Below are 111,949 nucleotides of genomic sequence, written 5' to 3'. Positions count from 1 at the left end.
AGCTCCGTACCGATGGGTAGGGGTCGGACAGACGAAAGTTACCGGCGGTACAACATAGGCTTCGCCCGTGGCAGACGACGCAGAACCCCTGGCGGGCCCTCGCGAGTACCGCATGGCGGAGCTGGCCGGACTGGCCGGCATCACCGTGCGCACCCTGCGCTTCTACCGCGAACGCAAGCTGCTCGCGCCGCCGCGCCGCGAGGGCCGTATCGCCTGGTACGACGACCATCACCTGGCCCGACTGCGCACGATCGCGGCGCTCCTGGAGCGCGGCCACACGCTCAGCGGCATCGCGGAGCTGGCCGAGGCGCTCGACCACGGCCGCGACGTCGCCGATCTCCTGGGGATCGAGCCGACGGAGGAGGAGCCCGTCCGCCTCACCCCGGAGGAACTCGCCGCCCGCTTCGAGGGCCAGGTCACCACGGAGAACCTGGCGGCCGCCCTCGATCTCGGCTACCTGGGCACCGACGGCGACCGCATCGTCCACGTCAGCCGCCGCCTTCTCGACGTCTCCTCCGCCCTGGTCCGCGAGGGCATCCCGCTGGCCGAGGTCCTGGAAGCGGGCGCCCGCGTCCGCGAGCACGCCGACGCCCTCGCCGAACTCTTCGCCCAGCTCGTCCTCCGCCACGGCCCCGAGGAGGACATGGCCCGCCTGCGCCCGCTCGCCCGCAGCGTCGTGGAGGCGGAGGTCTCCCTGGCCCTGGACCGCCGGCTGCGCAAGCGCGACTAGATCGCCGACCGCGAGGCTCACTCCTTCGAGGTACTTTCCGGCAACTGTTCCTCAGAACGATGTTCGTGCTCCGAGAGTGAGATCGAAAAAGCCCCGGCGGCTGTGCGACCAGCCCCGGGGTGTGGCCGACCCTGCCTAGGAGCGTCGACGTGCCCAAGCGTAGCCCTCAAGTGACTCAGCCCTCCTTGTCCCGCCCTCGCCATGCCGGGCGACCAAGAGCCCTTGCCGCATTGCGTCTCAGCTGTCTGACCAGCGTGACGACCTCACCGGCCCGGCAGCGCACCGTCATCCGGCTCACCGCCGAACGGCTCGGCTTCGACCTGGTGGCCGAAGCGTCCGACCTCGGTGTCTCGGCTCGCCTGAGATCGCCGTTCGAGCGGCCCTCTCTCTCGCCGTGGCTGCTGATGCCCCAGGCGTTCGACGCGATCATGTGGTCCCACGTGGATCGTGCCGTGCGTTCCGTGGCTCACATGGTCGAGTTGGTGGCCTGGGGACGGAAACAGAGGCGGACGCTCATCTTCGGTCTGCCGGAAGCCGAGCTGCCTCTCGTCGTGACACCGCAGGCGGACAGTTCGACGATCCGACGGTGCATGGACCTCGCCGATGACGCCGAGAGGGAGGTCCGCACCATCTCCAACCGCCTCAGCAGCAGCCACGAAGCATTGCGGGCGGCAGGTCGCTACGGAGGCGGCCTGATCCCCTTCGGCTACCGAAAGGCACCGCACCCCTCGGGTAGCGGATGGTGCCTGATCCCCGACCCTGAGTCCGCCGTCGTCGTCCGCATGATCGTGGCCGATGTGCATGAGGGACATTCCCTGGTCAGCATCGCGCGCAGGCTGAACCACCTGGAGGTGCCGGTACCACGCGACCGCCACGCACAACTCCAGGGACGCTCAACGGGCGGACGCCGGCATGGACGGGATTTCGACCGGTTCCGATGGACGTCGGGCACCTTGTCGAAGGTGCTGCGCAGCCCATCGTTGTCGGGGCACCGAACCCATGGCGGGCAAACGGTTCGGGACGCATACGGCAACCCGGTACTCGCCGGTCGACCGTTGCTGTCCGAGGAGGAGTTCCAGGCCCTGCAGGACACCCTGGCGACCCGATCCAACGGCACTCGCCGACCCAGATCCCGGACGACCGCGCTCCTCACCGGCGTCGCGCATTGCGCAGGTTGCGAGGGGCGCATGTACTTCGCAGCACGCAAGGGGTATGCCTACGGTGACTACATGTGCCGCGCAACGGCACGCGGTGAAGTGTGCCCCGCCCCGGCTGGTATGCGCTCCGACTGGCTCGAGCAGTACACCGTCGACCGCTTTCACAAGGCCACGTCGACGAATGCGCCCGCATCCCGCGAACTGCTGCTCGCAAACGGCGTCCGTGTCACCGTCGGCAAGGGGCGCAGTGGTGGCGGCCCGGCACGGCTCCTCGCACCGGACATCTCACGTCTGACCTTTGCACTCGGCGAGGGCACCGGTCCGCGTCACATCTCGAAGACCACCGTCACGGGAGCGTGATCCGACCACCGCTCCTCATGACTGGCCGCTCGCTCCACCACTGCCTTGACGGCGCGGGCGGCCAGCGCAGGGGTCGCCACGGCGAGATCGATGCGCCATCCAGAATCGTTGTCGAAGGCCCGCCCCCGGTACGACCACCAGGTGTACGGCCCTTCGGCCTCCGGATGCAGGGTGCGTACGACGTCCACGTAGCCGCCGTCGGCCGGGTCCAGGACGCTGCCGAGCCATTCGCGCTCCTCCGGCAGGAAGCCGGAGTTCTTGGTGTTGCCGCGCCAGTTCTTCAGGTCGGTCTGCTGGTGGGCGATGTTCCAGTCGCCGCAGACGACGACCTCGCGCCCGTCGGCGGCGGCCCGCTCGCGCAGGTCCTTGAGGTGGGCGAGGAACTCACCCATGAAACGGACCTTCTCGTCCTGCCGCTCGGTGCCGACCTCCCCGGAGGGGAGATAGAGGGAGACGACGGTCACACCGGGCAGGTCGGCCTCGACATAGCGGCCGCTCGTGTCGAACTCGTCCGAACCGAAGCCGATGCGCACCCGGTCCGGTTCACGCCGGGTGTACAGGGAGACGCCCGCGCGCCCCTTGGCCGCCGCGGGGGCGTGCACGACATGCCAGCCGCCGGGCGCGCGCACCTCTTCCGGGAGCTGCTGCGGCTCCGCGCGCACCTCCTGCAGGCAGATCACGTCCGCCGAGGTCTGCGCGAGCCACTCCACGAAGCCCTTCTTCGCGGCGGCCCGCAGTCCGTTCACATTCACCGTGGTCACAGTCAGCACCCGGGCACGATACCGGCACACTGGACGGAGTCCCGATGCCCACCGCGTTCACCGCCTGCACGAATATACGATGCCTCACATGAATATACGCCCCGTTGCCTTCGACCACCCGGACGCCGTCAAGCTGAACGACGAGGTCCAGGCCGAGTACCAGCTGCGCTACGGCGACGGCGGCGACGCCACCGTCCTCGACACGGCCGACTTCGAACCGCCCAACGGCGTCTACCTGATCGCGTACGACGCGGCCGACCGCCCCGTGGCCACCGGCGGCTGGCGCAGCCAGGACGAGAACGGCGAGGGCAACGAGGACGGCGACGCCGAACTCAAGCGCATGTTCGTCGTCGAGGCGATGCGCGGCCGGGGCCTCGCCCGCCGGATGCTCACGGCGCTGGAGGACGACGCCCGCGCGGCCGGCCGGCTGCGGATGGTCCTGGAGACGGGCACCAAGCAGCCGGAGGCCATCGCCCTCTACACCTCCAGCGGCTACGCGCCGTGCACCAAGTTCGGCTACTACCGCCACTACGAGTCGAGCCGCTGCTACGCGAAGCCCCTGCGGGCGGATCAGTAGCCCGCATCCGCGCGGAGAAGCCGAACGCGGCGTTCCCGGACTGCGGCCGTCCGCCGACGGGCGGCCGTCTCCGGCGTCCGCGCGCCGCCGACCACGCGTCCGGCCCCAACTGCCGCCCCGGACCGGCCAGGTGGCCGCCCGCTCGCCTGCCACTCGGAGCGAACGACAGAGATCCCGGCGATCATCATGATCGCCGGGATCTCATCGTGCAGTGGACCTGAGGGGATTTGAACCCCTGGCCCCCTCGATGCGAACGAGGTGCGCTACCGGACTGCGCCACAGGCCCTTGCAACGAGTGAAACTCTAGCATCCTCGTCGGGGTGCTTGGAAATCCGTTCCCTGACTGGTCAGGACCCGGGTTCCGGCGGCGCCTCGCGCCGCCGTGGGGTCACTCGTTGGCCGCGCGCGGGCGCTCGCCTTCCTCGTACTGGTCGAACAGGGGCGTACGGCCACGCTCGCGCGCCCGGCGGGCGGAGGCGGCGCGACGGGCGTCCGTGCGGCCGTCCGCGGGCCTGTCGTCGGCCTCGGCGGCCGGCTCCTCCTCGGCCTCCGGCGCCACCGGCTTCGCCTCCTGCTCCGGGGCGACGGAACTGGACCGCGCGGAACTCCACGCGTCGGGTGCCCCGAGGTCCACGTCGGAGGTGGCACGCGGCGCGACCGGTGCGGTCACGTACGTCGGCAGGGGCACCGGCACCGGGTCCCAGCTGTCCCCGTGCCCGGGCCGCCGCTGCCGCTCGCGCTGCTGGTCGACCCACTCGGCGTGGTCGGTCTGCTCGACGAGGGCGCGCCGGTCGGCGGCGAGCGCGGACAGGCCGGGGTCGGTGTCGGCCGCTGGTCCCTCGTCCGGTTCGTCGCTCACGGCACCCGGGTCGAGGGGCGCGCGCCGCCTCGGCTGGCGCTCCCGCAACCGCTGCGCGGCGACCTCGGCCTGCCGCCGGTCCATCTGGTAGGCGAAGCGACGGCGCTCCTGCACCCGCAGATAGGCGATGTACCCGCTGAGCATGACGGCGGGGACACCCGGTGCCCAGAGGAACGCGAGTCCTCCGACGGCGGCGACGATCGCGCCCATCGTGAAGGCGATGAAGAGCATCACGGTGGTACGCCGACGGCGCGCGAGCACCTTCGAGCGCCGGGCGCGCGCCGCGGATGCCTGCGCGGAGGCGGAGGTCGTGCGCCGCGCCGCCGGAACCTGCTTGCGCGCGGGTTCGGAGGCCGACTTGGAGGCGGGACCGGAGGCCGCCTTGGGGGCGGGACCGGAGGCCGATGCGGATGCCGGGGCCGGGGTGGGGGCGGATGCCGGGGCGGGCACGCCGCCCGGCTGACGTGCCGGTGCGGACGGGGACTTGGCCGCCGGTGCGACCGCCTGGTCGCGCGCCGGTTCCTGACGCCCGGGCGCCTCCGGTTCCCGCTCCGTCCGGACGTCCGCCCGGACCTGACGGCGGGTCGGGGTCATGGCGAAGGCCCGGACGTCCACCGAGTCGGTGACGACGTCCGGTCCGTCGGCGTCCTGCTCCCCCTCCGAGGCGGAGCGCGCCCTTAGGTCCCTGGCGTACCGGCGCTCCATCCCCGCCCGTCCGGACAGCAGCCGGATGGCGGTGCTGAAGCGTTCCGTCGGACGGGCCTCGTTCAGCTCGTCCTGCCTACGGAGCCACATCGGCACCAAGTAGGCGGCCCAGGCCCCGACAATGACTGCGTAGATGAGGCCGCTGCTGCTCACGCCTCACACGGTAGAGGGGTTTGCGTGGGGCCATCTGCCAATTGCGCCGGTGTGTCGCACGATCCGGCTGATATTTCGAGCTTTTTTTGTGACCGATGCGATCAGCAGGCCGCCGAAGCCGGGAATTCAATGCCCCGAGACGGTCATCGAACGACAATTTCGAACATGTATTCAATTTTTCCCGGCACGGCGACGACTAGGCGGGATTCCCCGGGGTGTTCTGCGGATTCCGCGGGGAGCGGGCCCGCTGCCAGCGGGCGAGGAGCCCCTCGGGCACCTCTTCCGCGGTGAGGGCGTACACGAGGTGGTCGCGCCAGGCGCCGTCGATGTGGAGATAACGCGGCCGCAGCCCCTCCTCGCGGAATCCGAGTTTCTCCACGACCCGGCGGCTGGGCCGGTTCTCGGGGCGAATGCAGACCTCGATGCGGTGCAGACCGACGGTGCGGAAACAGTGGTCCACCACGAGCGCCACCGCGGTCGGCATCACCCCGCGGCCGGCCACGCCCTGGTCCACCCAGTAGCCGACGTGCCCCGAGCACATCGACCCCCAGGTGATCCCGGCGACCGTCAACTGCCCGACCAGCCGCCCCTGGTACTCGATGACGAACGGCAGCATCCGGCCCGAGTTCGCCTCGGACCGCAGATGGCGGACCATCTGCCGGTAGGTCGGCCGGTGCGCGATCGGCCCGCTGGGCGTGGGCGGCGGGATGGTCGCCTCCCAGGGGCGCAGCCAGTCCCGGTTGCGCCGGTTGACCTCGCGCCAGGGCCGCTGGTCGCGCAGCCTTATGGGCCGGAGGACGACATCGCCGTCCACCAGCACGACGGGCCAGGACGGGCTGTTCAGCTCGCACCCCCACTGCTCGGCCCGGGGTGGTCGCCGCCGCGGATCTGGTCGACGGCGTGCGCCAGCAGCGGTTCCAGGACGGCCAGGCCGTCCCGCACCCCGCCGGTGGACCCCGGAAGGTTGACGATCAGTGTCCGGCCCGCCACCCCGGCCAGTCCCCGGGAGAGCGCGGCGGTGGGCACCTTCTCCCGGCCGAACGCCCGGACGGCCTCGGCGATGCCCGGCACCTCGTAGTCGAGCACCGCGCGGGTGGCCTCGGGGGTGCGGTCGGTGGGCGAGACGCCGGTGCCGCCGGTGGTGACGACGACGTCGTACCCGGCCTCGACCCCCGCGCGCAGCGCGGCCGCCACGGGATCCCCGTCGGGGACGACCCGCGGTCCGTCCACGGTGAACCCGAAGCCCTCCAGACCGGCCGCGACCAGCGGGCCGCCCCGGTCCTCGTAGACCCCGGCGGCGGCGCGGTTGGAGGCGGTCACGACCAGCGCGCGGTACGGCGCGCGCGGCGCACCGGCGGCGGACGGCCCGGCGTTCACGCCCGGCTCCAGTCGCCGGACTTGCCGCCCGTCTTCTCCTCCACACGTACGTCCGTGATGACCGCTCCCTTGTCGACCGCCTTGACCATGTCGATCACGGTGAGCGCGGCGACGGAGACCGCGGTGAGGGCCTCCATCTCGACGCCTGTACGGTCCGTCGTCCTCACGGTGGCCGCGATCTCCACGGCGTCGTCCGCGACCGACAGATCCAGTTTCACACCCGAGACCGACAAGGGGTGGCACAGCGGGATCAGATCCGGGGTGCGTTTGGCGCCCATGATGCCCGCGATGCGCGCGGTGGCGAGCGCGTCGCCCTTGGGGACGCCCTCGCCGCGCAGCAGCTCGACCACGCGGGGCGAGACGAGGACCCGTCCGCTGGCGCGGGCGGTGCGCGCGGTCACGTCCTTGCCGGACACGTCGACCATACGGGCGGCGCCCGCGTCGTCGATGTGCGTCAGTCGGTCTGGTGCCAAGGGTCCGGGGGTCTCCCCCCGGAAGGGCTCAGTCATGCTGTGTGGCGCTCCCGGTCCGGGCCCGTCGCGGTGCGGCGCTGGGGCCTGCTGTGCGCGACACGGTACCGCCAAGCCGGCGCCCGCCACCGGGCAGGACCGCCGGTGGGCGGGTCCGCGTGCCCGCGTCAGCCGAGCAGGACGACCTCGACCTCGGTGCCGGGCTCGACCGACTCCACGTCCTCGGGTACGACGATCAGCGCGTCGGCGTGGGCCAGGGCCGCGATCAGGTGGGAGCCGGCGCCGCCGACGGCGGTCACCTCGCCGTCGGCGTACGTCCCGCGCAGGAACTGCCGGCGCCCCTTCGGCGAGCTCAGCGCCTTGTCCGACCGGAGGGTCGCCCTGGTGCGGGGCCGGTGGACGTCCTGGAGGCCCATCAGGGTGCGGACGGCGGGGCGGACGAACAGCTCGAAGGAGACGTACGACGACACGGGGTTGCCGGGCAGGGCCAGCAGCGGCGTGTGGTCGGGGCCGACGGAGCCGAAGCCCTGGGGCTTGCCGGGCTGCATGGCGAGCTTGCGGAACTCGACGCCGCCGCCCGCCTCGTCCTCGTCGCCGACGTGCGCCAGCGCCTCCTTGACGACGTCGTACGCCCCCACGCTCACCCCGCCGGTGGTGACCAGCAGGTCGGCGCGGACGAGCTGGTCCTCGATGGTGGAGCGGAGGGTGTCGGCGTCGTCGACGACGGCGCCCACCCGGTAGGCGATGGCGCCCGCGTCCCGGGCGGCGGCGGTGAGGGCGAAGCTGTTGGAGTCGTGGATCTGGCCGCTGCCCAGTTCCTCGCCGGGCTGGACGAGTTCGCTGCCGGTGGACATGACGACCACCCGCGGGCGCGGGCGCACGCGTACCGTGCCGCGGCCGATCGCGGCGAGCAGCGCGATCTGCGGCGGGCCGAGGACGGTGCCGGCCTCCAGCGCGCGGTCGCCCGCGCGGACGTCGCTGCCCTTCGCGCGCACATGCGCGCGTGCCTCCACCGGACGGTGCACGCGCACCTGCCCGGCGGCACCCTCGGGGGCGAGGCTGCGCGCCCGCATCCCGTCGACCGGTCCCCCGCCGAGCCCGCCGTCGGTCCACTCGACCGGGACGACGGCCTCGGCGCCGGGCGGCAGCGGGGCGCCGGTCATGATCCGGGCGGCCTGCCCGGGGCCGACCGGGGTGAGTTCCGCCGCGCCCGCCGCGACGTCCCCGACCACCTCCAGGGCGGCCGGGAACTCCTCGCTGGCGCCCGCCAGGTCCGCGACCCGTACCGCGTACCCGTCCATGGAGCTGTTGTCGAACGGGGGCAGCGAGAGCGGCACCATGACGTCGTCGACCAGGACGCAGCCCTGGGCGTCGAGGAGTTGCAGCTCGATGGGCTCCAGGGGGCGGACGGTGGTGAGGATGTCCTCCAGGTGCTCGTCCACCGACCACAGGCGGTCCTGGCCGGCGGGGCGGGTCGCGGCGCTGCTCAACTCTGCTGCATCTCCTCGGCTACGTAACTGCGAAGCCAGGTCCGGAAGTCCGGGCCCAGGTCTTCACGTTCGCACGCGAGTCTGACAATGGCACGCAGGTAGTCGCCACGGTCGCCGGTGTCATAGCGGCGGCCCCGGAAGACGACGCCGTGCACCGGGCCGCCGACCTTCTCGTCCTGGGCGAGCTGCTGGAGGGCGTCGGTGAGCTGGATCTCGCCGCCGCGGCCCGGCTCGGTGCGCCGCAGTATGTCGAAGACGTGCGGGTCGAGGACGTAGCGGCCGATGACCGCGTAGTTGGACGGGGCGTCCGCCGGGTCGGGCTTCTCGACCAGGCCGGTCACCTTGACGACGTCGCCGTCGGCGGTGGTCTCCACGGCCGCGCAGCCGTAGAGGTGGATCTGCTCGGGGGCGACCTCCATGAGCGCGATCACGCTGCCGCCGTGCCGCTCCTGGATCTCGATCATGCGCTGCAGCAGCGGGTCGCGGGGGTCGATCAGGTCGTCGCCGAGCAGGACGGCGAAGGGCTCGTGGCCCACGTGCGGGGCCGCGCACAGCACGGCGTGGCCGAGGCCCTTGGGGTCGCCCTGGCGCACGTAGTGCATGGTGGCCAGGTCGCTGGACTCCTGGACCTTGGCGAGCCGGCCGGCGTCGCCCTTCTTCTGAAGCGCCGACTCCAGCTCGTAGTTGCGGTCGAAGTGGTCCTCCAGAGGACGCTTGTTGCGTCCGGTGATCATGAGGACGTCGTCGAGCCCCGCCGACGCGGCCTCCTCGACCACGTACTGGATCGCGGGCTTGTCGACGACCGGCAGCATCTCCTTGGGAGTGGCCTTGGTGGCCGGCAGGAACCGGGTGCCGAGACCTGCTGCGGGGATGACAGCCTTGCTGATCCTGGGGTGCGACTGAGTCATGTCCGCAACCTTATCCGGTGCCTTTGTGAAGAATCTGAGGCTCCGGTTAATTGGCACTCATATGACCACATTGGAAAGGATGCGGGGACGACCTGTGCAACACAGTGAACCCGGGGGCGAGACTGACAAGCGAACGTTGCGGCGAGAATGCGCCGGGGTGAGGAACAGGTTGACGACGGATGTCGTCAGGGAGGCGGCCGACGCGCTGGCCGCGCACGCGCTGGAACTGCCCGAGGTGGCCCGGGCGCACACGGTGGCGGCCTACGTCTCCGTGGGGAGCGAGCCGGGCACGCTCCCGCTGCTGGACGCCCTGTTCACACGGGGGGTGCGCGTCCTGCTCCCCGCGCTCCTGCCCGACCACGACCTGGACTGGGGCGCGTACGCCGGGGAGGGCTCCCTCGCGCGCGTCCAACACGGCGGAAAAATGGCGCTGTTCGAACCCTGTGGTGAACGCCTGGGTCCGGACGCCGTGCTCGCCGCCGACGTCGTCCTGCTGCCGGGGCTCGCGGTGGACACCCGCGGGATGCGGCTGGGGCGCGGCGGAGGGTCGTACGACCGCGTGCTGGCCCGTCTGGAGCGCGCGGGCGCGCACCCCGCGCTCGTGGTGCTGCTGTACGACACGGAGGTCGTCGATCGCGTGCCCGCGGAGGCGCACGACCGGCCGGTCCAGGCGGTGGTGACGCCGTCGGGCGCCCGCCGGTTCGCGAGCTCCTGAGCCGCTCTCGCGCGGAACGGCCCTCCACGCGTGCGTGGAGGGCCGTTCCGGCGGTGTGTGCCGGTCCGCCTCAGGGCTTGAGGACGAGGGTGTCGCTGGTGCTGTCGTCGACCGCCTTGTCCGAGAACGACCAGGAGAGCAGCTCACCGTCGGCCCACTTGCCCGTCTGGTCGGTGTAGTGGGCGCTGAAGGCGTGGCCGGAGGCCCCGGTGAGGTTGATCCACTTGGATTTGTCGAGGTCGTCGAGGTTGACGACCATCCGCATGGAGGGGACCCAGACGACGCCGTAGCCGCCGGCCGCGTTCCAGCCCGTCGCGTTGACCGTGGCCTCGCCGCCGCTGAGCTTCCAGGGACCCCGGTTGAGGACGTACTGGATGATGCTCGGGCCGTCGGTGCCGAGGGTCTGGTTCTTCAGGAACAGGCGGTGCAGCCGGCCCCAGCTCCAGGTGTCGATGTCCTTGCCGAGCTTGGCGGTCAGCTCCCAGCGGGCGTCGACCATGGCGCGCCGGAACAGCTCGTTCATGTTGTCGGCCTTGTTGCGGTCGCCCGCTCCGGCCGGCGTCTTCCACCAGTCGCTGTTCGGCTGGTCCATGAGCGTGCGGACCACCTCGAACCAGCGGTCGCCGCCGTCCGGCTGGGCCTGGTCGGCGTCGCGCTCGCCGCACTCGCGCACCTTGGTGTCGTCGTCGACCGGGCCGGTGCTGTCGATCTTGTCGACCCACAGGCACTGGCCCTTGACCCGCAGCTCCTTGGGCAGCTTGTTGCCGAAGGCGAGCTTGAGGATGTTGCGCCAGACCGCGTTGAAGTAGGCGGCGGCCGCGGAGTCGGCGTCCTGGGTGTAGTCCCAGCCCTCCAGGAGCTTCTGCGCGTCCCGGACGTCCTTGTCGTCCAGGTTGATCTTCAGCAGCTTGGGCACCAGCAGCTTGGCGATCTCGCTGCTGTTGTCCGTCTGCATCTGGCGCATGTCGTCCGTGGAGATCTTGCCGCCGTCCTTGATCTTCGACTCGATCAGGTCGGTGATGCGCTGGCTGCGGGTGCCGTAGCCCCAGTCCGTGGTGAGCGTGTAGGGGTACTTGTCCTTGTCGATCACGGCCTGGTTGGCGGTGACGATGTAGCCGCGCTCCGGGTTGTACTCGTAGGGCAGCTCGTCCTGCTTGATGTACCCGGTCCACTTGTACTTGGGGTCCCAGCCCGGTGCCGGGATGGAGCCGTCGTCGGCCGAGGAGCGGGTGGGGATCTTGCCGGGCAGCGTGTAGCCGATGTCGTTCTTGGTGTCGGCGTAGATCAGGTTCTGCGAGGGCACGTCGAACTGGGCGGCCGCGGCGCGGAAGCTGTTCCAGTCGCTCGCCTTGTCGAGGGCGAAGACGGCGTCCATGGTGGTGCCCGCGTCCAGGGCGGTCCACTTCAGGGCGATGCCGTAGCCGTCGCCGCGGTCGGGTGCCGCGGTGTCGACGCTCGCCTTCTTGCCGACCTGGACGAGCTCGTCGTCGCGGTCGGACAGCAGGGGCATACCGTCGGCGGTCTGCCGTACGACGATCTTCTTCGAGGTGCCGCCGGCGACCTTGATGGTCTCCTCGCGGGTCGTGAAGGGCTTGGTCCTGCCGTTGTACAGGTAGCCGTCGCCGGAGAGCTTCTCCAGGTAGAGGTCGGTGACGTCGACACCGGAGTTGGTCATGCCCCAGGCGATGTCGCCGTTGTGGCCGATGACCACGCCGGGCATGCCCGCGAAGGTGTAGCCGGTGACGTCGTACTGGCACTTGCTGGAGACCGTGGTGCAGTGCAGGCCCATCTGGTACCAGACGGAGGGCAGCGAGGCCGACAGGTGCGGGTCGTTGGCGAGCAGCGGCTTGCCGGTGATGGTGTACTTGCCCCCGACGACCCAGGAGTTGGAGCCGATGCCCTGGCCGTTCACGCCGACGGCCGTGGGGACGTCGTCCAGGACGTTGTAGAGGCCCGCCAGCTGGCTCGTGAGCGCCGAACCGGTGGACGACGAGGTCGTGGTGGAGCTCGTGCCCGTGGAGGTCCCGGAGCCGCTCGTGGAGCCGCTCTGCTGGAACGTCTTGGTGAGCTCGTCGTACTGGCCCTCCTGGACGATCGCCTTGTTGCGGCTGTACGGGTAGTCGGGGTAGAGGTCCTTGATCTGCTGCGGGCCCAGGCGGCTGGTCATCAGGGCGCGGTCGATCTCGTCCTGCATGTTGCCGCGCAGGTCCCAGGCCATCGCCTTCAGCCAGGAGACCGAGTCGACGGGGGTCCACTGCTCGGGCTTGTAGTCGTTGGTGAACCCGAGGGCCGCGTACTCCAGGGAGATGTCCTTGCCGTCCTTGCCGGCGAGGTAGGCGTTGACCCCCTTGGAGTAGGCCTGGAGGTAGTTCTTCGTGGAGTCCGACAGTTTGGTGTCGTACTCCTCCTTGGCGACCCGGTCCCAGCCCAGCGTGCGCAGGAACTCGTCGTTCTTCACCTGGCCCTTGCCGAACATCTCCGACAGGCGCCCGGAGGTCATGTGCCGGCGCACGTCCATCTCGTAGAACCGGTCCTGCGCCTGGACGTAGCCCTGCGCCATGAACAGGTCCGCGTCGGTGGAGGCGTAGATCTGCGGGATCCCGTAGCCGTCCCGCTTCACGGTCACGGGTCCGGACAGGCCCTTGAGCGTGATCGAACCCTTGGTCTGCGGGAAGGACGCGCGGACCGTGCTGATCGACCAGTAGGCCCCGAAGGCGATGCCGCCGATGACGGCAAGGACCAGCACCAACACGACGAGTCGGGCTTTGCGCCCCTTCTTCCTGCCGGACTTGCCAGGCTTGTCACCCGATGTGGCGGTGGTGTTGGGGGGCATCGCTGTCCTTGCTGTCCTAACGCGAGCGGCAGGCGGGCTTGTGCATTTGACTGAGCGCTGGAGCAACCATAGGCGCAGGGCCCCACGGCACTTGACCCGGAGTGGGGAACCGGCGGGCACGGGCGTTCGATCTTGCCGCGCGAAGCGTCAAGAAAGCGTCAAGAGTTAGGTAAGGTAACGAAGTACTTGGGTGCGGCGTACCGCAACCTCGGGTCTGTGCACGTGAGCTTCCGCGCCGCCCGCGCGGGAGCCAAGGAAGGGAACCGCCACTGACCGTCCACCACCTCAACCAGCTCCTGCTCGTCTGCTCCGTGGTCCTGCTCGTGGCCGTCGCGGCCGTCCGGGTCTCCTCCCGCAGCGGGCTCCCCAGCCTGCTCGTGTACCTGGGGATCGGCGTCCTCATGGGCCAGGACGGCATCGGCGACATCCACTTCGACAACGCCGAACTGACCCAGCTCATCGGGTACGCGGCCCTGGTCGTGATCCTGGCCGAGGGCGGTCTCGGCACGAAGTGGAAGGAGGTCGAACCCGTCCTGGCGTCCGCCTCCGTGCTGGCCCTGGTCGGAGTCGGGGTGAGTGTCGGCGTCACCGCCGCGGGCGCGCACTACCTGGTGGGACTGGAATGGCGGCAGGCGCTCGTCATCGGGGCGGTGGTGTCCTCGACGGACGCGGCGGCGGTGTTCTCGGTGCTCCGGCGCATCCCGCTGCCCGCGCGGGTGACGGGCACCCTGGAGGCCGAGTCCGGCTTCAACGACGCCCCGGTGGTCATCCTGGTCGTCGCCTTCTCCACCGCGGGCCCGGTCCAGCACTGGTACGTCCTGATCGGCGAGATAGCGCTGGAGCTGGGCATCGGCATGGCCATGGGCCTCGCGGTCGGCTGGCTCGGCTCCTGGGGCCTCAGGCACGTCGCCCTGCCCGCCTCCGGCCTCTACCCGATCGCCGTGATGGCCATCGCGGTCACCGCGTACGCCGCCGGCGCGCTGGCGCACGGCAGCGGCTTCCTCGCCGTCTACCTCGCCTCCATGGTGCTCGGCAACGCCAAGCTGCCGCACTGGCCCGCCACCCGCGGCTTCGCCGAGGGGCTCGGCTGGATCGCCCAGATCGGCATGTTCGTCCTGCTCGGCCTGCTGGTCACCCCGCACGAGCTCGGTGACGACATCGTGCCCGCCCTGGTCATCGGCCTGGTGCTCACCATGGTGGCCCGTCCGCTGAGCGTGATCCTGAGCCTCGCGCCGTTCCGGGTGCCCTGGCCGGAGCAGACCCTGATGTCGTGGGCCGGGCTGCGCGGCGCCGTGCCCATCATCCTGGCGACGATCCCCATGGTGAACGGCGTCGACTCCACCCACCGGATCTTCAACATCGTCTTCGTCCTGGTCGTCGTCTACACGCTCGTCCAGGGGCCGACGCTGCCCTGGCTGGCCCGCAAGCTGCGGCTCGGCGAGGGCCCGGAGGCGGCCGACCTCGGCATCGAGTCCGCGCCCCTGGAGCGGCTGCGCGGGCACCTGCTGTCCGTCTCGATCCCCGAGGGCTCCCTGATGCACGGCGTCGAGGTCAACGAGCTGCGGCTGCCCGCCGGGGCCGCCGTCACCCTGGTCGTCCGCGAAGGAAAATCGTTTGTTCCGCTGCCCACGACGGTGCTGCGGCGCGGGGACGAACTCCTCGTCGTCGCCACCGACCCGGTGCGGGACGCGGCGGAGCGCCGGCTGCGCGCGGTCGGCCACGGCGGCAAGCTCGCCGGCTGGCTGGGCACGAACGGGACGACGGGCGTGCGTTGACGACGGGCGTGCGTTAAGGGCATGTTTCGGGCGGTTCACACCGCCGCCAATCCCAGGTGAACGCCCCTAGGGGTGCCCGTTTTCACAGGTGTACGAGACCTTCGGCCCTGTACGATGAATGCACCCTGATCGAACCAACTCTGCCTGACGCAGAGCTGGCGCGACCGTATGGCGGCCGGATCACTCCTCGCAGTGGACGCCGGTATCTACCGCAGTTCCGCGCAAGAGGACAGCTCTCGGCGCCCCCGCACGGGCGCGCTACCAGGCGGCAGAAAGGCACGGGCCGTGGCATCCACGGTCACCACCGAGCCGTCGAAGGACGACCCGGCGGCCCCGTCCCGCCCGGGCTACGGACAGCTGCTGCGCACCCGCGGCGCCTGGACGTTCCTGCTTCCCGGCTTCGCGGCGCGCCAGCCGTTCGCGATGCTCACCATCTCCATCGTGCTGCTCGTCCAGCACACGACCGGCTCCTACGGCGCCGCGGGCGCCGCCGCGGCCGTCACCGGCGTCTCCATGGCGCTCTTCGCGCCCTACAGCGGCCGCCTGGCCGACCGCCACGGGCAGCGCGCGGTGCTGATCCCCGGCATCCTCGTGCACACCCTGTCCGGGCTCGGCCTGACGGCGCTCGCGCTGGCGCACGCGCCCCTGTGGGCGCTGTTCGTCGCGGCCGTGCCGACCGGCGCCTCGGTGCCGCAGGTCGGCCCCATGGTGCGGGCCCGCTGGGGCGTGAAGCTCCAGGACTCGCCCCTGATGTCCACCGCCGCCGCCTTCGAGTCCGTCACCGACGAGCTCACCTTCGTCTTCGGCCCATTGCTCGCGACCGCCCTGTGCACCGCCGTGACCCCGGCCGCCGGCCTGGTCACCGAGGCCGCGCTGACCCTCTTCGGCGGCCTGCTGTTCGCCGCGCAGCGGGGCACCCAGCCGACGGTGACCGCCGCCGGCCACGCGCGCGTGCCGCACGCCTCCGCGCTCCGCGTCCCCGGCGTGCGCGTCCTGATCGCCGTCTTCCTGGGCATCGGGTCCGTCTTCGGCGGCATGCAGGTCTCGCTCGCGGCGTTCACCGAGTCGATCGGCGAGCCCGGCCTGAACGGCGTCCTGTACGGCACCTTCGCCGCGGGGAACATGCTCTCGGGCATCGTCTGCGGCGCGATCGCCTGGAAGGCCGCCCCGCACCGCCGTCTGGTCGTCGGCTACGCGGCGCTCGCGCTGACCGCGTCGGCGCTGTGGACGTCCCACTCCGTGCTCGTCCTCGCGGGCCTCGGCCTGCTGGTCGGCATGTGCATCGCGCCCGCGCTGATCACCGGCTACACGCTGGTCGAGGGCCTGGTCCCGGCCGGTTCCCGCACGGAGGCCTTCACCTGGCTGACCGGCGCGGTCGCGCTCGGCCAGGCGGCCGCGGTCACCGTCGCCGGACAACTGGAGGACCGGCTGTGGGGCGGCGCCGGATTCCTGGTGCCGATGGCCGGCACCCTGCTCGCCCTGGCGACCCTGCTGGCACTGCGATCCCGGCTCGTCACCCGGCCCCGGAACCGTACGGTCGCACGTGGCGTCGGTCACCGAGTGCCGGTGACGGTGGACTGATCCTCGGGAATACGTCACTATGGACCGTCGTTAGCACTCATCGAGTGAGAGTGCCAGGAGGAAGACAGTGCCGACCTACCAGTACCAGTGCACCGAGTGCGGCGAGGGCCTCGAGGCGGTGCAGAAGTTCACCGACGACGCCCTGACCGAGTGCCCCAACTGCGGTGGCCGCCTGAAGAAGGTGTTCTCCGCCGTAGGCATTGTCTTCAAGGGCTCGGGGTTCTACCGCAACGACAGCCGCGGCTCCTCGTCGAGCAGCAGCCCCGCGTCGAAGTCGCCGGGCTCCGGCTCGTCGAGCACGTCGTCCGAGTCGAAGTCGTCCGACACGAAGTCGTCGACCTCGTCCTCGTCGACGTCCTCTTCCTCGTCGGGCTCCACCAGCAGCTCCGCCGCCTGAGGCCCCTCCCCCTCGGATTCCCCCGGACCCCGCCGTCACCTGACGGCGGGGTCCGAGACGTTCCCCGGCCACCGCTCCTGGCCGCCACGGCGGCCAGCTAGGGTGCGAGGCATGGTGAACGCAGAGATCGGCGTAATCGGCGGCTCCGGCTTCTACTCGTTCCTCGACGACGTGACCGAGGTCCAGGTCGACACCCCCTACGGGCCGCCCAGCGACTCCCTCTTCCTCGGCGAGATCGCCGGCCGCCGGGTCGCGTTCCTCCCCCGCCACGGACGCGGCCACCATCTGCCGCCGCACCGCATCAACTACCGGGCCAACCTCTGGGCGCTGCGCTCCGTCGGCGTGCGCCAGGTGCTCGGCCCGTGCGCGGTGGGCGGTCTGCGCCCCGAGTACGGACCGGGCACCCTGCTCGTGCCGGACCAGCTGGTGGACCGTACGAAGTCCCGGGCGCAGTCCTACTTCGACGGGCTGCCGCTGCCCGACGGCACCGTGCCGAACGTGGTGCACGTGTCGCTGGCCGACCCCTACTGCCCCACCGGCCGGGCCGCCGCGCTGAAGGCGGCCCGCGGCCGGGACTGGGCGCCGGTGGACGGGGGCACGCTGGTCGTGATCGAGGGGCCGCGCTTCTCGACCCGTGCCGAATCCCTGTGGCATCAGGCGCAGGGCTGGTCCGTGGTGGGCATGACCGGCCACCCCGAGGCGGCGCTCGCCCGGGAACTGGAGCTCTGCTACGCGTCGTTGACCCTGGTCACGGACCTGGACGCGGGCGCCGAGACCGGCGAGGGCGTCTCGCACGACGAGGTGCTGCGGGTGTTCGCGGCCAACGTGGACCGGCTGCGGGGCGTGCTGTTCGACGCGGTGGCGGCCCTGCCGGAGAACACCGCCCGGGACTGCCTGTGCACGAGCGCGCTCGGCGGGATGGATCCGGGGTTCGCGCTGCTGTAACGCACCCCTCGCCGTAGCGCACGCACCCCTCGTCCGGGTGGCGGAGTTGTCCACAACCCGTGGGTAACCCACTGGCTCCGGCGGGTTCCGGCGCGCGGCCCCATCGTGGCACCGCAAGCCGATTCCTCGTCGCAGGTGGTGGTCCACATGTCCGTTCCCGCGTCCTCCCCGCCCTCCCCGCTCCCCCCGCTCTCCTCCCTCTCCTCCCTCTCCTCCCTCTCCTCGCGCTCCTCCGTCCCCTCCCCCGCCCTCCCGCCGACCCTTCGTGTCCCGCGCCCGCTGGGCACGGACGCCCCCGCCACCTGCGAGGTCCCGCACTTCGAGCCGGTGCGGGTGCGCGGCGGGCGGTATCTGCCGGGACGGCTGCTGCGGCACCGCGGACGGGCCCTGGCGGCCGGTCTGGCGGTCACGGCGGCGGCGCTGGTCGCGGCGGGACCCCGGGCCGCCACGGATCCCCCGCACGCCGCCGAGCGGCCCCGGGGCCATCCGGTCACCCAGCCGCCGCTACGACGCCACGCCCCGCCCGTGGACATGGTGACGGCGCCGGTGCGGATCGCGGACGCGGCCACCGTGCTGCTGCTGCGCCCCGGTGACCGGGTGGACGTCATCGCGGCCGGGGATCCGGCACGGGGCGGGGAGGCCCGGGTGCTCGCGCGCGGGGTCCGGGTCACGAAGCTGCCCCGGCCGGTGGACGGAGCCGCCGAGAGCGGGGCGCTGGTCGTGCTCTCGGTGCCGCGGGCCACGGCCGCGCGGCTGGTCGGTGCGAGCGCCACGGCGCGGCTGGCGGTGACGCTGTGCTGAACAACCTGGGGAGATTTCTCGGCCGAATGCTGTCAAGTCGCCCTTTCGAGCTACCGGGTTGGGCGCAATGGCCGCACGGTGACGTAGGTTGCGGAGCGTTTTGTTCCACACCCTGTGCACACAAGGAGAGTCCCCGAGGTGAGCGAGAAGAAGGAACCGAGCGTCTGGCAGGGCTTCAAGGCCTTCCTGATGCGCGGCAACGTCGTCGATCTGGCGGTCGCGGTGGTCATCGGCGCCGCCTTCACGAACATCGTCAACTCGGTGGTGAAGGGGCTCATCAACCCGCTGGTCGGGGCGATCGGCACGCAGAACCTCGACAGCTACAGCACGTGCATCAAGGAGCCGTGCACGCTGAACGCGGACGGCACCGTGAAGAACGGTGTCCAGATCATGTGGGGCTCGGTCCTGGGGGCCACGCTCTCCTTCGTGATCACCGCGGCGGTCGTGTACTTCCTGATGGTCCTGCCGATGGCGAAGTACCTGGCCCGGGTGGAGGCCCGCAGGAAGGCGAAGGAGGGCACGCACGAGGTCATCGAGGTGACCGAGCTGGAGGTGCTGAAGGAGATCCGCGACGCCCTGGTCGCGCAGCGCGGCAACGGCCACAACCAGCGCTAGCGGCGGCGCGGGCGGCTCAGAGGTGGTGGGGCGGCTTCTCGTCGAGGAAGCGCCTGAGGTCGGCGGCGGAGTCGGCCGCCGAGTCGCCCGACGGGCGGTCGCCCCAGCCGCGGTCCGTGTCGTCCGACGACTGCCGGTCCAGCGGGTCGTCGAAGATCAGCGCGGCCTTCGGGTCGCGCGGCTCGGGCTCGGGGGCGGTACTCATGCCTCAAGGGTACGGTCGGTACGGCCCCGGCCCGGCCGCGCCGCCTCCGCAGGCCTCGCCGCCCGCACAGGCCCCGCCGCCCGGCACGCTCCCGGGCGCTCCCGGGCGCTCCCGGGCGCTCCCGGGCAAGATATCGCCGCGTATTTCTGCTGTGCTGGGGGCATGACGTCGAGTTCCGCTCCGGCGCCCGCTCCCCAGGGCGCGCCCCAGCCCCACCGGCCGCTGCGCCGGCTCACCGCGCGTGGCCGCGAGGAGGCCCACCGCGTCTCCTCGCCGCTCGAACTCTTCTTCGACCTGTGTTTCGTGGTGGCCATCGCACAGGCGGGCTCGGAGCTGGTGCACGCCGTGGCGGCCGGCCACGCGGGCGAGGGCGTCCTGAACTACGCGATGATCTTCTTCGCCATCTGGTGGGCCTGGATGAACTTCACCTGGTTCGCCTCGGCGTACGACAACGACGACGTGCTCTACCGGGTCGTCACCCTGGTGCAGATCGCCGGCGTGCTGGTACTGGCCGCCGGAGTCTCGCGGGCCTTCGCCGACCACGACTACGCCCTGGTCCTGATCGGCTACGTGATCATGCGGATGGCGCTGGCCTCGCAGTGGCTGAGAGCCGCGCGCGGGGCCGGGGGGCCGGAGCGGATCATGGCGCTCCGGTACGCGGGCGGCGTGCTGCTGTGCCAGGTCGGCTGGCTCGGGCTGGTGGTGCTGCCGGAACACGCGCGTCCCTGGGTGTTCCTGGTGATGGCGATCGCCGAACTGTGCGTGCCGGTGTACGCGGAGAAGGACCACACCACCTCCTGGCACCCGCACCACATCGCCGAGCGCTTCGGGCTCTTCACCATCATCGTGCTCGGCGAGACGATCGCGGCGGCGACGGTCGCCGTGCGGTCGGCCGCGGCCGAGCACGACGCGCTGGGCGAGTTGCTGCCGATCGCGGCGGGCGGCCTGCTGATCGTCTTCTCCGCCTGGTGGATCTACTTCGTGGTGCCGATCCACGGCCATCTGCGCTCCAACAGGGAGTCGTTCCTGTGGGGTTACGGCCACTACTTCATCTTCGCGTCGGCGGCCTCGATCGGCGCGGGTCTGGAGGTGGCCGTCGAGGAGGCGGTCGGCAAGGCGCACATCTCGACGCAGGCCGCCTCGTTGGCCGTGACCCTGCCGACGGCGCTGTACCTGCTGACCGTGTGGGCGCTGCACTCGCGGCACTTCAAGGTCGGCGTCGCCCAGCAGCTGGTGCTGCCGGTCACCGCGGTGCTGGTGCTCTGCTGCACCTTCCTGGGCGGCTGGGCGGTGCTGGCGGCGGGCATCGTCTCCGCGCTGGCGGTGACGGCCGGGACGACCCTGACGGCGCGCACGGCCGCCCGCGAGCGCCCGGCGGACGCCCCCGCGGCCGCCTCCTGACCTGCCGGGAACCGCCTCCGGACCCCGCGGGCTGGGCCAGACTGGCCGTCATGACGGTTGACGCATTGACGGACGTGGCCGGGCTGCGCGTGGGACACGCCACCCGCAGCGGCGGGGGCTGGCTCACCGGTACGACGGTGGTCCTGCCGCCCGAGGAGGGCGCGGTCGCCGCCGTGGACGTGCGCGGCGGCGGTCCCGGCACCAAGGAGACCGACGCGCTGGATCCGCGGAACGTGGTGCGGCGGGCGCACGCGATCGTGCTCACCGGCGGCAGTGCCTACGGGCTCGACGCGGCGTCCGGCGTGATGGCCTGGCTGGAGGAACAGGGGCGCGGGGTGCGGGTCGGGGCCGGCCCGGCGCATGTCGTGCCCGTGGTGCCGGCCGCCTGCGTCTTCGACCTGGCCCGGGGCGGGGACTTCCGGGCCCGGCCGGACGCGGCGCTGGGGCGGGCGGCGGTGGAGGCGGCCGCGGCGAGCGCGCCCGGGGCGCGGGTGCGGGAAGGATGCGTGGGCGCCGGTACGGGTGCGGTGGCCGGCGGGCTGAAGGGCGGCGTCGGCAGCGCGAGCGTCGTACTGGACTCCGGGGTCACGGTGGGCGCGCTGGTGGTCGCCAACCCGGCCGGGGCGGTGCTGCAGCCCGAGACCGGCGCGCTGTACGGGGAGTTGTTCCAGGGAAGGGCGGAGTTCCCGGAGCCGCGGGTGCACGAGAGCGCGCGCCGGCGGCTCGCGGAGGCCGCCGCCAAGAACGCGCCGCCGCTGCTCAACACCACGCTCGCGGTGGTCGCCACCGACGCCGAACTCTCCAAGGCACAGGCGCAGAAGCTCGCCGGTACGGCGCACGACGGCATCGCCCGCGCCATCCGGCCGGTGCACCTGCTCAACGACGGGGACACGGTGTTCGCGCTGGCCACCGGCGCGCGGCCGCTGGACGAGCACCCGCTCGCGCTCAACGAGATCCTCGCGGCCGGCGCGGACCTGGTGACGCGCGCCATCGTGCGCGCCGTGCGGGCCGCCGAGCCGGTGGACGGACCGGGCGGGGTGTGGCCCTCGTACGAGGAGCTGTACGGGGCGTCTCAGGAGGAGCCGCACGGGGAGCGGTGACGGCGGCGCGGGTCGCGCCCGGAACCTTGCGCGTTCCTGTCGATTGTCCCGGTTCTGTCACGTGATGGCGTTCTCGGCCGTTCGGGGGAACCCCGCCCCGCACCGGAGCCCTCTTTCTCCACGACTCGGAGCGGATCACGCACATCACAAGGAACTGGAGCAGCCCGTGACAACGCCGGACATTGCAGCGCGGCGCGTACTGGGGGCCTGTGCCGCCCTGATGGTCGGCGCCCTCACCCTCACCGCCTGCGGTGGCAACGCCGACGCCAAGACCAACGACAGCAAGGGCGGCGGGCAGGACAGCGCCGCCAAGACGTCCACCGCGAAGATCGTGATCTCGGCGAAGGACGGCTCGACCGGCGCGTCCATCAACACGACCGGCGTGCAGGTCAGCGACGGCAAGCTGACCGACGTGAAGATGACCGTGTCGGGGTCGGGGCAGGCGGTCGAGGGCACCGTCTCGGCGGACGGCAGCGTCTGGAAGCCGAAGGAGCAGCTGGAGCGCGGCACGAAGTACGAGATATCGGCGACCGCCAAGGACTCCAAGGGGCTCACGGCGGCGGCCAACTCCATCTTCACCACGGTCAATTCGGCGAACAGCTACATCGGCACGTACACCCCGGACAACGGGACGACGGTCGGCGTGGGGATGCCGGTGTCGTTCAACTTCGACAAGGTCATCACCGACAAGAAGGCCGTGCAGTCGCACATCACGGTCACCTCCAGCAGCGGCCAGCAGGTCGTGGGCCACTGGTTCGGGGCGCAGCGCCTGGACTTCCGGCCGCAGGACTACTGGAAGGCCGGCTCCAAGGTCACGATGAAGATCGACCTGGACGGGGTCGAGGGCGCGAACGGCGTCTACGGGGTGCAGAAGAAGACGGTGTCGTTCACCGTCGGCCGTTCGCAGGTCTCCACGGTGGACGCGAACACGCAGACCATGACCGTGGTGCGGGACGGCAAGGTCCTCAAGTCGGTGCCGGTGTCCACGGGCAGCCCGCAGCACACGACGTACAACGGGCAGATGGTGATCTCGGAGAAGTTCACCCAGACCCGGATGAACAGCCAGACGGTGGGCCTCGGCGGGGAGTACGACATCCCGGACGTGCCGCACGCGATGCGCCTGACGACGTCGGGGACGTTCATCCACGGCAACTACTGGTACAACAAGTCCAACCCGCCGTTCGGGCAGCAGGGCACCAGCCACGGCTGCGTGGGCATGGCGGACGTGCAGGGCGCGCAGGGCGACACGACGGCCAAGTGGTTCTACGACAACTCCCTCATCGGGGACGTCGTGATCGTGAAGAACTCCCCCGACAAGACCGTGCAGCCGGACAACGGCCTCAACGGATGGAACCTGTCGTGGAGCGACTGGACCGCCGGAAGCGCCGTATGACCGGCCGCTTTTGACGGATCGTCGGGCCGCGCGGGAACTTTTCGCGCGGCCCGCGCGTTTTCCCGGCGTACGTTTTCTCGGTTCCCGGACATGATGTCCGACCGAGGGGCTACGGTATGCACCCACAAGGTGACATGCAGCAACGCCGGGAGAAACCTTGAGCGTTCCGTACGAGACGGCAGCGTACGAACCAGCCGAGTCGCCCGAGTCTCCGGAGGAGCACCTCGCGCGGCTCCTCGGCCGTGCCCTGAACTCCTTCGAGCTGCCGGACGAGGCCATAAGGCAGCTGGACTGCGCGCTGGCGCACGACAGTTCGCTGCACTCCGCGCACCACAGCGCGGGGCTGCACCGGGAGACGTACCGGCACACCTGGCTGCTGGCCGACGGCTCGGCGGTCACGCTGTGGGAGCTCGTGCACAACACCGCGCCGGGCAGCGACCCGCAGCACGAGGTGTACGTCGACGAGGAGGAGCTGCGGGCGGCGACCGCGCGGCTTCCGTTACCGCCGGACGCCCCGGACTTCGAGCTGCCGGTGCTGACGACCCTGGCGCCGGTCCTCGAGCCCCGCCATGTGTATGTGCCGGACGACTCGGCGGACCACGCGCGCAGGCTGCTGCGCCGCGCGGAGAACGCCGACCGGCCGGACGCGGAGACGGCCCAGGTGCTGACGACGGCGTTCGCGCACCAGATCACCCAGGCGTTCGGACGCCCGGGCCGGGCGGGACGGGCGGGGCGTGCGGGTCTGAGCTTCTCGCTCTACGAGCACGCGTTCCTGCTGCGGGACGGCCGGGAGCTGTCCCTGTGGGAGGTCGAGCACACGGCGACCCCGGACGGCCGCCACCGGTGCGAGGTGTACCCGACGGAGGACGCGGCCAGGGACGCGATGGAGCGGCGGGGCTAGAGAGCAGCGGGCGGGCCCGGAGAGGTCCGGCGGGCCTCAGCGGCCGCCGAGTCGGCGGACCAGGCCGGCGAAGGCGTCCTGTTCGGCCGGGGTCAGTTCGACGGACTCGCGGGGCGGACCGGCCTGCTCCTGGTGCGGGAGGACGGGGAGCACCCGGCCCGCGTGCCAGGCGAGGGCCGCGCGGCGGTTGCGGCGCAGCAGACGCGTCACGACGACCGCCCAGGCGACGGTCGCCAGGGTGAGCGCGGCCATGCCGATCAGCTGGAGGGTCGAGACGTGCGCAGGCATACGGCCCAGTACACACCACGGTCCGGGACTTTGGTCCCGGACCGTGACGTATCTCGCAGGTGCCGTGAACAACTCACAGCGCATCAAAGGGACAAGAGGGTCGCGGACGCTCAGGCCGCGACCGGCTGGCGGTCCTCCTTCGCGGCGGCGGCCGCACCGGGGGCGGTGCCGCCCGCAGCGGACTGCCCGGCCGGCTTGCGCAGGCCCTTCAGGACGACGACCAGGGCCGTGGTGACACAGACACCGGCGGCGATGGCGATCAGGTAGAGGAACGGGTTGCCGATCAGCGGGACCACGAAGATGCCGCCGTGCGGGGCGCGCAGGGTGGCGCCGAAGGCCATCGACAGGGCGCCGGTGACCGCGCCGCCGACCATCGAGGACGGGATGACGCGCAGCGGGTCGGCCGCGGCGAACGGGATGGCGCCCTCGGAGATGAAGGACGCGCCGAGCACCCAGGCGGCCTTGCCGTTCTCGCGCTCGGTCTGGGTGAAGAGCCTGCCGCGCACGGTGGTGGCCAGGGCCATCGCCAGCGGCGGGACCATGCCGGCCGCCATGACCGCCGCCATGATCTTCATCGCGGAGTCACTGGGGTTGGAGACCGCGATACCGGCGGTGGCGAAGGTGTACGCGACCTTGTTGACCGGGCCGCCGAGGTCGAAGCACATCATCAGGCCGAGCAGGGCGCCGAGCAGGATGGCGTTGGAGCCGGAGAGGCCGTTCAGCCAGTCGGTCATGCCCTTCTGGGCGGAGGCGATGGGCTTGCCGACCACGACGAACATCAGGAACCCGACGATCGCCGAGGAGATCAGCGGGATCACCACCACCGGCATGATGCCGCGCAGCGCCGCCGGGATGTTGATCTTCTGGATCCCCATCACCACGCCACCGGCCAGCAGACCGGCGACCAGGCCGCCGAGGAAGCCCGCGTTGATGGTGGAGGCGATCATGCCGCCCACGAAACCGGGGACCAGACCCGGCCGGTCCGCCATGCCGTAGGCGATGTAGCCCGCGAGGACCGGGACCAGGAAGCCGAAGGAGACGACACCGATCTGGAAGAGCAGCGCGGCCCAGCTGTCGCCCTGGGTCCACACGAAGTGGTCCATCACCGACGGTGCCTTGTTGACCTTGTAGCCGCCGATCGCGAAGCCGAGGGCGATCAGCAGACCGCCGGCCGCGACGAACGGGACCATGTAGCTGACGCCGGACATCAGCCACTTGCGCAGCTTGGTGCCGTAGCCCTCGCCGGCCTCACCGGCGCGTTCGACCGGCGTGGACGGCGCGGAACCGGACGTCACCTCGCCGCGGGCCGCCCGCTCCCGCACCTCGCCGATCAGCTCGGCGGGGCGGTTGATGCCCGCCTTCACGCCGACGTCGACGGTGGGCTTGCCGGCGAAGCGGTCCTTCTCGCGCACGGGTACGTCGTGCGCGAAGATCACGCCGTCCGCCGCCGCGATGATCTCGGGGTCGAGCCGGGTGAAGCCGGCCGAGCCCTGCGTCTCCACGACGAGCTCGACACCCGCCTCACGGCCCGCGTTCTCCAGGGACTCGGCCGCCATGTAGGTGTGGGCGATACCGGTCGGGCAGGAGGTGACGGCGACGATACGGAAGGGGCGCCCGCCCGCTTCCGAGCCCGCGTCCGAACTCGCGCCCGCGCCCGCGCCCACGTCCGTGCTCGTGCGGCTCGTGCTGGCCGCTGCGGTGCCGGCGGAGGCCGCCGCCGGCGCCGCAGCGGTGTTCTGGGAGGCGCTCACGGCGCCCTCGGCCGCAGGAGTCTCGGGCGTCGCCGCCGCCTCGTCTCCTCGGATCAGCGCCGCCGCCGTCTCCGCGTCGCCCGCCGACCGCAGCGCGTCCGTGAACTCGCTGTTCATCAGCTGGCGGGCCAGGGCGGAGAGGATCGTGAGGTGGGCGTCGTCGGCGCCGGCCGGGGCCGCGATCAGGAAGATCAGGTCGGCGGGGCCGTCCGGGGCGCCGAAGTCGATGCCGGCGGCGCTGCGCCCGAAGGCGAGCGTCGGCTCGGTGACATGGGCGCTGCGGCAGTGCGGGATGCCGATGCCGCCGTCGAGGCCGGTGGGCATCTGGGCTTCGCGGGCGGCCACGTCGGCGAGGAAGCCCTCCAGGTCGGTCACCCGGCCCAGGCTCACCATGCGCTCGGCGAGGGCGCGCGCCGCCGCTTCTTTGGAGTCGGCGGACAGGTCGAGATCGACCAGGTCCGCGGTGATCATGTCGCTCATCGCGGGCTCCTATGCACGCGTATCGCCCGGGGTGTGGGGTGGGCGGGGGTGGGGACGGGGGTGCCGTGGGGGGCGGGGTGGGAGACGGGGCCGGGGAAGCCCCGCCTCCCGGGGACGGCGGGGCGGCTCAGGGTGCCCCGACGGCCCGTGTGCGCGGCGAGTAACGAGGGACCTCGCCGCTCCTGGGCCGGTTGTCGGCGGGCGGCGCCGGGGAGGAGCGCGGCCGCCTGAAGGGTCGTTTCTGCGTTCATGACACCGGCTCCGTCAGTTCGCGGTCGACGGGGACGCGGTCGGTGACGGTGACCGACTCCGGGTCCAGGTCGGCGGGGGTGGGCATCACGCTGCCGGGCAGCTGTACGGCGGCGGCGCCGTGGGCGACGGCGGAGGCGAGGGCCCGGGGGCCGCTGCCGCCGGCGATCAGGAAACCGGCGAGGGAGGAGTCGCCGGCGCCGACGTTGCTGCGGACGGTGTCCACCCGGGCGCTCGCGAACCAGGCGCCCTCGTCCTCCACCAGGAGCTGGCCGTCGGCGCCCAGGCTGGCGAGGACGGCGCGGGCGCCCATGCCGCGCAGCTCCTCGGCCGCCTTGAGCGCGTCGCCCACCGTCGCCAGGGGGCGCCCGACGGCCTCCGCGAGCTCCTCGGCGTTCGGCTTCACCACGTCGGGCTGCTCGCGCAGCGCTTCGAGCAGCGCGCGCCCCGAGGTGTCCAGCGCGATCCGCGCGCCCCCGGCGTGCGCCCGGGCGACGACATCGGCGTACCAGGAGGGCGCGAGCCCGCGCGGCAGGCTGCCGCAGCAGGCGATCCAGTCGGCGTCACGGGACTGCTCGCGGACGGTGTCGAGGAGGAGTTCCTGCTCGTCGGCGGAGAGTTCCGGACCGGGCGCGTTGATCTTGGTGAGCACCCCGTCGGACTCGGCGAGCGCGATGTTGGAGCGGGTGGCTCCGGCGACCGGGACCGGCGCGACCTCGATGCCCTGCGCGTCCAGCAGGTCGGCGACCAGCGCGCCCGGCGCACCCCCCAGGGGCAGGACGGCGACCGTGCGCCGCCCGGCGGCCGCGACCGCCCGGGAGACGTTCACGCCCTTGCCGCCGGGGTCCATGCGTTCGCCGGTGGCCCGGATGACCTCGCCGCGCTCCAGGGCGGGCACCTCGTAGGTGCGGTCGAGGGAGGGGTTGGGGGTGACGGTGAGGATCATGCCGGTGCCGTTCGTGGCGCTCGTGGTGCTCATGCTCGTACTACTTCCGTGCCGCCGCGCTCGATGGCGGCGGTGTCCTCGGGGCTCAGTCCGCTGTCGGTGATCAGCAGGTCCACGTCGCCCATGTCGCCGAAGCGGGCGAAGTGCTCCTGGCCGTGCTTGGCGGAGTCGGCGAGCAGGACCACCCGGCGGGCCGCGGCGACGGCCGCCCGCTTGACCGCGGCCTCGGCGAGGTCGGGGGTGGTGAGGCCCTGCTCGGCGGAGAAGCCGTTGGCGGCGACGAACAGGACGTCGGCGCGGATCTCGCTGTACGCGCGGAGCGCCCAGGCGTCCACGGCGGCGCGCGTGCGGTGCCGTACGCGCCCCCCGACCAGGTGGAGCTGGATGCCCGGGTGGTCGGCGAGGCGGGCCGCGATGGGGAGGCTGTGGGTGACGACGGTGAGCTCCGCGTCCAGCGGGATGGCCGCGGCGAGCCGGGCGACCGTCGAACCGGCGTCGAGGATCAGGGTGCCCTCGGTCGGCAGCTCCGGGACGGCGGCCTTGGCGATGCGGTCCTTCTCGTCGGCCGAGGTGGACTCGCGCTCGGCGAGGTCCGGCTCGAAGTCGAGGCGTCCGGCCGGGATGGCGCCGCCGTGCACCCGGCGGACGAGGCCGGCCCGGTCGAGGGCCTTCAGATCGCGGCGGATCGTCTCCTGCGTGACCTGGAACTCCTCGGCGAGCGACACGACGTCCACCCGGCCGCCGTCACGGGCGAGCCGGAGAATCTCCTGCTGCCGCTCCGGTGCGTACATGCCCCTGTGCCTCCGCTCCACGATACGTCCGACTGCCGTCCGGTCCATGTCCGACTGCGTCTGACTCATGCCCGAACTTGTGGTTTCGCAGGGAGGCTACGCCCGGATTTCCAGAAAGTAAACAGGTTCGGGCCTCAATCGGACATGATCGGACTTCCGGACCCGGAACTCCGAACGCAGCACGAGGGGCCCGGCACCTTCCGGTGCCGGGCCCCTCGCCGCTGGTCGGGCCGTCAGTGGACGAGTTCGCCCGCCGACTCCGGCGCCGACTCGGGCGCGGGGAGCGGCTCGTCGGTGTCGCCGCCTTCCAGATGCTGTGCCGCGCGCCTGGGCAGGGCGGACATCAGCAGGAAGATCACGGCCATGACGACGGCCACCCAGACCAGCGCGTGCCGGAAGGCGTGGGCGAAGGCCGGGCCGACCTCGGCCGGGGTGAGCCGGTCGCCGATGACACCGAAGAAGACCACGGAGACCAGGCCGAGACCGAGCGCGTTGCCCATCTGCTGGACGGTGTTGATCAGGCCGGACGCGGAACCGGCGTGCTCGCGCGGCACCTCCGACAGCACCATGTCGGTCAGCGGGGCGACGATCAGGCCCATGCCCACGCCCATCACGACCAGCGGCAGGGCCATCTGCCAGGAGGCGATGGCGAGGCCGTAGCGGTCGGACTCCCAGATGTAGAGCAGCACACCGAGGCCCATCAGCAGGGCCCCCGCCTGGAGCACCTTGCGGCCGAAGCGCGGAACCAGTTTCTGCACGGACATGCCGGCCGCGACGGACACCGCGAGGGAGAACGGCACCCCGGTCAGGCCCGCGTGCAGCGGGGTCCAGCCGAGGCCGATCTGCATGTACAGCGTCCAGACCAGGAAGAACACGCCGAGCGCGACACCGAAGACGGTCTGCACGGCGATGCCCGCGGCGAAGCTCTTCACGGTGAAGAGGGACGTCTCGATGAGGGGCGAACCGTCGCGGGCGGCCTTGCGGCGTTCGTAGGCGATCAGCACGCCGAAGACGACGAGCGCGCCGGCCATCGACGCGTACCCCCACAGCGGCCAGCCCAGCTCGCGGCCACGGGTCAGCGGGTAGAGCAGCATCAGCAGCCCGAGGGTCACCAGGGCCACGCCGACCAGGTCCAGTTTCAGCGCCTTCGGGGCCTTGGATTCGCCGATGTAACGGCGGCCGAGGAGGAGGGCGGCGATGCCGACCGGAAGGTTGATCAGGAAGATCGGGCGCCATTCGAGGCCGAAGAGGTTCCACTCGGTGAGCAGGGCGCCGAGCAGCGGGCCGGAGACCGCGCCCAGGCCGACGATCCCGCCGAACAGGCCGAAGACCTTGCCGCGTTCGTGGGCCGGGAAGGTGGCGTGCACGATCGAGAGGACCTGCGGGACCATCATCGCGGCCATGCCGCCCTGCAGGATCCGGGAGGCGACCAGCATCTCCGGGTTCGCGGCGAAGCCGCACAGCGCCGAGGCGAGGGTGAAGCCGGCGACCCCGACCAGGAACATCCGCTTGCGGCCGTGGATGTCACCGAGACGGCCACCGGTGATCAGGCCGGCCGCGAAGGCGAGGGCGTAGCCGGCGGTTATCCACTGGATCTGGCTGAAGGTGGCGCCGGCGTCCCGCTGGATGGAGGGGATGGCGATGTTGACGATCGTGACGTCGACCAGGTCCATGAAGGCCGCGGTCATGACGATGGCCAGGGCCAGCCATCGGGTTCGGTCGGGCGGGGAGCCGGGGAGCGGCGCGGCCGGTTCCCCGCGCCCCTCAAGGGCGCTCATCTCGCTGGAGGTCATAGGGTCAACCTAAAGGCGCACTAGGCCAGATCTTGTCCTAGTGGTACGGCATCCTCTGATGCATGACGACAGACACTCCGGCTCGGCTGCTTCAGCTTCTGTCTCTTCTCCAGACGCCCCGCGAATGGCCCGGTGGTGAGCTCGCCGACCGGCTCCAGGTGTCCCGGCGTACCGTGCGGCGCGATATCGACCGGCTGCGGGAGCTGGGGTATCCCGTGGAGGCCAGCAAGGGCTCCGACGGGGGGTACCGGCTGGTCGCCGGGAAGGCGATGCCGCCGCTGCTGCTCGACGACGAGGAGGCGGTGGCCATCGCGGTCGGGCTGCGGGCCGGCGCCGGGCATGCCGTGGCGGGCGTGGACGAGGCGTCCGTACGGGCGCTGGCCAAGCTGGAGCAGGTGCTGCCGGCCCGGCTGCGGCACCGGGTGAGCACGCTCCAGGCCGCGACCACCCCGCTGACATCGGGGGACGGCGCGAGCATCGCGCCCGAGACACTGACCGTGATGGCCTCCGCGGTCGCGGGGCGGGAGCGGTTGCGGTTCGCCTATCGCGCGGCGGACGGCAGCGAGACGCGGCGGCAGGCCGAGCCGTACCGGCTGGTCTCGACCGGGCGGCGGTGGTACCTCGTGGCGTACGACCTCGACCGCGACGACTGGCGGACGTTCCGGGTCGACCGGGTGAGCGAGCCGTTCGCGACCGGAGCGCGGTTCGCGCCGCGGGAGTTGCCGACCGGGAGCGCGGCGGAGTACCTGCGGCGGTCGATCCAACGGCAGCAGGAGACGTACGAGTTCGCCGTCGCGTTCGCCGGGACGGCGGCGGAGGTGGGGGCCCGGCTGCCGAAGTGGCTGGGGACACCCGTGGACGAGGGGGGCGAGGGGGACGAGGAAGGCGAGAGGGGCGAGACGGGCGAAGGGGGCGCCGGGTGGTGTGTGGTGCGGGGGTCCACCGGGGATCCGATGGAGTGGCTGGCGGTGCGGCTGGTGATGGCGGGATGCGAGTTCGCGGTCCGGGAGCCCGCGGAACTCGTGGCGTGCGTACGGGAGTTGGGGGGCCGGTTGAGCCGGGCGGGTGGGCGCGGCTGAGCCGTCGTACGGGCTACGCTCCCGCCGCCTCCCCCGCTCCCCAGGCGAACCCGCGCAGCGCCCCCAGGTTGCGCAGCGCCAGGGCTGCCGGGCCCTGCGCTCCGGACGCGGGGGACGTGCCCGCCGCCCAGGACTCCACCGCCACCCGGACCGCCGCGCTGGCCACCGCCGAGGTGAAGCGGAGGTGCGGGTGAGGGTGCGGGTGCGGGTGCGGGTGCGGGTGCGGGGCAACGTTGTCGGCGGGGGTGGCCGTGCGCTCCGCCAGGATCGACGTCAGGAGGTCCTCCGAGGAACGGCACACCTCGGCCCACACCCTGCGCAGGGCCGGGCTGGTGTCGGCCAGGTGCATCAGGGTGCGGACCCATTCCCAGGAGGCCGCGGAGACGCCCTCGCCGGGGGTCAGGGTGTGGTGCACCGCGTGTTCCAGGGCCTCGGGGACGGAGAGCGCCGCCGGGGCCGAGCGCACCGCCTCCGCCCAGCGGCGGGCGCCCGCCGCGTAGAGCGGGGCGACCGCTTCCTCCTTCGTGGCGAAGTAGCGGTAGAACGTGCGGGGGGCGATGCCCGCGGCCTGGGCGATGTCCTCGGCGCGGGTGGCCCGCAGGCCCCGCCGCACGAAGAGGCCCGCGGCCGCCCTGGCGATCTCCATCCGGGTCTCCGCCTTGCGCCGCTCCGTCAGGGAAGCGGCGGGGGGATCCTGCCGGGAGGTGTCGCCGGTGGTGCTGGGGGTGCTCACCCCGGCAGGCTATGCCGCTGTGGCAGAATCTGCCATCCGGTGGTTCACCCCGTGGTTCAGGTACGGGGTGGGCCACCGTTTCCGCAGGTGCGGCCTGTGCGGGGTGGAGCCGGGCCCCGGCACCCGGGGGGGGATGGGCGCCGAAGCCCGGCTCGGGGAAAGTCCCGGCGCCGGGGGGATGGTGCGTCGGGACGTGGCTTGTCGAGGGGCCGTCGGAGAAGGTCGAAGGTCTTGCCGGGGCGTCGGCAGCCGCTGCCGGAGTGGTCAACTCCCCGGCCCTGAATGGTTGTTCCCTACACCCAGAGCCTTGAAGCGGCGGTACCGCGCCATGTTTGCGCCGTCTTTCGCCACCCGGCGCACGCGCGGCGGGTGAGCGGAGCCTCGCGCGCCCCCAAGCACGCGAGCCCCGCATCCGACCCCACGAACCTCACCTCTTGTTACGCGGCCGGCTCGAACCCGGTGGAACGGGCCAGCTTCTTCAGCTCCAGCAGCGCGTGCTTCTCGATCTGGCGGATGCGCTCGCGGGTCAGACCGTGCTCCTTGCCGACCTCGGTCAGCGTGCGCTCGCGGCCGTCCTCGATGCCGTACCGCATCTTGATGATGGAGGCCGTGCGCTGGTCCAGGCGGCCGATCAGGTCGTCCAGTTCCTCGCTGCGCAGCAGGGTGAGGACGGACTGCTCGGGGCTGACCGCCGACGTGTCCTCCAGGAGGTCGCCGAACTGGGTGTCGCCGTCGTCGTCCACCGACATGTTCAGCGAGACCGGGTCGCGGGCCCAGTCCAGCACGTCGGTGACGCGCTCCGGGGTCGAGTCGAGCTCGGCGGCGATCTCGGCCGGCTCCGGGTCGCGGCCGTTCTTCCGGTTGAACTCGCGCTGCACGCGCCGGATCCGGCCGAGCTCCTCCACCAGGTGGACGGGGAGCCGGATGGTCCGGGACTGGTCGGCGATGGAGCGGGTGATGGCCTGGCGGATCCACCAGGTGGCGTACGTCGAGAACTTGAAGCCCTTGCGGTAGTCGAACTTCTCGACGGCGCGCACCAGGCCGGCGTTGCCCTCCTGGATCAGGTCGAGGAGGGGCAGTCCGCTGCGCGGGTAGCGCCGCGCGACGGCCACGACCAGGCGGAGGTTGGAGCGGATGAAGACGTCCTTCGCCCGGTCGGCGGCGACGACGAGCGCCTCCAACTCCTCGCGGGTGGCGTCCGACGTGGACTCCTCCTCGCCGTCGAGGACCTGCTGCGCGAACACACCCGCCTCGATGGCCTGCGACAGCTCGACTTCCTTGGCGGCGTCGAGCAGCGGTGTACGCGCGATCTCGTCGAGGTACATGCCGACCAGGTCGCGGTCGGCGATCTCGCCGGCGTGGCTGCGAACACCACGGGCGCGGACACTGCTTGCCGATTCGGCCGCCTCGCCAGTGGCGGTCTTACGACGGGCGACGGCACGGGTTGCCATGCGTGCTCCCTTGCGATGGTGGGCGGGCGGGGTGGTCCTGTCGGTTCTTCTCGGTCCTACTCGGTCCTTCGGCGCATGCCCGGCGCTCGGCTCGCGATGCCCCGGAACTCCACTCCTGGAACTCCCGGGACTCTCGTCCAGTGCCCGGCATCCGAAGGAAACAACGACTGGAATCCGGACAGAATTCCCACGCCGACCCCCGATTTTTCTGATCATGCAGTACCCTGTGCGACCACCCGAGGAGGCAAGGTGTCGTCGGAACGTACAGAGGTGCAGGTCAGATCAGGAGTCGAGGGAGACCTCGAAGCCCTCACGGAGATCTACAACCACTACGTACGTGAGACGTCCATCACATTCGACACGGTGGTCTTCACGCCGGAAGAGCGTCGTCCGTGGCTGCTCTCCCACCCGGAAGACGGCCCGTACCGCCTGATGGTTGCCACGTCGGCGGACTCACAGGAGATTCTCGGGTACGCCACATCCAGCCCCTACCGCGCGAAACCGGCCTACGGGACCTCCGTGGAGACCACGGTCTATGTCGCCCCGCAGGCCGGCCGGCGCGGTATTGGCACGCTCCTCTACAAGGCCCTCTTCGAGGCGCTCGCGGGAGAGGACCTGCACCGCGCCTACGCGGGCGTCGCGCAGCCGAACGAGGCGTCCACCCGGCTGCACGAGCGCTTCGGTTTCCGGTACGTCGGCACGTACCGCGAGGTGGGCCGCAAGTTCGGCCGCTACTGGGACGTGGCCTGGTACGAGAAGCCCCTCTAGGCCTCAGCGGCGAAGGCGGCCGTCAGCCACCGTCAGCGGTCAGCGGTCAGCGGTCAGCGGTCAGCGGTCAGCGGTCAGCCGAACTGCACCGACCGCTTCGCCATCCCCATCCAGAACCCGTCGATCACCGACTTCTGCGCGTCCAGCTCGCCGCCGGCCTCCGCCGCGCCCATGGTGACGAAGAGCGGGGCGAAGTGCTCGGTGCGCGGGTGGGCGTAGCGGCCGGCCGGGGCCTTGTCGAGGAAGTCGAGCAGGGCGTCCCAGTCGCGGTTCTCCAGCGCCCGGTGCCCCCAGTCGTCGAACTCGGAGGACCAGGCCGGCACACCACTGCCGAGGTGACGCAGGGCTGCCAGGTTGTGGGTGAAGAAGCCGGAGCCGACGATCAGCACGCCCTCGTCGCGCAGCGGGGCGAGCCTGCGGCCGATCTCCATCAGGCGGACCGGGTCGAGGGTGGGCATGGATATCTGCAGGACGGGGATGTCCGCTGCCGGGAACATCTCCACCAGGGGCACATAGGCGCCGTGGTCGAGGCCGCGGTCCGGGATGTCCTGCACGGGGGTACCGGGGGCGTGCAGCAGCTTGCGCACGCTCTCGGCCAGCTCCGGCGCGCCGGGGGCGTCGTACCGCACCTGGTAGTAGTGCTCGGGGAAGCCCCAGAAGTCGTAGACGAGGGGGACGGGCTGTACGGCACCGAGGGCGAGGGGGGCCTCCTCCCAGTGCGCGGAGACCATCAGGATCGCCTTGGGGCGGGGCAGGTCCGCGCTCCAGGCGGCCAGTTCGCCCGGCCAGACGGGGTCGTCGGCGAGCGGCGGCGCGCCGTGGCTCAGATAGAGGGCGGGCATACGCTCCCGGGCGGCGGCGGACATGACGGCGGCTCCCTCCGGAGGCAGGGCCTCGACCCGGCCCCGATGTTTTAACTCTCAAGCTTTCTCCCGACACCTTACGCGCCACTTGTTTAATCTTCAAGGAGGGGCCTCGTAGAGTGGGATACATGAATACGGCATCCGCATCCGCCACGGCCCAGCAGGAGCGCTGGCTCACCGAGGACGAACAGCGCGTCTGGCGCTCGTATCTGCACGCCACGACCCTGCTGGAGGACCATCTGGACCGTCAGCTCCAGCGGGACGCGGGGATGCCGCACATCTACTACGGCCTGCTCGTCGGGCTCGCCGAGGCACCCGGCCGGCGGCTGCGGATGACCGAGCTGGCGATGAACGCGAAGATCACCCGGTCCCGGCTCTCGCACGCCGTCGCCCGGCTGGAGAAGAACGGCTGGGTACGCCGGGAGGACTGCCCCTCCGACAAGCGCGGCCAGTTCGCCGTCCTGACCGACGAGGGCGCCGAGGTGCTGCGGCGCACCGCGCCGGGCCATGTGGCCGCCGTACGGCAGGCGCTGTTCGAGCGGCTGACCCCCGAACAGCAGCAGGCCCTCGGCGAGATCATGCAGATCGTCGCCGAGGGCCTGCAGCCCAGCGAAGCGGGCGCGGACCTGCCCTGGCTCCGCTGAGGAGCCGGGACAGGTCCGCGAGCGGGTACCCGGAGCTCAGAGACGCGGAGGCGGGCTCAGTGGGCGACCACCGGAACCGCCACCTCGTCCTCCGCTCCGTCACCGGAGGCGACCGGCGTGGTGTCCTGCCGGCCGGCGTTGACGAGGCTCACCACGACGACCGCGGCCAGCACCAGCATGCCGACGGCGACCCAGATCGCGTTGGCGTAGCCGTGCACCGCGCCCTCCATCTGGACCAGCTGCTGCTGCGGCTTGGAGGCCGCGGTCGCGATGTGGTCCTTGATGTACGACGTCGTCGCGGAGGCGGCGATGGTGTTCAGCAGGGCGGTGCCGATCGCGCCGCCGACCTGCTGCGAGGTGTTGACCATCGCGGAGGCGACACCGGCGTCCCGGGGCTCGACGCCGAGCGTGGCCAGGGACATGGCCGGCATGAACGCGGTACCCATGCCGAGGCCGAGCAGCACCATCGCGGGCAGGATCGTCGAGGCGTACGACGAGCCGATCTCGATCTGGGTCATGACCAGCATGCCGGCCGCGGCGACCAGGAAGCCGGGGCCCATCAGCGCCCGGGCCGGGACCCGGGTCATCAGCCGGGTGCCGATCTGGGTGGAGCCGATCATCATGCCCGCGATCATCGGCAGGAAGGCGAAGCCGGTCTTGATCGGCGAGAAGCCCTTGATGACCTGGAGGTAGTAGGTCAGGAAGAGGAAGGTGCCGAACATCGCGATGATCGCGATACCGAGCGAGAGGTAGATGCCACCGCGGTTGCGGTCGAGGATCACGCGCAGCGGCAGCAGCGGGGCCTTGACCCGGGACTCGGTGACGACGAACGCGATCAGCAGGACCGCGGAGGCGACGAACAGGCCGACGGTGGTGGTGTCGCCCCAGCCGTCGGACTCGGCGCGGGTGAAGCCGTAGACCAGCGAGACCAGGCCGAGGGTGGAGAGCAGCACGCCGGGGATGTCGAGCGGGTTGCGGTTGCGGCCGCCCTCCGGCTCACGGATGACGAAGTACGCGCCGAGCGCGGCGACGATGGCGAACGGGATGTTCACGAAGAACGTCCAGCGCCAGTCCAGGTACTCGGTGAGCACGCCGCCGAGGATGAAGCCGACGGCGCCGCCGCCACCGGCGATCGCGCCGTAGATACCGAACGCCTTGGCACGCTCCTTGGCGTCCGTGAACATCACGGCGAGCAGGGAGAGCGCGGCCGGGGCGAGCATGGCGCCGAAGACGCCCTGCAGGGCACGGGCGCCGAACATCATGGCGCCGGTGGTCGCGGCGCCGCCGAGCGCGGAGGCCGCGGCGAAGCCGATCAGGCCTATGACGAAGGCCCGCTTGCGGCCCCAGAGGTCGGCGATACGGCCGCCGAAGAGCAGCAGACCGCCGAAGGCGAGGGCGTAGGCCGTGACGACCCACTGCCGGTTGCCGTCGGAGATGCCCAGGTCGGTCTGGGCGGAGGGCAGTGCGATGTTCACGATGGTGGCGTCGAGGACGACCATCAGCTGGGCGAGCGCGATGAAGATCAGCGCTCGCCAGCGGTTGGCGTGCGCGGAACGCTCGTCCGCGGCGCCGGGAGCCTTGGCGGCTGTTTCAGACATGGGGGTACCCACTTCGTGACTTCGTTGACTTTGAGAAATGCGTGACTGCGTGACTGGGTGACTGCGTAAGTGCGTGACTTCTTGACTTCGTGACGGGAAGTCAGAACGTGGTGACGGAAGGTCGGACTCGGTGAGGTGACGGTGGCCTTGGCGGAGAACGGGACGTGTTGAGGTAGGGGACCGGTCGGCGGTCCCGAACTGATCGGTGCTCACCGATCCGTGCTCGTCGGTGGTTCGCGGCTGAGTGCTGGGTCAGGCCTGGCGGAGGTCCTCCATGGTCACGGCCGTGCCGGGCAGGGTGGAGCGGGCCGGGGCCCGCAGTCCGTCCAGGAACAGCTGCAGATGACGGTGGACGAAGCGGTCGTTGATCCGGCAGCCGGTACCGGCCGGGGGCCGGCTGAGCTGGGCCACGGCGATCATCACGTCGCCGACGCCCACATCCGGCCGGAGCCGTCCGGACGCCTTGGCACGGTCCATGAGCTGCCCGATGAGCCGCTCGCACCGCTCACGCGCCGCTTCCAGGTCGGGGTGGTTCTCGTCGAAGGTGCTGGCGACCATCGGGCACAGCGCGCTGATCCGCTCGTCGGCGGAGGCGTGCACGAACCTCTCCAGCGCCTCGAAGGCGTCCCCGGTCTCGGCGAGCGCCAGCTCGGCCGCCTCGGACGTCCGGTCCATCACGGAGCAGACGACCTCACGGACGAGCGCGTCGCGGTCGGGGAAGTTGCGGTACAGGGTGGCGTTGCCGACCCCGGCCCGGCGGGCGATCTCGTCGAGCGGCACGTCAGGGCCGTACTCGGTGAACATCTCCCGGGCGGCGGTGACGATCCGCTCCCGGTTGCGCAGGGCGTCGGCGCGGGGCCGGGGTGCCTTGCGCACGGCGGGGGTAGCGGTCGCGGTCTGCACGGCGCACTCCTGGTCGGTCGGACGGACGTCGGTCTGTCTGGTTTCCGCGATCCGGGGATCCGCTCCCCGTTTCGCGCGGACACAGGTCTAAACGGGGAAGGGCTCCCCGGTTATTTCCGAGCTTTCCCCAAACTTCATGTGACCTGACTCACACTCTTCCGCCCGGGGAATCCCACGATCGGCCCCTCCAACGCGCGCCCGCGGCCCTGTCGACACAGGGTGATCGAAAGGGTGCAGCCGGAGACCGGCGGCTGCCGTGGAGCGAAAGGTCCATGCATGCAGCCGCAGCCCAGCCGCCGCCCCCTGCCCGGGCACCCCCACACACCTGGGAACCGGCCCATGCCCGGGAACCGGCCCATGCCCGGCAACCGGCCCATGTCCGGGGACGGCCCTACGCCTGCGGACCGGCCCACGCCTGCGGACCGGCCTACGCCTGCGGACCGGCCCGAATCCGCGGACCGGCCGCCGGTACCCGGGGACCGCCCCATGCGCGGGGACCGCCCTATGCCCGCGGACCGCTCCATATCCGAGGACCGCCCGATACCCCCGGACGACCCCATGCCCGCGGACCGCCCCATGCTGGCGGACCGCTCCATATCGTCGGACCGCCCGATACCCGTGAGTGGCCGGAACGATCCGAGCGGCGGGAGCGACCTGAACGGCCGGAGCAACCCGAGGGACCGGGCCGACCCGAGCGGCCAGTTCACCCCGGACGGCGGGATCTCCCCGACCGACCGGATCACCCCGACCGGCGAGATCACCCCGACCGACCGGATCACCCCGAACGGCCAGTTCACCCCGGACGGCGGGATCTCCCCGACCGGCGAGATCACCCCGACCGACCGCATCACCCCCACCGGCCGGATCACCCCGACCGACCGGATCACCCCGAACAGCCGCATCACCCCCACCGGCCGCATCACCCCAACCGGTCGGATCACCCCAACCGACCGCATCACCCCAACCGGTCGGATCACCCCCACCGGTCGGCAGGTATGCGTAAGGCGGCGGCGGACCGGGACGCGCCGGGCGGTCTCGATCGCCGCCGTGACCGTGCTGATCCTGGCGGTCGGCACCTCGGCGGGCACCGGGCGCCTCACGGCGGCCCCCACCCCGGCCGGCGCCGGCCCGATCGCGCTGGCCCGCTCCTCCGCCTACGGCCCCTGCCTGATCAGCGGCGGCCACGAGGTCCAGATGACCGAGGGCATCCCCACCCCGGGCGGCTACTCCCGATCCACCGGCACCGTGCACGCCCTGACCCTGATGGTCGACTTCTCCGACGCCCCCGGCCAGGGCAGCGCGCTCGACCGCTACCACGAGTTCTTCCCGCAGACCCAGGACTGGTTCCGCACCGCCTCCTACGGCAAGCTCGACTACCAGCCGGCCGCCCCGATCGACCACTGGCTGCGGATGCCCAAGCCGTTCGCCGCCTACGGCATAGAGCGCGGCGCCCCCTTCGACCCCGGCTACCGGCAGCTGGTCCAGGACATCGTGGCCGCCGCCGACCCGGACGTGGACTTCCGGTCGTACGACCTCCTGAACGTCCTGGTCTCCCCGAACGCCGGCCCCTCCGCCCTGGACACGGTCCTGTCGGTGACCTTCGCCGGCAACGCCGACGCCCCGGTCGCCGACGGCATCCCGGTCGCCAACGCCTCGTTCGTCTACTCCCGCCAGGACGACGGCTCCGGCTCCTACGCCCGCACCGGCTACCGCGTCCTCCCGCACGAGAACGGCCATGTCTTCGGCCTGCCCGACCTCTACACCCAGGAGGGCGGGGGCGCGGTCGGGCACTGGGACATCATGAGCGAGGACTGGGGGGCCGACAACGACCTGCTCGCCTGGCACAAGTGGAAGCTGGGCTGGCTGGACCCCGACCAGGTCAGCTGCGCGGCGGCGAAGGGCAGCACCGACTACACCCTCACCCCCCTCTCCGTCCCCGGCGGCCGCAAACTGGTCTTCGTCCCCGTCGACGCCCGCACCGGCTACGCCCTGGAGGTGCGCGCCAAGGGCGGCAACGACGAGGAGGTCTGCCGCCCCGGCGTCCTCATCTACAAGGTCGACGCGAACATCGACACCGGCCGCGGACCGATCAAGGTGTACGACGCCCACGGCGACTCCGGCGGCTGCACCCGCAGCCCCAACGTCCAGGCGGAACTCTCCGACGCCCCGTTCGGCCCGGGCGAGACCTTCAAGGACCCGCAGCACGGGATCGAGGTACAGGTGTCGGCCGTGGACGGGACGGGGTCGGGGGACTACCGGGTGCGGGTGATCCGGGGATAGCGGCCGGCCGGCAGGGCGTGAGCGGGTTTCCGAACCCGACGCTGACCAGGTGGGCGACGGTTTACGGTAGGCGCTTACGGTAGGCGTGCCCTGATCGGCACCGTCTGCCCTGATGGCCGTACCGGAGAGTCGATGACCGCCCCCTCCCCTTCTTCCTCCCCTCCTCCCGCCGAGGCGGTGACACCGCTGGTCCGGGGTGTGGCGGTGCTGACGGCGCTGACCGAGGCGGGCGGGACCCTGAGCGCGAGCGCCCTCGAACGGAGCACCGGCCTCGCCCGCTCCACGGTGGACCGGATCACCGCGACCCTGGCCCGCATGGGATACGTCCGCCTGGACGGCCGGGACGCGGTACTCACCCCCCGCGTGATGGAGCTGGGCAACGCCTACCTGTCCGCCCTCCGCCTGCCGTCCCTGCTGGACGGGGAGGCCGACGCCCTGGCCGACGAGCTGGACGAGTCCGTCTCCCTCGCCGTCGCCGACCGCGACGGCATCCGCTTCATCCACCAGGCGACCCGCCGCCGCGCCATGTCCGTCAGCTTCCGCATCGGCGACCTGCTGCCGGCCGAACGCACCGCCCCCGGCCCGCTGTTCGCCGCCGAGTGGACGGACGCCGACTGGTCCGCCTGGCACACCCGCCGCGCGGCGGACCCGACGGACGCCGGCTTCCCCGCCGTACCGCCCCGCACCCCCACCGCCCCGACCGACTTCGAGTCCCGGGCGGCCCAGGCCCGCCAGAACGGCTGGTCCCTGGACGACCAGCTGATCGAACCGGGCCTGGTAGCGGTATCGGCCCCGGTCCGCGCCCCAGTCCGCGCCTCCGCCCCTACCTCCGCCTCCGCCCGCATCGCCTGCGTGGCGAGCGTCGTCAGCCACACCAGCCGCCACACGGCGGCGGACCTGCGCGAGACCCTGCTCCCCCGGCTCCGTACGACGGTGGCGGCGATGGAGAGGCGACTACGCGAAGCCGCACCTCCCGAGCCCGGCCCAACCCCCGCAGGCCTCGCCACCTGGACGACGGCCTCCAAGCACGAACTGGGCCGCGACTTCGTGGAATCCCTGGCCCGGGGCCTGACCGTCCTCACGGCCTTCGGCGAGGGCCGCTCGTCCCTGACCCTGACGGACGTGGCAAAGGCGACGGGCCTGGCCCGGGCAACAGCCCGCCGCGCCCTGATCACCTACGAGCACCTCGGCCTGGTGGCCGCCGAGGACCGCCGGTTCACCCTCACCCCCCGCGTCCTGTCCCTCGGCTACCCGCCCCTGTCCCGCACCACCCTGGCCCACCTCGCCGCCCCCCACCTCCGCGCCCTCGCCGACCGCCTGCACGAACCGACGGCGCTGGCGGTACTGGTGCCGGGCACCGACCCGGCCGAGATCCAGTACGTCGCGGTGGCCGCCGCCGGCCGCGTCCTGACGGTGGACATCACCGTCGGCACCCGCCTCCCGGCAACCCGCACCGCCCTGGGCCGAGCCCTCCTGAACGCCGCCCCCCACGGCTACGCCCTCGCCGACGAGGAACTCGAATCCGGCCTCCGCTCGATCGCCGTACCGGTACGGGACCGCACCGGCCACCCGGTAGCCGCCCTGAACGTCGCCACCCACGCGGCCCGCCGCACCCTGGACAACTTCCTGACCGAAGTTCTCCCCCACCTGCGCACCACCGCCGACCACATCCAGTCCGACCTCCACCTCGCCTCCCGCTTCACCCACGTCCCCCTCGCCTGACACCCCCACACCCCACCGACCGAATCCGGTACGCTGACGCCAGTGACCCACCGGGCCACGATCCGCCTTCGTAGCTCAGGGGATAGAGCACCGCTCTCCTAAAGCGGGTGTCGCAGGTTCGAATCCTGCCGGGGGCACCAGCCAAAAGGCCCCGGACCGATCATGGTCCGGGGCCTTTGACATCTACTTTTGACATCAACGGGGACGGGGACGGAGCGCATCCCGCGTGACAAAAGATGAGGCTCTCGATCGATTGAGGCAGCTGGCGCGAGCTCAGGCATTCGGACATCACGTCGGCTCGGACCGCCTCATCCAAGCTGGTCTCGACGCTCTTCTGGCCGACGTCGATGCCCCGTCGCTTGCCCTGCTCGCCGGCCTGGGCCGCCGTGAGGAGCATGAAGCACGGGAGTTGTTCGCCCACGTCGTGGAGGAGCTGGGGCTGGGATTCGAGGTGCCGGCGGACCCGATCGCCGCCAGGTGGGCCCTGGCCTACTGGCTGGCTGCTCAGATCGTCGACGGCTCCCTGGACCCGGCGACTGGCGCCAACCTCATCTGGGTCGAAGTAGCGATGGAGCTCGGCTATCCCGATCGCCTGCAACCGATCGTCCACTGTGCCATTGAGCTGGACGACTGGAACGCCAATTGGAGCACTCCGCTAGAGCAGCTCAAGGAAGAAGTCCTTGTCGCCGCCCGCGCACTCATCGAAAGCGGCGGACCCGGGTCCGCTCTCTGAAGACCATGAAGCCCCAAGACTGTGACGTCTTGGGGCTCCGCGTCTCGGTTAGAGGGGGACGGCGTTGGTCAGCCTAGGCGGGGACGCTTCTTCAACAGCTTGTCCATGTGGCTCATGGCCTCGCGCTGGGTGTCCTGGACGACGTGCGTGTACACGTCCATGGTGATGCTGATCTGGGAGTGTCCGAGGATCTCCATCACGACGCGGGGTGCTACTCCGGCTGCCGTGAGGAGGGTGGCGGTGCCGTGGCGGGCGTCATGCAGCCGGATGACGCGGAGGCCGGCGGACTCTGCGACGCGGGTGAAGGAGCGGTAGAGGTTGCGCGGCTCGACCGGGCGGCCGGTGCGGGTAGCGAAGACGTAGTCAGACTCCTGCCACCTCTCCCCCGCCTTGGTACGGGCGGCTGCTTGCCGCATGCGGTGCCAGCGCAGGGGCGCGATGCAGAGGGCGGGCAGCGGGACGGCTCGGCGACGACGGCTCTTGGGGTCGTCGTCGTAGAGAACGCCACGGTGGCGCTGGACCTGGTGGCGGACGTAGAGAACGCGGTTGTCGAGGTCGAGGCCAGACCACCGAAGTCCGACGATCTCTCCCCGGCGCAGGCCCATGGCGATGGCGAGGACAAAGGCCGCGTAGAGCGGGTCCTTGCGGGAAGCCGCGAGGAAGTCGAGCGTCTCGTCCAGGGTCCAGGGGCGCAGCTCAGGCGTGGCCGTACGCGGCGGCTCGACCAGCTTGGCGACGTTGCGCGTGATGAGTTCCTCCCGGCAGGCGGATGACAGAGCCGAGCGCAGAACTCGGTGCGATTCCTTGGCGGTTGCGGCGGTGGTCTCCTTCTCCAGGCGGACGAGGAAGCGGCGGACGTCGGCGACGCCGAGGGATTCGAGGCGCTTGGCGCCGAGGAGGGGCACCAGGTAGAGGCGGACGTGCGTCTCGTACTTGTCGAAGGTGCTGAGCTTCCGTCGGGGCTTGATGACGTTGTCCAGCCAGTACGGGAGCCACTCGGAGAGCTTGGCGGACTTGGTAGGCACGGGTACGCCCTGGTCCACCTTGTCGAGCAGCTCACGGCGCTTGGCGTCGCACTCGGCCCACGTCTTGCCGTAGGCGAACTTGCGGGCGCGAGTGCCGTCCGGCTGGAGCACGTACACCGCGCACTGGAATCGGCCGTCCTTGCGTTTGGTGATGCTGCCGGCGCCGTTCGGGTTGCGCTTGCGTTGCTGGGCCATCAGGCGGCCGCCTCCAGTTCGTTGGCGATGTAGTCGTGGACGGCACGCGCTGGGATGCGACGGCAGCGACCGATGGTGAGCGAGGGCAGGCGCCGGGAGCGGATCAGGTCATAGACCGTGGAGCGGCCGAGCTTGAGCCGGGCCATGACGTCCGGGACCGTGAGCAGCTCTTCGTCAGCCATGCGTGGGCTCTCCTTCCGTTCCGGGGGCTGGTTCGAGGGACGCGGCGAGCCAGGTCTCGGCGGCGCTGAGGCCGGTGCCGGCGAAGACCCAGTGGGCGAGGACGTATGTCGTGTCCGGCTGAGGGTTGGCGGCTGCTGCCGTCGCTTGTGCTCGGCGCCATTCGGCGCGGGCGTCGCGGAGGGCTCCGAGGGTGGTGGAGTAGCGGCGGGACTTGGTAGAGAAGTGGCCGCGGAAGCCGAGCATGTGGGCCCAGGCGCGCAGGCGGAGGTGTTCGAGGTCCTTGCGGGCGCCGAGAGTCCAGGCGGTTCGGATGAGACGGCGCGCGTGGTCGCTGATGTCGAGCTGGGCGAGTTCGGCAGCGAACTTCAGCGGCCGGTCGAGAGCTCCCGTGGCGGTCTCTGCGCCCTTGGTGGCGTACTTGGCGATGTAGGCCGCTACGGCGCGTTCGGTGAGTTCCTGGCCGTCGTTGAAGTCGGCGGATCGGATGGTGCGGACGTCGAGTTGGCGGCCGAAGGTGAAGGTGTGGGTGCGGTCGTCGAGGGTCGGGCCGTCGACCTGGACCTTGGCGGTGGCCGCTTGGATGGCGTCGGTGAGGAGTTCGGCGGTGGCCCAGGGCGGGGGTGGGGTGTCGCCGCCTTGTGGGCCGTCGAGGCGGATGACGGCGTGGAAGTGGACGGCGCCGCGCTTTTGGTACTCGGCGACCTTGGCGAAGGAAACGCGCGCGTGGTCGCGTAGACGGCGCTGGGAGAGGCCCGCGCGTTGGCGACCTCCCGGCGGAGGTAGATCGAGAAGCGGCGCCACAGGGCACCGGAGTGGGCGTTCCAGAGCACGGCCGCGTCGTAGTCGTAGGTGTCGGGGTCGAGTGGGGTGCCGAGGGTGTCGTCGTCCTGGTCGTGGTGGGTGCCGCAGCGGCAGGGGCGGTTGTCGGTGCGGCGGTTGTGGACGGGGCCGAAGCCGGGGGCGGTGAAGGTGGCGAAGACGCGGGGGTGAGCGGCGACGTCTTCAGGGGTGCCCTTGCCGCCTCGTAGGCCTGCGGAGATGAGGTGGAAGGTGTCGCGGCGGTAGACCTCGGCGCAGGCCTCGCAGCGGGTGGTGCGGCGGTTGTTGCAGCGGACGAGGAGTTGGCCGGCGGGCAGGTCGGTCGAGTCGAGGTGCTGAAGAATGCGGCCGATCTCGCCGGTTGTGGTGTCGACGTCGTACTCGGTGCGGTGGCCGTCGAGGCGGATGGGGTTGGTGCAGCCGCCGAGGCCGGAGAGCTGGCGGAGGATACCGGGCAGGGTGCCGCCCGAGGCGAGGTTGGTGAGTTCGCTAAGCGGGGGCGGGGTGGTGCGGGTGAAGATGGCTGGCTCCTTCTGGCTGGCTCGGTCAGGAGTGACGGGCCCCGGGGCGGCCGGATGCTTGGCGGTGTCGTGGCCGCCCCAGGGGTCGGGCACGGTTCAGCGCCGGTTGTGTTCGCGCAGCAGGGAGCGCAGGACCACGGCGGCGATGGCCACGGAGATGGCCGATACGGCGACGGCGGTCAGGAGCGCGGTGAGGACCACGCCGCCCGTGAGCACGGCGACGACGGCGCCGGTGCTGACGGAGACGGCCGGGAGCGCGGAGCGCCGGGCGGGGGCCGGGTCGTTCGGGGTGTGGGTGTGTGCGGGCGGCGGGGTGGGGCTGTCGGGGTACTTGGGCAGGAACACGGTCAGGCTCTCCTTATCTACTCGTCTAGGTATGCGAGCCGTTTATGACGGTCACGCCGGTACGCGTGCCGGATTCGATGGCGGGGGCCAGGAAGGTGTGGGAGAGCCAGAAGCCGAAGAGGGCGACCAGGACGACGATCCAGGTGCGGACGCCGAGGTACTTGACGGCCGCCCAGGCGAAGAAGCCGAGGACGACGACGAGCGGCAGGTTGAGGGTCACGGGGTGCGGGGTCCTTTCAGCGGACGGGGCAGCGGTGGGTGCGGGCGGCGAGTTCGGCGGCGGCGCGGCTGTCGTAGTCGGCGGAGAAGCCGCAGCGCGGAGCGGTGCAGGCGGCGGTGTGCTTCTCGCGGCCCCGGTCGTCGTAGGCGGTGCCGACCTGGACGGGGCCGATGCGGGTGACGTTGCGGAAGCGGCGGTTGGCGGTCATGAGTCCTGGGTCTCCTTTCAGAGCTGGGCGGCGATGGCTTCGGCCATGGGGGCCGGGACGCCGAGGCGGGCGCGGAGAGTCGGTGTGTCGATGGGGTTGCCGGTGCGGGTGTGGTGCTCGGTGGCGACCTTGCGGGCGTGCGCGACGAGGGCGGCCGGGACCGGGACGATTGGGGGTGCGGGTGGTTGTTCGTCGGCTTGCGTCTCGGGAGTCGGTTCGGGCTCTTGCTCCTGGTCGTCGTCAGTGGTCTCTACAGCTGCGGGTGCCTTTGGGGTCATGTGGGCGAGGAGGGTGCCGCCGAGGAAGGCGACGGCGGGCCATCCGGCGACGAGGATGCGCAGCCAGGCCGGGACGTTGCCAAGGTCGAGGAGGCCGGCGGTGGCAACGTTCGCGCCGAGGGCTGCGACGAGGGCGATGACGAACCAGCACCAGGCGGCGGCTTTCGTGGTGCCGGTACGCAGTCGGCGCCAGGCGGCGACGAGCAGGAGGTCGACGGAGATGGGGTAGGCCCAGGCTTTCCATCCGTCCTGTCCGGCTGCTGAGGCGACGTCGTGGAGGTGGGCGAAGGACAGTGCGGCGGCGATGAGCGCCTGGACGAGCACCGCGTCGACGCGGGCCAGCTGGGCGCGCATGATGCGGCTCCTTCCGGTTTCGGGCATGGAGGGGTAGGGATACGGCGCGAAGAGGCGGGGAGGGGGTCAGTCGGTGACGGGGTGCGGCTGTACGGCCAGGCTCGGGGTGGTGAGCGGTCGTACGGGAACGTCGGGCCGGAAGGGCTTGAGGGCGGGGACGTCGGGGACCAGGTCTGCTGTGTCCTGGCAGATGGCGGCAGCGTCGGCGAGGGAGAGGTAGGGGGTGCGGATGCGGGAACAGCCGCCGGAGGTGTCGCCCGCGACGGCGAGGCGGGTGTCTCGGGGGCGATGGAGCAGGCGGCGTAGACGGCTTCGGGGGCGATGTCGCCGAGGGCCATCTTGGCGGAGGCTTCGTCGTTGACGCGGTGGCAGACGCGGCCGGTGAGCTGGGCGCGGAGCATGGTGGCGCCCTTGCCGAGTTCGGCGCCGAAGCGCTGGCCGCAGACTTCGAGGTAGATGCCGGCCGCGCGGCCGAGCTGGGCGAGGCGGATGAGCTGGGTGACCATCTCGTCGCGTCGGTCCTCGTCCTTGCGGGTGGCGGTGAGGAAGAGTTCGGCGACCTCGTCGATGAACAGGACGATGGGGGTGGGGCGTTGGGTGTCGGGCAGGCCCCAGATCTTGGAGGTGATCTCTTCGTCGAGGGTGTCCGGGGCGATGCCCTGGCGGGCCTTGATCAGGTCGTATCGGTCCTCCATTTCCTTGACGAGTACGGGCAGCAGTTCGGCGGCTTCGTCGGGGTCGGTGGCGAGGGCGGAGAGGCGGGCGGCGAAGGGCGCCAGTTCGACGCCGCGCTTGCAGTCGATTCCGACGAGCGCGACGCCGTCCTGACGGGCGAGCCCGGAGATGAGGTGGCGCAGGTACATGGACTTGCCGGACAGGGTTGCGCCGAGGGTGAGTTGGTGGGGAACGGTGCGGTAGTCGCGGACGAAGGGCATGGCGTCCTCGCGCAGCGCCACTGGCACCTTCAGGAAGCCGCCGCCGGCCTTGCGGGGCATCCGCACGCGCCGCAGGACGTCGTACCCGACGAGCCGCAGTTCCACGACGCCCGGCTTGACGGTGGTGACGTAGACGGCGTGAACTCCCCACGCGTGCCGCAGGCGTTCGGCCGAGGCGGCGACGTCGGCGGGTTCTTGCCCGGGAGCGAGCCGCAACCGGAGTCGTAACCCGGTCGAGGTGGGACGGAGGATGCCCCGGCGGGGCGGGACCGGCCGGATCTCCCGACGGGTGGTGGCCTTGACGGCGAGGACCCTGAGCCGGGAGGGCGCCACGGTCAGGCCGCAGGCGTCCATGACGGAGCCGTACGAGCTGAGCAGGCGGACCGTGGATATCGGGCCGCCGACTGCGGACCAGTAGACCGCCGGGTGCTTGGCCCGGGTGTAGGCGGCCCCGCCACCGAGTGCGGCGAGGGGACCACCCACCTCCAGGAGTGTCGTCAGGTCGGTCATCAGGCGGCAGCCCCGGCGCTGGCCGGGAAGGCGGCCGGGGTCACAGCGGCGGCGCGGTAGGCGATGCCGTGACGCTGCTGGCCGTTGAACACGGACTCCCACGGCCGGGCGACGAGCCCCGGCAGCGAGACGGGCGAGCCGAGGACGAGCCCCTCGGACACGCCTCCCTCGGGAACCGTGACCTTGATCAGGGCGGACTCCCCGTCCTCGATGTAGACGACGCCGATGGTCATCAGCGCCTCACCGCTCACCGCGTCCTTGGCGATCTCGCCGGTCTGGCGGTCGCGGACCTTCGGCTCGGGGGCCTCGGTCAGCAGGATCGTGGCGGCGGTGGTCTCCACACGGATGGTGCGCACAGGACACTCCCTATCTACTCGTCTATACATGTAGCGATCCGTGAACCCGATCTCCCGGGCTCATGACGATCACCCTGCCACGCAACTTGCCCACTCGTCTATACGAGTAAGCATGTTGGGGTGTACGAGTTCAGAAGAACGACCACACGGTCCAAGCAGGGCGGCCGCGGAGGCTTCCCGAGGACCCCCACTGTCAGACCCTTCCGCCATGCTCTGCCCATGCTGATTGCGACGAACGTTCAGGGGCACGCGGTGAAGGACCCCTCCCAGCCGGCGATAGGCACGATGCTCGCGAACCTGGGACAGGGCGACCACCTGATCCTTGAGCGGCAGGACGAGGACCGCGAGGGCGACTGGTACATCCAGGTGCTGTTCCGCGACAACAACACCTACCAATTGGAGTACCGAGACGGCGTCCCCGCAGAGCACTACCAAACCCTGACCGCCTCCCAGGACAAGGCCCGTCAGGCCCTCCTCGACTGGGCAGCCGACAAGCCGCACTGGCGGGACGGCTTCACGTGGAACAACATCGGCGCCATGTTCGGCGCCCCGACTGCTGAGGCCACGGATCAGCCCACCCCCTAGCACCGCACTCCCGCCCATCACGCGATCAGGTCGCGGGGAGCTGGTACGACAGGACGTAGGCGTCCGCCGCCATGACCGTGTCGCAGACTTCGACCGCTCGCCCTTCGGTGTCGAAGGCGGTGCGGACCAGGTGGATCACGGGCACGCCGGCCGCGAGGTGGAGCGTCTTGACCTCGGAGGGCGAGGGCATCCGGGCGCGGATCTCCTCTTCGAAGTGGTCGAGGCGGTGGCCCAGCTCTTCGAGGCGGGCGTAGATGCCGCCGGGACCGGGGTTGGGTTCGGCGATCTGGGTGCCGCGGGCGATGTCGAGGGGGAGATAGGAGGTGGCGAACTCCACCGGCCGCCCGTCCAGCAGATACCGGCGCCGCCGGGCGAGCACGCGGCGGACGGAGCCGAGCCGGGTGGAGACGTCCTGACTGGCCTTCTCTTCCTTCACCTCAAGACTGTCGACCTGCGGGTGACTGCCGGCCGCATCCGCCTCCACGATGAACGCGGACTTCCCCTGCTCTCGGTGCCGCCGGGCGAACCGGTCGGAGGCCAGGCGCCGCACGGGCGGCCGGGGCCGGACGAAGACGCCCTTGCCGTGCTCGGCGTGGACCAGGCCCTCACCGGTGAGGACGGAGAAGGAGTTGCGGACGGTCATCCGGGAGACCCCGTAATGCTCGACCAGCTCCGCCTCGGAGGGCAGTTTCTCGCCCTCGCGGAATCGCCCACGGTCGATCGCCTCGCGCAGCTGGTCGGCGATCTGCCGGAAGACCGCACGATCGCTCGCGGGGTCGAGATCTCCGAGGAGGCCCGAAGAAAGAGGACTCACTGTGTGTACTCCTTTAGGTATCTAGACGAGTGGGCGAGTGAAGTTGCTACGGTGGAGAGCCTAGCCATCCGGGAGGGCAGAGGAACGTGAGCACAGAACGCCCGCACTCCGTGAGCGTCGCCGGGGTCGTCGTCGACGCCCGCGGCCGTGCCCTCCTGATCCAGCGCCGTGACAACGGCCAGTGGGAGCCGCCGGGCGGTGTCCTCGAACGCGAGGAGACCATCCCCGAGGCCCTGCAACGCGAAGTCCTCGAAGAGACCGGCATCAAGATCGCTCTTCCGGCGACCCTGACCGGCGTCTACAAGAACATGACGGGCCTGATCGTCTCCCTGGTCTTCCGCTGCGAGGCCGCCGACGGCACGCCCACGACCGGCGACGAGACCCGCGCCCTGCGCTGGGTCACCCGTGAAGAAGTCTCCGAGCTTGCCGACGAGGCATACGCGATCCGTGTCACCGACGCACTCGACGCGATGACCCCGCCGGCCGTCCGCGCCCACGACGGCGTGAAACTCGTCTAGCCCGAACCCGCTGCACATGGCGGCCTACCAGCACGAAGGAACTTGTATGCACGAGTATACGAGTCAAGTCCGAGTCTGGGGACTGACTTGCCCAGGATTTCCGGAAGAGGTCAGCCGGGCCCGCCGCTGGACGAGAGACATCCTGCGCGCATCGCCCCTGGCCGACGACGCAGCCCTGATCGTGAGCGAACTGAGCACCAACGCGCTCCGGCACACGAGCAGCGGCGGGGAACGCGGCAGCTTCCACCTGGCCCTGGCGGTGGCACCCCAGGTCATCGCCCTGTCGGTCACAGACGACGGAGGAGGCGGCGGCGCCCCGAAGGTCGAGCACCAGGACCAGGACGCCGAGCACGGCCGGGGCCTGGGCATGGTCAGCACCCTCGCGCACAGGGTCGTCGTCCAGGGCGCGGGCGGCGGCTACACGGTCACCGCGGAACTCTTCGTGAACGCCCAGCGGGGAGGCCACCCGTGCTGATGGACAAGCCCCGCCGGGGCTTCTGGTGCGAGTGCTGGACCGAGGACCTCACCGATGGGATGCAGTGGCCGGCACTCCGGGCATCCTTCGACGCCTACTCCGCACCCCAGGCAGACAGATGGGTCGCCATCGCACTACGCACCATCTCACCGGCACTCGACCCGGACGCCTCGGACAAGGTCTGGGCCTGGCTCCACGACGGCCGCGCCGAAACCCGACGCGCCCTCCTGCGCTTAGAACCCTGCACCGTGTCAGTCACCCAGGCCGGTACCCGCATCACGTGGACGATCCGGCCGGTGGTCTTCCTTGCGCTAGCTCATCGACAAGACGTTCAACTCCCACCCTGCGCATACGTCTTCAAGCCCCTCGCAGGGTCCTTGCCCCCGGACGACCCTGATTAGGGTGCTTGCATGAAGGAGACGGGCGGGACAAGGCGCAGGCCCAGGCAGCTCGGAGAGCTTGCCGATGTGTACGACTTCCTGGAGGAAGTCCGGCTCCGACCAGGTATGTGGGTTCACAGCAGCTCCTTGCAGCATCTGAACTCCATGCTCATCGGCTACCGGGTTGCTTTGGGCATCCATGACATCGCGGAACCTTACGACTTCTGGAACCCCGGTACGCAGGGCAACTTCTCCGAGTGGCTGTGGCAGCGCCTGGGCCGCCATTCCGCCCTCGGGTGGGCAACGGAGATCGAACGTGAGGCGGAGCGTCTAGGCAGGCCCGGCATGGAGATGCTCTTCGAGCTCTTGGACGAGTTCCGCACCAGCAACCACCAGTTCCGGGATGAGTCGGAGACCAGCATCCGCGTCCGGGCGGAGGCTCAACAGCCCCTCGCCTCAGACTGAGTTACAACTTTCTCTACTGGTTCAAGGCGGCTCGCTCCGCTCCCCGCGCGCGGCCCGGCCCCCGGCCGGGCCGCGCTCCTGTCTCCGCCCCGCTCCAGCCCGGCCGGCGCCCGTGCCGCGCTCAAAACATGCAGCCGCCTGATGCCAGAGAAGGGGTACGTCGTGGCTGGGGCGGTCGGCTCCACGGCTTTACGGAGCCACTTTGGCGCGAGCCTCGAAGATCATGGCCCCAACGTCGTGCTTTACCGGGCAGGTCCACAGACTGCCCGACGCGCCGCAAGCTTACGGGGCCATGATCACTCGCGCCAAAGCAGCGCCACCCCAAAGCCGCTCCACCAACCTACGTTTTTCACTCACCCCTGCCGGGCGCTGGTGCGTGTAATAGCCTTGAAAGGTGAGCATGCCACCCTCACCTGATTACGACTACGACGTCTGCCTGTCCTTTGCGGGTCATGAATCAGACTTAAGATCGGCATGTGCTTGTTGCCTCTCGCCAATGCTCTCACTGCCGCCTCCGATTCTCACCCTTAGTTGGAACTGATTGTTGGACTCCCGGATCTCCCAACCAGTAACGCAGGCTGAAATTCACTTAGAACGCCTAACACAATGAGGTGGGTCGGTCTTGGTAGCCGTTTCCGGTCGGCGGGTTCGGCGTTGTCCGCATCATGGGGGCATCGCCATGGATCGTGTCGGATGACCTGTGGGAGCGAATCGAACCGCTTCCGCCGAAGCGGGAGAGACGGTTCAGGTACCCGGGTCGCAAGCCGGTCCCGGACCGGCAGGTGCTGTGCGGGATCCTGTTTGTCCTGCACACCGGCATCCAGTGGGAACACCTACCCCAGGAGTTCGGCTTCGGGTCCGGTATGACGTGCTGGCGTCGGCTGCGGGACTGGAACGAGGCCGGGGTCTGGCAGCGGCTGCACCAGGTGCTGCTGGCCGAGCTGAACGCCGCTGCCCGTCTCGACTGGTCGCGGGCCGTCGTCGACTCCAGCCACGTCAGAGCGCTAAAAGGGGGCTCCAGACAGGCCCGTCCCCAGTTGACCGAGGACGGGCCGGCTCCAAGCACCACCTGATCACCGACGGCCACGGCACCCCGCTTGCGATCATCCTCACCGGCGGCAACCGCAACGACGTCACTCAGCTCATGCCCCTGCTCGACGCCATCCCAGCAGTCCGGGGCAGAGTCGGGCGGCCACGCCGCAAGCCCGATTCCGTCTTCGCTGACCGCGGCTACGACCATGACACCTACCGCGACCAGGTTCGGGCCCACCAGATCGTCCCTGCAATCGCCCGCCGCGGAACATCTCACGGGAGTGGACTTGGAACCTACCGGTGGGTCGTCGAGCGAACCTTCGCCTGGCTCCACGGCTTCAGACGCCTCCGCGTTCGTTGGGAACGACGAGCCGACATCCACGAAGCATTGCTCAAACTTGCCTGCTGCCTGATCACACAGCGGCAACTCGGCGTGTTATGCCGGTCATAGACGCCTGACGAGCTGTCTCCGCCCACTACAGCGGCTCTGACTCCAAGAAGGTACGCATCTCGATGGCAAGGCGGCGCATGTCCTCTCCCGGGGCATGGCTGGTCGTCATTTCGAAACGCCACTCCTCGTCGGGGAGACGGTCGTGCAACCCCCAGGCCAATCGGACGTGTGATCCTGCGTGCTCGGCAGATAGCGTCAAGTCGCCTTCAAGCGAGCGCCAGGTCTTGGCACCCTTCCATCCTCGAAACTCTTCCGCCAACTCGGCAAGGAAGACGTCGAGCCCGTCACCGTCCCAGGTCCTCACCATGACCTCGATCCGCGCCGACTCTCCTTGAGCTGTCACGAGGAAGTCGCGCAGCAGGTCATCACGCTCGTCGGGGAAGGAGCGTGTCAGCTGGTGGAAGCGCAGGCTGATCGCTCGATAGCGGTCACCTCCGACGCGGACACCCGGGTTGATCTCGTCTTCCTCCATCACGGGTGCAGGCTACGGGCGCGGCAGTCTCTGCGACCAGCAGTTTTGTTGCCCTTAGCTGGCATCGGCCCTCGGCGTGATCTCAACGTAGTTTCAACGCGGTCATTCTGTTAGGGCCTGTTAGTACCTGCCCCGTCCTTCACTACGTCCGCAATCTGTTCCGCGATCTTGTCGATGGAGTAGTCGGCGGTGCTCAATGCCATCTTGTCGGCGAGCGACGGGCTGTACCGCCTCACGCCATCCGCACTGAGGTTGTGCCAGACCGGCAGAAGAGACTGTTCTCCGGCAACATTCCGGGTGACCAGCCCGTCTAGTTCGTGGTTTGTCCAACCCTTGGAGAAAAACGATTCCGAGAGGATGACCACGCCGTAGCGACTGGCTCTGATGCCCTCATCGATCTTGCGGCGAAGGCTATGCCCGATCCGTAATTCCGCCTCATCTAGCCATACACTCACGCCCAGTCGAGTCAGCGCTTCCCGGAGTGGACGAGCAACGACAGCTTTATCTTCGGAAGCGTGAGAGATAAAGACGTCCCATGTCCGCCCTCCCAGTGCCCCGTCAGCAGGTTCCTCCGGTTCGTGAAGAGCGACGGATCTGGCAGCATTTACGTTCTTTCTCGCTTCGACAATGTAGCCTAATTCCGCGTTATTCTTCCAAGTGATCATTTCATGCTTTCGTTGTCGTATGCGAACGGTCGCTCGTGTGGTCCCGATTACAGCCGCGAGTGCAACAGCGCCGCCCCAATGCCCCCCAAATATGCCAGCGGCCGCCATTGCGCTGACGCCAAGCAGGGTCTTTGAGTTGGTTAACGCCTCGACGACGCCGGTAATGGTCTCGAATCCGTGCGACTTAAGAGCGGCGTCATAATCATCCAGCTTAATGTTTACATAGTCTTGAATGTACGCCGGAGATTTTCCCCTCAAGTCCTGATCGAACAGCAGGCGCATTCTGCGAAGTTGACTCACGGATTTCTTATCGCGACGAAATTCCGCAATTTGCCCCCAAGGGGTATTAGATGTATCCACTACCTGCATTTCGATTAATTTGACCTCCACAACATTGGCCAAGTTTACTGACGAAACACCGAGAGGCGCATTCCCTGCATCGATATAATACTGCGGGTCGAGAAGTCGGGGGTACTCTGAATTGATATCGGCAAACATGGGCACACTAGGGATGTTAAGCCCCGATAGTGCGGCATGAGCGGCAACTACATAATCGTCAGCAATCCAAGCCGTTTCTTCATTGTAGCTGGATGGCGGAGCTGTGATTGATTGCTCGAATGAATCCCATTCGCTCCCTCCGGGCCCAGTGTATTCGTTCGCGAGTTGTCGATAGGTGGGCATGAGGCGTTGAAAATCAAATCGCAAATCAGGGGGAACCTCGTGATAGCCTGCGCAAGGCAGTATGCGGTCGAAATAGAGTGCCGCTTGCTTTGCGTTATCCCATGTGACTGCCACAGCTTCGCGCGGATCCAGCATCCGTTTTTACCTCATCTCTCTGCTCGCCGACAGGGTGTCAGTTGCGACTAGTGTCGAAACTTCTAGCCCTAGTCGGGGATATCCGCCTTGCAAGCTGTGCTTGATCGCCAGGTCACCCTCCTTGCCTGACGCCAGTGGCGACTGGGCACACTTTGGGTAGGGCCGGTGCCTCATAGCCCGACCACCATCGTCTCAGTTTCCGACTCGCGTGGGGTCGTTTACGCCCTATCTCGGTGCCCCGGGGGAAGTGGCGACCGTGGTATGAGCACGACAAGCGCACCAATCAAGCAGGGCACGGCGGCGAATCACATGAAAGTTGCCAGCCTGATGAGATCGCTCCTCGGTTGTTGGCCGAGGGGCAGCACCCGAACGCTCCCAATGAGTGCAGCTTGCCTAGCCGAGGGCTGATGGGCTGCGTCTCGTCGCGGACGGATCACGTGCCGTCGAGGGAAGCAACCAGGGGCCCTTATGAGTGCTGTCCGCGTACGCATCGGTGACCATCGATCCACGTACCACACTGATCTTGACTGCCCGTCATTGAACGGGAAGCGAGACACCTGCATGGGTCAGACGTCGATGCCCGAGGATGACGCTAAGGAACAGGGCCTCACAGCCTGCCAACGCTGCAAGGAGTGACTCGCCCGCATCACATCCGGGACCGCACCACGCATCGCGCGGCCACGCGGTGAGGTGAGTGTCTAACTGCGTGACAACGCCGACGAACAGCGGCGGACGAGCGCGAACACCTGCGGACCGTCAGCACAGGTGACAGGCACAGCACCCCACGGCAGCTCCCCCACCCAAGTTGCTTCGGGACGAAGAGGTCCGTGTCCCATCAGCGGCGAACCGCGGAGGACATGGTGGCGCGGGCACTGCGCACCGCAACAGCCGCTCGCTGTTTCGCCTGGCGGGGACCGTACACCTACGCGGCAGGAGTACGACCCACGGTGGCTTGCGTCAATCCGCCGGCTCACACCCAGCCGACAGGGCGCAGCGCATAGTCGGAACCGGAGACCTCGAGTTGGCCTATGGACTAGCTTGCGGCCATGCCGTCGACTCCGAACCCACTGTGGCAGCGCTACGAGCAGTCAGTCCGCACCATGCTGAGCACTCTGGACCCTGCTGCCAAGGCGGTCCATAACGAGTACGTCACCGGCCGCCTAAGCGGCAAGAAGCGCCAGATAGATGTTCTGGCAACTGGGGCGGTCGTCGGTCAGGAGGTGACCGTGGCCGTCGAGTGCAAGCGCCATGGGCGACCGGTCAACATCCAACTAGTGGATCAGTTCATCGGCAAGCTCCTGGACATCGGAGCCGATCGGGGCATCCTTTACTCCTTCGGAAGGTTCACCAGCAGCGCAGTGTCACGAGCTATCGGTTCCTCCAACCCCCATGTGTCAACGATCGCACTCAAGACCCCAGAGATGACCATGCGCTACCTCGCGGCCGCTCCCGGCCTGCCAGCTGATCTCCTGTACCAGGATCCAGCCCCTCAGTGGGTGGAAGAGATGGACGAAGACGCTTTCCGTGATTTCCTTACCACCGGCCGCTGGAACAAGTTTTGGTCTTGAGGCCCCACAGCGCCATCCGCGAAGACCGGGCCGTCCTCGGGCCGTGCGAGGCCACCCGACGCCGACCGACAACGACAGAAGCCCACGGCATCTGAGCAGTTCAGAGCCGTGGGCTTCGTCAGTCCCGCTGGTCAGCGAGACCCTTGATCAGTAGACCGGCCAGTCAGGCTAAACAAAGCAGCAGCGTGCCGGACCATACGAGCAGCCCGCTGCCGGCCTTCCCGTCACCGTGTGTCGAAGGCCAGCACAAGACGGGCAGCCAGCGCGTCGCACCCCAGGTTCCCGCCTGCGCCTCTCGGCCTCAGGTGATCGACTGAACATCCACCTCTGTCAGTGCCCGACCGTACTCTTCGGTCATGCGCAGAGGAGCGATCACACGGCAGTCCGTACTCAACACACTGGCGGAGTACGACGAGTTGGGGCGCGATACCTTCCTTGCGAAGTACGGCTACAGCAAGGCCCGTACATACGTCCTCGTGTATGAGGGCAGGGAATACGACGCGAAGGCAATCGCAGGAGTAGCGCACAAGTGGGACTACGAACGTGCGCTCCAGCCCTCCGAGTTCAGCGGCGGCAAAGCGCACGCGGTGGCATGGTTGGATCGCCTTGGTTTCCAAGTCCAAAGCAGAGTCCTCGATTTCAGCGAGCTCGAATTCACTAATTTCCTCGTGCAGCTACTCGTTAAGACCGGCCACCGGAACGTATCGCAAGACGTCCTCTTGGGGCCAGGGGCGCGTGCGGACATTATCGCCGAGTCAGAGGATGCCGTGTTCGTCATTGAGGTCAAACGCGTGTCACCGCAGACGAACCTTCGCATTGAAGATGTCGTAAATCAAATGAAGCATTACGGTCGTCTCGCCCGGGCAACACAGCATGGCGCCCGCAGGAAGCGCCTCGTTTTGGCAGCTCCTGGAATTTTGGCGAACAAGGGCACGGACCCACTCACAAACAGCGGGATCGAAATTTGGGATGGGCCATGGATCGCTCAGAGGTCGATGGCTGCGGGCCTGAGAGACGAGGCATCCAAGTTCCTCGCTCCAGAATACTTCGAGGAAGCTCCACAGAGTGAAGCCCTCGCCTTGGTTGATAAGCTCATACAGATGCCTGCCGGACGAGCCACCTGGTCGGCCTACCAGCGCCTTTGCCGAGACATCGCAGAATATCTATTCTGCCCCCCTCTAAAATCCCCCGTCTGGGAGAGTTTGGATGACGCCGAGATGAACCGGCGAGACTTCATCCTCCCCAACTATGCCGACACTGGATTTTGGAAATTTATCAGAGATAAATACTTCGCAGACTACGTAGTCGCGGACGCTAAAAATTACACACGCGGGATCGAGAAGCAGGAGATCATTCAGGTCGCCAATTATCTTTCCAAGCATGGAACTGGGCTATTCGCCTTAATTATGACGCGTATAGAGCCCCAGGGGTCCGCAGTCCACGCGATTAAGAGCCAATGGGTGCAACACGATAAAATGATCGTGACTCTTACTGATGCCGACATTGTGCAGATGCTGACCGACAGGTCTTTCGGAATCGACCCCAGTGAGGTAATTCGTCAAAAGATCGAAGATTTCCGTCTAGGGGTCTGACGTCGTTGCATGACGTAGGCGGTACGACGTCCAAATCGCCGCTACCACCTGCACAGCGCACCACGTTCTGACATCCACCGCTGACATCAACGACGCCGGACGGCGGCATACAGCAGCACCCCCGGGCGACCGTCGGACCAGTCGTCGACGGCCCCAGGGGCGGGCGTGGATCGAACTCCTAAAGCGGGTGTCGCAGGTTCGAATCCTGCCGGGGGCACAACGTGTTGCCGCTCCGACCTGGGGTTTCTTCCCCAGAGAGGGGTCCTATTCGGCCTCGGACGTCTCGTCCGGGGCCGTTTGCGTGAGCGGTGCGTGAGCGGACGGAGTGTTGATCTACGAAATACCGCCCAACGGATGGTTTGCGGTGCTTGCCGGTGCCGGAGCCGAGCGGCTTCGGCAGCGGCCCGGTCAGCGTCGGCTCATTGACCTCGGGGTGCAGGAGGGCCCTGGCCTCCGCCAGGTTGGCGACGAAGCCGCACGGCTCCCCCGGCATCGGGACCACCGGAGAGAGTGTGCTCCACGTGCAGATCAGCCCGAACCGCCGACCTGTGCGCAGCGGCCCGGCAGGGCGTGCGCAGACTTCCAGAGGCCCCTACCCGCTGGACTTCGCCTGGCGGGGCCATCGTCACCCCAAAGGGTCTGCGATGGTCGCCGTTTCGCCGACCGCAGCTGACCTCAGAGCCGCCCCGTACCGCGGTCGCGGTCCAAGGATTCCAGTCAACGCTGGGAGCTCAGGTAGTAGGGCCGGTTGTGGGCAGCCACGGGGGGTGACTGGTAGGTCCAGGCGCCGACCGCGGGGGTGTCACCGAGCAGGTGGTGGATGTCGCGGCCGAGGTCGCTGTCGGGGGCATGGACGGTGAGGCGTACGCGGTCGGTGTGGTGGGGGGCGTTCAGGTCGTACCAGCGGTATGGCTGGTAGACGTTCATGGGACCCGCGAGGGCCCGGCCGTCGGTGTCGGTGCCGTAGCCGGTGATGGGGGTGTTGTTGGCGGGAGCGGCCGTCAGGTCGTCCAACTGGGCGGTCAGAGAGATCAGTTGTGTGTCCTCACGCACCAGGGTGTCGTCCCCCGCCACCTCGGCCGTCTTGCAGTGCACGGTCCAGGTCTCGCCCACCGGACCGTTCAGGGACGGCAGGTCGACCTCGAACCAGCCCGGGTACTTCGGCTCGGCGTACAGCTCCCGTCCGGCCGTGATGGCGTACGGGTTGTCGCATACGACGTGGATGCGGGCGATGCCCAGGAGTTTCGTCTGGTCCCAGCCCTGCGCGAACTGCGCGTAGGTCAGCTCGGGGATCCGGTCCGCCTGGGCCGTGGGGAAGGCGATGACGTTGTACTCGATCTCCTGGGTGACGCCCCCGCCGAACGCGTACTGCGCGAAGTAGAGCTGGTAGTTGAGCGAGACCAGGGCCCGGTCGTCGAAAGTGGCGACGGTCAGGGCGGGGTGGTGCTTGGCGAGCAGGTCCCGGACCGGTTCCGCCTCGGTGAGCCAGTCGATGCCGATGTGATGCAACGCACCATAGTGGAAGGGGAGCTGGAAGGGCTCGGTGACGGGCGGCAGGGGCTGCGGGCTCATGCGGGCACTCCTGGGGTACTCATGCGGGAATGTCTGGGGTGAGGGCGGCGGGGCGGTCCCGTTCGACGAGGTCGGCCTCGATGCGCCGGGCGCTGCGCAGAGCAAGGGCGGCCATGGTCAGAGTCGGGTTGGAGGTGGCGACGGAGGGCATGCTGCCGCAGCCCACGGCGTACAGGCCGGGGTGATCCCAGCACCGCTGCCACGAGTCGACCACCGAGGTGCCCGGGGAGGCGCCCATGATGTGCGTGCCGGCCGCGTGGCCGGCACCGCGGTAGCCGTAGCAGCGGCCCTTGTGCTCGAAGCGGCCGGGCCATGCCGACGCGGGCTCGTAGTCGGTGTGGTCCTCGGCGCCGAGCAGGGCGAAGATCTGGTCGGACACGTGCTTGGCGGCGGCCATGCCGTCCTTGACGTGGTCCGACAGATCGTAGGTGACCTGGGGGCGGGGCAGGCCGAGTTGGTCGCGTGCGTGCGGGTGGAGGGTGACGCGGTTGGCGGGGTCGGCGCCCTGCTCCATCTCGAATTGGAACGCGAACTGGCGACGCACACGGTCGCCGACGGCGCGCCGCAGCTCCGCTCCGAACAAACCCTTTTCATGGAGGAGTTGGGCGACGTCACCGTCTACAGGGCCCTTGGCCCACACCCATCCCCAGTTGCCGATCTCGATGCGGAAGGGTGCGCGTGCGCGCCGTTCGGGTCCGGCGCGGAATCCCTCGAAGCCCGAGGTGGAGCCGGGCCCACGGTAGGGGTCGACCGCTTCCGGCATGAGGCCCCAGGTGAGCAGCACCGGGTGGTCCATCAGGTTGCGGCCGACCTGACCGCTGCGGGTGGCGAGCCGGGACAGGAGGAGCAGTCGGGCGTTCTCGATGGCGTGTGCGGCGAGTGCGACGACGTCGGCGTGGACCCGGGTGGGCCGGCCGTCGTACGAGAGGTACTCCACGCCGGTGGCGCGGCCGTTCCCGTCGACGAGTACGCGGCTGACCACGGCCCGGTCGACGAGGGTGACCGAACTCCCCCACTGGCCCTGTGTCTTGAGCGGGGTGTACTTCGCGTACGAGGGGCAGTGCGGGATGCATGTCGCGTTGCCCACGCACCGGCTGACCGGGGCGGGCCGCCCCTGGGCGCCACGCGGAACGTAGCCGCGCCCGCCGTCATAGTCCGGGTCCGGCACGCTGTTGCGGGCCTGTGGGGTGCCGACCACCCGCAGTTCGGCCTCGCCCAGGGTCACCGGGTCCTTCACGCGCCGTCCGTCGAGGCTCGCCGCGAGGAGGCGGTCCAGGTGGCTGGCGGGCAGGGCGCGCATGGGGAAGGTGTAGCCCTCGGGGAAACCGAGCCCGACGTGCGCACGCTGCTCGCCGATGTCAGCGGCTACCCCCAACTCCCGCTCCGCCGCCCGATAATGGGACTCCAGGTCGTCATAGGTGAGCGGCCAGCGGCGCCCGTACCCGAAGGCTTCGGTGTCGAAGTCCTCCGGCAGCATGCGCGGGGTGAGGCCGGTCCAGACGTTGCCGGTCCCGCCGTTGGCCCGGACGTAGCCGCTGGCATACGGGAGCGGGCCGTCCTGCAGCAGATGGCCGGCCGCCCGGAATCCCGGGACGCCGTCCGTGCCCGTCACGTCGGTGACCTCCGGCCAGTCGGCGGCGGGGTGGGGTCGGTGGGCGGAGCCCGGTACCTTCGCGGATGCCGTGGCGTACCGGTCGAGGGCCTCACGGTGGCCCCGCGCGGGGTCGGTGGCGCGCTCCCCGGCCTCCAGGACCAGGACGCGGCGACCCCGGCTGCCCAGTTCCTTCGCGACGAGTGAGCCCGCGATCCCGGCACCCACGACGATCACGTCGTAGTGGCTCACCGGGAGTCCGCCGGGGAGGGGGAAGGGGCGAGGGAAGGGGAAAGGGAAGACGACGGGGAGGCGGCCCAACTTCCGTGCCCGCCCGGTGCGGTGGCGGGAGCGACGAGTCCCGCTGCCTTCCAGACCAGCCCCTCGGCGTAGGCGTGCGCCGACACCACGAAGGGTGACGGTTCCGGCCAACTTCCCGTGTACCACAGGTGGGTGAGGGCGCGGGCGGCACCGCGCAGGTCGTCGTCCAGTTCGCCGAGCGGGCCTCCGCTCGCCCCCAGCAGCCGCCCTAATCGGTCCCGGCCCAGTTGCTCGGCGGCCACGGTCAGGTAGGTCTCTGCGAGTCCCGTGCCCCGCAGCGTCGCCGCGTCGAACCCGGTCAACTCCTGTGACAGCACAATGAAGTCGGCCGTCTCGTCTGTTGTCTGCACGAGGGCAACGGTGCCCCGGCGGCTTGACGACCATGCTGTGCCACCCTCGTATGGCCGGAAACGTACACGGGTGCGAGCGCTGACGCCTGGCGCGCGGCTCGGACGGGCGGATCGCCGCCGTCGCCCAGCGCACGGAGATGAGCGCGGTCCGTGACCACGCTCAGGCCACTCGGAACGTCGGCCTCGGGGCGTCGGACACCGCAGCCCCGCCAGCACCTGCCTCGGCGAGTCCCGCAACAAGGGATCGGCCGGCCAGAACGGATTCAGCACACATGAGGCCGGGAAACCCCGCGAGCGCGTGAGAACCACGGCGGGGTGCGGCCCGGCGGTGGCGGTATTTCCCCAGGCCAGATGGATCGAGCACGCGTTTACGCAGGTCACAGCCTTGACCAGGGAAAACTCCCAACGTGGTCGAGGAAGAGGCCAGTGTGCTCCGGCGTCCAGACCATCACCGACGACGGCTTCTCGCCGGTGTGCTTCCAAGGGAGGATGCGTTCCCCGGTCCACACGAGAGCCTCGGGCCGCTTGCCCGCATCCAACTCGACGTGGGCAGCCGGATCGAAGGTGATGAGCTGCTGAGCGATCGCGGAGTTGAGCGCGGCCCGCAGGGTGGAGCGGACGCGCCGGCGCGTGGCCGGGCCCACGATGCGGCGGTAGGGCTCCATCTCCGCGATTGCCGCCATCATCAGCTTTCGGTGGGCGCGGTGCTCACGGTCCTTCCGGGGGGATCTGGGCAAGGTCCTCGAACGCCTTGCGGCGGGCGGCGTTGCCTTCGACGATCTCGACGTTGGTCTCGGTGACGGCCTCGAATATCTCCGACAGGTGGGCGACTTGGAGGCGTTCGGGCCGGTAGTGCCCGATCCCGGGGTTGAGGTGCACCCCGATGAGCCACGGGCAACGAAGGCGTCTCGCGGTCGAATTGGCAGTCGCCTCAGCAGGTATCGAGAGGCCACAGGTCATCGGCACGGCCTCCCAGCCTCTCTCCTGAAGTGGCGCTCACTCTCTCTGCACTGCTCAGAACGAGGGCGTGAAGCCGACGGACTGGCCGAGGTTGAACGCGGAACCCGGAGTCGGCGGAGTCGTCGGAGTCCACCCTTCACGCAAGGCCACGCGGACCGGGCTTCGTCGATCTTAGGCTAGGTGCGGCTGACGCTGACGCCGCCGATCAGGCCCCAGGCGTCGATCCGGACCGTCGGGCCACCCGGCTCGCTCGGGCCGTCGTCCTTCACTCCGCCCAGGCGCAGCCCGTGGACCTCCACCCGGACGTCGCGGCGGACCTTGAGGCTGACGCCGCCGATCAGGCTCAACTTGGTGATGCGCAGCTCGGCGCCGTCCGGGATGTCGATGTCCGTCAGATCGACGTCGGCACCACCGATGAGGGAAGCGGTGACGGTCCTCTCGTGGAGGGTGGCTCCTGCCAGGCGATGACCGCCGATCAGACTCACCTTGATGTCGGTCTTCTGCGGGTTCTCCCCGTTGCTCTTCGTCATGGGAAGTACCGTACGGACGTCGGCCCGCGGGCCCCAGTGCTCTGCATCCGGTGTTGCGTATGACAGGTGTCAGGCCGGAGCCGACGCCGAACCAGAGTGGAACGCGGCGGGCGTTCCCGGCCGAAGCGGCAGCGACCGGCCCCCCTCCGGCAGCATGGGCCTGGGTGACGGGGAACGGTCACATCGCGAACATGGCCCGAGCAGCTCCCGCGTTCCCTCAAGAGTCGGTGGGTACCCACTGACGCACACCGTGGTCGTCGGTGCCGTACCAGTAGTGAGGCAGGCCCTTGATGCTGCTGGTGCGGAACGGGTGGCCGTGGTCGTCGATGCGGATCGTGCCGGTGCGGCCCTGGGACGACCAGTCGAGTTCCAGGTACCAGTTGCAGTCGTGGGCCTCGGTCGTCGCGGTGAGCTGCAGCACCTCCGGGTCCTCGGCGGAGACGCGGTAGGGGAACTGCACCGCGGGGACGGGCTTTCCGCTGTCGTTGCCGGGGCGTGCGTGGGCGATCGGGCGGTCGACGTCCAGGTCCACGGAGAAGTTGCGGGGCGGCAGATCACTGCCGCAGCCCTGGCCCATGGCGTACGCGTTGCCGGTGACCGGGGTGCCGCGGCTGACGATACGGACCCGGAGGGCCGTGAGGACCACGGCCGTGGACGACTTCCCCTGCACCGAGATCTGCACCATCGCCTGCCGCCCGGGTACCGCCCGCTGCGTCGCCGCCCACACTCCGGCGTCCTGCTGTACCGGCGGCGGGGGCACCTGCGCCGGTTCCTTCGCTATGACGTAGTCGTGCCCGCAACCGCCGTCCCAGATCTGCGAGTCGGCGGTCCACGCGAGCGGCACACCGGTTGGCACGGGGGCGTAGCTCTTCGTCTCCGCCGACGATCCGCCCTTCCACTCGGGGCTCCCTGAAGCCCGTACTCCTGTGGAGGGCGAGGCCGAAGAACGGCTGCGGGAGGAGCCGGCCGCAGTGGCCGAGGGGTGGTGTGACGTACCCGTTCCTGTCGTACGGGACTGACCGGGGGCCTTGGCGGAGTTGTCGTGAGACCGGTCGGCCGACAGCGCCGACATACTGCCCAGCGTCACCAGCAGTACGGTCGCCGTGGCTGCGCCGACGACGGTGCGGCGACGGCGGTACCAGGGGCGTCCAGTTGGGCGGACCGCATCCCCCTGGACCGTCGACTCGCGACTGCCCGGTCCGGGAGCGTCGGAAGCAGGCAGCGCGGCGTCGGGTGCGCCCGCATCGAGTCGCGGTGGTGAACCACTCGTGCCGCCCCCGTCACCACCGGTGCCGTCATCCACATTGCGCGCGCCGCCATCCGCACGCCCCGCCGTCCGGCTGTCCGGGCCCGAAACCCGCTCGTCCCCTGTCGGCTTCAGTGCCCCTTCGGTCTTTGTCGGCTTCAGCGCCCCTTCGGTCTTTGCCGGTTCCGCTGCCTCCTCACCCGCCTTCGGCCGCTGTCGTGCCGTCACCGCGAGCAGCCACAGGCGGTGCAGATCGAGGCGTTCCTCCTGTGTCGCCCCGCAGAAGGCGGCCAGGCGCTCCACCGGGGCGTAGTCCTGCGGGACCGCCTCGCCCGCGCAGTAGCGGTGCAGCGTGGAGGTGTTCATGCCGAGGCGCCGGGCCAGGGAGCCGTAGCTCCGGTCCGTGCGGTCCTTCAGTCGGCGCAGCAGCGCCGCGAACTGCTCGACGTCGTCCCCGGTCGACACTCTTTCCCAGTCCTCCCGCTCGTCCCCGTATCCCAGGCGGTCCATACACCTGCACGTCAGATGGGCTGGGATGGTTCCACCGTCGGCGGACGGGCGTCCGGCGTTGCGTCGCGCCGTCGTGACGACTGATGCTCTTGGTGTCGCACCGACCAGGACCGGACCGACCAGCCGGCGGCGGGCGGCACATGACACCCATGCACTCATCCACGGGGGACACCCATGCCCAAGCGCACCCGAGCAGGCCCACTCCTCGCACTCGCCGTCACGGGCTCGCCCTCGGCGCGACGCCCGCCCCACTGGCAGACGTCGCGGCCAAGGCGTCGGCTTCCTCGCGGCGGCCCGTCTCCCGTCGTATCCAAGCCCGTCCTGAACGGTCGGCGAGGTCACCGCCTGCATACCGGAGGCGGTGGAACAGGACCGCTGTCTGCGCATGGCGCCGGGCGGCGACGGCCCGAACCCGGTACCGGGAGCTCCGTACCGACCTCGACAGGAGTGACCGTCCGTCAGGTCAGCGTGCAGTTGTCCAGGACGGCTAAGGACTACGGCGCGCTGCCTGTCGAGGAGGGCAGGCACGTCTACGGCCTACACATGGTGATCTCCTGGGGCGTCTTTGACACCCTCCTGGCGACTTCGGGCATGCGCCGGTGAAGGCCTTCGAGAAGACCGTGGAGAAGCTCCGCCGACCGGATGACCGGGGCCGCCCTCCGCCACGGGGGTGGGGAGGGCGGCCCATCGACCACCGACAGGGTCATTCGGCGCGATTCAGCAGGACTCGGTGTCACCGATCGCGTCCCGAGCCGCGGCAGGGGGAGGGGAAGGGGTCCGCGCAGCAGCAGATGGTCATGACTCCGGGGCGGCGCCCGCCGACCCGGAAAGGCGACAGCCACACGACGGCCCCGGCACGAAGACACCGGGCCGAGAGCAACCACATAGGGACCAGAGAAAGAAGATGCACATGAACAGGAAGTCCCCCGCACACCGTCGTCCGAGCCGCCGCGCGGCCGTCGCCGCCGGCCTCGTCCTGGCTGTCGGACTCGGTGTGTCGACACAGGTGTCGGCACAGGCATCCGTCCAAGCCCCCGTAAAGTCGTCCACCGCCGCGCTGCAGACGGTCAGCGGCACGAGCGGCCAGGTGGTGACCCGGGTCGCCGACTTCTACGGCGCGTACATCGACGCGATCGGCGACTACTCGGACCCGGACGCCAAGCTGGAAACGGTGCTCCGCAAGCACTACCTGACGCCCGACTTCGCCAGGCGACTGGCGGCCTGGGAGAGGAAGCACGGGGCGGACGGTGTCCTGCGTGCCCAGAACGTCCCGCGGAAGTGGACGGTGACCGACAACGGTGCCGTGGGCAACGCCCATGAGGTCATCGTCACCCTGACCTTCGGCAGCGGGGAGACGACGCAGAAGATCAAGCTTTTCGTGCTGGTGGAGCGGTACAACCACATCTCCGGCATCGGAACCACGAGCAACCGCTGACGGCGGAGCCGCTCCGCCCGCTCGGTCAAGGTCAACCTCACGACGGACGGGACCATACCCGTCCGCCGAGTGACCTACTGGTACGCAAGGGACAGTGCCCCAGACGTCGCCCGCCGGAGCGACACTCGCCCATGCACCTCTGCCCATGCGCTCGTCGGTGCCACGGCCTATCCTGATCGGCTCGGACGGTGACCGGTTCGTGGTGCACGATGCCGTCGGCTCCCCTGCCGACGACCTGGCCAGTAAGCACTCGCAGGGGAAGGGCCCGCCAGCACGGATTCAGCACGCATGAGGCCGGGAAACGCCGTGAACACGCGAGAACCACGTAGAGGTGTTTTCCCGGGCCACGCACCCTGCAACCGACGTCTCCGCAGGTCAAAGCCCTGCCCAGAGAAAACTCCTAAAGCGGGTGTCGCAGGTTCGAATCCTGCCGGGGGCACAACGTGTTACCGCTCTGACCTGGGGTTTATCCCCCAGGGAGGGATCTTGTTCGGCCTCGGACGACCTGTCCGGGGCCGTTTGCGTGAGCGGACGGAGAGTTGATCTCCGGAATCTCTCCCGACGGATCGGCACGATCCGGCACGGGCTCCGGGCTGGGATGTTCCGCTTCGTCCGCTCCCTCCGGCCAGGTTTCCGCAGGTGGCCAGGGCCAGGACGGGCGACAGCCGGTGACGTCGGCCACGCTGGCGGCAACCGGTCCAGCAAGGCGGGCAGTTCACCGGAGCGGGCCGGATCGGTTCGTCTGAGCCGGCCCAGCGAAGACGGGCGATGCCGGCACAGCAGGCACGGTCTTCCGTTGTGGTGATCGGCGAACCCCACCCTCCATGACCACCAGAGCTCGCGCCGGGCGTCCGCCTGCCGGTCCATCGCCATCATGGCCAGGTTGGGGTATCAGACCCCTACCGGCTCCGTCGGGCCGCCCGCGGGAGTCGGGGCCCTGCCCCCGCCACGGACACGGTCGGGGGACGGGGCCGCGCGCCGCAGAAGGTGCACTGGGACGCGTACTTCGTCGAGACGAGGCACTGGGGCACGAAGAGCAGGGTGAACTTCGTGACCGCGTTTCCTGAGGGTGTGGGCGGCGGGGTTGCCGCAGTGGCCGCAGACCCTGGTGCCCATCGCGAGCTGGTAGAGGTAGCCCTTGGTACCGAAGATGATCACTGTGTCATGGTGCGACCCGTGTCGGACATGGGGTGGGCGGACGAAGGGCCTGCCGGGAGGACTGTTCCCGGCAGGCCCTTCAGGCGGTGGATCCCGTCTTGCTCTCCGCCTTACTTTCCGAAGTACGCGTCGTAGATCGTGATCGTCGACGTGTTGGTCTTCTTGTCGGTGACCTTGGCGCGCAGGGACACGGACTTGCCCTTCGCCGGGTTCTTCACCATCACCTTGCCGCCGGTGACCGTGGCCTTCTTCCAGGTCTTGCCGTGGTCGTACGACACCCACACCGCGAGGGACTTGACGCCAATGCCCCTGGCCGGGCCCTGGACGGTGACCGGGAAGGTGGACTTCGCGCCCGCCGGGACCGTGCTGTCCAGCGCCGTCGTGGTGCCGAAGCGGACCGAGGAGGCCGGGAGTTGGGCGGGCAGGCTGTCGGTCGGCTTCTTCGAGCGGAAGGTCCAGGCCGTGTCGACGCGGGTGGAGACGGCCGAGAGGCCGGTGCTGCGCCGCACCGACGCCGTGAGCCGGTATGCCGCCTCACCTGCCGGGACCTTGAAGGACTCCTTGCCGGTGAGCGGGTCGTGGTTGGAGGCGACCTTCGTGCCGTTGCGGTAGAGGGTGGTGTTCGCCGAGGTGTAGTCCGAGATGCCGTCGTGTCCGCCGCCGTCGGTGAACACGGAGAGCCCGGCGGAGATCTGGTTGCCGTCGCGGAAGACGCCGTTCGTGACGGAGCCGTCTGCCGTGATCCGCGGTCCGGCCACCGCCGTGTTGAACCTCTGCAGGTAGCTCCGGCCCGCCTTGAGGTCGAGGTAGTCGGCGGCCCCGGAGGTCGCCTCGACGACCGGGTTGCCGTCGGTGTCCTTCTTCCCGGAGTACTGGTAGAAGTCGGGCCGCCAGGTGACGCCGCTCAGCGCCGACAGGTGGTAAGTGCGGATGCCGGGCAGCTTCTGCGCGACCGCGTCGGAGCCCGCGGACATGTAGCCGTAGCCGTTGGGCACGGAGCCGGTGAGCGCGATGGCGCCGGTCTTGCCGGGGACCGAGGAGCCCATGCCCACCTTCAGCGTGGCGAAGTCGCCCGCCTTGTAGTGCCGGGAGTAGGTGCTGAAGTGCTTGACCGGGGCGGCGGCCGCCGTGTCGTACTCGGTGTTGCCGGCCTTGGTCCACTGTCCGGACCAGGTCTGGGCGAAGTAGTCGACGTCCGGGCCGACGTGTCCGAGGCGGATGTCGGAGAAGGAGCTCATCAGGACGCCGTTGCCACCGGACGCGCTCGGTGTCCGGTAGTACCGGTAGCCCACCCAGGCGCCGTTCGGCTTGGCCGCCGGGTCCGGCACGGTGATGTCGGGTGACTTGGTCTTCGTCAGGTCGATCGTGAGCGTCGTGTCCTTGGTGATGTCCAGTCCGGGCTGGACCACCCAGTCGAGTCCGCCCTCGTATGTCTGGAGGTTCTTCGAACTGGCCGACTCCAGGAGGTACTGGCCCTTGGGCACGCGGACGGTGGCGGTGTCGCCGGTCGACACGTCCGACATCCACGGGACCTGGTCCGCGTCACCGCTCACCGGCGTCAGCGACGCGAGGTGCTGCGGGGTCTCGCCGGTGCGGTTGATGTACTTCAGGGTGAGGTTGTAGTGCTCGGTCTCCCGGATCACGCCCACCGAGGTGACGACGTTCTGGCCGTCCCCCGTCGCCGTGACCCGCGCCGAGTAGCCGCCGTCGAGCGTCCCGCCCAGCTTGGTGTTCACGGTGACGTCCACCGAGGCCGTACCGCCCGCCGGGACAGTGACCGTGCTGGCGCCGAGGCCGAAGAAGCCCGCCGGGGCCGCCTTGCCGTCCGGGTCGCTGCCCGCGACGGAGAGCGCCAGGGTGACGCCCTTCGTACCGCTGTTCCTGTACGTCAGCCGCTTGGTGACCGGAGTGTCGTCGGTGTGCGGCCACTGCTGGAGCGGGAAGTCGAGGGAGGCCGGCCCGGCGGTCACCGTCTGCCCGATGGCCTTGTCGACCTGGATGCGGCCCGCGCCGCCCTCGAAGGGGCTGTAGTCGCCCGGCTTCGAACTGGCGACGAGCGCGGCCTTCAGCTCGGCGTACGTCCAGTCCGGGTGCTCCTGCTTGAGCAGGGCCGCCGCGCCCGCGACATGCGGGGTCGCCATCGACGTACCTGAGATGGTCAGGTAGCCGGGCGGGTTCTCGCCGACCTCCTTGTCGATGACGCTGCCCTTGGCCGCCGCCGCGGTGATGTTCACGCCGGGGGCGGTGACATCGGGCTTGAGGGTGCCGTCGGCGGTCGGGCCCCGGCTGGAGAAGTACGCCAGCTTGTCGGAGCCGTCGACCGCGCCGACGGTGAGCGCGTCGGCCGCGCTGCCCGGCGAGTCGACGGTCCCGGCGCCGCCCTCGCCCTCGTTGCCGGCGGCGATCGCGAAGAGGATGCCCTTGGTCTCGGAGAGCTTGTCGACCTCGGCTTCGAGCGGGTCGACGCCCGCGGTGTCCCCGCCGCCGAGGCTCAGGTTGACGATGTCGGCGCCCTGCTGGGCCGCCCACTCCATGCCGGCGAGGATCGAGGAGTCGTCGCCGGAGCCGTCGTCGCCCAGCACCTTGGCGTTCAGCAGCCGGGCGTCCGGCGCGACTCCCTTGTACTTGCCGGCCGACTCGGCGCCGGTGCCCGCGATGATGGACGCGACATGGGTGCCGTGGCCGAAGTGGTCGGTGGTGTCGGCCGAGTTGGTGAAGTTCCTGGCGGCCACCACCTGGGTCTTCAGATCCGGGTGGGTGGTGTCGATGCCGGTGTCCAGGACGGCGACCTTGACGCCCTTGCCGGTGTAGCCGGCCGCCCAGGCGGTGGGGGCGCCGATCTGGGGGACGGACTTGTCCAGGCGGGCCTTGCGGACGCCGTCGAGCCAGATGTGCGAGATGCCCGAGGCGAGGGCGTCCCCGTGGGTGACGGCGTCCCACAGGTCGGGGGCCTCCCCGGCCGTGGTCTGCACGGCGTCCGCGTCCAGCGCGGTGAGGGTGCGGCGGAGCGTGCCCGAGTCCCGGACGTCGGCCTTGGCGGCCTCGGCGGCGCCCCGGTAGCCGACGATGACCTTCGGTCCGTGCCGCTGACTCCTGCGTACGGCCGCCCTGTTCAGCTCGGTGACGTCGAAGAGCCGCCGGTCGAGCCTGCCGCCCGCGAGGAGGCCCAGGGCGTCCATCGGTACGACAAGGGTGTGACCCGCGACCGTACGGACCTGCACGGGTATGTGCTCACGGCCCTTGGCCCGCCGCACGCCGACCACCTGGCCCTTGGCGTCGACGACGACCCGGTCACCGGTGATCAGGGTGATGAGGTGGCGTCCCGCCGTGCTTTCGGCGGACTTCAGGCCGGACGCGGCGGCGGGCAGCGGCGCGGCCGTCGCCCGGGCCGTGCCGGTGAGTCCCGCGGCGAGCGCGAGGGCCGCCGTCGCCGCCGCACCGGCGACGCATGCTCTTTTCACGTGGCTGCGCAAGGTTCCCCTTCGAGATGTTCGAGACGGATGTCGGATGTCGAGTGGTCCGCCACCGACCCTCGCCGCCCGGGAGTTGATGCACAGCCCTCCCCCGCCAGGTGAATCAACCTTTCGCCGGCGAACCGCATCTAGCCGGACGGGCCGCCCGGCACTGCGGCGGTTGTTCGCGTACGACAGTGAGGGAGGCGGCCGATGGGACGCCCCGAGAGACCTCTGGACCCCGAGGCGGGGCCGGCGCAGCGCCTCGCGCATGACCTGCGCGCGCTGCGCCGGACGGCCGGCGGTCCGTCGTACAAGACCATGGCGGCGGCCGTCGGCGTCTCCGCGACCACCCTGTCCCGGGCGGCGGCCGGGGAGCGGCTGCCGAAGCTCGACGTGCTGCGCGGCTATGTGCGCGCCTGCGGCGGCGACCCCGGGGAGTGGGAGGCGCGCTGGAAGGAGGCCGAGGCGGCCACCGCGGAGTCCGTGCGGGAGGAGACGCCGGACACGAGCCCGCCGTACCGGGGACTCGGCCGCTTCGAACCCGGCGACCGGGACCTGTTCTTCGGCCGCGACCGCATGGCGGAGCAGATCGCCGCCCTGGTCCGGGACCACCGGCTGGCGGTGCTGTTCGGGGCGTCCGGCAGCGGCAAGTCCTCGCTGCTGCGGGCCGGGCTGATCCCCCGTCTCCAGGAGCGGGCGCGGGGCGGTCCGGCGGTGCTGCGGATCCTCACGCCCGGTCCGCGCCCCGCCGCGACCTACGGGCATCTGCTGACACCCGGCGAGGGCGGGGAGAGCTGGGTCGTGGTCGACCAGTTCGAGGAGGTGTTCACGCTGTGCCGGGAGCCGGCCGAGCGGGCCCGCTTCATCGACCTGCTGCTGGCCGCGCGGGCGCCGGGCAGCGGGCTGCGGGTCCTGATCGCCGTACGGGCGGACTTCTACGGCCGCTGCCTGGAGCACCGGGGTCTGGCCGACGCCCTGCACGGGGCCGCCCTGTCCCTCGGTCCGATGACCGCCGACGAGCTGCGGGAGGCGGTGGTCCGGCCGGCCGCCGCGACCGGGCTGCTGGTGGAGCGGGAGCTGACCGCGCGGATCGTCGAGGAGGTCCTGGACGAGCCGGGCGGGCTGCCGATGCTGTCGCACGCCCTGCTGGAGACCTGGCGCCGGCGCCGCGGCCGGCTGCTGACGCCTGCCGCGTACGAGGCGGCGGGCGGGGTGCGGGGCGCGATCGCGGCGACCGCGGAGGAGGCGTACGGCGAACTGCCCGCGGCGCAGGCGCGGGCGGCCCGGCAGGTGCTGCTGCGGATGGTGGAGCCCGGCCGGGGCACCCCCGACACCCGGCGCCCGCTGACCCGCGCCGAGCTGGACGAGTGGGCGGACCCCGCCGTGCGGGCCGTGGTCGGCCGGCTGGTCGGCGCCCGGCTGCTGACCTCCGACGAGGACGGCGTCCAGCTCGCCCACGAAGCCCTGCTCACCTGCTGGCCCCGGCTGGCGGGCTGGCTGGAGGAGGAGCGCGAGCGGCTGCGCCACCACCGGCGGCTGACCGAGGCCGCCCAGGCCTGGGCGGAGAGCAAGCGCGACCCCGGCGCCCTCTACCGCGGCACCCGCCTCGACCGCATCCGGGAGCTCTTCCCGGACGACCACGAACTCACCGCCACGGAACGGGAGTTCCTCGCGGCGGCGCTGGAGGCCCGCGAGGCCGAGCACCGTACGGCCGCCCGTACCGCCCGCCGGGCCCGCGCGCTCCTCACCTCGCTGTCCGCGGTCCTGGTCGTGGCCCTGCTGGCCGGCCTCGTCGCGTGGACCCAGTACCGTGCGGGCGAGCGGCAGCGCACCGACGCCGCCGCCCGCCGGGTCGCCGTCGTCGCCGACTCCCTGCGCGCCACCGACCCGCGCACCGCGCTGCTCCTCGACGTGGCCGCCTGGCGCACCTCGGCCCTCTCCGACACCCGCCACGCCCTGTTCACCGCGCTCACCCAGAGCGAGTCGGACGCCTTCACCGACCCCGCGCCCAACGCCTTCCTCACCGGCTCGGGCCGCACCCTGCTCGCCGTCGACGACCGCACCTGGCGCATCTCGGACATCGCCACCCACCGCCGTACCGCCTCGGGCCGGCTCCCATCAGGCGCCCAGGTGTTCGCGGCCGGCCCCGACGGCCGCGCCCTCGCCCTCACCACGGACGACGGCATACGGCTGTGGAACACCATCGAGGGCCGCTGGACCGGTGCCCCCGGCTTCCTGCCCAAGGCCGTCACCGACATCGCCTTCGGCACCGGCGGCCACAGCTACGTGGTGAGCGACTCGGCCGAGGACCGCGTACAGCTGCGCTCCCTCCCGGGCGGCCGTCCGCTCCTGGAGGTCCGGGCGTCGGACGTGGCGTACCTCGCCCCGAGCCCCGACGACCGGCAGGCCGCCGTCTGCGCCGGGGGCCGGGCCCCGCAGGTCTGGGACGTGCGCACTCATCGCGTCCTGAACGGCGCCTGGACCGGCGCCGACGGGCTGTGCGACCAGGACGGCACGCAGGTGGTGTTCGGCGCGGGGCACCGGTTCGCCGTCCTCACCGCCGACGGCGTCCACGTCTGGGACACCGGCACAGGACGTCAGGTCGCCGACCTGACCGCACCGCAGGCGCAGTCGGCGGTCTTCAGCGCGGACGGGCGGTTCCTGGCGACCGCCGACGACACGGAGCTGGAGGTCTGGCGCCTGTCGGCCCCCGACACCCCCGTCCTGCGCCGCTCCCTCGACGACCGGCAGACCGACGCCACCCTCGCCTGGGACCCCGACCGGACCGTCCTGCGCCTCCTGCGGGGCAGTACGGTCCACTCGTACGACATCACGACGGCCACCACACCGGCCTGGCGCACCGACGCCCTCGACGACACCCTTCTCTCCCCGGACGGCCGCACCCTCGCCACGGCTCGACTCACCGCCGGCCACTACCACTTCGAGCTGCGCGACACGGCCGACGGACACGTGATCCGCACCCTGCCACCGCTGTCCGCGGTCTCGCTGCCCGCCGTCCCCCTGATGGCGTTCGACCCGGACGGCGGGAGCTTCGCGTACGGCGTCTCGACCTCCGCCGGGGATGCCTCGCAGCCGGTCACCGTCTGGGACGTCCGCCGTGCCCGCGTCCTGAGCACCCTGGACCTGGCCCCGGGCGAGGGCGTCGCCACCCTCGCCCTCGGCCCCGGCGGGCGCACCCTCTACGCCGCCCGCCCGATGGATTACGGCGAGGTGCGGGACGAGGTCTGGGACACGACGACCCACCGCAGAACGGGCACGGTCCCGGGCCTGAACAGCACCCACCTCGCTCTCCGCGCCGACGGCCGCCTCCTCGTCGGCGACAACCGCGCCGCCCGCCTCCCGGCGGCCCGCGCCAGGGCCCGTGGCCTCGTCCAGGGCGGGGACATCACGACCCTGGCCTTCACCGCGGACGGCTCCCGGCTGGCCGCGAGCGACCGGACCGGCCGCGTCGCCCTCTGGGACGGCGGCCTCGGCCACCGCACCGGCGTGCTCACCGACGTCTTCCCCGACGCCCCGGCCGACAGCCCCGAGTCAATCAGCACCCTCGCACTCAGCCCCGACGGCCGCACCCTCGCCGTCGGCGGCGACACGGGCACCCTCCAGCTCTGGGACACCGGGACCTGGCAGCCCCTCGGCGGCCCGCTCCCCACCCCCGGCGAGGCCATCGACTCCCTCGCCTTCGCCGCCGACAGCCGCACGCTGTACGCGAGCGGTGCCCATGTCGCCCTCCGGCGCTACGCCGTCGACTCCATGCGGGTCGCCGAACAGATCTGTTCCCGTACGGCGGTCGAGCTGACCCGGGCCGCCTGGAAGACGTACCTGTCGGGGCTGCCGTACCGGAAGGCGTGCGGCTGACACGGTGACGCCGACCGGGCTAGGTCCAATGCCGTGCCCCTGTTGGGGGTCTTTGGCGGTCAGGTGATCGCGAATCCCACTGTGTCGCAGAGGGCGTGACAGCGGGACGCCCGGCGGGCCGATGGGGCGGTGTCGTACCAGCCGGCGAGACGGCCGAGGTTGCAGGCCATGGCGGTCAGGACGTACTGCAGACGGGTGCGGGCAGGCCTCGACAGCGGGCTCTCCGCAGGCCGTGAGCTCGAACGTTCCGGGCCACGGTTCCCCTGTCACGGTGCCGCACCGCCTCGTCATCCGGACATCGGCCAGCCCCCATGGGGCCGCCCGCACCGGCCGGTAGCGGTTCTGCGCTCGCTCCCGGCTTCCGGGGCCCACAGCTGCGTCGGCTGCCGCGGACGGCCCGGATCAGGAATGCGCCACCTGGCCTCTGCGTGGCCGTGGTTGAGTCGTTGCCCGCGGCGTACGGACCGATGACAGGGGCCACGCCACGGGAGTCTTCGATCCTGCTCTGGGCACCGGACGTCTCCTTCTCGAACGGCGTTGTGCATGCTGATCGGTCTGGTGGCCCGCATCGACTTCACTCGTTCCCCAGGTACCGGGAAATCCGGCAGCGGGGACGAGCGTTCCAGCCCGAACGATACCTGCGGGGAACGGATGCAAGATGAGGACGAGAAGCCCAGCAAACACGTGAAACCGATGGAGCGGTAATTCCGCAGGCCACCCTGCCGGGGGCACCACGCGTTACCGCTCTGACCCGGGGTTTCCTCGCCAGAGAGGCGCTCTGATCGGTGTCGGGCTCCTCGTCCGCGGCCGCTTCCCGGTTCAAGGCCAGGCCGAACTTCTCGGCGTGCACCTGTCGTGCGGGGGCCCGCAGGTCTCGCGGACCCGAGAGCGCGGTCGCGGTCACGGCGGGCGGGCCGCAGAGTCCAGCCACCGTTCGACGTTCGGTGCGTCCTGCCGCCCAGGGTTCGGCCACGGTTCACGTCGCCGCGTGGTGCAGCGCTCCCGGTGTGGCCATCAGGTCAGTGGTGCCGCTGGTCTGTTCCGATCTCCCGGTGACGAGTCCTCCGCGCCGGTTCCTCACCGTATTGGGCTCGCTGGTCGGACACCGCCCGACGGGGAAGGGTGCGGGCGCGATCAGCGTGCCGGGCGGATGGCAGACAGCACGCTGAATCCAGCGGGATCAGGCCCGCGGCACAGTGTCCGGGAGGTGCTTCGTGACGGCCGAGATGGTGGCCCCGGCGTGGATGCACGAGCAGATCACGGCGGAGGAGTACGAGTCCTGGTCCGAGGAGCGGTGCGCGGGTATCGAGATCGTGGACGGGATGGTCGTCGTGAGTCCGAGCGCGTCCAAGCGGCACAACCGGCCGGCGCGGATTCTGGCGAACAACCTGGACGCCGCCGCGGGCCCGGAGTGGAACGCCGACACGGACTTCGACGTCCGGCTCCAGGACATCCCGCTCACCAATCGCCGCCCGGACGTCGTCGTGTACCGCGCCGACACGATCGACATCTCCCCCACCCGCCCCGAGCACGTGCTGCTGGTCGCGGAGGTGGTGTCGCCGGGCTCGGAGACCACCGACCGGATCGTGAAGGTCGACCAGTACGCCAAGGCAGGCATCGCCTTCTACTGGCGCGTCGAGCAGGCCGCGACAGGCGTCCCGCTCGTATACACCTACGTCCTCGACCCCGCGACGAAGACCTACCGGGACGGAGACGTGTTCACGGGCACGGTCAAGGCGGCAGCCCCCTTCCCGGTGGAGATCGACCTCGGCCGGCACTGAGCATCGCCTAACCGATCAGGGGGAAACCGCAGGTCACTCCGGACGCGAACGCCCCCGTACGCCATCAGGGGTGCTGTTGGTTGAATCGGGCCTTGCGCGACGTCGGCCTCCAACCGGGTTGGGGGTCGGGAAGCAAGGCCGCCGCACGCCCGGCTTTCGACGCCTCATCCTCCCTGGGCTGTGACGTCGGTGATCTCCACGGATACGTTCGTGCCCGCCGATGCAGTGCTGATCATGGACGGCGTGTAGTTCAGGCTCGTCCGGTCCGACAGTTCGGCTGTCTCGATGACCGGGCCGGACTCGTCGCCGTGGATCTCGTAGGTGATCTCGTAGACGGCGTCCGGGTCGATACTCCCGCTGTCCCCCAGGTAGGTGAGGGTCGGCTCGACCGTCACATTGCAGCCGGCCGTCCCGAAACACTGCCGCTTCGTGGTTCTCAGCTCGATGGTGAAGCTGTCGGCGGTCACCTCGTCGTACGACGGCGCGGGGGTCGGTGTCTCCGTGGCGGTCGCCTCCGTAGCGCCGCCCGTCGGACTGGCGGCTGCGGCCTGCTCGCTGCCGTGGCCGGAGTGCACTACGGCCATGCCGGTGCCGACGACCGCCACGATGACGGCGGCGGCCGAAGCCGCGATGACCAGGCCGGCGCGGGACTTCTTCACCGGTGGTGTCGGGCTGTACGACGGCATCGGCGGTGTGCCGGTGTCGGTCATGGTTCCCCCAGACGCAGTTGTTCGGTTCGAGGATGGGCAGCCGGGAATCCGGACCGCTCTTACTGCCAGCCACCGGTGAAGTCGCCGCTGAGCTGGGCGTCGCAGATGTTGTAGCCGCCCGACGCGTGCCCGGACTTCGTTTGCCCGTCCACGGTCACGCTGCAGTTGATGTCCCCCGAACCCTGCAGTTGGGCGTTCAGCGTGTAATACATCGCCCCCTTCGTGAGGGGCAGGGTGGCCTCGAACTTGCCGTTCTCGAACACGCCCTTGCGGGTGTCGCTGTCAGAGCCGTAGTTGATGTCGAGACCACCGAGCGCTCCGGCCGGGGCGGTGCCCCAGACTTTGAAGACGACGGTCTTCGGGGCGCCGGACCCCTTGCTGTCTCCCTTGGCATCGGCGGCCGTCTGGTTGCCGGTCGTGGTGGTGGACGTGGACTTCGAGCCGCTGCCGCTGACGGCAGTGGCTGCGATGCCAAGGACGACAGCCACGCCGACGAGGCCGAGACAGCCGAAACCGATGACCTTCCCTGCACCAGGTCCCTTTTTCGGCGGCTGCGGCTGGAACGTCGGCTGCCCGTACGGCTGCTGGCCAGCCCATCCGGGATGCTGGGGCGGCTGGTTACTCATGGGTCCCCCTGAGGTGTCCGCTGTCGAAAGCAAGATGTGTGACATGTGAAGATGGCGGCCGGTTGCCGCTTACCTGCTGGATTCACCCCATCGTGTAAACCCGCCAGGCGGGCACGGCCGGCTGCCACGCAACGAAGGCCCTGACTGGGCGCATTACCGCCAAAGGCCGGTCTTGACGAGGCTGCGGTAGCGGGATCCGCCCAGGCCGGACGCACGGACTGCTTGGGAGACGGTGCCCTCGACACCGGCACGGTGTCCGTGGCGGCGGCACCAGTGGTCGGTGAGCTTGATCCGCTTCGGCGGACGCTTGAGATCAGGGTTTCTGCCCCGAAGGGGTGTCCATCATGGAGAGCCTGGGGAAGGAGAAGCCTCGGCCTCGCCAACAGTCCTCGACGAAACGGATTCAGCACACATGCAGGTCACGGCCCCGCCCAAGGAAAACTCCTGAAGCGGGTGTCGCAGGTTCGAATCCTGGCGGGGGCACAGGACCAAGGGCCAGTTCAGGGGCATGATCCCCTCGAACTGGCCCTGTGCCGTGATCATCGGGGGGGGATCAGCTCACGCAGGCTCGCTCCGGGCACGGCGAGGGCGTTCCCCGTGTGCTGAAGGTCGTGTCCCGGGCAGAGCCGAGCAGCCGGGAGGGGATGGCCGTGGCCCGCCTTCGAACCGGGGTTTCCCGCGTCGGGCGAACCCGGGTACGACGTGCCGGACCGCTGAACGGCGCATGGCCCCGGTTCTCGTCAGCCGCCACTGCTTCTCCTCGCCGGTGTGTCAACGCGGTAGCCGGGGTTGACCGTTCACCTGCCGGGATCCAGCCGGTGGGCGAGGTCGTGGGCGGTGGTACTGGTGAGGTCGCCGACGTAGGCCCCGACGATTTCGAAACGGCCGCCGGTGATCGAGGAACTCACGTAGGGCACACCGCGCAGCTCGCCGTCGATGACGATGGCGAACTCGTTGCGCGGGACCGGGGCCGCCGCGATGGAGCCGGTGAGGGCGGCGAATCGGGTCCGGTCGGTGGGGCTGAGGGTCACCTCGACCTGCCACGTGCCGTCGATGGCGCTTTTCTCGGCCTTCGCGGAGGTGGCATGGACGTCCGTCATGCCCCTGGCCCGGTCGACGCGGACACAGAGCGCGGGTTGGGTCGCGGTCGCACGCACGGTGTAGCCGCCGCTGCCTCGGGGGCAGGCTTGCTCCTTGGACGAGGTGACCGGCAGAAGGGAGATCGGGACCGCCTTCCCCGAGTTCCCCGTGCCACCTCCCGCAGCGGGCTGCACCACGTGCGCGCGGGGGGTCGCGCCGTCGCCGACGGCCGCCCAGGCGGTGGCGACCACGGCCACGGCGGCGACGCCGACCCCGGCGCGGGTCAGCCGCTGTCGCCGCTGGGCGGCCCGCAGAGCACCGTCCGCCAGGCCGGCCAGGCAGGCACCGGCGACGTCACCGCCGCTCTCCCGCACGTGGGTGTGCAGGGCATCGTGCAGCAACGTTTCGTGCAGCGGGTGTTCGATCGAGTCGTTCATGCGATGACGCCCCTTCCGGAGGCGGTGGAGGAGGAGGCCGACGGCCCCGCCTCGGCCAGGGTGGTGCGGAGAGAGGCGAGTGCCTTGTGCGTCTGGCTGCGGACCGTCCCCTGGGCGATGCCCAGAATCGCGGCGATCTCGTTGTCCGGCCGGTCCTCGAAGTAACGCAGCACGATCACCGCACGCTGGCGCTTGGGCAGCCGCCGCAGCGCGGCCATGATGTCCTGCCGCTGGACCACGGTGTCGGCCCAGTCGGCGGCCTGCCCGGACGGCCGGTCCGGCAGGGTGTCCGTGACCGTCTCCCGCCCCCAGCTGAGGAGCCGGAAGCGATCCACCTGGGCGTGGTAGAGCGCCCGGCGCACATAGATCTCCGGCTGTTCCCGGTCACGCAGCTTCGACCAACGCCGGGCGGTGGCGGCAAGCGCGGTCTGGAGCAGGTCCCGGCCCTGCTCCCAGTCCCCGGTCAGCAGGTACGCCGTGTGCAGCAGCGGTCTTGACCGCGCCGCCACGAACTCTCGGAACTGGCGTTCCTCGTCGGCGTTCAATGTGCCCTCCCTCGTTCCTCTGTAAAGACGGGTGGGGAAGGAAGTTCGACTGCCCTGCCGGTCACACTTTCTCGACCACGGCGGAGGAGTACGAGTCCTGGTCCGAGGAGCGGTGCGCGGGTGTCGAGATCGTGGACGGGACGGTCGTCGTGAGTCCGAGCGCGTCCAAGCGGCACAATCGGCCGGCGCGGATTCTGGCGAACGGCCCGGACGCCGCCGCGGGCCCGGAGTGGAACACTCGGATCTGGCTGCCGGACGCCTGCTCTACGTGGGCATAGCCCCGCGGTACATGGCGAACCGGACCAGCACGCAGAACCTGCGAAAGCGCGTGCGGTACCACTACCGAGGCAACGCGGCCGGCTCGACGCCGCGCCTCACACTCGGCTGTCTGCTCGGGCTTGAAGAACACACAAGTGTGCTGGATCGAGCACGACGAGCCCTGGGCCTTGGAGTCGGAACTCATCTCTCGACTCGACCTGCCGCTGAACCTCGACCAGAACCGCCACAACGCGTTGCACGGCCGCCTCAAGGACCTGCGGGCCGAAGAGCGAAGCGGCCGCAGACGATCCGCCCCGCGAGGAGGGCGAGGGACAGTCCGTAGCCGGTCCCGGAGGGGTTCGGTCAGCCGAGGCTGTTGCCCCACAGGGACGTGTCGGTGCTCTTGAGGCTGGGGACGCCGCCGTACGTGCCGCCGTCGGCGGTGACGAGCGGGGCGGAGAGCTGGTCCTCCAGGAGTCCGGGGCGGACCTGGACGATGGTGCTGTCGTGGTCGGTCTTGCCGGGCTTGAAGGTCTTCCCGTCGATCGCGGCCTTCAGGTAGTACAGGGCGTACTTGGCGTAGAGGTCGACCGGCTGGGACACGGTGGCGTCGATGTCGCCGTCGGAGATGTACTTGAGTTCCCTGGGGACGCCGTCGTTGGAGACGACGAACACGTGCTTCGGGTTTCTCGGGCCGACCAGCAGCCCCTGCTCCCTGAGCTCGTGCAGCGTGCCGGAAAGGGCGAAGCTGGACTGTATGTAGACACCCTTGATGTCCGGGTGGGCGGTCAGGGCGTTCTGGAGCTTCTGCGCGGCGACGGCCCCGTCCCAGTCGGTGGCCTCTCCGAACACCTTGATGCCCGGGTAGGTCGCCTTCATGCAGGCGTTGAACCCCTCGGTGCGATCACGGCCGTTGATCGACGAGAGGTCACCCTCGAGCATCACGACCTTGCCCTTGCCGCCCAGCTTGGTGCCCAGGTACTTGCATGCCTTCTCGCCGTAGACGCGGTTGTCGGCGCGGACCACCATGTAGACCTTGCCGGTGTCGGGGCGGGTGTCGATGGTGACGACCGGGATCTTCGCCGCCTGCAACTGCGCCAGGATCGGCCCAATGGCAAATGTGCTCTGCGGGGCCATCGCGATGCCCTTGGCGCCCTGGAGGATGAGTGTCTGCCCGTTGGCGGCGAGCTTCGCGACGTCGTTCTGCGAGTTGGTCGTCCTGAGCGAGAGGCCGAGTTGCTTGGCGTACTCGGGCGTGTACTTCATGTACGCGTTCCAGAAGTCGGTGTCGGAGCGCGGATAGTCGACGCCGACCAGCGGCTTGCCGCCGCTCGACGGGTCCGTGCCGCCCGAGCCGCCGCTGCAGGCGCTGAGCAACACGAGTGCGGAGAGGACGGAAGCAGCGGAGCAGAGGACGGGTCTGGGCCTCATCGGTACTACCTCGTGGTGCGTCCCGAAGCGCCTGCCGTCTCACCCTCGGAAGGGCCGGCTGTGAAACGCCGGCTCACTCGGACCCCGGGGTTGGTGGCGGGCTCACTTGGCCGGCGGACACATGCCACCCGGCCGACATCAAACTGTCTCAATATCTAATATACCTGGGCAGGAATCCCATTCCTGCCCGGTCATCTGCCTCGTGGAAGCGTCAGGCGGCGCGCCCGTGCGCCTGCTGCGTGTGTCGGGACAGCGAGTCGATGACCACCGCGGCGAAGAGCACCCCGCCCGTGATCACCAGCTGGACGGCGGTGGGCGTGTCGGTGAGGGCCATGCCCGAGGCGATCGACTGGATGACCAGCATGCCGAGCACTGCGGACCAGGTCGTACCGCGTCCTCCGAACAGGCTGGTACCGCCGATGACGGCGGCAGCGATGGCGTTGAGCAGCAGGACGCCGGAGCCGGAGTTCTGGCTCACCGACGTGATGCGCGAGGCCAGGAACAGGCCGCCGGTCGCCGCCAGGGTGCCGGAGACCGCGAGCACGGCCGTCTGTACGCCGGTCACGCCGAGGCTGGCGCGACGGGCCGCCTCGACGCTGCTCCCCAGGGCGTAGACCTGCCGTCCGTAGCGCGTACGCCGGAGCACGATGTCGAGACCCGCCACCGTGGCAAGGAAGATCAGCAGAGCCAGCGGCAGGCCCTGGAACTGGTTCAGCAGATAGGCGGAGCCGAACCCGATCACCGCCACTACGCCTGTGCGCACCCCGATGACGTGCAGCGGGAGGTGTGACATGCCGAGGGCCATGCGGCGGCGCCTGTTCAGGTAGGCGGCGAAGAAGACCAGAGCTGTGGCGAGTGCCGCCACCGCGTAGGCGACGCCGGCGTTGGTGAAGTAGTAGCTGGTGAGGCCGGCGATGAGCCCGTTGTCGTCGAGGTTGATGGTGCCGCTGGTGCCGAGGATGACGAGCATGAGGCCGTTCCACGTCAGCAGCCCGGCGAGGGTGATCACGAAGGCCGGCACCCGGGTCCTGGCGATGGAGTACCCCTGGAGGGTTCCCGCGACGGTCCCCGTCAGCACGGCGGCGATCAGGGCGAGCCATTCCGGCACGCCGTTGTTGACGTTGAGCACCGCGAAGACCGCGGCGGCGAACCCGCTGATCGAGCCGACGGACAGGTCGAGTTCACCGAGCAGCAGCACGAAGACGATGCCCACCGCGATGAGGCCCGTGCCCACGATGTCCACGCCGAGGTTGGACAGGTTGCGGGGCGAGAGGAAGCTGGAGTTCAGGCTCTGGAAGGTGATCCAGACCGCGGCGAGGACGAGGGTGCCGGGAAGACAGCCCAGCTCACCGCCGCTCAGCCTGCGCCGCCGGACGGCGATCCAGCCCACCAGGGCATGGGTGACGGCCCGCCCGGCACGACGCTGACGGGCTTTCGCGGTGGCTGCCGCGGAATCGGCCCGCGTCTCGTCCGGCATGTCACGCATCCCTTTCACCACTCGGCCTCGCGGTGGGCCGGCCGGCGGGGCACGTTGTCCGTGGCGCCGGTGATGGAGGAGATGATCTGCTCCTGGGGGGTGGTGCTCACGTCGAAGAAGCCGTTGTTGCGGCCGAGCCGCAGCACGGCGGCCCGGTCCGCGAGGGCCTTCACATCGCCCATGTTGTGGCTGATCAGCAGGACCCCCAGGCCCTGGTCACGGAGACGGTCGACGAGGTCGAGGACCTCGCTGGTCTGCTCGAACCCCAGCGCCGCGGTCGGTTCGTCCAGAAGAAGGACGCGCGGGTCGCCGAGCAGCGAGCGGGCGATGGCGACGGTCTGCCGCTGGCCGCTGGACAGCGACACCAGGGGACCGCGCAGATCGGGGATGCTCCGGGTCAGGCGCTCCAGCAGCTGCGTGGTGCGGCGCTCCATCTCCACTTCGTCGAGGAAGCCGAACCTGCGGATCTCTCGTCCGAGGAAGAGGTTGCCGACGACGTCGAGGCCTCCGCACAGCGCCAGGTCCTGGTAGACGGTGGCGATGCCGAGGTCCCGGGCGTCCTGAGGACGCCGGATGTGCACGGGCCGACCCTCCCACTCGATGCTCCCCCGGTCCGCGGGAGCGACCCCGGAGATCACCTTGACCAGGGTGGACTTGCCGGCTCCGTTGTCGCCGAGGAGGGCAAGGACCTCGCCGGCGTGGATCTCCAGCTCGATGTCCCGGAGGACCTCGACGACGCCGAAGCGCTTGCACACGCCGTGCAGGGCGAGCAAGGGGGGCGGCAAGAGAATCCATCTCCTTCCCGGGCCTGGGGCCGGCCGGTCCCGCCTGTCAGGTCAGCCCGGCCTGGTGGCAGTCGCCCGCGAGTGACGGGGGCAGACGTGTTCGAGTGTGTACACGCCGTCCTTCACCAAGGTGTTCTTGATGGTGGCAAGGACCACGGTCACCGGAGTGAGCAGCACGGCCGGAACCTCCGCGCCGCCGCGGGTTTTCACCCGCCCGGTGGCCACCCCGTCCAGGCGCTGACCACGCGCCGTACGGCTGCGAGCTGGGCGTCCTGCCCGGTGGCGGGGGGCAGCGGGGTCGCCTTGTCGGCCTTGAGGGCGGCGATACCGCCGGCGGCGAGGCCGTCGTCGGAGGCGTGGACGCCGTTGAGGACCAGGACGGGGGCGGTGTCCCGGACGCAGGCTTCCATACGCGAGACCTCCCTCCTCCCTGGGGCGCCGCGACGGCAGTCGCGGCGCATCAGAGTGGCCCGCCGGGGCGGGGCGGGGTTTCGTTCGGCACCCGCCCGGACCAGGCGAAAGCCGCAGAACGACCACCTCGCCAGTGTGACACCGGCCACGGTGAACTGCGAACCCGGTGCCGCGTGGCCGGGATGACGGCAATCTATCCGTTTCATCCCGCTATGCGATTCTGGTAGGGGGAGTCACCAGCGGTAGCCGTGTCGGCACCCCGGCACGGACGGGAGGTGGGTGCGGAGATGCCTCACGACGGCAGCGCCGGGGCCGGACTCCCGCAGCCGGGGACGGCCGAGGCCGGCGGCGCGGACTCCGGAGCACCACCGGGGTCGGAGACCCCCGTGAGCGCCCGCGCCCTGACGTTCGCCGGAGCGGCATCGGCAGTGCTCTATCTGCCCGACACAGGTTCTGACGCCCTTCGGTCGGTGGACACGGCCGGATGCGCCCCTGCCGAGTACGGGCTGCCGGAGCGCCTGCCCCTGTCCGGCGGCTCGCCTGCGGCCCGCGCCTTCCGCGCCGCACACTCCGTGTGGCTGACCCCCGCGGCACTCGCGTCCTGTCCCGAGGGGTGTCCGGCGCCGCCGCGAGCCCGGACGTCGCTCGGTGCGTTGCCCCTGGGCGCCGCGGGCGCACGGCTCGGCTGCCTCGTGATCGTGGACTGGGAGTCGACCGGCGGCCGGGGTCTGCTCCTGGTCGAGGCGATGTCGGAGTCCTTCGGCACGGTGCCGGTGGCCGGCGGCAAGCAGGTGTGCGGCGAGATAGCAGTACCTCATCGTGAACCGGCTTCCGTGGGCGCGGAACCGGGCGCCAAGGACGGGGACCGATCATGACGTGTCGTAGCCCTTACGTAACGTCTCGTACGCGGTATGCCGTGGGCGTGCTTGTCGCGGGTCTGCTGACCATGCCCTCGGCCGCCTGTACCGGGAACGGAGCGGCCACCACGGACAGCTTCACCGTCGGCCTGCTGCTGCCGAGCCGGGTGGTGCCGCGCTGGGAGACCTCCGACAAGCCGCTGATCGAGCAACGGGTGAGACAGCTCTGCCCGCACTGCGACATCACCTATGCCAACGCCGACGACGACTCGACGGCCCAGCGGCAACAGATGATCGCCATGATCACCAAGGGGGCCAGGGTCATCGTCCTCGGCGCCACCGACAACAGGGCGCTGCGCTCCACCGTCCAGGAGGCGCACAACGCGGGCGTCCCCGTCGTCGCCTACGACAGGCTCGCCGAGGGGCCGATCTCGGGCTACGTCACCTTCGACGGCATACAGGTCGGAACGCTGCAGGGCCAGGCTCTCCTCAAGGCCATGCACCCCCCGGCCAAGGACGGGACCATCGTCATGATGAACGGCGACCCGACCAGCCCCAACGCCGCGTGGTACAAGAGGGGCGCACTGTCCGTCCTGCGGGGCAAGGTGAGGATCGGCCGTTCCTACGACACCCACGGCTGGAGCACGAACAACGCGAACGCCAACATGTCCGCCGCCATCTCGGCCCTGGGCCCGGGCGGGATCGACGGCGTCCTCGCCGCCAACGACTCCATGGCGGCAGGCGTCATCTCCGCACTCAAGAGCGCCCACGTAAGGCGCCTTCCACCGGTCACCGGCCAGGACGCCGACCTCGACGCGGTGCAGCGCGTCGTCAACGGTGAGCAGTCCATGACGGTGTACAAGTCCTTCCGCGCGGAAGCCGAAACAGCCGCTGCCATGGCCGTCGCCCTGGGCCGCGGCGAGAAGCTGCGCACCATCGCCACGACGACGACCGACAGCCCCACCACCCACCACATCCCGTCCGTGCTCCTCACCCCGGTCGCCGTGACGACCGCCAACATCAAGCAGACCCTCGTCAAGGACGGCGTGTACACCGTCCCTCAGATCTGCACACCACAGCTGCGGGCCGCTTGCGCGAAGGCAGGACTGACTCCGTAGCCGGGCAGGGACGGGCGCGAGCGGGCACCGGGGAAAAGGCCCGGACTGATCACGGTCTGGGCTTTTTGCGTCCCTCCCTCTTGGAGATTGCTCAGCTGTGGAGTCGGTCGAAGCGGAACGGGGTGAGGGGATCGGGGCGGTGGCCGGTGAGGAGGTACTGGGTGAGTCGGTGGCCGGTGACCGGGCCCAGGGTGATGCCGAGCATGCCGTGGCCGGTGGCGGCGTAGGCGTTGGTCCGGCCCGGGACGCGGTCGATGACGGGCAGGCCGTCGGGGAGGAAGGGGCGGCCGCCGACCCAGGGATCGCGGATCAGGCCGACGAGGTCGTCGGGGTCGTCGAACCAGCGGCCCAGGTAGTGCCGGCTGGCGAGGGCGACGGCGACGACGCGGCGCCAGTCGAGGCGGTTGTTGTTGCCGCTGAGCTCCATCGTGCCGCCGATGCGCGTGGTGGTGCCGATCGGTGAGGCGACGGCCCGGCGTTCGCCGAAGTAGAGCGTGTGCCGGGGTGCCGGGTCCAGGTCGACCGAGAAGCTGTAGCCCTTGCCCGCCTGGAGCGGCAGCGGATGGCCGAGGCGGCTGAGCAGGGTCGAGGAGCGGGTGCCGGCCGCGATGACGACGGCCGCGCAGGGGATGTCGCCCTGGGTGGTGCGCAGTGCGGTGACCCGGTCTCCGGCGGTGCGGAAGCCGGTGGCCTCCGCGTTCTCGTGAAGCTTCACCCCCGACGCGGCGAGCCTCTCGCCGAGCGCGCGGGCGAACGCCTCCGGGTCGACCACGCCCTCCCCCTCGACGAGGTAGGCCGCGCGCACCCGGTCCGAGAGTGCCTCGTCCAGCAGCCGGGCCGCGGATCCGGTGACGACGTCGTCGGGGAGCGGGTAGCGGCCGTCGGCCATCTCCCGCTGGACGGCGAGGTGGTGGCGGGCCTCGGCCGGGGACAGGAAGGCGTGCACCATGCCGGGGCGGGTGAGGGTGGTGTCGACGCCGGCCGCGCGCAGGCCGTCGAAGAGGTCGAAGGTGTCGCGGTTCAGTTCGGCGATCGCCGCGTAGCCGCGCTGGAAGGCGGCCGGTGTGCTGCTGCGCCAGAACCGCCAGAGCCAGCGGACGAACGCCGGGTCGGGCAGCGGTCGTAGGTACAGGGGGGAGTCCGGGCGGCCCAGTGAGCGCAGGGCGTAGCGGACGACGCCGGGGGCCGGGACGGGGGTGGAGTGGCTGAGGCAGACCCAGCCCGCGTTGCCGCGGGAGGCTCCCGAGGCCAGGCCGCGCCGCTCGACGACCTCCACGGGGAGGCCGGCCTCGGACAGGTAGTAGGCGGTGCAGAGGCCCACGACTCCGCCGCCGACCACCACCACGGGGCCGGCACCGACCAGACCGGGCGTGGCGGTCATGACCGGGTTCCGTACGAGGCGAGGAACTCCCGGGTCCGGGCCTGGGCGGGGTTGTCCAGGACCTCCTGCGGCCTGCCCTCCTCCACGATCCGGCCGCGGTCGACGAAGACGACGTGGTCGGACACCTCGCGGGCGAAGGGGAGTTCATGGGTGACCAGCAGCATGGTCATGCCGTCCGCGGCCAGCTCCCGCATCACGCTGAGCACTTCCCGGGTGGCCTCGGGGTCGAGGGAGGACGTGGGCTCGTCGAAGAGGAGCACCTCGGGCTTGAGGGCGAGGGCCCGGGCGATGGCGACCCGCTGCTGCTCCCCGCCGGAGAGCATCTCGGGCTGCGCGAGCGCGCGGTGGGCCACGCCGACCCGGCGCAGCAGCGTGACGGCCCGCTCCAGCGCCTCCTCCTCCGGGACACCGGCCGCGCGCTGGGCCAGTACGACGTTCTCCACGGCGGTGAGGTGCGGGAAGAGGTTGAACCGCTGGAAGACCATGCCGACCGTGCGACGGAGTCCGGGCAGGTCCCGGCAGACCTTGCGGCCTGCCTGGTGCACCACTTCGCCGGCCACTTCGACCGTGCCGTCGTCCGGGGATTCGAGCAGGTTGACGCAGCGCATCAGCGTCGTCTTCCCGCCGCCGCTCTGCCCGATGACGCTCACGATGCTGCCCCGGTCGACCTCCAGGTCGACGTCGTCGAGGACCGTACGGCCGTCGAAGGCCTTGCGGAGCCCTCGTATGCGTACGACCGCCTCGGTGGGCGACGCGCACGTGGTGTCGGTCTCGGCGGTGGTCACGGGCTCGGTCATACGACCGCCTCCTTCCGGTCGGTTGCCGCGGTGCCGGAACCGGAACCGGTGCCGAGGTCGGCGGCGAGCAGGGCGCGGGCGGCGCGGATCCGCCGGCGTCGCCACGGGGAGAGGGGGACGCCGGCCCGTACCTTCCGTTCCAGCAGCAGGAGCAGTTGGGAGAGCGGGTAGCACAGGACGAAGTAGACGGCGGAGATCACCAGGTAGACCTCCAGCGCCCGGAAGGTGGCCGAGGTGATGAGCCGTCCCTCCGACATCAGTTCGGCGGCGGAGATGGTGACGAGCAGCGAGGTGGACTTGAGCAGGTCGACGAGCATGGTGTTGGTGCCGGCCAGGGCCAGCCGGACGGCCTGCGGCAGGACCACGTGGCCGAAGATGCCGGCCCGGCCCAGGCCCAGTGCCTCGCCCGCCTCCGTCTGTCCGGCGTGCACGCCGCTGATCGCGGAGCGGAAGATCTCGGAGAGGTAGGCGGCGTAGAAGACGACGAGGCTCAGGCAGCCGGCGGTGAACACGTCGAGCCGGATTCCGGCCGAGGCCAGGCCGAAGTAGGCGAGGAAGATGATCGCGAGGAGGGGGACGTTCTTGAACACCTCGGTGTAGACGGCGGCGAGGGCCCGTGCGGGCCACACCCGGCTCAGCCGGAGCAGGGCCACCGCGAGGCCGAGGAGCACCGCGCCGGCGAAGCTGACCACGGTGTACGACACGGTGCGGCCGAGCGCGGCGATCAGGTCGGGGCGGTAGTCGGACCAGGGGACCTGGAAGAAGCCGGACATGTCATCCCCTCACTGGCCGGCGGAGCCGACGGTCGGCGGGGTCCAGTCCGCGGGCCGGTCCACGCCCCGGCGCGCGGTGGCCATGTCGGCGGAGGGCTTGAGGAACTGCTCGGGGTCGCCGCCGTACTTCTTGATGAGCTTGGCCAGCTCGCCGTTCTGGTACATGGCGTCGATCTGCGCGGAGATCGCCTTCTCCAGCTTCGGCTCCTGCTTGGGGAGGTAGAAGCCGGTCTGGTACGGCTGGAAGTAGGAGTAGGCGGGCTTCGCCTTGACCTGCGCGGCGGTGGGCGGGGTGAGGTACTCGGTGCTGATCTTGAGGTCGGGGCGTTCTTTCTGGGCGGCGATGATGAGCAGCGGGTCGAGGAAGCCGACGTCGATGCGGCCCGCGCCGAGGTCGTCGAAGACTCCGTTGGCGTCCGGGTAGGCGTGCAGCTCGGCGCCGGGCACGGACTGGATCGACTTGACCCAGACGTAGCCCTCGACGGTGCCGAGGTTCAGGTTCTCCAGGTCGTCGACCGTCTTGTAGGTCTTGCCGTCGCGGACGGCCATCGCGGGGGGCGAGTAGTAGGGCGGGTCGGTGAACAGGCCCTGCTTCTGCCGCTCGGCGGACCAGGCGACCCCGCCGATGGTGATGTCGACCCGGCGGGACTGCACCCCGGCGAGCATGCCGGCGAAGTCCGTGACCTGCGGTTTGATCTCCAGGCCCAGCTTCTTGGCCGCGTAGGCGAGGATGTCGCCGTCCAGGCCGACGATCTTGCCGCCCTTGACGGTGGTGTACGGGGCGTACGGCTCCACGGCGACCTTGATGACGCCGGGCGTGAGGGTGCCCAGCGCGGCGGTCTGCGCGGAGACGTTCTTCGGGGCGTCGTCACCGCCCGACCCGCAGGCGGCGACGGAGGAAAGGAGGAGGAAGGTGGAGAAAGAGGCGGCGATGGAGCGCACACGGATCATCGGCATGAGCCTTCCGTTCCGGCTGAGGGAGCCCGCCGTTCACCGCTCTGTGCCCCCGGCGGGGATGTGATTGGGGCCATACGTTAAGGAGCGGACCGCCGTACGTCACCGGTCACTTCGTACACAGTTGTGGCCGGAATCGTTCCCTCCCCTGTACGGTGCGTCCAAGCCCGAGCCGCCCCGCGACGGGAGGAGCGCCCGTGCTGAGCCCCTCACTCGCGCAGGAGATCGCCGGGGACACCTCCGCCGTCATCGGCTTCAACGTGCTGATCACCGATGCGGAGGGCATGGTCATCGGCAGCGGCGACAGCAGCCGCGTCGGCACCTTCCACGAGGCGTCCGTGCAGGTCGTCCGCACGCAGGAGGCCGCCACGCACGACGCGTCCCAGGCTCAGCTGCTGCGCGGAGTGCGCCCCGGGATGACCCTGCCGCTGATCGCGGGCGGGCAGGCGGTGGGCACGGTCGGGATCACCGGTACGCCGGCCCAGGTCCGGCGGTTCGGCCTGCTGGTGAAGCGCCAGACGGAGATCCTGCTGCGGGAGTCCGTGATGCTGCGCTCCCGGCTGCTGGCCGAGCGCGCGGGCGAGAAGCTGCTGGCCGACATCGCCGCCTACGATCCCGAGGTCGTCGAGGGTGAGTTCCTCGTGTTCCGGGCCGCCGAACTCGGCTTCGACCTGCGGCTGCGGCGGGTCGCGGTGGCGTTCGAGGTGACCGTGCCCGTCGCGGCCGCCCCCCGTCAGGCCGCCCCCCGCCTGGCACTGGTCCGATCGGAACTGCTCCGCACCGTCGGCGAGGTCTTCGCCGACCCCCAGGACATCATCGCCACCACGGCCCCCGGCTGGATCGGCGTCCTGCACCGGATCCCGGCCGGGAGTTCCACGGCGTCCCTGGCCGCCGACTGCCGGCGGGTCACCGACGTCATCGCCGCCCAGGACGGCCTGGCAGCCCGTGCGGGCATCGGCGAGCCGGCCGCCTCCGTCGGCGGCCTGCACGACTCCTACCAGGACGCGTGCGACGCGCTCCGCCTCGGCACCCGGCTGGCGAGCGGCTCCCCGGTCCACCTCATCACCGATCTGCGCGTCCACCAGGTCCTGACCTCGGTGAGCCAGTCCGCCCGCAACCGGCTGCTCGACCTCACCACCGCGGACCTGCGCGCCCAACCGGACTGGCCGGCGCTCCGCGACACGATCACCGCCTGGTGCGAGAGCGGGTTCAACCTCGTCAGGACCTCCGAGGCCCTGCACGTCCACCGCAACACCGTCGTCTACCGGATGAACAAGATCGAGCAGATCACCGGCCGCCCGCTGCGCGAACACCGCACCACCATGGCGCTCTACCTCGCCTGCCTGGCAGACCAGTTGGGCGGCGCCGCCGACTCCGCCGCGCCACGGCATCGCCGGGAGCGCCGGACGACGCCGGTGAAGAGGCCCGGCGATCCGGGCGGCCGGCCGAGCGCGGGCTGAACCGGGCGACGCCGGCCGGCCGGGTCCTGGACGGCGACGGGTGTTCGGGGCGGGTCAGCCCGTGGACTCGTTCGGGACGGCCTGCCTGGGCAGGAGCCGGGTGGGGAGGCGGTCCGGGTTCGGCCAGCGGACGTCGTGGGCCCAGTGGAGTTTTTCGAAGGTGCGGATGAGGCGGGCCGCGGGGTCGAGTTGGCCGGGGAGTACGCCGTGGCGGGCGCTGGTGGGGTCGGCGTGGTGGGAGTTGTGCCAGCTTTCGCCGAAGGAGAGCAGGGCGAGGGGCCAGAAGTTGGTGGCTTTGTCGCGGCTGGCGAAGGGGCGGCTGCCGGCGACGTGGCAGATCGAGTTCACCGACCAGGTGACGTGGTGCAGTAGCGCCATCCGGATGACGCCGGCCCAGAAGAAGCCGGTCAGAGCGCCGGTCCAGGTGCCGGTGGCTAGGCCGCCGATCAGCGCCGGGGCCAGCAGGGAGACGGCGGTCAGGAGGCCGAAGAGGTTGCCGATGAGCCGTAGGTCGGGGTCGGCGGCGATGTCGGGGGCGAACCTGGACCGGTTGCTCAGTTCGCGCTTCAGCATCCAGCCGATGTGGGCGTGGAGGAGTCCCTTGAGGAGTGCGCGGGTGTCGGTGCCGTAGCGCCAGGGCGAGTGGGGGTCGCCCTCGCGGTCGGCGAAGGCGTGGTGGCGGCGGTGGTTCGCCACCCACTGGACCGGGGAGCCCTCGATCCCCAGCGAGCCCGCGACGGCGAGGGCGATCCGCAGGCCCCGCCGGGCCTTGAACGAGCGGTGGGTGAAGAGGCGGTGGTAGCCGACCGTGAGGCCGGCCAGGGAGACGACGTAGAAGACCACGGCCATGGCGAGGTCCAGTGCGGACAGGCCCCAGCCCCAAGCGAAGGGCACCACGGCGATCAGGGAGACCGGCGGGGCGAAGACGAAGATCCACATCGCCACACCCGCCGCGGCCGTCCGGGGAGCGTCCAGCAGGGGCTTGGCCCCGGAATCGGCTTGGGGTGAGGTGGCGGTGGGTTCGGTACGGGCGATGTCGCTCGGGTTCATCGGGGGCGTCGGGGTCATCGGTTCCTCACCATCGCTCAGGCTTCGCGGAGCCGGTGGTGGACCGACCCGCATCGCGCGCCCGGGTGGTTTCGGGCGCGGTCGGTGGTCCGCTGCCCACGATCGCACCGGGCGGCATCCGCGCAGGCCGCCGCCGATGGCCAGGGCGTGAACGTCGCGGAACCGGATCTCCGTGGGCGGCGCGCTGAAGGCGTGCACGAAGGCCGCAGCCCGCCGTCCTGCGTTGCCGGACACCCCAGACAACGCAATGAGCAAAGGGAAAGCAAAGAGGAGGTCGAGCCTCATTGCCGCCTTGATCAGCTTGAATGTGACATCGCTCAAATCCTTTGCATTTCGCTCCTGAAATGCCTAGCCTCCAAGTGTACGAAACTGTTTCGATCAGTTTGCGGAGCGGCAGCCCCGGCGGCGACGCATCGACCGCAGAACCCACCAGCACCATCAGCACCGCTTCCGGAGAGCACTGCCATGTCATCCACTTCTGTCGACGCGCGCGCCGACGCCGCGTCACCCGCGTCCGCGTCCACCGCGTCCTCGTCCGCCCGGGGTGCCAAGCACCAGGCACCGCACCGGTGGTGGGTGCTGGCCGTCATCGGCCTCGCCCAGCTGATGGTGGTGCTCGACTCGACGATCGTGAACATCGCCCTGCCGTCCGCCCAGCGGGACCTGGGGTTCTCCAACGACGGCCGGCAATGGGTGGTCACCGCCTACTCGCTGGCCTTCGGTTCGCTGCTGCTGCTAGGCGGCCGGCTCGCGGACTTCTTCGGCCGTAAGACCACGCTGCTGATAGGCCTGATCGGGTTCGCCGGCGCCTCCGCGATGGCCGGTGCCTCGCAGAACCTGACGATGCTGATCGTCGGCCGGGCCGTCCAGGGCGTGTTCGGCGCGCTGCTCGCGCCCGCCGCGCTGTCCCTGCTGACCACGACCTTCACCGATGCCAAGGAACGCGCCAAGGCGTTCGGCGTCTACGGCGCGATCGCGGGCAGCGGTGGTGCCATCGGCCTGCTGCTCGGCGGCGTCCTGACCGAACACCTGAACTGGCGGTACACCCTCTACGTCAACCTGCCGATCGCGGTCGTCGCGGTGATCGGCACGATGGTGTTCGTGCACCGCCCCGCGAAGGGCGCGCGTCCCCGGCTGGACGCGCTGGGCACGCTGCTCGCCGCGGGCGGCATGTTCTCGCTGGTGTACGGCTTCGCCAACGCCGAGACCCACCCGTGGGGCAACTGGATGGTCTGGGCGTTCCTGGCCGCCGGTGGCGTGCTGCTGGCCCTCTTCACGTTCTGGGAGACCCGGACCGCCCACCCGCTGCTGCCGCTGCGGGTGCTGGCCGACCGCAACCGTGCGGCCGCCTATCTCTCCGTGTTCGTCACCGGTGCGGGCATGTTCGGGATCTTCCTGTTCCTGACCTACTACCTGCAGGAGACGCTGGGGTACTCACCGGTCAAGACCGGTCTGGCCTTCCTCCCGATGATCGGGGCGCTGATGGTGTTCGCGCAGCTGGCCACCATCGTCGTGGTGCCCCGGGTGGGCGCCAAGCCGATCGTCCCGGTCGGCGCGCTCCTCGCCGCCGCCGGCATGGTCTGGCTCACCCGGCTCGACCTGCACTCGGCCTACACCTCGGACGTGCTGGCACCGCTGATCATCATGGGTGCCGGTATCGGCATGGTGATGCCGCCCGCGATGAGCCTGGCCACCCTCGGTGTCGCCCCGCAGGACCAGGGCGTCGCCTCGGCGACCACCAACACCATGCAGCAGGTCGGCGGTTCCATCGGCACCGCGCTGTTCTCCACCCTGGCGGCGACCTCGGCGACCGACTACGTCAAGGACCACCACCCGGTGACCCCGCTGGTGAAGGCCAACGCCGCGCTGCACAGCTACGCCACCGCCTACTGGTGGGCGGCCGGCTTCTTCGTCGTCGCCGCCGTCCTCGCGGCGGTGCTCTACCGCAAGGGCAGCCCGCTGGCCCAGACCCAGATCCAGGACCAGGCCGAGGACCGGACCCAGGACCGGACCGAAGGCATGGCCGCGGCTGCGGAAGGAGCGGAAGAGGAGGCCACGCCCCTGGTCCGGCCCCGGGCCGCGACCCTGGTGGATCTGCCGGGTCCGGCGGCGGGTGTGCCGGTGTACGGCCGGGTGCTGGCGGCCTTCGGCGGTGTCCCGGTGCCGGGTGCCGTGGTCACGGTGATCGACCCGGTGGGCCGTCAACTCGGCCATGCCCTCGCCGACTCGGCGGGCCGCTACACGGTGCATGTCCCGGCCGCGGGCTCGTACGTCCTGGTCGGCTCGGCCGCCGGGCGCCAGCCGCAGGTGGCCACCCTCGCGGTGGGCGGCTCCCCGGTCGAGTACAACCTGGTGCTGGCCGGCACCACCGGGGTGACCGGCAGCGTCCGCTCCGCCGACCGCCCGGTGACCGGAGCCCTGGTGGTCGCCACCGACCTGTACGGCGAGGTGGCGGACTCCACCGTCACCGGCGCCGACGGCGGCTACCGGCTCGGCGAACTGACCGCCGGGGAGTACGTCCTGACCGTGAGCGCCGCGGGCCACCGGCCCACCGCCACCACGGTGACCGTCGGGGACGCCGGGGCCGCGCAGGACGTGTTCCTCGCTCCGGCCGCCGCGGTCCGCGGCACCGTCCGCGGCAGGAGCGGCGCGCCGCTGACCGACGCCCGGGTGGCGCTGCTCGACTCGGCCGGCAACGTGGTCGCCACCCGCACCACCGGCGAGGACGGCGAGTACGCCTTCCCGGACCTGCCGGGCACCGAGTACACGGTGGTCGCCTCCGGCTATCCGCCGGTGGCCGCCCCGGTCCGGGTGCACGGCGTCGGGCAGGACGGCTTCGACCTCTACCTCTCCCACGAGGAGCAGGAGACGAACGGGCCGGAGAGCGCGCCGGAAGCCGGCGGGCCGGCCTTCTAGAGTGCGGCTGCCCCCGAGCCCTCCCGGGTAGTCCGGGAGGGCTCGGGGGCCGGTGCCGCGATCAATACCGGTCGGTACCGATAAGTACCGATGAGTACCGGTCGGTACCGATCAGTACTGCTCGGTCTCCATGAAACCCGCGTTCCCGTTGTCGTCCGCGTCGAAGGCGGCGGCGGTGGGGTCGAATCCGGGCGGGCTGTCCTTGAGGGCCAGGCCCATGCCGGCCAGCTTCGCCTTGACCTCGTCGATGGACTTCGCACCGAAGTTGCGGATGTCCAGGAGGTCCGCCTCGGAACGCGCCAGGAGCTCGCCCACCGAGTGGACGCCCTCCCGCTTGAGGCAGTTGTAGGACCGGACCGTGAGCTCCAGTTCCTCGATCGGCAGCGCCATGTCGGCGGCCAGGGCGGCGTCCGTGGGGGACGGGCCCATGTCGATGCCCTCGGCGTCGATGTTCAGCTCGCGGGCGAGACCGAACAGCTCCACCAGGGTCTTGCCGGCCGACGCCATGGCGTCACGCGGCCGCATGGCCTGCTTCGTCTCGACGTCGACGATCAGCTTGTCGAAGTCGGTCCGCTGCTCGACACGGGTCGCCTCGACCTTGTACGTGACCTTGAGCACCGGCGAGTAGATCGAGTCGACCGGGACGCGGCCGATCTCCTGGCCCAGCTGCTTGTTCTGGACGGCGGAGACGTAACCGCGGCCGCGCTCGACCGTCAGCTCCATCTCCAGCTTGCCCTTGCCGTTGAGCGTGGCCAGGACCAGGTCGGGGTTGTGCACCTCGACACCGGCCGGGGGCGCGATGTCGGCGGCGGTGACCAGACCCGGACCCTGCTTGCGCAGGTACATCACCACGGGCTCGTCGTGCTCCGAGGAGACGACCAGCTGCTTGATGTTGAGGATCAGGTCGGTGACGTCCTCCTTGACGCCCGGCACGGTGGTGAACTCGTGCAGCACGCCGTCGATCCGGATGCTGGTGACAGCAGCGCCGGGAATCGAGGACAGGAGGGTACGGCGAAGGGAGTTGCCGAGGGTGTAGCCGAAGCCCGGCTCCAGCGGCTCGATCACGAACCGGGAGCGGAATTCGTCGACGACCTCTTCGGTCAACGAGGGACGCTGAGCAATCAGCACGGGGTATGGCCTCCAGTGTTTGGCGCCCGCTATGTGACGCCGTAGTCCCGAAAGGGTACGGGCGGTTCGGCCACCGAAAAAGCCGAACCGCCCGAGCCCGCCCGTCCGGGCGCCGGTCGGAGGGCTCGGCGGAGCCGCCGCGAAGGGCCCCGGAGGTCGGCGATCGGCCACTCCTGCCCCCCGGATTCGGCCACCCGCAGGGTTCCTGGGCGCATACTGGGGACGATGACAAAGCCTGCTGCACCGAAGCGTCACTTGCCCACCAGCCCCTTCAAGGCCCCGGTCGTCCCGGCTCTCAAGCATTTCGCTGTCGGCGACCAGGTCAACCACGACATGTACGGCCTCGGCCGGGTGATCGGCATCGAGGACGGAATCGCGGCACTCGTGGATTTCGGCTCGACACAGATGCGGATCCTGAGTCCGTACGCCAAAATGACCAAACTGTAGGACCGCTGTGCCCGGTCACGGCACGCCAGGCCCCCTCCGGGACCTGTACCGAAAGCGAGAGCTCTCATCGATCTGACGTCGCTGTTCTCCGCCCTGGAAGGGCAACCCCGCCGTGCCGCCGCGGCATCGCCGCCTCCGGCGACCAACCCCTTCCAGGCCCCGGACTTCGGGGAGGACGACACCTATCTGCACGACGAGGACGCACTCGGGCCCGCCTCGGGCCTGCGTGCCGCACGACCCAAGGCGGCTTGATTCCCACACGTACCGCGGAGGGGTGGAACCGACTCGGTTCCACCCCTCTCGGACGTCCTGTTCGCAGACTGGGGACATGACCCGCACCAGCAGCGCTCCCAGAGAAGCGGCGCCCGAGCACCTCGACGTGGTGATCGTGGGCGCCGGACTGTCCGGCATCGGTGCCGGGTACCGGATCCGGTCCGAGTGCCCCGACCGCTCGTACGCGATCCTGGAGGCCCGGGACGCGATCGGCGGGACCTGGGATCTGTTCCGCTACCCCGGGGTGCGCTCCGATTCCGACATGTTCACGCTCGGCTACCCCTTCCGTCCCTGGCGGGGGCGGCAGACGCTGGCCGACGGGGAGTCGGTGCTGAACTACGTCCGGGACACCGCCGCCGAGTCCGGCGTCGACCGGCACGTCCGCTTCCGTACCAGACTGCTGCGCGCCGACTGGTCCACGCCCGAGGCCCGCTGGACCCTGACCGTGCGCGAGACCGGCGCCGACGGCACCACCCGCACGGGGACCCTGACGTGCGCCTTCCTGTACTCGTGCACCGGTTACTACGACTACGACCGCGGGCACGACCCCGACTTCCCCGGCCGGGAATCCTTCACCGGCACCGTCGTCCACCCGCAGTTCTGGCCCGAGGACCTGGACCACCGGGGCAGGCGGGTCGTCGTCATCGGGAGCGGGGCCACCGCGGTCACCCTCGTACCGGCGATGGCCCGGGACGCGGCGCATGTGACGATGGTGCAGCGGACGCCGACCTGGATCGTCTCCCGCGCCCAGCGGGACCGGCTCGCCGAGGCGCTGGGCGTGCTGCTGCCGGGCGGGGTGGCGCACCGCGCCGTACGGGCCCGGAACATCCTGTTCGGCACCGCCTTCTACCAGTACTGCCGGCGCCGCCCGGAGTCGGCGCGCGCGCTGCTGACCAGGGCGACCCTGCGCGCGGTCGGCGACGAGAGGTCCGTACGGGAGAACTTCACGCCGCCGTACGCGCCTTGGGACCAGCGGCTGTGCGCGGTGCCGGAGGCCGACCTGTTCCGGGCGCTGCGCTCGGGGGCGGTGGACGTCGTCACGGACCACATCGAGACGTTCGTCCCCGAGGGCGTCCGGCTGCGGTCCGGGCGGACCCTGCCGGCCGACATCGTGGTCACGGCGACCGGTCTGCGGCTGCTGCCGCTGGGCGGCGTCGCGTTCACCGTCGACGGGCGGCTCCTCGATCTGCCGGGGCAGTTCGTCTGGCGGGGCGCGATGCTGACGGGCGCCCCCAACCTCGCCTTCTGCATCGGCTACACGAACGCGTCCTGGACCCTGCGGGCGGATCTCAGCTCCCGTCTGGTGTGCAAGGTCCTCAACCACATGCGCCGCCGGGGGTACCCGGCGGTCGTACCGGAGCCCGCCGGGCCGCTGGGCACGCGCCCGCTGATCGATCTGGCCTCCGGCTATGTGCGGCGCTCCATCACCGCCTTCCCGCGGCAGGGCGACCGGGCCCCGTGGAAGGTGCGCCAGAACTACGTCCTGGACTCGCTGACCACCCTGCACTCCGGCCTCGACCGCACCCTGCGGCCAGTACCGACCACCCCGGCCGCCCCGACCGCCGCCGAAGAAGCGCGGGCCCAGGGATGACCACAACGTCCGACGGCACCGCTTCGTCGCGGAACGGGATGTCGCCCGGCGGCCGGCCCGCGCCCGGCGGGTCATCGGTGTGGCGCTGGACGCGCAGCTGAGCGAGGAGGACGAGGAGGACGACGCCGAGATCGACGCCCTGTGCGAGCGGGGCCGGTTCTACGGGACGGAGGGCGAGGGCGGTTCGTCCTCCGGACGGTCCGCGTTCTAGCGCTCTTCGGCCGGCGCGCCCTCCGTGCGGGCGGCCGGTGCCGAAGGTCCGGCGCCGCGGCAGCGGGTCACCGGGCCGGGGGCGGTGTGCTGTACCCACCGGATGCCGACCTCCCGGCCGTTCGGCAGGGTGTGGCGCGGCGGGCCGTCGGCGGGGACGAAGCGCGCGGCCGTCAGCGCCTGTCCGGTCTCCGCGTGCCTCGGGTCGTATGCCACCCGGACGGTCCGAAGGCCCAGGTGGGTATGGCCCAGCACCGCGGCCGCCCCGATCAGCTCCACGGTGAACGCGTGGTCGCGGGCGTGGGGAGCCAGCCAGGCGGTCAGCTGTCCGGAGGCGGGATCCAGCTCGGTGACCCCGGCGTATCTGCCGTCGTCCGTACGCACGCCGATCAGGGGCACGGTGCCGGGGCTGGGATCCATGGTGTGGGCCAGCAGCCGGCGGATCCGGACGGACGACCGGAGGGCATCGGTGTCGCCCGGGCGCAGCGCCAGCAGGGCCTCGCGGGCCTCTTCGCCGAGGATCCGCTCCTCCTCCCAGCCGAGCCACTGCTGGGCATCGGGGTCCGAGGCGGCGGCCAGGGCGGCCGCCAGGTCCAGCCATGATTCCGGGCTGTAGAGCAGCAGCCGCGCCGTGCGCAGGGTGTGCCGGCGATGCCCGCACACGCCGGGCAGCGGGAGTCTGGGCGCCGCTCTCCCCCGCCGTCTCCGTGACCAGAACACGTGCCCCCCTGGAGAACCCCGCGGCCGAGTCGGCCGGGCTCGACGCCGACTCGACGCTCGATGCCGACCGGGGCGGAGTCTAATGCGCCGCCCGTGCGATATGACCCGTGGTCTCCTGGCCGTTGGGTCCCGGGCCGAGTGGGTTTATCGTCGGAATCATGGGGCCAGGACGAGGAGGACGGCCGGTGATGCCGCAGGACGAGGCCGTGATCGGCCGCATGGGGAAAGTGCTCATCGGAACGCGCGGTTCCGGCGGCCCAGGCGAGGTCCTGGTACGGGTCAGAGGCGGTTCCGAGACGTTTCTCGCCTGGTCGGAGGAGCCCCTGCCCGTGGGTGCCACGGTGCTCGTGATCGAATCACGGGGATGCCGCGAGGTCGGCGTCATCGAATGGGCGGATCCATTGGACGCGCTCGGCGGGGACACCGCCGAGGCCGGCTGAGGAGTAACAGGAAATGTTCGGATACCGCGTACCCGCTCCCGACGAGGCGATGCTGATCTCGGGGGGCAGGCGGGGACTGGGGGGCGCGCCGTTCCGAGTGGTGACGGGGCACGGGAAGTTCGTGCTGCCGGTCTTCCGGAAGGTCCGGTTCCTCACCCTGTCCATGTGCGAGTCCGAGGTCACCGAGACCTGTGTGACGAGACAGGGCATCGCGCTGCACGTCCGCGCGGTCATCGCCTTCAAGGTCGGCAACGACCACGAGAGCATCATCAACGCCGGTCAGCGCTTCCTCTCCGACCAGGAGCAGATGTCGGTGCTCACCGGCCGGATCTTCGCCGGTCACCTGCGGGCCATCATCGGCTCGATGACCGTCGAGGAGATCGTCACCGAGCGGCAGAAGCTCGCCGCGGAGGTGCTGGACACCTCGAAGACGGAGATGGCGAAGATCGGCCTGATCGTCGACTCGCTGCAGATCCAGTCCATCGACGACGGCGACACCGGCTACATCGACGCCATGTCCGCCCCGCACAAGGCGGCCATCCAGCGGCAGGCCCAGATCGCCCAGGCCCAGGCCACCCAGGCCTCGGTCGAGGCGGAGCAGGCGGCGGCCCGCAAGCAGGCCGAGTACGCCCGGCAGACCGCGATCGTGAAGGCCGAGTACTCCGCCGAGGTGGACCGCGCCCAGGCGCAGGCCGGCCAGGCCGGACCGCTGGCGCAGGCGCACGCCCAGCAGGAGGTGCTGGCCGCCCAGACGGAGCTGGCCCAGCGTCAGGCCAAGCTGCGCCGGGAGCAGCTGGTCGCCGAGGTCGTGCGGCCCGCCGAGGCGGAGGCCGAGCGGGTCAGGATCCTCGCGGCGGCCGAGGCGCAGCGGATGAAGATCCAGGCGGAGGCGGCGGCCTCGTACGACCGGGTCGCGCTCGACCGGATGCTGATCGACCAGCTCCCGCAGATCGTCAAGGAGGCCGCCGGCGGCCTCGCCGGCGCCAACGTCAACGTCCTCAACGGCGCCGACGGCCTCGGTGAGATCGCCGCCGGCCTGGTGTCCCAGGGCCTGACGATCCTCGACTCGGTCCGGCAGAACCTGAGCGGCGCGGACTCCGACGGCCAGCGCCCCGGCGGCGGGCGTCCCGCGGAGAGCGGCGCGGGCGGCGGCCTGCTCCAGCTGCCCACCAGCAAGGGCCGCAAGCCGAGCGACGACGGTCCGGTGGACGTCGACTGACCGGTCGGCCGCCGGGCCGCCGCTTCGGCGGCCCGGCGGCGAAATTCGCTGTCCGGCGCCGGAGCACGGTGATAGACACCCGGTGTGGCCATGACACCTGACTTCTCCCACCTGCGGCGGCTGATCGACGAACGGTCGACCGACTTCCGTGCCGCGGTCGCCTCCGCGCCCAGCCTCGACGTACGGGTGCCGACCTGCCCCGAGTGGACGCTGTTCGATCTGGCGGAGCACCTGGGCGGGGGCGACCGCTTCTGGGCCGCCGTCGTCGGCGCGGGACCCGCCGACGGTCCGCCGGCGAAGGCCGTCGCCGAGCGGGCCGCCGTGGCCGCGCCGCGGGAGCGTGAGGCTCTGCTGGCCTGGCTGGCCGAGTCGACCCGGCTGCTGCTGAGCGCGCTGCGCGAGGCGGGCGAGGAGCGCGGTTGCTGGACGTGGTGGGGTGCGTCGCAGTCGCCGCGGAACTCCGGTGCCGTCGCCCGGCACCGGGTCCAGGAGACCGCGGTGCACACCTACGACGCCCAGGTCGCCCAGGGCGCCCCGCGGCCACTGCCGGACGAGGTGGCGCTCGACGGTCTGGACGAGTTCCTGGCCACCTGCGTCGCGACGCCGGCCGCCTGGCCGCACAAGCCCACCTCCTTCGACTTCCACGCCGCCGAGGGCCGCTCCTGGCGCCTCACGGTCGACGGGGACGGCGCACGGGCCGCCCGTCTGCCCACCACCGTCACCGGCGAGGACCCGGACGCGCCCGGCGTCTCCGCCCGGGGCACGGCCGGCGAGCTGGTCCTCTTCCTCTACGGCCGTGTCCCGGCGGACTCCGTGCGGATCGACGGGGACGGGGGGCTGTTCGACCTGCTCCGCGCCTGGGAGCCGGAGGAGTAGGCCGCAGGCGGCGCGACCGCTCGGCAACGGTTTCTCCGAATTGCCAGGGGCGGGCGAAGGCTCGGGGGGCGGATGCGACGGGGAGCGCACCGGCCGCCGCCGAAGCGGCTAGGTTGTGGGCACGCGGCCGGTACAAAGGCTGCCAAATCATCCTTCCCCCGCCCCTCTCCCCCGTGAGGCGTTCGTCATGAGCCTGAGCATCCGCAATCAGATTCCCGGCACCGTCACCGCCGTCGCGCCCGGGGAGGTGATGGCGACCGTGAAGGTGCGTCTCGACGGCGGTCAGGAACTCACCGCCGCGATCACCCTGGAGGCGGTGAAGGATCTGGGGCTGGCCGAGGGGTCGGCCGTGCGGGCCATGGTGAAGTCCACCGAGGTCGCGCTCGCCACCGGCCGCGTGTCCGGGGTGTCCATCCGCAACCAGCTGCCGGGCACGGTCAGCGAGGTCGCCACCGGCGGGGCCATGGCCACGGTCAAGGTCGCCGTCGACGGGGGTCAGCACCTCACCGCGGCGATCACCAAGGACGCCGTCACCGACCTGGGCCTCACGGCCGGTTCACCGGTCGTCGCACTGGTCAAGGCGACCGAAGTGGCCCTCGCGACCGCCTGAGTCCGATCGGGCGCAGGCCTGCGACGGGCACGGCACCCGCGCCCGAGACGGGCCGCCCGGCGTCACGCACCGGGCGGGTCCGGCAGGGACAGCAACGCCCGCAGCGGCGCCGAGGCGTGCGGGCCCGCACGCCAGATGAGGGCCTTGGCGTAGGGGATGCGCGGGGTGAGGGGGACCGCCGTCACACGGGGGTCCGCGGTGATGGCGGGGTCCGCGCCGCCCGCCAGCGCGAGGCCCACACCCTCGGCGACCAGCTCGATCTGCAGGGCCACGTGATTGGTGGCGTAGGCCGGCCGGAAGGGCGCGCCCGCCTCGGCGAAGGCCGCGAGCAGGTGGGGGCGCAGGCCGCTGTCGGGGCCGTAGGTGATCAGCGGGGTGCCGGCCAGCTCGGGCAGGGTCAGGGCCGGCCGCCGGGCCTGCGGGCGGTCCGCGGCCACGACGGCGACGATCTCGTCCCGCACCAGGACCCGGTGTCCGAAGCCCGGGTCGAGACCCCCGGGCGGTACGGCGACGAACGCCGCGTCCAGGGAGCCCTGCCGTACCTGGGGGACCAGGCTGGCGCTGGTGCCGTCGACGAGGTGCACGCTCACCCCGGGGTACTGCCGGTGGAACGCGCCGAGCCGGGCGGGCAGTCCGCTGTGTTCGACGCCGTCGGCGGCGCCCAGCGCCAGGTTCCCGGTGAGCAGCCCGGAGCGGGCCGCGAACTCGGCCTTGGCGGCGGCGACGGCGGCCGTGGCCGCGCGGGCGTGCGGCAGCAGCGCCTCCCCCGCCGCGGAGAGCCGGACCGTGCGGGAGTCCCGCTCGAACAGCGCCTCGCCCAGCTCCCGTTCCAGCGCACGGATCTGCTGGCTGATCGCCGGCTGGGCCACGTGGCAGCGGGCCGCGGCCCGGGTGAACGACCTCTCCTCGGCCACCGCGAGAAAGTACTGCAGCGTGCGAACCTCCATGACCTCACTCTATTCCAGTTCCTTATAGGTGGTGGAAGACCCAGGTCTTTGCCCTATGGGAGGCTCCGGCCCATCCTGGAGACACACCCCGGCACCTACGCCCCCGAAGGAGTTCCCATGCCGCTGGTCCGTATCGACCTGGTCAAGGGCCGTGACGACGCCCAGGTCCGGGCCGTCGCCGACGCCGTCCACACCGCTCTCGTCGATGTGCTCGGCATCCCGGAGCGGGACCGCTTCCAGATCGTCACCGAGCACGAGGCCGGCCGAATCCTCGCGCTCGACGCGGGGCTTGGCTTCGACCGCGGCGACGGCGTCGTCATGCTCCAGATCTTCACGCAGTCCGGGCGCCCGACCGAGGTCAAGCAGAAGCTGTACGCCGCGATCGCCGCCGCCCTGGCGACGGTGGGCGTCGCCGGGGAGGACGTGTTCATCGGGTACGTCGAGAACTCCGCCGCCGACTGGTCCTTCGGCTTCGGCCGCGCCCAGTACGTCGAGGGCGACCTGGGCATCCCCGGCGCCGCCTGAGCCGACCGCCGCCCCCCGTCCGGTCCTCGCGCGGATGCCCGGCCCGCCGCCCCGGAGTCAACTGGGAGGCAGCGGGGTCGATCGGAAGGCATCCTGATGCGTGAAGCACCCTCCCGTCGCGTGTTCCTGCGCGGCTCCACCGCGGCCGGACTGGCCACCGCGCTGCCGGTCCTCGGGACGTCGGCCTGCGCCGGAAGGACGGAGACGGAGGCCGCCCCGGCCAGTCCGGTGCCGGTCACGCCGAGCGCGAGCGCCCCGGGCGGCGGCCGTACGGCCAACGCCTACGGCCACACCGCCGCCGACTACACGCGCACCGGCCTGACCCCCGGCACCGTCCAGCAGTGGGAGGACGGCTTCCGCACCGCCGGCCAGAACGACGACCCGGACGTCTTCGAGTGGTGGTACTCCGACTTCACCGGGGACGACGGCACGGTCGTCTCCTTCACCCTGAGCACCCGGCTCGACGACGGATTCGTCCCGGAGCCGGGCGAGGCCCGCCGCAGGCCCAAGTCGGCGGTCATCGTCACCGACCCCGACGGCACCGGCCACGGCGGCGTGCGGGACCACGACTGGGCCGAGTTCAGCGGTTCCACCGACCGGTGCGACGTACGGCTCGGCCCCTACACCTTCACCGGCGACCTGAAGACGTACCGGATGAAGGGTCGGTCGGGGGACGTCGGCGTCGATCTGACGCTGACCAGCCTGGTGCGGCCGTTCCGGCCGGGCACCGGCGTCATCTACTTCGGCGACACCGACCACCACTTCGGCTGGCTGTGCGCGGTGCCGTCCGGCACGGCCACCGGCACGGTCACCGTGCAGGGGAAGCAGCGCGCCTTCACCGGCCACGGCTACCACGACCACAACTGGGGCAACCGGCCCTTCCCCTACGGCGTCGCGCACTGGCGCTGGGGCCGCGGCAGCGTCGGCCCGTACGCGGTGATCGGCGCCGACCTGCATCTGCGCGAGGAGTACGACTCCGCCACCGTCCCCGTCTTCCTCGTCGACGACACGAAGAGCGGCAAGCGACTGGTCGGCGCCCACGACACCCGGACGGTGACGGCCACCGAGTCCGCGCCGGTGCCGTACGACGACCCGGCGTATCCCCGGGACTACTTCAGCAAGGTCCGCTGGACCTACCACGACGGCGCCGACCAGGCCGACTTCACCTTCGCCGACACCGACCAGCGGATCGTCTCCCGGCAGTACCTGACCGACCCGGCCCCGACCCAGGCCCAGCGAAGCGCCCTGGCCCAGCTCGGCATCGACGAGATCTGGTACACCCGGTACGCCACCGACAACGACCTCACCCTGGCCCTGGCCGCCGTCCGCGCCTCGGGAAGCGGGACGGGGACGCTGGAGGCCGCCCAGTTCGGGCTCGGCGACGCCCCGCCGAAAACCGGCGGCTCCGCTTCCCCGTAGGGCCCGGCGCGTCCCCCGTAGGGCCCGGCGCGCTTTCTTTACGCACTCCTGACGCGGGCACCCGCATCCGGGCGGGCCCGGCCGGTGTCATCCTCCATGTCCGGAATCCTGTCCGGATCACGTCGAGAATGGAGTGTGTGCCCATGGACGGCGCCGTTGTCGGGGGCGTACTGGTCGTCGTGCTGGCCCTGCTCGTGCTGCGCAGCGGGATGCGGGTGGTCAACCAGGTGGAGCGCGGGATCGTGTTCCGCCTGGGCAAGGCGCAGCCGGAGTTCCGGCGCCCGGGGATCACCTTCCTCATCCCCTTCGTCGACCGGATGCGCAAGATGAACGTGCAGGTGGTCACCATGCCGGTGCCCACCCAGGAGGGCATCACCAAGGACAACGTGTCGGTGAAGGTCGACGCCGTCGTCTACTTCCGGGTGACCGACCCGGTGCGGGCCGCCATCGAGGTGCAGGACTACGTCTTCGCCGTCGGCCAGGTCGCCCAGTCCTCCCTGCGGTCCATCATCGGCAAGAGCGACCTGGACGACCTGCTGACCGACCGTGAGCGGCTGCACGAGGGCCTCGCCCTGATGATCGACAGCCCGGCCGCGGAGTGGGGCATCCACATCGACCGCGTCGAGATCAAGGACGTACAGCTCCCGGAGTCGCTGAAGCGGTCCATGTCCCGGCAGGCCGAGGCCGAGCGGGAGCGGCGGGCCCGGGTCATCACCGCGGACGGCGAGTTCCAGGCCGCGCAGCAGCTCGCCAACGCCTCGAAGATCATGTCCGACACCCCCGAGGCGATGCAGCTGCGGCTGCTGCAGACCGTCGTCGAGGTCGCCGCCGAGAAGAACTCCACGCTCGTGATGCCCTTCCCGGTCGAGATGCTGCGCTACTTCGACCGGGCGGCCAAGCGGCTCGACCAGGAGGTCGAGAAGAACGAGCGGGAGCTGGACGGCCCGGAGGGGCAGGCCGCGCTCAGGGCCGGGATCGAGCAGATCGCCTCCGTCGCCGACAAGTTCACCCCGGCGCCGGAGCTCACCGCGCCGCGGGAACCGGAGCCGCAGGAGCCGTCCGCTCCCGTCGAGCGGCCGTAGCCAGCGCCAGCGTCACGGCGAGCGACGCGCCCGCGAGGAGCGTCATCGCGCGGGCGGGCGAGGTGAGTTGCGCCACCGAGCCCGCCAGCGCGGCGCCCACGCCCTGCATGGTCAGCATGCCGGCCGAGTGCAACCCGAGGGCGTGGCCGCTGAGTTCGTCGGGGGTCAGCTTCATCAGCCGCTCCTGCTGGACCAGGCTCGCGCCGAACCCGACGGAGGCGACGGCGGCGCAGCCGGCCGCGAGCCCGAGCGGCGGGTGCAGGGCGAAGAGCAGGTAGGGCGTGGCCAGCAGCAGGAGCAGCGGGGTGGCCGCCCGGGCGCGGACGGCGGGCGGGAGCAGCCGGCCGACGGTCACGTCCCCGGCGAGCATGCCGAGGGCCGCGCAGGCGAAGAGGGTGCCCGCCGAGCCGGGGGCGTACGGCACGTACAGCGACTCGCAGCCGACGACCAGGCCGTTGGGCACCCACAGGCCGAGATAGGTGAGCCGGCGCGGGCGGGAGGACCACAGCAGGGCGTTGGTGCGCCAGGTCGCCGCGGCGGAGGGGCGGCCGGCCGCGCGCGGCGGGCGGGCGGTCAGGCCTAGGCGCAGGGCGAGGGCGGCCGTCAGGTAGAGGCCGGCCGCGAGCAGCAGGCAGACGCGCGGGGAGACGGCGGCGAGCAGCGCGCCGCCGGTGGCGTAACCGGCGATCTGCACCAGCCCGCTCGCCATGTTGAACAGCGAACGCCCGGGCAGATAGCCGTCCTTGGCGAGGATCTCGTTCAGCAGGCCCCAGCGGACCCCGCCGCCCAGCGCGGCGACCAGGCCCAGCAGCAGGACGACGGTGAGCAGCGCGCCGGCCGGGAGGCCGGGCAGGGCCAGGCCCGCGGTGGCGACGGCGAAGACGAGCGAGATCGCGGCGAGGGTGGTGCGCGGGGGCAGCCGGTCCGCGCCGGAGAGCAGGAAGGTCGCGCCCAGCACCTGGGCCAGCGAGGGCCCGAACATGCTCAGCGCCGAGAGCAGGGGGGAGCCGGTGGAGCGGTAGACGAGCGTGCCGAGGGCGAGGCCGCCGACGGTACCGCCCGCGTTGTGGGCGGCGGCGCCGAGGAAGAGCGGGGTGAACTCGGGCGTGCGGAACAGGGACCGGTAACGGGTGGTGGGCATGACGGGGAGTCTCGGGGGAGCTCGGCCTGGGCGTTATTGTTTCGCGCGGACGCGAAAGGTCCTCGCGGCCTCGCGGCCGTTCTCACGACCAGGAGACCTCTTGGGCTGGTGGCAGCTGAACGCGGACACGCTCGCCCGTAGCCGCTTCGTGGTCTCCCCCTTCGCCGAGACCTTCGCGAGCCTGCGGCTGCTGCACGGCGGGACCGCCGCGCACCCCGGTGAGCGGGCCTGGCTGGACGCGCGGCTGCCCGGCTACCGGGCGCGGCTCGCCGCCGACCCGGTCACCGCCGCGCTCGTCCGCGCCGGTCTCGGCCGGGTGTGGACCGCCGACTTCCTCACCCCCACCCCCCGGGACGGCGAGAGCGCCGGGGAGGGCATCGCGCGGGTGCGGTCCGCCCGCCCCGACGCGGCCCGCGCGCACCTGAGGGTCGCCCTGGCCGGCCCGCTCCCCGCCGTCCTGGACCGCGACGACCTGCCCGACCGCGCGGCCGACCTGCTGACGTACGTGTGGGAGGCGGCCGTACGGCCGTCCTGGGAGCGCCGGCGGCGGATCCTGGAGGCGGACGTGGTGGCCCGTACCGCGCAGGTCAGCCGGGGCGGCTGGGCCGAGGTGCTGGACTCGGTACGGCCGGGCCGGACCCGCTGGCTCGGCGCCAACCGGCTCCAGGTCAACCTGCACGAGTACCCGCCCCGCGAGATCTCCGGCGCCGATCTCCTCCTCGTCCCGGTCACTCCGAAGTCCGGCTGGGTCTCCTGGGAGGAGCCGGACCGCTACGCCCTGGTCTACCCCTGCGCCGGCGCGCTCTCCGACCCGGCCGCCCGGAGCGTCCCCGCCGCCCTGACCGCGCTCCTGGGCGGCGCGCGCGCCGGCGTGCTGGTGCTGCTGGATACCCCCCTGAGCACCACCCAGCTGACCGCGGTGACCGGCCAGGGCCTCGGCTCGGTCGGCCGGCATCTGAAGGTGCTCCTCGACGCCGGTCTGGCGGAGCGGCGCCGGGCCGGCCGGTCGGTGCTGTACTCGCGGACGGCGGCCGGGGACGCGGTCGTGGAGGCCGGGAACCGTTCCGCCACTTAGCGGAGTTAGAGTCCGCTTATGACGACTACTGAGAACAACGGGTCCGTGCTCGATGTCGAGATCGACGCCCTGCAGGGCGGCTCCGCCGGCCTCGCGGGCTACGGCGGCAAGGCCGTCCTCATTGTCAACGTGGCCTCCAAGTGCGGCCTGACCCCGCAGTACAGCGGCCTGGAGCGGCTCCAGGAGCGGTACGCGGCGCAGGGCTTCACCGTGCTCGGAGTGCCCTGCAACCAGTTCATGGGGCAGGAGCCCGGCAGCGCCGAGGAGATCGCCGAGTTCTGCTCGGCGACGTACGGCGTGACCTTCCCGATGACCGAGAAGGTCGAGGTGAACGGCGAGGGCCGGCACCCGCTCTACGACCGGCTGGTCGGGTTCGCCGACGGCGAGGGGCACACCGGGGACATCCGCTGGAACTTCGAGAAGTTCCTGGTCGGCCGGGACGGGCAGGTCGTCGCCCGGTTCTCGCCGCAGGCCGAGCCGGAGTCGGCGGAGGTCGTGGCCGCGGTGGAGGCCGCCCTCGCCTGAGTCCGGGTTGACCTTGCCCCTGGGGCAGGGACGAGCCTCCTGGTCACCGGGCGGAACGGATCCGCCCGGTGACGGAGGATGTGGCCGTGGACGACGAGGAACTGCTCACGATCGGCGCGTTCGCCGCCCGCTCCCGGCTCTCGGCCAAGGCACTGCGCCTGTACGACCGCCTCGGGCTGCTCGCCCCGGCGCACGTCGACGAGGCGACCGGCTACCGCTACTACCGGGCCGGCCAGGCGGAGCGCGCCCGGCTGGTGGCGCTGCTGCGCCAGCTGGACATGCCGCTGGCGCGGATCGCCGAGGTGGTCGGGGCGGCGGAGACGGCGGACGGTGACACCGCCGCCGGGCTGCTGAGCGGCTACTGGGCGGACGTCGAGGCGCGGCTCGCCGGGCAGCGGACGCTGGCCGCATACCTCCGTGGACGGCTGTCCGGGAGGAGTACGGAGATGTACGAGACGTTCGTGGTGGAGACGGCGCGGGTACCGGCGCAGGTGGTGATCACCGAGACCCGGCACACGCTGGCGGACGAGCTGCCCGCCTGGATCGGGGCCTCGCTGGGCCGGCTGGAGGCGGCGGCCCGGGAGTGCGGGGGTATGACCGGGGCGCCGTTCGTCGTCTACCACTCCGAGGTGTCCATGGAGAGCGACGGCCCCGCGGAGGCCTGTGTCCCGGTGGCGGACGAGGCGGCGGCCCGGGCCTGGGCGGAGCGGCGCGGGCGGGCCTGGGAGACGAAGGTGCGGGTCGAGCCGGCGCGCACGCTGGCGTACACGCGGATCGGCAAGGCGCAGG

The 111,949-nt window shown here is 70.7% G+C and carries 99 protein-coding genes, 2 tRNA genes and 8 pseudogenes (1 of these 109 only partly in view); 52 read left to right on the top strand and 57 right to left on the bottom strand.

All coding sequences use genetic code 11. The annotated features are described in order from the left end of the window. The first annotated feature begins 112 nt into the window (after window positions 1–112). Both ACIPSJ_RS30150 and ACIPSJ_RS30145 read left to right on the top strand, forming a co-directional pair. Window positions 113–730, top strand: a complete 618-nt coding sequence (locus ACIPSJ_RS30150; protein WP_359213110.1) for a MerR family transcriptional regulator — start codon at window positions 113–115, stop codon at window positions 728–730. A gap of 254 nt (window positions 731–984) precedes the next feature. After that, window positions 985–2,247 (top strand): recombinase family protein, encoded by a 1,263-nt coding sequence (locus ACIPSJ_RS30145; RefSeq protein ID WP_401350779.1) that lies wholly within the window; start codon window positions 985–987, stop codon window positions 2,245–2,247. Here the strand turns inward: ACIPSJ_RS30145 and ACIPSJ_RS30140 are convergent. Next, window positions 2,214–3,017: an exodeoxyribonuclease III gene (locus tag ACIPSJ_RS30140; RefSeq protein WP_401350777.1), complete on the bottom strand. Its 804-nt coding sequence runs from the start codon at window positions 3,015–3,017 to the stop codon at window positions 2,214–2,216. The two genes, ACIPSJ_RS30145 and ACIPSJ_RS30140, sit on opposite strands and share 34 nt — an antisense overlap. A gap of 79 nt (window positions 3,018–3,096) precedes the next feature. On the opposite strand from ACIPSJ_RS30140, the gene ACIPSJ_RS30135 reads away from it, so the two are divergent. Beyond that, the gene (locus ACIPSJ_RS30135; RefSeq protein ID WP_359212709.1) at window positions 3,097–3,585 is read left to right on the top strand and encodes a GNAT family N-acetyltransferase; all 489 of its coding nucleotides are present in this window, start codon (window positions 3,097–3,099) and stop codon (window positions 3,583–3,585) included. 212 nt (window positions 3,586–3,797) lie between these two features. Here the strand turns inward: ACIPSJ_RS30135 and ACIPSJ_RS30130 are convergent. From ACIPSJ_RS30130 to galU, 7 genes are all read right to left on the bottom strand, one after another. After that, a tRNA-Ala gene (locus ACIPSJ_RS30130) sits at window positions 3,798–3,871 on the bottom strand. 102 nt (window positions 3,872–3,973) lie between these two features. Continuing rightward, entirely contained in the window at window positions 3,974–5,302 is a 1,329-nt protein-coding gene (gene glpR, locus ACIPSJ_RS30125; RefSeq protein ID WP_401350776.1) for a gephyrin-like molybdotransferase receptor GlpR, read from the bottom strand. A 196-nt stretch (window positions 5,303–5,498) separates the two neighbouring features. Then, complete coding sequence (locus ACIPSJ_RS30120) at window positions 5,499–6,122, bottom strand: GNAT family protein (RefSeq protein ID WP_359223067.1); 624 nt, start codon at window positions 6,120–6,122, stop codon at window positions 5,499–5,501. Window positions 6,123–6,142: 20 nt separating this feature from the next. After that, on the bottom strand, window positions 6,143–6,679 hold the full coding sequence (locus ACIPSJ_RS30115; protein WP_401350774.1) for a molybdenum cofactor biosynthesis protein B: 537 nt from the start codon (window positions 6,677–6,679) through the stop codon (window positions 6,143–6,145). After that, window positions 6,676–7,188, bottom strand: a complete 513-nt coding sequence (gene moaC / locus ACIPSJ_RS30110; RefSeq protein WP_359223071.1) for a cyclic pyranopterin monophosphate synthase MoaC — start codon at window positions 7,186–7,188, stop codon at window positions 6,676–6,678. Before moaC ends, ACIPSJ_RS30115 begins: the two co-directional genes overlap by 4 nt. Before the next feature lie 128 nt (window positions 7,189–7,316). Then, window positions 7,317–8,639, bottom strand: coding sequence for a gephyrin-like molybdotransferase Glp (gene glp, locus ACIPSJ_RS30105; protein ID WP_401350772.1), 1,323 nt, complete (start codon window positions 8,637–8,639; stop codon window positions 7,317–7,319). Continuing rightward, window positions 8,636–9,547, bottom strand: a complete 912-nt coding sequence (gene galU / locus ACIPSJ_RS30100; RefSeq protein WP_359223075.1) for a UTP--glucose-1-phosphate uridylyltransferase GalU — start codon at window positions 9,545–9,547, stop codon at window positions 8,636–8,638. The genes glp and galU overlap by 4 nt, the downstream gene beginning before the upstream one ends. A 79-nt stretch (window positions 9,548–9,626) precedes the next feature. On the opposite strand from galU, the gene ACIPSJ_RS30095 reads away from it, so the two are divergent. After that, window positions 9,627–10,262, top strand: coding sequence for a 5-formyltetrahydrofolate cyclo-ligase (locus tag ACIPSJ_RS30095; protein WP_401350770.1), 636 nt, complete (start codon window positions 9,627–9,629; stop codon window positions 10,260–10,262). 70 nt (window positions 10,263–10,332) lie between these two features. On the opposite strand, the gene ACIPSJ_RS30090 is transcribed toward ACIPSJ_RS30095, so the two are convergent. After that, window positions 10,333–13,095, bottom strand: coding sequence for a penicillin acylase family protein (locus ACIPSJ_RS30090; RefSeq protein WP_401350769.1), 2,763 nt, complete (start codon window positions 13,093–13,095; stop codon window positions 10,333–10,335). Between the two features lie 269 nt (window positions 13,096–13,364). Here ACIPSJ_RS30090 and ACIPSJ_RS30085 point away from each other — a divergent pair, with 269 nt between their 5' ends. From ACIPSJ_RS30085 to mscL, 6 genes are all read left to right on the top strand, one after another. Next, on the top strand, window positions 13,365–14,870 hold the full coding sequence (locus ACIPSJ_RS30085) for a potassium/proton antiporter (protein WP_359223151.1): 1,506 nt from the start codon (window positions 13,365–13,367) through the stop codon (window positions 14,868–14,870). A 285-nt stretch (window positions 14,871–15,155) separates the two neighbouring features. Continuing rightward, on the top strand, window positions 15,156–16,451 hold the full coding sequence (locus ACIPSJ_RS30080) for an MFS transporter (RefSeq protein ID WP_359223080.1): 1,296 nt from the start codon (window positions 15,156–15,158) through the stop codon (window positions 16,449–16,451). 67 nt (window positions 16,452–16,518) lie between these two features. Beyond that, window positions 16,519–16,848 carry an FmdB family zinc ribbon protein gene (locus tag ACIPSJ_RS30075; RefSeq protein WP_401350767.1) on the top strand — a complete coding sequence of 110 codons (330 nt, stop codon included), beginning with the start codon at window positions 16,519–16,521 and terminating at the stop codon, window positions 16,846–16,848. 111 nt (window positions 16,849–16,959) lie between these two features. Further along, window positions 16,960–17,793: an S-methyl-5'-thioadenosine phosphorylase gene (locus ACIPSJ_RS30070; RefSeq protein WP_401350766.1), complete on the top strand. Its 834-nt coding sequence runs from the start codon at window positions 16,960–16,962 to the stop codon at window positions 17,791–17,793. Window positions 17,794–17,940: 147 nt separating this feature from the next. Further along, entirely contained in the window at window positions 17,941–18,594 is a 654-nt protein-coding gene (locus ACIPSJ_RS30065; RefSeq protein WP_401350764.1) for a hypothetical protein, read from the top strand. Between the two features lie 138 nt (window positions 18,595–18,732). Further along, window positions 18,733–19,209 carry a large conductance mechanosensitive channel protein MscL gene (mscL, locus tag ACIPSJ_RS30060; RefSeq protein WP_359223088.1) on the top strand — a complete coding sequence of 159 codons (477 nt, stop codon included), beginning with the start codon at window positions 18,733–18,735 and terminating at the stop codon, window positions 19,207–19,209. Window positions 19,210–19,225: 16 nt separating this feature from the next. Here the strand turns inward: mscL and ACIPSJ_RS30055 are convergent, their stop codons facing one another. Continuing rightward, a complete protein-coding gene (locus tag ACIPSJ_RS30055) occupies window positions 19,226–19,414 on the bottom strand; it encodes a hypothetical protein (protein WP_355708552.1) in 189 nt (62 codons plus the stop codon). Between the two features lie 162 nt (window positions 19,415–19,576). Between ACIPSJ_RS30055 and ACIPSJ_RS30050 the strand changes: the two genes are divergently transcribed. From ACIPSJ_RS30050 to ACIPSJ_RS30035, 4 genes are all read left to right on the top strand, one after another. Then, window positions 19,577–20,815, top strand: a complete 1,239-nt coding sequence (locus ACIPSJ_RS30050) for a low temperature requirement protein A (RefSeq protein ID WP_401350762.1) — start codon at window positions 19,577–19,579, stop codon at window positions 20,813–20,815. 50 nt (window positions 20,816–20,865) lie between these two features. Next, entirely contained in the window at window positions 20,866–21,915 is a 1,050-nt protein-coding gene (locus ACIPSJ_RS30045) for a P1 family peptidase (RefSeq protein ID WP_401350760.1), read from the top strand. A 166-nt stretch (window positions 21,916–22,081) separates the two neighbouring features. Then, entirely contained in the window at window positions 22,082–23,308 is a 1,227-nt protein-coding gene (locus tag ACIPSJ_RS30040; protein ID WP_401350758.1) for an Ig-like domain-containing protein, read from the top strand. A gap of 157 nt (window positions 23,309–23,465) precedes the next feature. Next, window positions 23,466–24,209, top strand: coding sequence for a DUF6227 family protein (locus ACIPSJ_RS30035; protein WP_359223095.1), 744 nt, complete (start codon window positions 23,466–23,468; stop codon window positions 24,207–24,209). Window positions 24,210–24,245: 36 nt separating this feature from the next. On the opposite strand, the gene ACIPSJ_RS30030 is transcribed toward ACIPSJ_RS30035, so the two are convergent. The 5 genes from ACIPSJ_RS30030 to ACIPSJ_RS30010 form a co-directional block, all read right to left on the bottom strand. Continuing rightward, a complete protein-coding gene (locus tag ACIPSJ_RS30030; RefSeq protein ID WP_355708543.1) occupies window positions 24,246–24,497 on the bottom strand; it encodes a hypothetical protein in 252 nt (83 codons plus the stop codon). A 110-nt stretch (window positions 24,498–24,607) separates the two neighbouring features. Next, window positions 24,608–26,728 carry a fructose-specific PTS transporter subunit EIIC gene (locus tag ACIPSJ_RS30025; RefSeq protein WP_401350756.1) on the bottom strand — a complete coding sequence of 707 codons (2,121 nt, stop codon included), beginning with the start codon at window positions 26,726–26,728 and terminating at the stop codon, window positions 24,608–24,610. 247 nt (window positions 26,729–26,975) lie between these two features. Then, window positions 26,976–27,923, bottom strand: coding sequence for a 1-phosphofructokinase (pfkB, locus tag ACIPSJ_RS30020; protein WP_401350973.1), 948 nt, complete (start codon window positions 27,921–27,923; stop codon window positions 26,976–26,978). 29 nt (window positions 27,924–27,952) lie between these two features. Continuing rightward, the gene (locus ACIPSJ_RS30015) at window positions 27,953–28,714 is read right to left on the bottom strand and encodes a DeoR/GlpR family DNA-binding transcription regulator (RefSeq protein ID WP_359223099.1); all 762 of its coding nucleotides are present in this window, start codon (window positions 28,712–28,714) and stop codon (window positions 27,953–27,955) included. A gap of 233 nt (window positions 28,715–28,947) precedes the next feature. Then, a complete protein-coding gene (locus ACIPSJ_RS30010; protein WP_401350972.1) occupies window positions 28,948–30,492 on the bottom strand; it encodes an MFS transporter in 1,545 nt (514 codons plus the stop codon). A gap of 77 nt (window positions 30,493–30,569) precedes the next feature. Between ACIPSJ_RS30010 and ACIPSJ_RS30005 the strand changes: the two genes are divergently transcribed. Continuing rightward, window positions 30,570–31,586 carry a YafY family protein gene (locus tag ACIPSJ_RS30005; protein WP_359223101.1) on the top strand — a complete coding sequence of 339 codons (1,017 nt, stop codon included), beginning with the start codon at window positions 30,570–30,572 and terminating at the stop codon, window positions 31,584–31,586. 13 nt (window positions 31,587–31,599) lie between these two features. Here ACIPSJ_RS30005 and ACIPSJ_RS30000 read toward each other — a convergent pair whose 3' ends face one another. Beyond that, window positions 31,600–32,232 (bottom strand): TetR family transcriptional regulator, encoded by a 633-nt coding sequence (locus tag ACIPSJ_RS30000; protein WP_401350971.1) that lies wholly within the window; start codon window positions 32,230–32,232, stop codon window positions 31,600–31,602. Window positions 32,233–32,756: 524 nt separating this feature from the next. Continuing rightward, window positions 32,757–33,770, bottom strand: a complete 1,014-nt coding sequence (locus ACIPSJ_RS29995) for a sigma-70 family RNA polymerase sigma factor (protein WP_359223105.1) — start codon at window positions 33,768–33,770, stop codon at window positions 32,757–32,759. Between the two features lie 249 nt (window positions 33,771–34,019). Here ACIPSJ_RS29995 and ACIPSJ_RS29990 point away from each other — a divergent pair, with 249 nt between their 5' ends. Continuing rightward, entirely contained in the window at window positions 34,020–34,538 is a 519-nt protein-coding gene (locus tag ACIPSJ_RS29990) for an N-acetyltransferase family protein (RefSeq protein ID WP_359223107.1), read from the top strand. Window positions 34,539–34,612: 74 nt separating this feature from the next. Here the strand turns inward: ACIPSJ_RS29990 and ACIPSJ_RS29985 are convergent, their stop codons facing one another. Further along, complete coding sequence (locus ACIPSJ_RS29985) at window positions 34,613–35,404, bottom strand: dioxygenase (protein WP_401350754.1); 792 nt, start codon at window positions 35,402–35,404, stop codon at window positions 34,613–34,615. 125 nt (window positions 35,405–35,529) lie between these two features. Between ACIPSJ_RS29985 and ACIPSJ_RS29980 the strand changes: the two genes are divergently transcribed. Beyond that, entirely contained in the window at window positions 35,530–36,045 is a 516-nt protein-coding gene (locus tag ACIPSJ_RS29980; protein ID WP_355708529.1) for a MarR family transcriptional regulator, read from the top strand. A 56-nt stretch (window positions 36,046–36,101) separates the two neighbouring features. On the opposite strand, the gene ACIPSJ_RS29975 is transcribed toward ACIPSJ_RS29980, so the two are convergent. Further along, on the bottom strand, window positions 36,102–37,643 hold the full coding sequence (locus ACIPSJ_RS29975) for an MFS transporter (RefSeq protein ID WP_359223112.1): 1,542 nt from the start codon (window positions 37,641–37,643) through the stop codon (window positions 36,102–36,104). Window positions 37,644–37,895: 252 nt separating this feature from the next. After that, entirely contained in the window at window positions 37,896–38,546 is a 651-nt protein-coding gene (locus tag ACIPSJ_RS29970) for a helix-turn-helix domain-containing protein (RefSeq protein WP_359223114.1), read from the bottom strand. Between the two features lie 1,038 nt (window positions 38,547–39,584). Here ACIPSJ_RS29970 and ACIPSJ_RS29965 point away from each other — a divergent pair. From ACIPSJ_RS29965 to ACIPSJ_RS29950, 4 genes are all read left to right on the top strand, one after another. Then, the gene (locus tag ACIPSJ_RS29965) at window positions 39,585–40,826 is read left to right on the top strand and encodes a M6 family metalloprotease domain-containing protein (RefSeq protein WP_401350970.1); all 1,242 of its coding nucleotides are present in this window, start codon (window positions 39,585–39,587) and stop codon (window positions 40,824–40,826) included. A gap of 132 nt (window positions 40,827–40,958) precedes the next feature. Next, the gene (locus ACIPSJ_RS29960; protein ID WP_401350752.1) at window positions 40,959–42,548 is read left to right on the top strand and encodes an IclR family transcriptional regulator C-terminal domain-containing protein; all 1,590 of its coding nucleotides are present in this window, start codon (window positions 40,959–40,961) and stop codon (window positions 42,546–42,548) included. 64 nt (window positions 42,549–42,612) lie between these two features. After that, window positions 42,613–42,688: transfer RNA gene (locus ACIPSJ_RS29955), tRNA-Arg, on the top strand. 86 nt (window positions 42,689–42,774) lie between these two features. After that, on the top strand, window positions 42,775–43,281 hold the full coding sequence (locus ACIPSJ_RS29950; RefSeq protein ID WP_401350750.1) for a hypothetical protein: 507 nt from the start codon (window positions 42,775–42,777) through the stop codon (window positions 43,279–43,281). Between the two features lie 68 nt (window positions 43,282–43,349). Here ACIPSJ_RS29950 and ACIPSJ_RS29945 read toward each other — a convergent pair whose 3' ends face one another. The 9 genes and pseudogenes from ACIPSJ_RS29945 to ACIPSJ_RS29905 form a co-directional block, all read right to left on the bottom strand. Next, window positions 43,350–44,501, bottom strand: a complete 1,152-nt coding sequence (locus tag ACIPSJ_RS29945; RefSeq protein ID WP_401350748.1) for a tyrosine-type recombinase/integrase — start codon at window positions 44,499–44,501, stop codon at window positions 43,350–43,352. Next, a complete protein-coding gene (locus tag ACIPSJ_RS29940) occupies window positions 44,501–44,683 on the bottom strand; it encodes a helix-turn-helix domain-containing protein (RefSeq protein ID WP_401350747.1) in 183 nt (60 codons plus the stop codon). Before ACIPSJ_RS29940 ends, ACIPSJ_RS29945 begins: the two co-directional genes overlap by 1 nt. Continuing rightward, a pseudogene (locus ACIPSJ_RS29935) lies at window positions 44,676–45,961 on the bottom strand (replication initiator). The gene ACIPSJ_RS29940 and the pseudogene ACIPSJ_RS29935 overlap by 8 nt, the downstream one beginning before the upstream one ends. A 159-nt stretch (window positions 45,962–46,120) precedes the next feature. Then, a complete protein-coding gene (locus tag ACIPSJ_RS29930; RefSeq protein WP_390979123.1) occupies window positions 46,121–46,369 on the bottom strand; it encodes a SpdD protein in 249 nt (82 codons plus the stop codon). Window positions 46,370–46,394: 25 nt separating this feature from the next. Beyond that, entirely contained in the window at window positions 46,395–46,589 is a 195-nt protein-coding gene (locus ACIPSJ_RS29925; RefSeq protein ID WP_401350745.1) for a hypothetical protein, read from the bottom strand. Between the two features lie 16 nt (window positions 46,590–46,605). After that, entirely contained in the window at window positions 46,606–46,797 is a 192-nt protein-coding gene (locus ACIPSJ_RS29920; RefSeq protein WP_123975881.1) for a mobile element transfer protein, read from the bottom strand. 17 nt (window positions 46,798–46,814) lie between these two features. Continuing rightward, complete coding sequence (locus ACIPSJ_RS29915; protein WP_401350743.1) at window positions 46,815–47,429, bottom strand: DUF2637 domain-containing protein; 615 nt, start codon at window positions 47,427–47,429, stop codon at window positions 46,815–46,817. Window positions 47,430–47,495: 66 nt separating this feature from the next. Then, window positions 47,496–48,874 (bottom strand): annotated as a pseudogene (locus ACIPSJ_RS29910) (FtsK/SpoIIIE domain-containing protein). Then, a complete protein-coding gene (locus ACIPSJ_RS29905) occupies window positions 48,874–49,230 on the bottom strand; it encodes a hypothetical protein (RefSeq protein WP_390979132.1) in 357 nt (118 codons plus the stop codon). The pseudogene ACIPSJ_RS29910 and the gene ACIPSJ_RS29905 overlap by 1 nt, the downstream one beginning before the upstream one ends. 219 nt (window positions 49,231–49,449) lie before the next feature. On the opposite strand from ACIPSJ_RS29905, the gene ACIPSJ_RS29900 reads away from it, so the two are divergent. Then, entirely contained in the window at window positions 49,450–49,815 is a 366-nt protein-coding gene (locus tag ACIPSJ_RS29900) for a hypothetical protein (protein ID WP_401350741.1), read from the top strand. A 25-nt stretch (window positions 49,816–49,840) separates the two neighbouring features. Here the strand turns inward: ACIPSJ_RS29900 and ACIPSJ_RS29895 are convergent, their stop codons facing one another. Then, on the bottom strand, window positions 49,841–50,629 hold the full coding sequence (locus ACIPSJ_RS29895) for a GntR family transcriptional regulator (protein ID WP_401350739.1): 789 nt from the start codon (window positions 50,627–50,629) through the stop codon (window positions 49,841–49,843). A gap of 110 nt (window positions 50,630–50,739) precedes the next feature. Here ACIPSJ_RS29895 and ACIPSJ_RS29890 point away from each other — a divergent pair, with 110 nt between their 5' ends. The 5 genes from ACIPSJ_RS29890 (at window position 50,740) to ACIPSJ_RS29870 (ending at window position 53,950) form a co-directional block, all read left to right on the top strand. Further along, a complete protein-coding gene (locus ACIPSJ_RS29890; protein WP_401350968.1) occupies window positions 50,740–51,147 on the top strand; it encodes an NUDIX hydrolase in 408 nt (135 codons plus the stop codon). Window positions 51,148–51,193: 46 nt separating this feature from the next. Next, entirely contained in the window at window positions 51,194–51,622 is a 429-nt protein-coding gene (locus tag ACIPSJ_RS29885) for an ATP-binding protein (RefSeq protein ID WP_401350737.1), read from the top strand. Then, a complete protein-coding gene (locus tag ACIPSJ_RS29880) occupies window positions 51,622–52,023 on the top strand; it encodes a hypothetical protein (protein ID WP_401350967.1) in 402 nt (133 codons plus the stop codon). The genes ACIPSJ_RS29885 and ACIPSJ_RS29880 overlap by 1 nt, the downstream gene beginning before the upstream one ends. 9 nt (window positions 52,024–52,032) lie before the next feature. Next, window positions 52,033–52,467 (top strand): hypothetical protein, encoded by a 435-nt coding sequence (locus ACIPSJ_RS29875; RefSeq protein ID WP_401350736.1) that lies wholly within the window; start codon window positions 52,033–52,035, stop codon window positions 52,465–52,467. Window positions 52,468–53,132: 665 nt separating this feature from the next. Further along, window positions 53,133–53,950, top strand: a protein-coding gene (locus ACIPSJ_RS29870; protein WP_401350733.1) for an IS5 family transposase whose coding sequence is annotated in 2 segments (ribosomal slippage) — window positions 53,133–53,472 and window positions 53,472–53,950 — 819 coding nt in all. Because the reading frame shifts where the segments join, the coding sequence is not laid out codon by codon here. Window positions 53,951–53,975: 25 nt separating this feature from the next. Here ACIPSJ_RS29870 and ACIPSJ_RS29865 read toward each other — a convergent pair. Beyond that, window positions 53,976–54,422: a DUF6228 family protein gene (locus tag ACIPSJ_RS29865; RefSeq protein WP_401350965.1), complete on the bottom strand. Its 447-nt coding sequence runs from the start codon at window positions 54,420–54,422 to the stop codon at window positions 53,976–53,978. Window positions 54,423–54,532: 110 nt separating this feature from the next. After that, entirely contained in the window at window positions 54,533–55,903 is a 1,371-nt protein-coding gene (locus ACIPSJ_RS29860) for a toll/interleukin-1 receptor domain-containing protein (protein ID WP_401350730.1), read from the bottom strand. Between the two features lie 1,046 nt (window positions 55,904–56,949). Between ACIPSJ_RS29860 and ACIPSJ_RS29855 the strand changes: the two genes are divergently transcribed. Next, entirely contained in the window at window positions 56,950–57,471 is a 522-nt protein-coding gene (locus ACIPSJ_RS29855; protein WP_401350728.1) for a restriction endonuclease, read from the top strand. Between the two features lie 356 nt (window positions 57,472–57,827). Next, window positions 57,828–59,063, top strand: coding sequence for a hypothetical protein (locus ACIPSJ_RS29850; protein WP_401350726.1), 1,236 nt, complete (start codon window positions 57,828–57,830; stop codon window positions 59,061–59,063). 717 nt (window positions 59,064–59,780) lie between these two features. On the opposite strand, the gene ACIPSJ_RS29845 is transcribed toward ACIPSJ_RS29850, so the two are convergent. The 6 genes and pseudogenes from ACIPSJ_RS29845 to ACIPSJ_RS29820 all read right to left on the bottom strand — a co-directional run bounded on the left by ACIPSJ_RS29845 (window position 59,781) and on the right by ACIPSJ_RS29820 (window position 66,143). Then, window positions 59,781–60,635 (bottom strand): hypothetical protein, encoded by an 855-nt coding sequence (locus tag ACIPSJ_RS29845; RefSeq protein ID WP_401350724.1) that lies wholly within the window; start codon window positions 60,633–60,635, stop codon window positions 59,781–59,783. A gap of 19 nt (window positions 60,636–60,654) precedes the next feature. After that, window positions 60,655–62,478: a GMC family oxidoreductase gene (locus ACIPSJ_RS29840; RefSeq protein ID WP_401350722.1), complete on the bottom strand. Its 1,824-nt coding sequence runs from the start codon at window positions 62,476–62,478 to the stop codon at window positions 60,655–60,657. Further along, window positions 62,475–62,897, bottom strand: a complete 423-nt coding sequence (locus tag ACIPSJ_RS29835; protein ID WP_401350720.1) for a hypothetical protein — start codon at window positions 62,895–62,897, stop codon at window positions 62,475–62,477. The genes ACIPSJ_RS29840 and ACIPSJ_RS29835 overlap by 4 nt, the downstream gene beginning before the upstream one ends. 404 nt (window positions 62,898–63,301) lie before the next feature. After that, window positions 63,302–63,782 (bottom strand): annotated as a pseudogene (locus ACIPSJ_RS29830) (site-specific integrase); the annotation flags it as partial. A gap of 251 nt (window positions 63,783–64,033) precedes the next feature. Next, on the bottom strand, window positions 64,034–64,387 hold the full coding sequence (locus ACIPSJ_RS29825) for a hypothetical protein (RefSeq protein WP_401350718.1): 354 nt from the start codon (window positions 64,385–64,387) through the stop codon (window positions 64,034–64,036). 217 nt (window positions 64,388–64,604) lie between these two features. Next, window positions 64,605–66,143 (bottom strand): helix-turn-helix domain-containing protein, encoded by a 1,539-nt coding sequence (locus tag ACIPSJ_RS29820; protein WP_401350716.1) that lies wholly within the window; start codon window positions 66,141–66,143, stop codon window positions 64,605–64,607. A gap of 910 nt (window positions 66,144–67,053) precedes the next feature. Between ACIPSJ_RS29820 and ACIPSJ_RS29815 the strand changes: the two genes are divergently transcribed. After that, the gene (locus tag ACIPSJ_RS29815) at window positions 67,054–67,578 is read left to right on the top strand and encodes a hypothetical protein (RefSeq protein WP_401350714.1); all 525 of its coding nucleotides are present in this window, start codon (window positions 67,054–67,056) and stop codon (window positions 67,576–67,578) included. 899 nt (window positions 67,579–68,477) lie between these two features. Here the strand turns inward: ACIPSJ_RS29815 and ACIPSJ_RS29810 are convergent. Together ACIPSJ_RS29810 and ACIPSJ_RS29805 are read right to left on the bottom strand one after the other, a co-directional pair. Next, window positions 68,478–68,736 (bottom strand): annotated as a pseudogene (locus ACIPSJ_RS29810) (zinc-ribbon domain-containing protein). 110 nt (window positions 68,737–68,846) lie between these two features. Continuing rightward, a complete protein-coding gene (locus ACIPSJ_RS29805; RefSeq protein WP_401350712.1) occupies window positions 68,847–72,209 on the bottom strand; it encodes a S8 family peptidase in 3,363 nt (1,120 codons plus the stop codon). Window positions 72,210–72,401: 192 nt separating this feature from the next. Here ACIPSJ_RS29805 and ACIPSJ_RS29800 point away from each other — a divergent pair, with 192 nt between their 5' ends. Both ACIPSJ_RS29800 and ACIPSJ_RS29795 read left to right on the top strand, forming a co-directional pair. Next, window positions 72,402–76,067, top strand: coding sequence for a hypothetical protein (locus ACIPSJ_RS29800; protein ID WP_401350710.1), 3,666 nt, complete (start codon window positions 72,402–72,404; stop codon window positions 76,065–76,067). 1,214 nt (window positions 76,068–77,281) lie between these two features. Then, window positions 77,282–77,848 (top strand): Uma2 family endonuclease, encoded by a 567-nt coding sequence (locus tag ACIPSJ_RS29795; protein ID WP_401350708.1) that lies wholly within the window; start codon window positions 77,282–77,284, stop codon window positions 77,846–77,848. A gap of 164 nt (window positions 77,849–78,012) precedes the next feature. Here the strand turns inward: ACIPSJ_RS29795 and ACIPSJ_RS29790 are convergent, their stop codons facing one another. The 4 genes from ACIPSJ_RS29790 to ACIPSJ_RS29775 all read right to left on the bottom strand — a co-directional run bounded on the left by ACIPSJ_RS29790 (window position 78,013) and on the right by ACIPSJ_RS29775 (window position 81,246). Continuing rightward, complete coding sequence (locus ACIPSJ_RS29790; RefSeq protein ID WP_401350706.1) at window positions 78,013–78,558, bottom strand: hypothetical protein; 546 nt, start codon at window positions 78,556–78,558, stop codon at window positions 78,013–78,015. A 59-nt stretch (window positions 78,559–78,617) separates the two neighbouring features. Next, window positions 78,618–79,184 carry a hypothetical protein gene (locus ACIPSJ_RS29785; RefSeq protein ID WP_401350704.1) on the bottom strand — a complete coding sequence of 189 codons (567 nt, stop codon included), beginning with the start codon at window positions 79,182–79,184 and terminating at the stop codon, window positions 78,618–78,620. 797 nt (window positions 79,185–79,981) lie between these two features. Continuing rightward, entirely contained in the window at window positions 79,982–80,701 is a 720-nt protein-coding gene (locus ACIPSJ_RS29780) for a SecDF P1 head subdomain-containing protein (RefSeq protein WP_401350701.1), read from the bottom strand. Continuing rightward, window positions 80,698–81,246: a SigE family RNA polymerase sigma factor gene (locus ACIPSJ_RS29775; protein ID WP_359223132.1), complete on the bottom strand. Its 549-nt coding sequence runs from the start codon at window positions 81,244–81,246 to the stop codon at window positions 80,698–80,700. Before ACIPSJ_RS29775 ends, ACIPSJ_RS29780 begins: the two co-directional genes overlap by 4 nt. Window positions 81,247–81,326: 80 nt before the next feature. On the opposite strand from ACIPSJ_RS29775, the pseudogene ACIPSJ_RS29770 reads away from it, so the two are divergent. Together ACIPSJ_RS29770 and ACIPSJ_RS29765 are read left to right on the top strand one after the other, a co-directional pair. Next, a pseudogene (locus ACIPSJ_RS29770) lies at window positions 81,327–81,482 on the top strand (Uma2 family endonuclease); the annotation flags it as partial. Further along, window positions 81,476–81,911 (top strand): annotated as a pseudogene (locus tag ACIPSJ_RS29765) (GIY-YIG nuclease family protein). The pseudogenes ACIPSJ_RS29770 and ACIPSJ_RS29765, both read left to right, overlap by 7 nt. On the opposite strand, the gene ACIPSJ_RS29760 reads toward ACIPSJ_RS29765, so the two are convergent. From ACIPSJ_RS29760 to ACIPSJ_RS29745, 4 genes are all read right to left on the bottom strand, one after another. Then, on the bottom strand, window positions 81,868–82,935 hold the full coding sequence (locus ACIPSJ_RS29760) for a sugar ABC transporter substrate-binding protein (protein WP_401350698.1): 1,068 nt from the start codon (window positions 82,933–82,935) through the stop codon (window positions 81,868–81,870). The pseudogene ACIPSJ_RS29765 and the gene ACIPSJ_RS29760 sit on opposite strands and share 44 nt — an antisense overlap. Window positions 82,936–83,146: 211 nt before the next feature. Further along, window positions 83,147–84,412 (bottom strand): sugar ABC transporter permease, encoded by a 1,266-nt coding sequence (locus ACIPSJ_RS29755; protein ID WP_401350695.1) that lies wholly within the window; start codon window positions 84,410–84,412, stop codon window positions 83,147–83,149. A gap of 14 nt (window positions 84,413–84,426) precedes the next feature. Further along, on the bottom strand, window positions 84,427–85,197 hold the full coding sequence (locus tag ACIPSJ_RS29750; RefSeq protein ID WP_359223140.1) for an ATP-binding cassette domain-containing protein: 771 nt from the start codon (window positions 85,195–85,197) through the stop codon (window positions 84,427–84,429). Between the two features lie 206 nt (window positions 85,198–85,403). Next, window positions 85,404–85,607: a hypothetical protein gene (locus ACIPSJ_RS29745; RefSeq protein ID WP_401350692.1), complete on the bottom strand. Its 204-nt coding sequence runs from the start codon at window positions 85,605–85,607 to the stop codon at window positions 85,404–85,406. Window positions 85,608–86,300: 693 nt separating this feature from the next. Here ACIPSJ_RS29745 and ACIPSJ_RS29740 point away from each other — a divergent pair. Further along, window positions 86,301–86,483 (top strand): annotated as a pseudogene (locus tag ACIPSJ_RS29740) (hypothetical protein); the annotation flags it as partial. Further along, a complete protein-coding gene (locus ACIPSJ_RS29735; protein ID WP_401350689.1) occupies window positions 86,480–87,583 on the top strand; it encodes a sugar ABC transporter substrate-binding protein in 1,104 nt (367 codons plus the stop codon). The pseudogene ACIPSJ_RS29740 and the gene ACIPSJ_RS29735, both read left to right, overlap by 4 nt. A gap of 91 nt (window positions 87,584–87,674) precedes the next feature. Here the strand turns inward: ACIPSJ_RS29735 and ACIPSJ_RS29730 are convergent, their stop codons facing one another. The 4 genes from ACIPSJ_RS29730 to ACIPSJ_RS29715 are packed head-to-tail and all read right to left on the bottom strand — an operon-like array spanning window position 87,675 to window position 91,491. Then, window positions 87,675–88,964: an NAD(P)/FAD-dependent oxidoreductase gene (locus ACIPSJ_RS29730; protein WP_401350686.1), complete on the bottom strand. Its 1,290-nt coding sequence runs from the start codon at window positions 88,962–88,964 to the stop codon at window positions 87,675–87,677. Next, window positions 88,961–89,761 (bottom strand): amino acid ABC transporter ATP-binding protein, encoded by an 801-nt coding sequence (locus ACIPSJ_RS29725; RefSeq protein ID WP_401350684.1) that lies wholly within the window; start codon window positions 89,759–89,761, stop codon window positions 88,961–88,963. Before ACIPSJ_RS29725 ends, ACIPSJ_RS29730 begins: the two co-directional genes overlap by 4 nt. Continuing rightward, window positions 89,758–90,534 (bottom strand): amino acid ABC transporter permease, encoded by a 777-nt coding sequence (locus ACIPSJ_RS29720; RefSeq protein WP_401350682.1) that lies wholly within the window; start codon window positions 90,532–90,534, stop codon window positions 89,758–89,760. The genes ACIPSJ_RS29725 and ACIPSJ_RS29720 overlap by 4 nt, the downstream gene beginning before the upstream one ends. A gap of 9 nt (window positions 90,535–90,543) precedes the next feature. Next, window positions 90,544–91,491 carry a substrate-binding periplasmic protein gene (locus ACIPSJ_RS29715; RefSeq protein ID WP_401350680.1) on the bottom strand — a complete coding sequence of 316 codons (948 nt, stop codon included), beginning with the start codon at window positions 91,489–91,491 and terminating at the stop codon, window positions 90,544–90,546. Window positions 91,492–91,685: 194 nt separating this feature from the next. On the opposite strand from ACIPSJ_RS29715, the gene ACIPSJ_RS29710 reads away from it, so the two are divergent. Continuing rightward, window positions 91,686–92,948 (top strand): CdaR family transcriptional regulator, encoded by a 1,263-nt coding sequence (locus tag ACIPSJ_RS29710; RefSeq protein WP_401350677.1) that lies wholly within the window; start codon window positions 91,686–91,688, stop codon window positions 92,946–92,948. A 54-nt stretch (window positions 92,949–93,002) separates the two neighbouring features. Here ACIPSJ_RS29710 and ACIPSJ_RS29705 read toward each other — a convergent pair whose 3' ends face one another. Then, a complete protein-coding gene (locus ACIPSJ_RS29705; RefSeq protein ID WP_401350674.1) occupies window positions 93,003–94,016 on the bottom strand; it encodes an acyl-CoA desaturase in 1,014 nt (337 codons plus the stop codon). Between the two features lie 465 nt (window positions 94,017–94,481). Between ACIPSJ_RS29705 and ACIPSJ_RS29700 the strand changes: the two are divergent. Both ACIPSJ_RS29700 and ACIPSJ_RS29695 read left to right on the top strand, forming a co-directional pair. Next, window positions 94,482–95,975 (top strand): annotated as a pseudogene (locus ACIPSJ_RS29700) (MFS transporter); the annotation flags it as partial. Window positions 95,976–96,035: 60 nt separating this feature from the next. After that, window positions 96,036–96,932, top strand: coding sequence for a collagen binding domain-containing protein (locus ACIPSJ_RS29695; RefSeq protein ID WP_401350964.1), 897 nt, complete (start codon window positions 96,036–96,038; stop codon window positions 96,930–96,932). Between the two features lie 111 nt (window positions 96,933–97,043). Here ACIPSJ_RS29695 and ACIPSJ_RS29690 read toward each other — a convergent pair whose 3' ends face one another. Then, window positions 97,044–98,060, bottom strand: a complete 1,017-nt coding sequence (locus ACIPSJ_RS29690; RefSeq protein WP_365688700.1) for a DNA-directed RNA polymerase subunit alpha — start codon at window positions 98,058–98,060, stop codon at window positions 97,044–97,046. Between the two features lie 225 nt (window positions 98,061–98,285). Between ACIPSJ_RS29690 and ACIPSJ_RS29685 the strand changes: the two genes are divergently transcribed. The 3 genes from ACIPSJ_RS29685 (at window position 98,286) to ACIPSJ_RS29675 (ending at window position 100,582) form a co-directional block, all read left to right on the top strand. Further along, the gene (locus ACIPSJ_RS29685; RefSeq protein WP_355725138.1) at window positions 98,286–98,507 is read left to right on the top strand and encodes a hypothetical protein; all 222 of its coding nucleotides are present in this window, start codon (window positions 98,286–98,288) and stop codon (window positions 98,505–98,507) included. Between the two features lie 328 nt (window positions 98,508–98,835). Next, window positions 98,836–100,371 carry a flavin-containing monooxygenase gene (locus ACIPSJ_RS29680; protein WP_401350670.1) on the top strand — a complete coding sequence of 512 codons (1,536 nt, stop codon included), beginning with the start codon at window positions 98,836–98,838 and terminating at the stop codon, window positions 100,369–100,371. Between the two features lie 79 nt (window positions 100,372–100,450). Then, window positions 100,451–100,582: a hypothetical protein gene (locus ACIPSJ_RS29675; protein WP_401350668.1), complete on the top strand. Its 132-nt coding sequence runs from the start codon at window positions 100,451–100,453 to the stop codon at window positions 100,580–100,582. Here the strand turns inward: ACIPSJ_RS29675 and ACIPSJ_RS29670 are convergent. Next, complete coding sequence (locus ACIPSJ_RS29670; protein ID WP_401350665.1) at window positions 100,579–101,244, bottom strand: N-acetyltransferase; 666 nt, start codon at window positions 101,242–101,244, stop codon at window positions 100,579–100,581. The two genes, ACIPSJ_RS29675 and ACIPSJ_RS29670, sit on opposite strands and share 4 nt — an antisense overlap. Before the next feature lie 245 nt (window positions 101,245–101,489). Between ACIPSJ_RS29670 and ACIPSJ_RS29665 the strand changes: the two genes are divergently transcribed. The 4 genes from ACIPSJ_RS29665 (at window position 101,490) to ACIPSJ_RS29650 (ending at window position 104,446) form a co-directional block, all read left to right on the top strand. Further along, entirely contained in the window at window positions 101,490–101,741 is a 252-nt protein-coding gene (locus tag ACIPSJ_RS29665; protein WP_355725149.1) for a hypothetical protein, read from the top strand. 13 nt (window positions 101,742–101,754) lie between these two features. Beyond that, window positions 101,755–102,960 (top strand): SPFH domain-containing protein, encoded by a 1,206-nt coding sequence (locus tag ACIPSJ_RS29660; RefSeq protein WP_359206931.1) that lies wholly within the window; start codon window positions 101,755–101,757, stop codon window positions 102,958–102,960. Window positions 102,961–103,050: 90 nt separating this feature from the next. Continuing rightward, on the top strand, window positions 103,051–103,836 hold the full coding sequence (locus ACIPSJ_RS29655) for a maleylpyruvate isomerase family mycothiol-dependent enzyme (protein WP_401350962.1): 786 nt from the start codon (window positions 103,051–103,053) through the stop codon (window positions 103,834–103,836). Between the two features lie 187 nt (window positions 103,837–104,023). Next, on the top strand, window positions 104,024–104,446 hold the full coding sequence (locus ACIPSJ_RS29650; RefSeq protein WP_359206934.1) for a TOBE domain-containing protein: 423 nt from the start codon (window positions 104,024–104,026) through the stop codon (window positions 104,444–104,446). A 62-nt stretch (window positions 104,447–104,508) separates the two neighbouring features. On the opposite strand, the gene ACIPSJ_RS29645 is transcribed toward ACIPSJ_RS29650, so the two are convergent. Then, window positions 104,509–105,393, bottom strand: a complete 885-nt coding sequence (locus ACIPSJ_RS29645) for a LysR family transcriptional regulator (protein ID WP_401350662.1) — start codon at window positions 105,391–105,393, stop codon at window positions 104,509–104,511. A gap of 117 nt (window positions 105,394–105,510) precedes the next feature. On the opposite strand from ACIPSJ_RS29645, the gene ACIPSJ_RS29640 reads away from it, so the two are divergent. The 3 genes from ACIPSJ_RS29640 to ACIPSJ_RS29630 all read left to right on the top strand — a co-directional run bounded on the left by ACIPSJ_RS29640 (window position 105,511) and on the right by ACIPSJ_RS29630 (window position 108,419). After that, window positions 105,511–105,918, top strand: a complete 408-nt coding sequence (locus ACIPSJ_RS29640; protein ID WP_401350660.1) for a tautomerase family protein — start codon at window positions 105,511–105,513, stop codon at window positions 105,916–105,918. Window positions 105,919–106,014: 96 nt separating this feature from the next. Continuing rightward, window positions 106,015–107,337, top strand: a complete 1,323-nt coding sequence (locus ACIPSJ_RS29635; protein ID WP_401350657.1) for a hypothetical protein — start codon at window positions 106,015–106,017, stop codon at window positions 107,335–107,337. 143 nt (window positions 107,338–107,480) lie between these two features. Beyond that, window positions 107,481–108,419, top strand: coding sequence for an SPFH domain-containing protein (locus tag ACIPSJ_RS29630; RefSeq protein ID WP_355725158.1), 939 nt, complete (start codon window positions 107,481–107,483; stop codon window positions 108,417–108,419). Here ACIPSJ_RS29630 and ACIPSJ_RS29625 read toward each other — a convergent pair. Next, on the bottom strand, window positions 108,361–109,560 hold the full coding sequence (locus ACIPSJ_RS29625; protein ID WP_401350655.1) for an MFS transporter: 1,200 nt from the start codon (window positions 109,558–109,560) through the stop codon (window positions 108,361–108,363). The two genes, ACIPSJ_RS29630 and ACIPSJ_RS29625, sit on opposite strands and share 59 nt — an antisense overlap. 100 nt (window positions 109,561–109,660) lie before the next feature. Between ACIPSJ_RS29625 and ACIPSJ_RS29620 the strand changes: the two genes are divergently transcribed. The 3 genes from ACIPSJ_RS29620 to ACIPSJ_RS29610 form a co-directional block, all read left to right on the top strand. Next, window positions 109,661–110,635: an ArsR/SmtB family transcription factor gene (locus ACIPSJ_RS29620; RefSeq protein WP_401350651.1), complete on the top strand. Its 975-nt coding sequence runs from the start codon at window positions 109,661–109,663 to the stop codon at window positions 110,633–110,635. Window positions 110,636–110,653: 18 nt separating this feature from the next. Beyond that, window positions 110,654–111,160, top strand: a complete 507-nt coding sequence (locus ACIPSJ_RS29615) for a glutathione peroxidase (RefSeq protein ID WP_359206952.1) — start codon at window positions 110,654–110,656, stop codon at window positions 111,158–111,160. A 68-nt stretch (window positions 111,161–111,228) separates the two neighbouring features. Continuing rightward, window positions 111,229–111,949, top strand: partial view of a MerR family transcriptional regulator gene (locus ACIPSJ_RS29610; protein ID WP_359206955.1) — the 5' portion only. 164 nt of this gene lie beyond the right edge of the window; the window shows 721 of its 885 coding nt (coding positions 1–721); it begins with the start codon at window positions 111,229–111,231; its stop codon lies beyond the right edge, outside the window.

The sequence above is a fragment of the Streptomyces sp. NPDC090088 genome, from assembly GCF_044747345.1.
Taxonomy (GTDB): Bacteria; Actinomycetota; Actinomycetes; order Streptomycetales; family Streptomycetaceae; genus Streptomyces.
This window is presented reverse-complemented; position numbering and strand designations above follow the sequence as displayed.

Bases quoted from the DNA above. Each gene is read 5' to 3' on its own strand.
- ACIPSJ_RS30150 (WP_359213110.1), top strand. From the start codon at position 113: ATGGCGGAGCTGGCCGGACTGGCCGGCATCACCGTGCGCACCCTGCGC.
- ACIPSJ_RS30135 (WP_359212709.1), top strand. From the start codon at position 3,097: ATGAATATACGCCCCGTTGCCTTCGACCACCCGGACGCCGTCAAGCTG.
- moaC (WP_359223071.1), bottom strand. From the start codon at position 7,188: ATGACTGAGCCCTTCCGGGGGGAGACCCCCGGACCCTTGGCACCAGAC.
- galU (WP_359223075.1), bottom strand. From the start codon at position 9,547: ATGACTCAGTCGCACCCCAGGATCAGCAAGGCTGTCATCCCCGCAGCA.
- ACIPSJ_RS30095 (WP_401350770.1), top strand. From the start codon at position 9,627: ATGCGGGGACGACCTGTGCAACACAGTGAACCCGGGGGCGAGACTGAC.
- ACIPSJ_RS30090 (WP_401350769.1), bottom strand. From the start codon at position 13,095: ATGCCCCCCAACACCACCGCCACATCGGGTGACAAGCCTGGCAAGTCC.
- ACIPSJ_RS30070 (WP_401350766.1), top strand. From the start codon at position 16,960: ATGGTGAACGCAGAGATCGGCGTAATCGGCGGCTCCGGCTTCTACTCG.
- ACIPSJ_RS30065 (WP_401350764.1), top strand. From the start codon at position 17,941: ATGTCCGTTCCCGCGTCCTCCCCGCCCTCCCCGCTCCCCCCGCTCTCC.
- ACIPSJ_RS30055 (WP_355708552.1), bottom strand. From the start codon at position 19,414: ATGAGTACCGCCCCCGAGCCCGAGCCGCGCGACCCGAAGGCCGCGCTG.
- ACIPSJ_RS30050 (WP_401350762.1), top strand. From the start codon at position 19,577: ATGACGTCGAGTTCCGCTCCGGCGCCCGCTCCCCAGGGCGCGCCCCAG.
- ACIPSJ_RS30045 (WP_401350760.1), top strand. From the start codon at position 20,866: ATGACGGTTGACGCATTGACGGACGTGGCCGGGCTGCGCGTGGGACAC.
- ACIPSJ_RS30030 (WP_355708543.1), bottom strand. From the start codon at position 24,497: ATGCCTGCGCACGTCTCGACCCTCCAGCTGATCGGCATGGCCGCGCTC.
- ACIPSJ_RS30025 (WP_401350756.1), bottom strand. From the start codon at position 26,728: ATGAGCGACATGATCACCGCGGACCTGGTCGATCTCGACCTGTCCGCC.
- pfkB (WP_401350973.1), bottom strand. From the start codon at position 27,923: ATGATCCTCACCGTCACCCCCAACCCCTCCCTCGACCGCACCTACGAG.
- ACIPSJ_RS30015 (WP_359223099.1), bottom strand. From the start codon at position 28,714: ATGTACGCACCGGAGCGGCAGCAGGAGATTCTCCGGCTCGCCCGTGAC.
- ACIPSJ_RS30010 (WP_401350972.1), bottom strand. From the start codon at position 30,492: ATGAGCGCCCTTGAGGGGCGCGGGGAACCGGCCGCGCCGCTCCCCGGC.
- ACIPSJ_RS30005 (WP_359223101.1), top strand. From the start codon at position 30,570: ATGACGACAGACACTCCGGCTCGGCTGCTTCAGCTTCTGTCTCTTCTC.
- ACIPSJ_RS30000 (WP_401350971.1), bottom strand. From the start codon at position 32,232: ATGGAGATCGCCAGGGCGGCCGCGGGCCTCTTCGTGCGGCGGGGCCTG.
- ACIPSJ_RS29995 (WP_359223105.1), bottom strand. From the start codon at position 33,770: ATGGCAACCCGTGCCGTCGCCCGTCGTAAGACCGCCACTGGCGAGGCG.
- ACIPSJ_RS29985 (WP_401350754.1), bottom strand. From the start codon at position 35,404: ATGTCCGCCGCCGCCCGGGAGCGTATGCCCGCCCTCTATCTGAGCCAC.
- ACIPSJ_RS29980 (WP_355708529.1), top strand. From the start codon at position 35,530: ATGAATACGGCATCCGCATCCGCCACGGCCCAGCAGGAGCGCTGGCTC.
- ACIPSJ_RS29975 (WP_359223112.1), bottom strand. From the start codon at position 37,643: ATGTCTGAAACAGCCGCCAAGGCTCCCGGCGCCGCGGACGAGCGTTCC.
- ACIPSJ_RS29960 (WP_401350752.1), top strand. From the start codon at position 40,959: ATGACCGCCCCCTCCCCTTCTTCCTCCCCTCCTCCCGCCGAGGCGGTG.
- ACIPSJ_RS29945 (WP_401350748.1), bottom strand. From the start codon at position 44,501: ATGGCCCAGCAACGCAAGCGCAACCCGAACGGCGCCGGCAGCATCACC.
- ACIPSJ_RS29940 (WP_401350747.1), bottom strand. From the start codon at position 44,683: ATGGCTGACGAAGAGCTGCTCACGGTCCCGGACGTCATGGCCCGGCTC.
- ACIPSJ_RS29920 (WP_123975881.1), bottom strand. From the start codon at position 46,797: ATGACCGCCAACCGCCGCTTCCGCAACGTCACCCGCATCGGCCCCGTC.
- ACIPSJ_RS29915 (WP_401350743.1), bottom strand. From the start codon at position 47,429: ATGCGCGCCCAGCTGGCCCGCGTCGACGCGGTGCTCGTCCAGGCGCTC.
- ACIPSJ_RS29900 (WP_401350741.1), top strand. From the start codon at position 49,450: ATGCTGATTGCGACGAACGTTCAGGGGCACGCGGTGAAGGACCCCTCC.
- ACIPSJ_RS29885 (WP_401350737.1), top strand. From the start codon at position 51,194: ATGCACGAGTATACGAGTCAAGTCCGAGTCTGGGGACTGACTTGCCCA.
- ACIPSJ_RS29880 (WP_401350967.1), top strand. From the start codon at position 51,622: ATGGACAAGCCCCGCCGGGGCTTCTGGTGCGAGTGCTGGACCGAGGAC.
- ACIPSJ_RS29875 (WP_401350736.1), top strand. From the start codon at position 52,033: ATGAAGGAGACGGGCGGGACAAGGCGCAGGCCCAGGCAGCTCGGAGAG.
- ACIPSJ_RS29865 (WP_401350965.1), bottom strand. From the start codon at position 54,422: ATGGAGGAAGACGAGATCAACCCGGGTGTCCGCGTCGGAGGTGACCGC.
- ACIPSJ_RS29860 (WP_401350730.1), bottom strand. From the start codon at position 55,903: ATGCTGGATCCGCGCGAAGCTGTGGCAGTCACATGGGATAACGCAAAG.
- ACIPSJ_RS29855 (WP_401350728.1), top strand. From the start codon at position 56,950: ATGCCGTCGACTCCGAACCCACTGTGGCAGCGCTACGAGCAGTCAGTC.
- ACIPSJ_RS29850 (WP_401350726.1), top strand. From the start codon at position 57,828: ATGCGCAGAGGAGCGATCACACGGCAGTCCGTACTCAACACACTGGCG.
- ACIPSJ_RS29845 (WP_401350724.1), bottom strand. From the start codon at position 60,635: ATGAGCCCGCAGCCCCTGCCGCCCGTCACCGAGCCCTTCCAGCTCCCC.
- ACIPSJ_RS29825 (WP_401350718.1), bottom strand. From the start codon at position 64,387: ATGACGAAGAGCAACGGGGAGAACCCGCAGAAGACCGACATCAAGGTG.
- ACIPSJ_RS29820 (WP_401350716.1), bottom strand. From the start codon at position 66,143: ATGGACCGCCTGGGATACGGGGACGAGCGGGAGGACTGGGAAAGAGTG.
- ACIPSJ_RS29815 (WP_401350714.1), top strand. From the start codon at position 67,054: ATGAACAGGAAGTCCCCCGCACACCGTCGTCCGAGCCGCCGCGCGGCC.
- ACIPSJ_RS29800 (WP_401350710.1), top strand. From the start codon at position 72,402: ATGGGACGCCCCGAGAGACCTCTGGACCCCGAGGCGGGGCCGGCGCAG.
- ACIPSJ_RS29790 (WP_401350706.1), bottom strand. From the start codon at position 78,558: ATGACCGACACCGGCACACCGCCGATGCCGTCGTACAGCCCGACACCA.
- ACIPSJ_RS29785 (WP_401350704.1), bottom strand. From the start codon at position 79,184: ATGAGTAACCAGCCGCCCCAGCATCCCGGATGGGCTGGCCAGCAGCCG.
- ACIPSJ_RS29780 (WP_401350701.1), bottom strand. From the start codon at position 80,701: ATGAACGACTCGATCGAACACCCGCTGCACGAAACGTTGCTGCACGAT.
- ACIPSJ_RS29760 (WP_401350698.1), bottom strand. From the start codon at position 82,935: ATGAGGCCCAGACCCGTCCTCTGCTCCGCTGCTTCCGTCCTCTCCGCA.
- ACIPSJ_RS29755 (WP_401350695.1), bottom strand. From the start codon at position 84,412: ATGCCGGACGAGACGCGGGCCGATTCCGCGGCAGCCACCGCGAAAGCC.
- ACIPSJ_RS29745 (WP_401350692.1), bottom strand. From the start codon at position 85,607: ATGGAAGCCTGCGTCCGGGACACCGCCCCCGTCCTGGTCCTCAACGGC.
- ACIPSJ_RS29735 (WP_401350689.1), top strand. From the start codon at position 86,480: ATGACGTGTCGTAGCCCTTACGTAACGTCTCGTACGCGGTATGCCGTG.
- ACIPSJ_RS29730 (WP_401350686.1), bottom strand. From the start codon at position 88,964: ATGACCGCCACGCCCGGTCTGGTCGGTGCCGGCCCCGTGGTGGTGGTC.
- ACIPSJ_RS29725 (WP_401350684.1), bottom strand. From the start codon at position 89,761: ATGACCGAGCCCGTGACCACCGCCGAGACCGACACCACGTGCGCGTCG.
- ACIPSJ_RS29720 (WP_401350682.1), bottom strand. From the start codon at position 90,534: ATGTCCGGCTTCTTCCAGGTCCCCTGGTCCGACTACCGCCCCGACCTG.
- ACIPSJ_RS29715 (WP_401350680.1), bottom strand. From the start codon at position 91,491: ATGCCGATGATCCGTGTGCGCTCCATCGCCGCCTCTTTCTCCACCTTC.
- ACIPSJ_RS29705 (WP_401350674.1), bottom strand. From the start codon at position 94,016: ATGACCCCGACGCCCCCGATGAACCCGAGCGACATCGCCCGTACCGAA.
- ACIPSJ_RS29695 (WP_401350964.1), top strand. From the start codon at position 96,036: ATGGCCGCGGCTGCGGAAGGAGCGGAAGAGGAGGCCACGCCCCTGGTC.
- ACIPSJ_RS29685 (WP_355725138.1), top strand. From the start codon at position 98,286: ATGACAAAGCCTGCTGCACCGAAGCGTCACTTGCCCACCAGCCCCTTC.
- ACIPSJ_RS29680 (WP_401350670.1), top strand. From the start codon at position 98,836: ATGACCCGCACCAGCAGCGCTCCCAGAGAAGCGGCGCCCGAGCACCTC.
- ACIPSJ_RS29665 (WP_355725149.1), top strand. From the start codon at position 101,490: ATGCCGCAGGACGAGGCCGTGATCGGCCGCATGGGGAAAGTGCTCATC.
- ACIPSJ_RS29660 (WP_359206931.1), top strand. From the start codon at position 101,755: ATGTTCGGATACCGCGTACCCGCTCCCGACGAGGCGATGCTGATCTCG.
- ACIPSJ_RS29655 (WP_401350962.1), top strand. From the start codon at position 103,051: ATGACACCTGACTTCTCCCACCTGCGGCGGCTGATCGACGAACGGTCG.
- ACIPSJ_RS29650 (WP_359206934.1), top strand. From the start codon at position 104,024: ATGAGCCTGAGCATCCGCAATCAGATTCCCGGCACCGTCACCGCCGTC.
- ACIPSJ_RS29645 (WP_401350662.1), bottom strand. From the start codon at position 105,393: ATGGAGGTTCGCACGCTGCAGTACTTTCTCGCGGTGGCCGAGGAGAGG.
- ACIPSJ_RS29640 (WP_401350660.1), top strand. From the start codon at position 105,511: ATGCCGCTGGTCCGTATCGACCTGGTCAAGGGCCGTGACGACGCCCAG.
- ACIPSJ_RS29635 (WP_401350657.1), top strand. From the start codon at position 106,015: ATGCGTGAAGCACCCTCCCGTCGCGTGTTCCTGCGCGGCTCCACCGCG.
- ACIPSJ_RS29630 (WP_355725158.1), top strand. From the start codon at position 107,481: ATGGACGGCGCCGTTGTCGGGGGCGTACTGGTCGTCGTGCTGGCCCTG.
- ACIPSJ_RS29625 (WP_401350655.1), bottom strand. From the start codon at position 109,560: ATGCCCACCACCCGTTACCGGTCCCTGTTCCGCACGCCCGAGTTCACC.
- ACIPSJ_RS29615 (WP_359206952.1), top strand. From the start codon at position 110,654: ATGACGACTACTGAGAACAACGGGTCCGTGCTCGATGTCGAGATCGAC.